Source organism: Paraburkholderia kururiensis JCM 10599 = LMG 19447, assembly GCF_003986935.1.
GTDB lineage: Bacteria > Pseudomonadota > Gammaproteobacteria > Burkholderiales > Burkholderiaceae > Paraburkholderia > Paraburkholderia kururiensis.
Window position 1 is genome coordinate 57062 of sequence record NZ_RJZE01000010.1, and the last position, 115343, is coordinate 172404.

The window sequence follows — 115343 nt, forward strand, 5'->3', positions numbered from 1 at the left end:
AGGCTTCCACCGCGGTCCTGCTCGGCGCGCTGGCGCTCGCGGGCTGCACGACCACGCCCAACGAGTCGAATACGGCGTCGACCAATGCGTCCAAGCGCCACTCCATCGACGCGAGCGTGGACGGCACCCTGTCGCGCCTGTATCAGACCGTGCCGGGCTCGCGCGAACTCGTGGCCAAGGCGCGTGGCGTGCTCGTGTTCCCGTCGGTGATCCAGGCAGGCTTCATCGTGGGCGGCCAGTACGGCGAAGGCGCGCTGCGCGTGGGCGGCAGCAGCGTGGGCTACTACAGCACCGCAACCGGCTCGTTCGGACTGCAGGCGGGCGCGCAGTCGAAGGCCATCGTCTTCCTGTTCATGACGCAGGACTCCCTCGACAAATTCCGCAGTTCGGACGGCTGGGCGGTGGGCGGCGACGCCTCGGTCGCGCTCGTGAAGGTGGGCGCCAACGGCGCTATCGACTCGAACACGGCCACCGCGCCGGTGCAGGTCATCGTGCTGACCAACGCCGGCCTGATGGGCGACCTGTCGCTGACTGGCACGAAGGTTTCGCGCCTTCACATCTGAGTATCACGGGCGTCGGCGGGCGTCGGGCCCGCCATGTCTCGGGCGCAGCCGGAGCCTGCTCTGCGGGCCTCGGCTGCGCCTGTGTCGTTTCATCAGCACATCAGCACGGCCGCGACGGCACGGCTTCGTTCGCGTGCGCCGCAGCGTGAAAGCGCTTCACGTCGTGGACGCGTCGATCACCTTGAAGCGCGAGCGCTTTTGCGCGCGAATCACAGACTGATAAGCGTCCACGTACTCCTGCGCCATGCGGTGCGACGTGAAGCGCTCCTCGAAGCGGCGGCGCACCCCGGCCCTCGACACGCGATTGAGCCGGTTCACGGCGGCACACGCGCCGATCTCGTCTTCCACGATGAAGCCGCTCACGCCTTCGTCCAGCACCTCCGGCACCGAGCCGCGATTGAACGCGATCACCGGCGTGCCGCAAGCCATCGCCTCGATCATCACGAGCCCGAACGGCTCGGGCCAGTCGATCGGAAACAGCAATGCATGCGCGCCCGAGAGAAACTTTGCCTTTTGCGAATCGTCGATTTCGCCGATGTACTCGACATGCGGCAGTTCGAGCAGCGGCCGGATATCGCGGTCGAAGTATTCGCGGTCCGCGGCATCCACCTTGGCCGCAATGCGCAGCTTCATGCCGCAGCGGCCCGCGATGCGGATCGCGGTATCCACGCGCTTTTCGGGAGAGATGCGCCCGAGGAACGCAAGGTAGCGCTGCTCCACCGGCTGCGGCGTGTAGAGCCGCTCCGGCAACCCGTGATAAACGGTGGTGAGCCACTTCGCCTGCGGCAACGGCTGGCGCTGCGCATTCGAGATGGAGACGACGTGCTGCGTGTTGAACGTATCGAACACCGGCTGCTGTTCGGGCAGGTCGAGCCGCCCGTGCAGCGTGGTCACGAACGGCGTTTCCTGGCGCTTGAATACCGAAAACGAGTAGTAGTCCATGTGGAAATGCAGCACGTCGAACTGGTCGGCCTGGCGGCGCACCAGTTCCATGAGCAGCATGTGCGGCGCGACGCGGTCGCGAATGCCCGGGTCGAGCCGCAGCGCGCGCGGCCACACGGGTTCGAGCTTCGCGCTCGTGATCGAGTCGCCGCTGGCAAAGAGCGTCACGTCATGACCGAGTTCCACCAGCGCTTCGGTGATGTACGACACGACGCGCTCGGTGCCGCCGTAGAGCTTCGGCGGCACCGATTCGGTCAACGGTGCGATCTGCGCAATTCTCATTGGTCTCTCCATGAAACGGCCTGAACCTTGAACGCTGGCTCGCGCGCACGCGTCTGCCCGCGCGGCGGGTACGGCCGATGGGTGGATTATTGTTCAGCCGCCGCGCCCGCGCCCCTGGTATTTCAATTGAAAAGCGCTGTTACAGTCGCGAAACAGTATGCTTTTCAAGAGAAAATGGCGCGCCCGGCCTCGTCGCGGGCGGCGCTCAGCGTGCCGGCGCTCAGTGTGGCGGCCCTTAGCGTGCAGGCCATTTCCAGGCGGGCAAATCGAGTTCGTCGGCCTGGACGATGCGCGTGGCGCCCAGCGCTTTTTCGAGCACGATCGAGTGGCTCCCACCCTCGCGCTCCAGCGCCGCGATGAGCCGCGCCGCATGCGAGACGACGAGCACCTGCGAGCGCGTGGACGCATCGGCAATCAGCCGCGCCAGCGCGGGCAGCAGGTCGGGATGCAGGCTGGTTTCCGGCTCGTTGAGCACGAGTAGCGCAGGCGGGCGCGGCGTGAGCAGCGCCGCGACGAGCAGCAGATAGCGCAGCGTGCCGTCCGAGAGTTCGGCCGCCTTGAGGGCGCGCAGCAGGCCGTGCTGCTGCATCGTCACCTCGAAGCGCCCGTCGTGGTTGACCACGGCCACGCTCGAGCCGGGAAACGCGTCTTCCACGGCGGCGTCGAGCGCCCGCGGATTGCCGATCTCGCGGATGGTCTGCCACGCCGCGGCGAGGTCCGCGCCGTCGTCGGCCAGCACCGGCGTATGGGTGCCGATCTGCGGCTGGCGCGCAGGCGCCTCCGCGTCGGTGCGGAAATGGTCGTGGAAGCGCCACGAGCGGATCTGCTCGCGCACCGCGATCATCTCGGGCGCGGTCTTCGGGTCCGAGAACTCGGTCATCATGCTGTCGAAGCTCGCGATGGGCTGCGCCACGGGCGCCCACTCGCCCTCCTCGTCGCGCGTGCGCAGCGTCGGGCCCTGCCGGTCCACGAGCAATGCCGACGGGCGCAGCACCGGCCCGCTCCAGATGCACTCGCGCTTGATGACGGGGTCCAGCTGGAACTGCGAGACGCCCGGCAGCGGCAAGCCAAGGTCGATCGCGTAGCCGAACGTACTGCCCGCAAAGCCGAGCCGCAGGCTCACGGGCTCCTTGCGGCGCGTTCCCTGTACGGGCACCTCGCCCGCGAGCATGCCGCGCGAGAAGCGCTCGGGGCCAGCCCAGAGCGTGGACGGCAGACCGCCTTCGCGCGCGAGCGACGCAATCAACCCGCCGCGCGCCGTCGCCGCGAGCAGGCGCAGCGCCCGATAGAGGTTCGACTTGCCGCTGCCGTTCGGTCCCGTCACCACGTTGAGCGCCGCGAGCGGCACCACCAGTTCGCGCAGCGACCGGTAACCCGCGATGGCGAGCGTGCCGAGCATCGCCTCGCGTTCGCGCTCGCCGTTCATGCCGTGGCCTTGCTTGCTGTCGCCATGCCCTTATGCCGTTATGCCCCTTAAGCCTCGCGCTTCAGGCTGCGCAGGTCGCGCAGGAACGAGTCGCGCCACACGCCGAGATCGTTCTTCCGGAGCGCCGTCATGTTGGTTTCGTAGCGCGCCTTGCGTTCGGCAAGCGGCATTGCCAGCGCCTCTTGCAGCGCCTCGCTCATGCCGATGGCGTCGTGCGGATTGACGAGCAGCGCGCCCGAAAGCTCGGCAGCCGCGCCCGCGAAGATGGAGAGCACGAGTACGCCGGGATCGTCGGGGTTCTGCGCCGCCACGTATTCCTTGGCGACGAGATTCATGCCGTCGTGCAGCGGCGTGACGAACCCGATCTGCGATTCGCGGAACAGCGACATCAGCTTCCAGCGGTCGTAGCGCTGGTTGAGATAGCGGATGGGCGTGTAGTCGAGCGCGGAAAAGCGGCCGTTGATGCGCCCGGCTTCCCCTTCCAGCTCCTGGCGGATCTGCTGATAGGTATCGACATCCGAGCGCGTGGGCGGCGCGATCTGCACGAGCGTAACGTTGCCGCGCCATTCGGGCGCGCGCTCCAGCAGTTGCTCGAAGGCGCGAAAGCGCTCGACGAGCCCCTTCGAATAATCGAGCCGGTCGACGCTCATGATGAGCTTGCGGCCCTCCAGGCTCTGCTTGAGGTCAAGCACGTGCTGGCGGCTTTCGTAGCGTTTCGCCTGCTCGGCGATCTCGTCGGGGAACACGCCGATGCGATACACGCCGGTGTGCAGCGTGCGGCCGAACGCCGAAGCAACTGCGCCTTCGCTTTCGCCCGTGTCCGTCACTTCGCCGCGTGCATGGCGCACCAGGTAGTCGTGGAATGCGACCTGGTCGTTGCGCGTCTGGAAGCCGATCAGGTCGTAGCAGCACAACGACTTCACGAGTTCTTCGTGCGGCGGAATGTTGAGCAGGATCTGCGGCGCGGGAAACGGAATGTGCAGGAAGAAGCCGATCAGGTTCGTCACGCCTTCGGCGCGCAAGGCCTCGGCAAACGGAATCAGGTGGTAGTCGTGGACCCAGATGACGTCGTCGGGCTCGATCAGCCTGGTGAGCTTGTGCGCGAGCCAGGCGTTGACGCGCCGGTAGCCCGCGTATTCGTCGCGCTCGTAGCGGGCCAGATCGTTGCGGTAATGGAAAACCGGCCACAGCGTGGCGTTCGAAAAACCGCGGTAGTACTGGTCGTAGTCCTTGCGCGTGAGGCCCACGGTAGCAAAGGTCACCGACCCCTCCTGCTCCAGCACGGGCCCCGCGTTAGCCACCGTCTCGCTCACCACGTCGCCGCTCCAGCCGAACCACACGCCGCCCGCGTCCTTGAGCGCGCCGAATACGCCGACGGCGAGGCCGCCCGCGGACCCTTTCGTCTCCGTGGGCGTGGCCACACGGTTTGATACTACGATCAGTCTGCCCATGAAACCTGTTCTCCCGATTCCTGTTGTGCCGAGTGTTCGTCTGCTCGCGTTGCGCCGGTCTCGTGGCGTGTGGTGGTGAGGTTATCGCGCCTGTCGCTGCGGTGCCTCGTTCTTGTGATCGTGCGGGTTGCCGGAACCTGCGCGGCTTGGCCGTGGCGGTCGCCGTGAACGCGATGGCTGCCGTTTCGTATCAAGACGAACCGATCTGGCGGGCGAGCCACCGTGGCCGCGTCCAGTCGCGCGCTATCGGTCCGGCGCTTGCGCGTGGGCCGGCTGGCTGCCTCTCGCCTCGCCGTCGACGGGGGCAGGCACGTCGCCGGCACCCCGTTCGTCGCCGTCAGACGGACGCGCCGCGCGGCCTGCGGCACGCGCGCTGCGGCCCGCCACCGGGTCCGCCTCGGTATGCGCCGCCGTGCTCGATGCGTGGTGTCGCGAGCCTGATGCGTGGCGGCCGTGCGCGCCATGCGTGCTGCTCTCCAGTTCCGCCGACACTTCGGCCCGTGCACGCGGCAAGTATTGCGGGTAATGCTGGTTCACGAAGTCGAGCAGCCCTTCGCGCACGCGGCAGCGCAGGTCCCAGTTCAGCCCCGAATCCTGCGAACTGACGAGAATACGCAACTGCATCGCGCGTTCGCTGGTGTCGGTCACCTGCAACACCTGCACACGCCGGTCCCACTCGGGCGCTTCGGCGACGATGCGCGCCAGTTCCTCGCGCAGCGGTGCGAGCGGCATGCGGTAGTCCAGCCAGAGATACACGGTGCCGATAATCTCCGCGCTGCTGCGCGTCCAGTTCGTGAACGGGTTTTCGATAAACCACTGAAGCGGCACGATGAGCCGGCGCTGGTCCCAGAGCCGTACCGAAACGTAGGTGCCCGTGATCTCTTCGATGCGGCCCCACTCGCCCTGAATGACCACCACGTCGTCGAGGCGAAGCGGTTGGGACAGTGCGATCTGCAAGCCCGCAATCAGGTTGCCGAGCACCGGCCGCGCGGCGATACCGGCCACCAGACCCGCCACGCCGGCCGAGGCGAGCAGGCTCGCACCGATCTGCCGCACGTTCGGAAAGGTCATGAGCGCCGCGCCTACGCCGACGATCACGATCACCACCATCACCGAGCGCGCCAGCACCCGCGCCTGGGTATGGATGCGCCGCGCCTGCAGGTTGTCCGCGGTATCGAGCGGATGCGCCTCGATGATCGCTTCGCCGATCGCGGCGGCCGAGCGCACGGAAAGCCAGGTCATCCCGCCGATCAGCGCGAACGCCGCGAGATCGCGCAGGCTGCCAATGAAATGGAGCGTGTCCGGCGCCTCCCACCAGACGATTTCGAGCATGAGAATCGCGACGACGAAGAGCGCCGGCTTGTCGATGTAGCGCAGAAAGACGCTGAGAATCGGATAAGGCCGCGCGATGCGGATAAGCACGCGGCCGCCCGCCCAGTGGACGCCGAAAGCGAACGCAAGCCCGATCGCGGTGAAGAGCAACGTTCCCGGCCACGCTTCCAGCGGTGCCGAGGCGATGCGTTCGAGATCGTCGATCGTGATCATGAGCGGCCTTCTCCTCCTTCTCCCGGTAGCGGGAAGACGGGCGACTTATCAGGCAACCTGTGGGGCAACCTGTGGGGCAGCCTGCGGGGCAGCCTCCCGGGCGACCTTTCACGCAAGCAGCCTTACGTCACCCAGCGACGCCGCTCCCGCAATCTGCCGCGGCGCGCCCGCATGGCCGCCCTCAGCAACGCTGCCCGCCCGCGCAGTCCACCGCTGGCACAGCCCCAGGCCGGCAAGGGCGCCCCGTTACCCGGCGGCTCGCGGCTAGTTGCCGGTCTTGCAGGGAAAGGCCTTGCCGAGCCCCAGAGAAACCGCCGTGCTCGCGTTGTAGCCGGCCACGTTCGGATTGTCGGCAATGTACTTGCGTACCGCGTCCGTCAGTTGCGCGGAGCGCGCGTCCGGCGGCAGGCAGAAGTATTGACCCACGCGCGGGCCGGTGGTGCCGCCAATGGCGTCGATGGTATTGAACACGCCGTCTGCCGCGCCTTCGATGTAGGCAGCGCATGCGGCGCGCGACGCCACGTCCGTTTTCATGCAAAGGCGGTTGAGGTCGCTCGCCGTGAACGCGAAGGCGGCAACCGGCAAGACAAGCGCGCCGGCGCAAGCGCCGGCCCGGATCAGAACCCGCAGCATGATTCTCCCTTGATGCATACGTGTGGTCCGGCGCGGTCGCGCGCAGGATGCGCCCGGCCCCGCTGCCGGCCGAAAAAGAGGATGCAACGATCGCGCAAGAAAAGCGAGCAATGCAACGATGCGCCGCGTGGGCGGCCCTTCATTTCCGCGCGCGGCGCATCAATCCGCTATTTTGCACTGTTTTGCGGTGCCGACGCAGCCGCGGGCGCCTGCTGCTGCGTCTGGGCGATACGGGCGGTCAAGCCTTCCACCACGTCCGGCGCCTTGTAGTGCTTCGCGAAGTCGAGCGCCGTGAGACCCAGCTGATTCTTCACGTTGAGATCCGCGCCGTTGTCGAGCAGTAGCTTGACTGTCGAAATGTGGTTGCCACGCGCGGCCATCATGAGCGGCGTGGTGCCGTTGGGCGAGCCCGCGTCGACATAGGCCGACTGGTCGAGCAGCAGCTTCACGACATCGTCGTGGCCGTTCGCCGCCGCGTAATGCAGCGGCGCCCAGCCCTTCTTGTTGACCTCGGCGCCCTTCGCAATCAAGAGCTTCACGAGGTCGAGGTCGCCGTTCAGCGCCGCGAGCATCATCGCGTTCTCGCCTGCCTTGTCTTGCGCCTCGATATTCGTCTTCGGATTCGCGACGAGCGCCGCGGCCACCTTGTTGGACTGCTCGCGCGCCGCCAGCACGAGGAGCGGGATGCCCTGGTCGTCGGTCAGGTTCGGGTCCATGCCGTTCGCGAGTTGCTTGTTGACTTCCTTCACGTCGTCGAACTTCACGGCCTTGATCATCGTGTCCGCAGGCGCTGCCTGCGCGGGCGCGGCCACCAGCGTGCCGGCGAACCCGGCGGCGAGCGCCAGAGACGCTACGCCGCGCCGCAGCAAAGCCGATACCGATGCAACACCGGCATGCCGGGACGATGCAGCCCGACGGTTCACCGAAGAACCGTCTGCCAGGAAACCTGCAATAGCGCGTGAAGGCCGAAGATCGAATTTCATGTTTTACCTTAAATTATTTGTCTATCTTACTGATAATACTAAAATATTGCCCGCACACTCGCCGCATGTCCCGCCGTGCCTTCAGACATCCTGTGGAGCAGGAATGCGGAACAGGCGGAAGAAGTTGCGCGTGGTGGCCTGGGCCACCACGGCGTCGGTGACGTCGCGTTGCTGGGCAATGAACCTTCCGACATAACTCACGTACGCAGGTTCATTGGGCTTGCCGCGGTACGGCACAGGCGCGAGATACGGCGAATCGGTTTCGATCAGGAGGCGCTCGAGCGGCACGCGCCGCGCCACGTCCTGAACGTCGGTGGCGCTCTTGAACGTGACGATGCCTGAGAGCGAAATGTAGAAGTTCTGCGCCAGCGCGCGTTCGGCCACGGGCCAAGGCTCGGTGAAGCAGTGCATCACGCCGCCGGGCCCGCTGGCGCGCTCCTCTTCCATGATGCGCAGCGTGTCGTCCGACGACGCCCGCGTGTGGACAATGAGCGGCTTGCCCGTGGCGTGCGCCGCGCGAATGTGGGTGCGAAAACGCTCGCGCTGCCATTCCATGTCCGCGATGGTGCGCTCGCCGAGGCGATAGTAATCGAGCCCGGTCTCGCCGATCGCCACTACCTTCGGGTGCTGCGCCAGTTCGACGAGTTCGGCCACGGTGGGCTCCTTCGCGTCCTCGTGATCGGGATGCACGCCCACGGACGCGTAGACGTTCTCGTAGGTGCCCGCGATGTCGAGCACCGAGGGCAGCGTTTCCAGATCGACGGAAACGCACAACGCGTGGCTCACGTCATGCGAGCGCATGTTTTCGAGTACCTGCGGCAGGCGGTCGCCGAGTCCTTCGAAGTTGATGTGGCAATGCGAGTCGACAAACATGGGGAAATCCTGCGCGGGTCGGTTGTGGTGGGTTATGAATGACGGTTGCGGGTTTGACCGGCAAGTGTGCCGGACGTGCGGATAGCTTGCGTCCGCGTTTGCGGCCGGGTTTGCGTCCGGTAACCGGCAACGCGCGAGGCGCCAGCCTCAGCGACCGTTACGCGGCATCAGCGCGACGGGATCGACCGGCTATCACCCCTCGGCATCGACCCGCTTGCCGAGAATCACGAGATCGCGCTCCACGCCGTCGAGCACCGCGACGCGCGGCAGCGTGCCCCAGGTCTCGAAGCCGTAGCCGCGAAAGAGCCGCAGGCTCGGCTCATTGTGGCCGAAGATGAAACCCAGCACCGAGTGAATGCCGAGCGCAGGCGCCGCCTGAAGGGCTGCGGCGAGCAATTGCCGGCCGAGGCCTTTGCCGCGCACGGCCTCGTCCAGATAGATGCTGACCTCCGACGTATACCGGTAAGCCGGGCGGCCATAGAAGTCCGAGAAGCTGAGCCACGCGACCACGCGGCCGGCCTCCTCCACGACCCACAGCGGTCGCGTGGCAGGCCCGTGCGCATGGAACCACGGCACCCGGCTGTCTACGCTGACCGGCTCCAGATCCGCCGTGACCTGGCGGGAAGCGACCGTGGAGTTGTAAATGGCGACAATGGCGGGCAGATCGTCGAGCGTGGCATCGCGATACGAAAGGGTCATGGCAAGTATCCGGCTAGGCTTACAGAGGATTTCGGGAAGGCAAGGCGCCGGCAACGGCAACGGGGCAACGCGACGGTGGCGCAATGACGCCGCAATGTCGACTTGACCGCGCCCGCCGTCAGCCGAACAGCTCCCGATAACCCAGAAACAGTTCCTCGAATACCAGACGCGCGTTGAGCGGATGGTTCTCTACCCTGCGCTGACGCGTCACGGTTCTCTGGAAACGCGCGAACGCGTCCGTGTTCATCTCGCCGGCGCAACGCGCGAGCGCCGATGACGCCTGTGGAAAGTAACGCGGCCGGCCCGCCGTGCGCTGCGCCAGAAGATCGTAGAGCCAGCGCTGGAGCCAGCCGATCACGAGCGGCACGGGCAGTTTCTGCAGCGTCTCGCCGCAGGCGAACGCGTCGCAGCGTGCCCCGGCGGCGAGCTGGGCCAGCGTCCAGTCGCGCAGCGTGCGGTTTTCGTCGTGCGCAAGCGCGCGCGCGGCGAGCGGCGCACCGCCTGCTTCGGCGAGCAGCGCTTCGGCATCATCGGCGCCTTGCGCCTTGAGCCAGGCGGTGGCGTCTTGCGCCGAGGGCGTGCCCATGGGCCACTGGCGGCAGCGGCTCACGATGGTGGGCAGCAACCGGTCGATACGCGCCGACACCACCAGGAACACGACGCCCGCCGGCGGCTCCTCGAGCGTCTTGAGCAGCGCGTTGGCCGCCGCGACGTTGAGTGCCTCGGCTGGATAGAGCACGACCACGCGCATGCCGCCCCGGTGCGAGCCGATGCCGCTGAAGTCCAGTAGTGCACGGACCTGCTCGATCTTGATTTCCTTGCTCAGCGTGCGGGTCTTCTTGCCGCTGCCGTCGTCGGCGTCGTCCTTTTCGGGCTTGCCTTCGTCTGCGGCGGTGGCGCCCAGTTCAGCGGCTAGCGCTTCGGGCACCACGATCCGGTAGTCCGGGTGATTGCCCTGTTCAAACCAGTTGCAGGCGGCACAGGCGCCGCACGGCTCACCGTTGGCCTGAGGCGCCTCGCAGAGCAGCCCCTTGGCGAGATGCCGGGCAAAGTCGAGCTTGCCGATGCCGGCCTGCCCATGCAGCAGCAGCGCATGCGGCCAGTGCGCACGGAGTTGCTGAAGGCGATTCCAGTCGTCGGCCTGCCACGGATAGATCATCTTTTCTATTTTAAATCAATCGATTACGATAAATTATTCGCGCGATGCATGAGATTATTTCCGGCCTTCGCGCCTGCAACGCATGGCATTGCCGGTCTCACAGCGCCGTCACGATCTCATCCAACTGCCGGCGAATCTCTTCGATGCTCTGCGTCGAGTCGACAATCGCAAAACGATACGGCGCCTCTTCGGCGCGACGCAGATACTCGGCCCGCGTGCGCGTGAAAAAGGCGTCGGACTCGCTTTCGAAACGGTCCGGTTCGCGCGCCGCGCCGCGCCGGGCGCTGGCGGTTTCCGGCGGCACGTCGAAAAGCACCGTGAGATCCGGCTGGAAGCCGCCCTGCACCCAGCGCTCCAGCGCTTCGAGCTTGTCGCGCGGCAGTCCGCGGCCGCCGCCCTGGTAGGCGAAGGTGGCGTCGGTGAAGCGGTCCGAGAGCACCCAGTCGCCGCGCGCGAGCGCCGGCTCGATCACCTGGGCGAGGTGCTCGCGACGCGCGGCGAACATCAGCAGCGCCTCCGTTTCGAGGTCCATGGATTCGTGCAGCAGGATATTGCGCAGCGCTTCGCCAAGCGGCGTGCCGCCCGGCTCGCGCGTCATCACCACGGCGTGCCCGGTGGGGCCGACCTTGTGTTCGAGGCGCTCGCGCAGCCACGCGAGATGGGTGGTCTTGCCCGCGCCGTCTATGCCCTCGAGCGTAATGAATTTGCCGCGCGCCATTTATTGCCCTCGGATGTACTTGTCGACGGCCTTGTTGTGATCGCCGAGCGTGTCAGAAAAGATGCTGGTGCCGTCGCCGCGCGACACGAAATAGAGCGCCGCGCTGGGTGCCGGATTCACGGCCGCCTGCAGCGACGCGACCGACGGCAGCGAAATGGGCGTCGGCGGCAGCCCCATCCGCGTGTAGGTATTGTAGGGAGTGTCCGTCTGCAGGTCGCGCCGATGGATTCGCCCCGTATAGCTCGCGCCCATTCCGTAGATCACGGTGGGGTCGGTCTGCAGCGGCATGCCCGCGCGCAGCCGGTTCGCGAAGACGGCGGCCACGAGCGGCCGGTCCGCGGGCTTGCCGGTCTCCTTCTCGATGATCGATGCCATGGTCAGCGCCTCGTACGGCGTGCGGAACGGCAAGCCCGGCGCGCGGCCGGCCCACGCTTCGGCGAGGCGCTGCTGCATCAGGCGGTAGGCGCGGCGGTACACGTCCAGGTCGCTCGTGCCCTTGTCGAACAGATACGTATCCGGAAAGAACAGCCCTTCGGCGTTGCCGAGGGGCGGCGCATCGGCAGCGCCGAGGGCTTTCAGCAACTCGGCGTCGCTCATGCCGGCCGTCTGGTGCGTGAGCGCGGTATTGGCGTCGATCTCCGCGCGCATGTGCCTGAACGTCCACCCTTCGATGATGGTCGCCGCGAACTCGTTCACGTCGCCGCGCGCGAGCTTTTGCAGCACCTGCCACGGCGTGACGCCCGCCTTGAACTCGTAATTGCCCGCCTTGACCTGGCTTTGCAGGCCCACCACGCGCGTCATGGCGACGAACAGCTCCGGCTGCACCGGTACGCCGCCGCGCACGAGCTGCGCGGTCACGCTGCGCAACGTGCTGTGCGGAGCGATGGAGACGTCGAGTTGGGAAGCGGCAAGCTTGACGGGGCTCGTCGCCCAATACCAGACGCCGCCCGCCAGAGCGGCAACCGCCAGGACGACGAGCGCCGTGCCGGCGGCGAGACATTTCTTCAGCAGGGACATGCGAAACAGGGCTCAGATGGACCCCATATAATACTTGCTTGCCCTCGCTCAAGTCAGGATTGACTCAATCCCGTTTCCATGAACTCACCGCTCGCTCCCGCTCCGGCCACGGCGGCCGTCACCACCGCCGCTGCTCCCCTTGAACGCCCCGCTGCCGGCGACTTCGACGCCGTGCTGGAACGCGGCGCCTGGATGCGTCTCACGCAGTTCGGCGCCATCGACGCCACGGGCGACGACGCCGCCAACTTCCTGCACAGTCAGCTCACCAACGACATCCAGCACCTCGACGCCGCAAACGCGCGCCTTGCGGGCTACTGCTCGCCGAAGGGCCGGCTGCTCGCGTCGTTCCTCACCTGGCGCACGGGCGAGACGATCCGGCTGCTGGTGTCGAAGGACGTGCAGCCGGCGGTGCAAAAGCGCCTCTCGATGTTCATCCTGCGCGCCAAGGCCAGGCTCGCGGACGCAAGCGATGCGATCGCCGTGGTGGGCCTCGCCGGCGACGTGCGCGGTGCGCTTTCGCGCGTGTTCGACGCGCTGCCCGACGGCGTGCACGTGAAGGTGGACGGCGCGGCGGGGTCGCTCATCCGCGTACCGGACGCCGCGGGGCGCCTGCGTTATCTGTGGGTCGGGCCGAAGGCCGAGGTCGAAGCGCGGCTTGGGACGCTCTCCGAACTCGCGCAGGTGTCGCCCGCGGTGTGGGACTGGCTCGACATTCGCGCGGGTGAAGCGCGCATCACGCAGCCCGTCGTCGAGCAGTTCGTGCCGCAGATGATCAATTACGACGTGCTGGGCGGCGTCAATTTCCGTAAAGGCTGCTACCCCGGCCAGGAAGTGGTGGCGCGCAGCCAGTATCGCGGCACGATCAAGCGGCGCACGGCGCTCGCGCGAATCGGCGCCGAGGCCGACGCGGCCGCCGGGGCTGCAGCCGGCGCTCTTCATGCCGGCGCCGAATTGTTCCATTCGGACGATCCCGGCCAGCCGTGCGGGATGGTGGTCAACGCCGCGGCCGCGCCCGCCGGCGTGTACGACGTGCTCGCCGAAATCAAGCTCGCCGCGCTCGAATCCGGCTCCGTGCACCTGGGCGCCGCAGACGGCCCGGCGCTCGCGTTCGAGCCGCTGCCCTATTCGCTGCCGGTCGAGGCTTGACGCGGTGACGGCCGGCAGTCTTCACGGCGTGGCCGGTGCGACGCCATGTGCCTGATCGTGTTCGACTGGCGCCCCGACGCCACCGAGGGCGCGCTCTTCACGCTAGCCGCCAACCGCGACGAATTCTTCCGGCGCACCGCCGAGCCGATGCACTGGTGGTCGGAGGCGCCCACGCTGCTGGCCGGGCGCGATCTCGTGGGCGGCGGCACGTGGCTCGGCATGACGCGCGACGGCCGCTTCGCCGCGCTCACGAACTACCGCGCGCCGCGTGAAATGCGCGCCGACGCGCCGACACGCGGCACACTCGTCTCGGCGTGGTTGACGCAACCCCGCACAACGCCGCTCGACTACTTGCGGCGCGTGGCGCGCGACGGCGAAATCTACAACGGCTTCAACCTGATCGTGGGCGACTGGACGCGGCGTGAGCTGGGCTGGTACTGCAACCGGTCGAGCGCCCCGCCCGCCTTGCTCGAAGCCGGCACGCACGGCATTTCGAACGCCGTGCTCGACACGCCGTGGCCCAAGCTCGTGCGAAAGCGCAGCGAGCTGGCCACGCGCCTCGCCGCAGACCCTCATGCGCCGCTCGCGAGCCTCGTCGAGATGATGCGCGACCCGCAGCTTGCGCGCGACGACGAACTGCCGGCCACCGGCATCACGCTCGAACGCGAGCGCGCGCTTTCGGCGGCGTTCATCGACACGCCCGACTACGGCACGCGCGGCACGACGGCCTTACGCGTGGCCGTACACGGTGAAGCGATCAGCGTGGAAGCGACCGAGCGCAGCGACGACAACGGTTCTCACCGCATCGCCCGGCCCGGCCACTATGAGCGCGAGTACGCGTTCGACGTGACGCGCGCGTTGTAGCGGGACGTAGCGCGCGTTGCGACGCGTGGTGGCGCGTGGTAGTCGCAGCGCACACAGAGCGCGGTCACGGCAAGAGGCAGGCCACGCCGTGAAATACCGCGCCGCCCGCTCACCACTCAAACCGCCCCAAAACCGTCTCAGACCACCTCAAGCCCACCTCAAACCGCCCCAAACGCCGCGCGCAGCGCCGCTGCCGCATCGGCATGCGCGTGTGCGACCTCGGGCACGAAGCCGCCCATCTTGAAGAACTCGTGGATCATGTCCGGATAGCAGGCCAACGTGACGACGTTACCCGCAGCCCGGAGTTTGGCGGCGTAAGCCTCGCCTTCGTCACTGAGCGGGTCGTACCCGGCAATCGCGATCCATGCGGGCGCGAGACGATCGAACGACGGCGCATCGCGCTCGCCGTCGAGCGGCGCGAAGCGCCAGTCGTTGCGATCGTCGGGCTCGCGCACGTACTGGGCGAAGAACCATTGAATGGTGTCGCCCGAGAGCAGATAGCCTTCGGAGAGCCGCGCGTGCGACTCCGTCTGCTGATGCGCCGAGGCGCCCGGATAGATCAGCAGTTGCAGCGCGAGCGGGATGCCCGTGTCGCGCGCGAGCACGGCGCAGACCGTGGCAAGCGTGCCGCCGGCGCTGTCGCCGCCCACCGCGATGCGCGCCGCGTCGATGCCGTAGACGGCTGCGTTCGCATGAAGCCACGCGAGCGCATCGAATGCGTCGTTCACCGCAGTGGGGAAGCGATGCTCGGGCGCAAGCCGGTAGTCCACCGAGAGCACTGCGCAATGCGCGTCGTGCGCGAACATGCGGCACAGTGCATCGTGCGTATCCACGCTGCCCACCGTGAACCCGCCGCCGTGGTAATAGACGAGCGCGGGCAGCGGCTCCGCCCATTGCGGCTCGACGGGAAAGTAGAGCCGCGCGCGAATGGCGGCGCCGTCGCGCACGGGCACCTCGATGTCCTCCACGGAGAACATCGGGGCGCTCGCAATTTCGAGAATGGGCGCGCTGCGCTCGTAAGAGGCGCGTGCCTCGGCCGGCGTCAGTTCGTGATACGGCGGACGCTTTGCGCGCGCCACCATGTCGAGAACCAGCGCGATCTTGGGGTTCAGTGGCGTCACGCCGAGTACCCCGTCTCAGGCTTCAACGACATCGGATCGGTAGGGTTGCGCATCAATTCGATGTCCTCGTGGCGCAGATGCACGGAGGGCAGAATCGCGGGATGCGTGAGGATGTAGAAGCGCCGCTCGCGAACGGCATCGAAGGTGAGCTCGGCCACGTCGGCGGCCGAGAGCTTGCCCGATTTCACCGCACGCTGAAGCTGCACTTGCGCAACGGCCTGGGAGCGCGTGGGCGCCTCCGTGTTGCGCAGCGCCTCGGGCCGCGCGCGATGCGATTCGGCGATGCCGGTGGGCACGAACGCCGGGCACAGCAGCGAGCAGCCCACCTCGCCGCCCACGATGTTCAGATCGTGATAGAGCGTTTCGGTCAACGCCACCACCGCATGCTTCGACACGTTGTAGACGCCCATGGCGGGCGGCGCCAGCAGCCCGGCTACCGACGCCGTGTTCACGATGTGTGCCGGCTCCTTCTGCCGCAGCATGATGGGCGCGAACACGCGCACGCCGTGCGCCACGCCCATCACGTTGACGCCGAGCACCCACGTCCAGTCGTTTTCGGTGTTCTCCCAGAGGAAGCCGCCCGTACCGACGCCCGCATTGTTGAAAAGCAGATGCACCTTGCCGAAGGTATCGAGCGCCGTTTGCGCGAGCGCCTCGACCTGCGCGGATTGCGACACGTCGGTCGCCACGCCCACGGCTTCGGCGCCCTCGTCGCGCAGCGCGGTCACACACGCGGCGAGCGCGTCGCCGTCGACATCGGCGAGCACGAGCTTCATGCCGAGCGCGGCTGCCTTCTGCGCGAAAGCTCGGCCGAATCCGCTCGCGGCGCCGGTGATGACGGCGACCTTGCCGTCGAACTCGAAGGGAACGGTCATATCGAAGATAGGCTCCGCACAGTTCAGATGAGCTTTACCAGCTGCTTGCCGAAGTTCTGGCCTTTGAGCAGACCGATGAACGCCTCGGGCGCGCGTTCGAGCCCTTGGGCGATGCTCTCGCGGTAATGCAGTTTCTTCTGCGCGACGAGCGAGCCCAGTTCGCGCAGCGCCTCCGGCCAGCAATCGAGATGTTCGGTCACGATGAAACCCTGTACGAGCAGCCGCTGCGTGAGCATCAGTTCGGGATGGGCGAGCGGCGTGGGCGCGCCGTCGTAGCGGGCGATCATGCCGCACAGCGCGATGCGTCCGGACGGATTCATGCGCGCAAGCGTGGCGTCGAGCACCGCGCCGCCCACGTTCTCGAAGTAGCCGTCCACGCCCTGCGGCGTCGCGGCCTTGAGGTCCGCGTAGAGATTGCCGGCCTTGTAGTCGACGCAGGCGTCGAAGCCGAGCGTCTCCACTACGTAGCGGCATTTTTCCGCGCCGCCCGCGATGCCGACCGCGCGGCATCCGGCGAGCTTCGCCAGTTGCCCGACCACGCTGCCCACCGCGCCGCTCGCCGCGCTCACCACCACGGTCTGGCCCGGCTTCGGTCCGATGATGCGGTTGAGGCCATACCAGCCGGTCACGCCCGGCATGCCGACGGCGCCGAGGTACGCCGACAGCGGCACGTGGGTGTCGTCCACCTTGTGCAGCCCCTCGCCGTTGGAGGTGCCGTACTCCTGCCAGCCGAACATGCCGACCACCTTGTCGCCCACAGCGAAGTCGCGATGCGTGGACTCCACCACTTCGCCCACCGTGCCGCCCAGCATCACTTCGTTGAGCGGTTGGGGCGGCGCATACGACTTCGCGTCGTTCATGCGGCCGCGCATGTACGGATCGAGCGACAGATAGTGGTTACGCACGCGCACCTGGCCCGCTTCCAGCGGCAGCAGCGGCGTTTCGACGAGCCGGAAGTTGTCCGGCGTGGCGGGCCCCGGCATGGGCGGCCGTGAGACCAGCAGGATCTGACGATTGGTCGGGGACATGACAGGCACCTCTTCTTCGAGTGGGTTGAGCCAGCGGGACAGGTGGTGGGACAGAAGCGAGACAGAAAAACGGCGCACCACGATTCACGCGCGGCGCGCGCGGCGAATGAAACGCTCAGCCGTCGCTCGGCCCGGGACGCGCCGCCGGATCGGTGCGCAGCCGCTGCTGCGTGATCTCGCGGCCCACGGCGAGGCGGCGCATGTACTTGAAGGTGCCGAGCGCCTTGGCGACGAAGTGGCCGGCCGTGTCGCGAATCTCGCCTTCGCAGTAGGCCATGGTGGTGGAACGATGGAGCACGCGCGCCGACGCACGCAATTCGCCGCGGCCCGGCTGCATGAAGTTCACTTTCATTTCGACGGTGACTACACCCACGCCGTCCGGCGCGAGGCTGCGCGCCGCCATGGCGAGCGCGACGTCGGCGAGCGTCATGGTGACGCCGCCATGCGCGACGTCCCACGTGTTCAGATGCATCGGCGCAAGCGGCAGCACGACTTCGCTCGCGCCGTCGGCGGCACGGACGACCTGCACGCCGAGATGATCGACGAACGGGCTTTCGATCATGGGCGGCGTTTGTGGGCTTGCTCCTGCCGGAGGCTGTGCGTCGCTCATCGCGAGGCTCACACTTCGTAGTCCACGCACTGGCGCGCTTCGCGCACCCCGGAGATGAACTTCTTCACTTCCTCGTGCACGGGATGGATCTGATAGGCGTCGAGCGCGGCCTTGTCGGCGAAATCGGAGACCAGCACCACGTCGTAGGTCGACTCGAGGCCGGGCGCCGCAAGCCCCACTTCCAGATGCTCGATGCCCGGCACGATGCCGCGGCACGCTTCGAGCTTCGCCTTGAGGGTCTGCGCGTTCTGTTCACGCGTGGCGCCTTCGGCGGTTTCCTTGAGCTTCCACATCACGATATGACGGATCAACTTGTTCACCTGTAGTCGGGTTGGTCTGAAACGGCGCGGGCTCGCCCGCCGTGGCGCGCGGTGCCACGCCGTGCGAGTGGCAAGCCGCCATGATACCTGCTCGCCTACGCGGCCTGGATGGCCGCGAACCGCGCCGCGCGGAGGCATCGTGCCTTCTCCGTCATCCGGTTGGCCGCTTCAGTCGCGACTCCTCGCGCACGCCATGGTCGGCTTCATGCCGGGTTTCCGTTTAACAATTCTTCGCACTTTCCAGCGCGTCGCGGTGCTAATGTTCCCTCCGGCGGCGCGACGGTAACGGCCGCCGCAGAGACTCGCTATCCGCCTGCTACCCGAGTGGCCAGCGAGTCGATTCGTACGATTGATGTTCCACTTCGACGGTGATCGCCATGGGAATTCTGAATACGGTAGGTGAGATCGCAGGTGCGATCGCAGCAGTGGAGGCAACGGAGAAGGTCGATCCGGACGCATCGCTTCTCACTAAGGGGCTCGCCGCAGTCGCCGGCTTCGAAGGCGCCAGCGCACTCGAAAAGCATCTGGAGAACAAAGACGACGAGCAGGCAGACGATGCAGCCGCCCAGCCCGCCACCGATGCATCCCCGGATCAGAGCGCCGATCCGCAAGCCTGATGGGCTGATGGTCCTATGGTCCTATGGTCCTATGGTCCTATGGTCCGACAGGCAGCAAGGTTCGCGGGCGCGCCGCCGTTTATCCGGCCGCGCCCGCAGCTTCATGACGCAACTTCGTGACGCAACTTCGTGGCACAGCCCTCGATAAACGCCAACGTCACTTCATACTGCCCCGCCGCTCCCGCCCTCCTACTCGCCTCACACCACCTCGAACAACCCCGCCGCGCCCTGCCCGCCGCCGATGCACATCGTGACCACCACGAACTTCGCGCCGCGCCGTTTGCCTTCTATCAGCGCATGCCCCGTGAGCCGCGAGCCCGACACGCCGTACGGGTGGCCGACCGCAATCGCGCCGCCGTTGACGTTGAGCCGTTCGTTCGGAATCCCGAGCTTGTCGCGGCAATAGAGCACCTGCACGGCGAACGCTTCGTTGAGTTCCCACAAGTCGATGTCCTCGACCTTGAGCCCCGCCTGCTTGAGCAGTTTCGGCACGGCGAAGACCGGGCCGATGCCCATTTCGTCCGGCTCACAGCCCGCCACCGCGAAGCCGCGGAAAATACCGAGCGGCTCGAGCCCCTCGCGCTCCGCCACCTTGGCGTTCATCACCACGCAGGCCGAGGCGCCATCCGAGAACTGGCTCGCGTTGCCCGCCGTGACGACGCCGCCCGGCAGCGCCGTGCGGATCTTCGCCACGCCTTCGAGCGTGGTGTCCGCACGAATGCCTTCGTCGGCGGCAATCGTCACCTCCTGCGTGAAGAGACGGCCGCTCGCCTTGTCCGCGACGCCCGCGAGCACGGTCAGGGGCACGATCTCCGCATCGAACAACCCCGCCTCGCGCGCCGCGGCCGCGCGCAGCTGCGATTGCACGCCGTATTCGTCCTGGCGCTCCTTCGAAATCGAATAGCGCTTCGCGACGTTTTCCGCCGTCTGCAGCATCGTCCAGTAGATTTCGGGCTTGTGTTCGAGCAACCAGCCTTCGGCCATCATGTGGCGGTTCATCTCGTTCTGCACACACGAGATCGACTCCACGCCACCCGCCACGTAGACGTCGCCCTCGCCCGCCATCACCCGCTGCGCGGCAAGTGCGATGGTTTGCAGGCCCGACGAGCAGAAACGGTTCACCGTCATGCCGGGCACGCTGACGGGCAGCCCAGCGCGCAGGCCGATCTGGCGCGCGATGTTGCCGCCCGTCGCGCCTTCGGGATTCGCGCAGCCCATGATGACGTCTTCGATGCGCGCAGGGTCGAGCTTCGCGCGCTCGACGGCGGCCTTCGTCACGTGGCCGCCCAGCGTCGCGCCGTGCGTCATGTTGAATGCGCCCCGCCACGATTTGGCGAGACCCGTGCGGGCCGTCGATACGATTACTGCGTCAGTCATGCCTGTCTCCTGCCATTCATGTTGCTGTTGATGTGTGGGTGTGGCCGCGCCTTATTGGGGTCATTTTTTGGGGCCCTTCAGCGGCTCTGCCTTCAGCGCAGCACCTCGGCGCTCTGCACGCGGCTCACGCCCGCGGCCTGCAACTGTTGCCATGCGGCGGCGAGCGAGCCGTTGAGGTCGATGGCTCGCGAGGCATCTTCGATCACGGCTACTTCGAACCCGGCCGCGCGCGCATCGAGCGCGGACCACGCGACGCAGTAGTCCGTGGCGAGTCCGCAGCACCACACGCGCGTGACGCCTGTCTCGCGCAGATAGCCTGCAAGACCCGTGGGCGTCTTGCGGTCGGCTTCGAGAAACGCCGAGTAGCTGTCCACGTTCGCGTGGTGCCCTTTGCGGATCACGCCGCGCGCATGCGGCACGTCGAGCTCGCTATGGAACTGCGCACCGGGCGTGGCCTGCACGCAGTGCACGGGCCACAGCACCTGGTCGCCGTACGGCAGCGCGATGGTTTCGAACGGCGCACGGCCTGCATGGTTCGCCGCAAACGAAACGTGCGAGGCCGGGTGCCAGTCCTGTGTGAGCATCACGTGACTGAAGCCGCGCGCAAGCCGGTTCACGAGCGGCACGATCTCGTCGCCGTGCGGCACGGCGAGCGCGCCGCCGGGCATGAAATCGTTCTGCACGTCCACGACGAGCAGGACTTCGTGTACGCCTTTCATCTCGTCACTCCGCTGGTGTTCGCTGCGGCTAAAGGTCAATAGGTCAATTAAAACCACGCCCCTGTGCCGCCAGTTCGACGATGCGCGGCGCAATCTGCCAGGCGTCGCCGTTGGGTTGCGCGGCGTAGCGGCGAATCGCCCGCTCCACGTTGTAAAGGCCCACCGTGTCGGCGTACAGCATCGGGCCGCCGCGCCACAGCGGAAAACCGTAGCCGGTCAGATAGACCATGTCGATGTCCGATGCCTTCGATGCGATGCCCTCTTCCAGAATCTTCGCGCCCTCGTTGACGAGCGCGAACACGAGCCGCTCCACGATCTCGTCGTCGGCGATCTTGCGGCGCGCCACGCCGATTTCCTTCGAGTACGCGACGATCATCTCGTCCACCACGGCGGACGGTTGCGCCGTACGGTCGCCCGGTTGGTAGTCGTACCAGCCGCCACCCGTTTTCTGGCCGAAGCGGCCGGCCTCGCAAAGGCGGTCGGCGATCTTCGAGTAGTGCATTTCAGGCTGTTCGCGATAGCGGCGCTTGCGGATGGCCCAGCCGATGTCGTTGCCGGCGAGATCGCTCATGCGGAACGGGCCCATGGCAAAGCCGAATTTTTCGATGGCCCGATCGATCTGCGCAGGCAGCGCCCCTTCTTCCAGCATGAAGAGCGCCTGGCGCAGGTACTGCTCGATCATGCGGTTGCCGATGAAGCCGTCGCACACGCCGGAGACCACCGCGGTCTTCCGGATGGTCTTCGCGACCTGCATCACGGTGGCAAGCACGTCCCTGGCGGTCTCGCGGCCGCGCACCACTTCGAGCAGCTTCATCACGTTGGCGGGGCTGAAGAAGTGCATGCCCACCACGTCCTGCGGCCGCTTCGTGAACGACGCGATGCGGTTCAGGTCCAGCGTCGAGGTATTCGAGGCCAGGATCGCGCCCGGCTTCGCCACTTCGTCGAGCTGACGGAACACCTGCTCTTTCACGCCCAGCTCTTCGAATACGGCTTCGATGACGAGGTCGGCGTCCTTCAGGTCGTCCCACGCGAGCGTCGCGCGAATCAGCGCCATGCGTTTTTCGAGCGAATCGGCGTTGAGCTTGCCCTTCTTCACGCTCGCTTCGTAGTTTTTGCGGATCGTGGCGAGGCCACGGTCAAGCGCTTCCTGCTTCGTTTCGAGCAGCGTAACCGGCAACCCGGCGTTGGCGAAGTTCATCGCGATGCCGCCGCCCATCGTGCCCGCGCCGATCACCGCGACCTTTTCGATCTTGCGCACCGGCGTGCCGGCGGGTACGTCGGGAATCTTGCTTGCCGCCCGTTCGCCGAAGAACGCGTGGCGCAGCGCGCGGCTTTCCGGCGTTTGCACGAGCGCCATGAAGCATTCGCGCTCGATGGCAAGGCCCTTGTCGAAGCCGTTCTTCACGCCAGCCTCGACTGCGTCGATGCACTTGTGCGGCGCCGGATAGTGCTTTGCGACCGCGGCCACGCTGTTGCGCGCGAACTGGATGAAGCCCGCGGCGTTCGCATGCTCGATCTCGCGCTTGCGCAACAGCGGATGCGTGCCGCCCTTGTGCGCCACCTTGCGCGCAAACGCGAGCGCCGCGTCGAGCAGGTCGCCTTGCGCGATTTCATCGAAGAGCCCCGTGCCGGCGAGTTTTTCCGACATCATCGGCGTGCCGGACACGATCATGTTGAGCGCGGTTTCGAGGCCCACCGCACGCGGCAGACGCTGCGTGCCGCCGGCGCCAGGCAGCAGGCCCAGCTTGACCTCCGGCAGCGCAATCTGCGCGCCGGGGGCCGCGATGCGGTAATGCGCACCCAGCGCAAGCTCCAGTCCGCCGCCCATCGCGACGCTGTGAATGGTGGCTACGATCGGCTTGGCACTCGCTTCGACCGCCTTGATGACGGTGCCGAGCGTCGGCTCCTGAGTGGCCTTGGGCGTGTTGAATTCGGTGATGTCGGCGCCGCCCGAAAAGGCCTTGCCGGCACCCGTAAGCACGATCGCGACGATGTCCGGGTCGGCATTCGCGCGGTCGAGCCCTGCCACGATGCCGGCCCGCGTGGCGTGGCCCAAACCGTTGACGGGCGGGTTATTGAGGGTAAGGACGGCGACGCCGTCCCGGGTCGTGTAGTCGACTGCCATGTGTCTGCCTCCATGCTTGCCGGTGCGCGTTGGGCGCTGTCGGCTGCATTGTCCGACAAACCCGAGTCAGCTGGAGCATACACAAAAAAGAACGGTCGTTCAATTTAACTGCGCGAGTGTGGCTCAGTCTCCACCCAGGCCACCGCATTCCCCACCCAGCGCAGTCGGCAGCACGTGGTTGCGGAACATATCGCGCAGCTTGAGCTTCTGCAGCTTGCCCGTTGCGGTGTGCGGCAGTTCGTCGACGAACACCACGTCGTCCGGAATCCACCACTTCGCGACCTTGCCTTCGTAGAAGGCGAGCAGGTCTTCGCGCGTCACCGTCTTGCCCGCACGCTTCACGACCACGAGCAGCGGCCGCTCCGTCCAGCGCGGATGCGCGCAGGCGATGCACGCGGCCTCGGCCACGGCGGGATGCGCCACGGCAATGTTCTCGATGTCGATGGAGCTGATCCACTCGCCGCCCGACTTGATGACGTCCTTGCTGCGGTCGGTGATGTTGAGAAAGCCGTCGGCGTCGATCGTGGCGACGTCGCCGGTCGGGAACCAGCCGTTCACGAGCGGCGATTCGTCGTGGCGGAAGTAGCGGTCGATCACCCATGGCCCGCGCACGTGCAGGTCGCCGAACGCCACGCCGTCCCAGGGCAGCTCCGCGCCGTCCGGTCCGACGATTTTCATGTCCACGCCGAACATCGTTCGGCCCTGCTTTTGCAGCAGCGCGTGCTGCGCCTCGCGCGGCCGCTGGGACTGCTCCCAGTTGAGGCTCGCCAGCGTGCCGAGCGGCGACATCTCCGTCATGCCCCAGGCGTGGATCACGCGCACGCCGTAGTCGTCCTCGAAGGCGCGCAGCATCGCAGGCGGACAGGCCGAGCCGCCGATCACCGTTCGTTCGAGCGAGTGAAACCGCGTGCCGTGTTGCCGCACGTGGTTGAGCAGGCCCATCCAGACGGTCGGCACGCCCGCTGAAAACGTGACGCGTTCGGCCTCCATGAGCTCGAACAGCGACTTGCCGTCGAGGTCCTTGCCCGGCAGCACGAGTTTGGCGCCCGAAAGCGGCGCGGCATGCGGAATGCCCCAGGCGTTCACATGGAACATCGGCACGACGGGCAGCACGGAATCGCGCGACGACAGCCCCATGGCGTCGGGCAGCGATGCCCCGAACGCATGCAGCACAGACGACCGGTGCGAATACAGCGCCCCCTTCGGATGCCCCGTGGTGCCTGACGTGTAGCAGAGGTTCGATGCGCTCTGCTCGTCGAGCACGGGCCAGTCGAACGCGCCGTCTTCGGCTGCGACCAGCGTTTCGTAGCAGAGCACGGGCGCCGCGATGGACACGCAGGCAGCAAGGTGCGCCTCGTCGGTCAGCGCGACCCAGCCGCGCACGTTCGGGCACTGCGGCGCGAGTTGCGCAACGAGCGGCGCGAAGGTGGTGTCGAACAGCACGTAGCGGTCGTCGGCATCGTTGACGATGAACGCGATCTGCTCGGGAAAAAGGCGTGGATTGATGGTGTGACACACCGCGCCGAAACCGGTCACCCCGAAGTAGGCCTCGAGATGCCGGTAGCCGTTCCAGGCCAGCGTGCCGATGCGCTCGCCCGCTGTGATGCCGAGCCTCATGAGCGCCTGGGCAAGCTGCTTCGAGCGCCGTTCGCAATCGCGATAGGTGTAGCGGTGAATGTCGCCTTCGATGCGGCGCGACACGATCTCGGTGGTGCCGTGATAGCGTGCGGCGTGCGCGATCAGCGACGACACGTTGAGCGGCACGTCCATCATCTGTCCCAAGAGCGGCGTTGTCATTGGCACGGGTCTCCTCACCTCGTTCTGTGCTCGTTTTGTCTTTACCGTGTCTGTCACGGCGCTGCGATGGCAGGCCGCTCGACATTGCGCGAGGCGCCGCGGCGGACAGAACCGCGGTAGCCGCGGTGGAGTGTGAAGCCCTCGCCACTGAAGCCTCGCTATGACCCAGCCGTCAGGCCTTGACCGGGTCGGCCAGGCCGCCTGCAGGCCCGCGGACGCGGACTTACAATATCGGTTAATCCAGAGGCGCTCAACATGTCGTTTTCACCAGGCACTTCACAAGCCGCCGGCCGTAGCGACGCGGCTGCGACCCCCCATTCCGATGATTCTTCCGCCACGGCGGGCACTGTCGAACAGGGCGCATCCACGTCCGTGCTCTCGCGCGTCACGTCGTCCATCACGACGTCGCGCGAAGGCGCGTTCGCGAGGCTCGGGCCTGCCTTCATGACGCGATTGCCCGCCGCGCCGCTGCCGGAGCCCTACGTCGTGGGCTTTTCGGCAGAGACGGCGCGGCTGCTCGGATTCGATCCTGCTGTCGTAAAAGACCCCGGCTTCGCCGCCTGGTTCAGCGGCAACACCACCCGCGACTGGTCCGATCATGCGATGCCTTACGCGTCCGTGTATTCGGGACATCAGTTCGGCGTGTGGGCCGGGCAACTGGGCGACGGACGCGCCATCGGGCTCGGCGAAGTCGAGCACGCCGGCCGGCGCTACGAGCTGCAACTGAAAGGCAGCGGCCGCACGCCTTATTCGCGCATGGGCGACGGACGCGCCGTGCTGCGTTCGTCGATTCGCGAGTTCCTGTGCTCCGAGGCCATGCACCACCTGGGCATTCCGACCACGCGCGCGCTCTGCGTAACGGGCTCGGACCAGCCGGTGCGACGCGAGGAGATCGAAACGGCGGCAGTGGTCACGCGCGTGTCGCCCAGCTTTGTGCGCTTCGGTCACTTCGAGCACTTCTACGCGAACGACCGCGTCGATGCGCTGCGCACGCTCGCCGATCACGTCATCGACCGCTTCTATCCGCACTGCCGCGAAGCCGACGACCCATACCTCGCGCTGCTTGCCGAGGCAGTGCAGTCCACGGCCGGGCTCGTCGCGCAGTGGCAAGCGGTGGGTTTTTGCCACGGCGTGATGAACACCGACAACATGTCGATTCTCGGCCTCACCATCGACTATGGTCCGTTCGGTTTCATGGACGGCTTCGACGCCGGCCACATCTGCAATCACTCGGACTCGCAGGGACGCTACGCGTACCGCATGCAGCCGCAGATCGCCTACTGGAACCTGTTTTGCCTCGCACAGGCGCTGCTGCCCGTCATCGGTGAGCGCCATGAAGAAGCGAAGCGCGGCGAGCGTGCCGTGGAAGACGCGCAGCGCGTGCTGGAAGGCTTCAAGGAACGCTTCGCGCCGTCACTCGAACAGCGGCTGCGCGACAAGCTCGGTCTCGAGACCGCGCGCGACGGCGACGACGCACTCGCCAACCGGTTGCTCGAAATCATGCACGCCAACCGCGCCGACTTCACGCTGACGTTCCGCCATCTCGCCCGTGTATCCAAGCACAGAAAAGACGACGTGAGCGCCGACGCGCCGGTGCGCGACCTGTTCCTCGACCGCGCCGCCTTCGACGCCTGGGCCGCCGACTATCGCACGCGGCTCGCAGCGGAAGCGCGCGACGACGCGTCGCGTGCCGCGGCCATGAATCGCGTGAATCCGAAGTTCGTGTTGCGCAATCACCTTGCGGAAACGGCGATTCGCCGCGCGAAGGAAAAAGACTTCAGCGAGGTGGAACGCCTCGCCGCCGTGCTGCAACACCCATTCGACGAACAGCCCGAATACGAGCGCTATGCGGCGCTGCCGCCCGACTGGGCCGGCTCGCTCGAAGTGAGCTGCTCGTCGTGATCGCACGATTCGCGATGCCACCGTTCTTCGCCCTTTAGCGGGAAAGACCCATGGGAAAAACCCATGGGAGAGAGCCCCCCCGGGCAAGACCCCCAGAAACAACCCACAGGACACACCATGACCGAGGACGATCACAACTCCGACGCCTACCCCGGACACCAGGACGACGCTGACTGGCGCTCGAAGCTTTCCGAAACCGAGTACCAGGTGACGCGCCACGCCGCGACCGAGCGCCCGTTCACGGGCCGCTACTGGGACCACTGGGACCGTGGCGTCTACGATTGCGTCTGTTGCGGCACGCCGCTGTTCGAATCGGACACGAAGTTCGACGCGGGTTGCGGCTGGCCGAGCTACTTCCGCCCGATCGACGGCGAGGTCATCGAAGAACGCACCGACCGCTCGCACGGCATGCTTCGCATCGAAGTGCGCTGCAAGCATTGCGGCGCCCATCTGGGCCACGTCTTCGAAGACGGTCCCGCACCCTCCGGCCTGCGGTACTGCATCAATTCGGCTGCGCTACAATTCGAGCCGAAATAACGGCGGGTTTTGCTGGTGGCGCCGGGTTTTGCCAGTCTTGGCTGATCATCGCCGGTACGCCCCCGATTCCGGCAACGACTGAGCGTATTGCCCGGCCCCGCGATTCCATGCCGTCTCGCGCCGGGCGGCAACGCGGCACGACGCAAGATGTTTCGCGCGCCGCACCCGCCCCGGCTGCGCCCGCACCTCCCATTCTCCGGAACCTCAACCCACGATGAAATTCCTGTTCGATCTGTTCCCCATCATCCTGTTCTTCATCGCGTTCAAGGTGTGGGGCATCTTCCCGGCCACGGCCGTCGCGATTGCCGCGACGCTCGTGCAGATCGCATGGGTCGCGTTCCGGCATCGCAAGGTCGACACGATGCTGTGGATCAGCCTCGGCGTCGTCACCGTGTTCGGCGGCGCAACGCTCGTGTTCCACAACGACACGTTCATCAAGTGGAAACCCACGGTGCTGTACTGGGCGTTTTCCGTCGTGCTCGTGTTCTCGCAGTTCGCATTCGGCAAAAATCTGATCGAAGCGATGATGGGCAAGCAGATCACGCTGCCGCACCGCGTGTGGGGCCAGCTCAACATCGTGTGGGCCGTGTTCTTCGTGCTGCTCGGCTTCGTCAACCTGTTCGTTGCCTATAACTTCACGACCGACACCTGGGTCAACTTCAAGCTCTTCGGCGCGACCGGCCTGCTGGTAGTGTTCATCGTCGGGCAGAGCCTGTGGCTCGCGAAGTACATGAAGGAAGAGGAGTAAGACGTGAGCGACACCTTCCTGCACGCCAGCCCCGACGAGCGCCTCGCGCTCATCCGCAGCCGCCTTTGCACAGCGCTTGCGCCCGTGGTTTCCCTCGACGTTCGCGACGACAGCGCGCAGCATGCGGGCCACGCCGGCGCCTCTGCCGGCGGCCATTACAGCGTGACGATCGTGGCCGCCGCGTTCGCCGGCAAGCCACGCGTGGCGCGGCATCGCATGGTGTATGATGCGCTGGCCGATGCGCTGCAGCGCGGCATTCACGCGCTCGCCATCACGGCGTACACGCCCGAAGAAGCCGGCTCGCTGCCCCGCTAGCAAGCCCACATTTCTTTGCTCCGTTAGGACTTTTCCGATGACCTTGAAGAAGACCCGTCTCTGGGTGATGCTGGCTGCGTTCGCGGCCGCGCCCGCGTTTGCACAGAACATCGCCGTCGTGAACGGCACGCCGATTCCGAAGTCGCGCGCCGACGCGCTGATCGCACAGCTTGTGCATCAAGGCCAGCAGGACACGCCGCAACTTCAGACGGCGGTGCGCGAAGAGCTGGTCAATCGCGAAATCCTCATGCAGGAAGCGGCGCGCCGCGGGCTGCCCACGCGGCCTGACATCAAGGCGCAGATCGCCGTTGCCCAGCAGACCGTCGTGCTGCGCGCGCTGATCGAAGACTTCATGAAGAACAACGCGCCCACGGACGCGGATATCAAGGCACGCTACGACAAGCTGGTTCATGAGGCGGGTGGCAAGGAATATCACCTGCACCACATCCTCGTGGACAACGAGCAGCAGGCCAAAGACCTGATCGCGAAGATCAAGGCCGGCGCGAGCTTCGAAGACCTCGCGAAGCAGTACTCGAAGGACCCGGGATCGGGCAAGAACGGCGGCGACCTCGACTGGTCGGATCCGCGCGCCTACGTGCCCGAGTTCGCCGCAGCGGCGCAGAAGCTCCAGCAAGGCCAGATGACGGATACGCCGGTGCACACGCAGTTCGGCTGGCACATCATCCGCGTGGACGGCATTCGCGACATCACCCCGCCGCCGCTCGAACAGGTGAAGACGCAGATCGTCCAGCAGATGCAGCAGGAAAAGCTTCAGGCGTTCGAGGAAAACCTGCGCAAGCAGGCGAAGATCCAGTAACGCCAAACGGAACGGCGCCGTTGCTGTTGCAGCGGCGCGCTTCGAAAAACAATGCCGCCCTCGGGCGGCATTGTCGTTTATGGCGGCGTGCCGCCCGAAAGACCCGTCAACCGAGCCAGCGACGCGCGTTCTGGAACACGCGCATCCACGGGCTCGCTTCGCCCCAGCCCTCGGGGTGCCAGCTCATCTGCACCGTGCGATGCACGCGCTCCATGTGCGGCATCAGCACCGTGAAGCGGCCGTCCGGCGTGGTGACCGACGTGATGCCGTTCGGCGAGCCGTTCGGATTGAACGGATAGCGTTCGGTCGCCGTGCCTTGATGGTCGACGAAGCGCATCGCCACGGCCACGCGCGACGCGTCGCCCTGCTGCGAGAAGTCGGCGAAACCTTCGCCGTGCGCGACCGCCACCGGAATGCGCGAGCCTTCCATGCCCGCGAAGAAGAGCGAAGGCGACGCCTGAACTTCGACGAACGAGAAACGCGCTTCGAACTTCTCCGACTTGTTGCGCGTGAACTTCGGCCATGCCTCGGCGCCCGGAATCATCGAGGCGAGGCTCGACAGCATCTGGCAGCCGTTACAGATGCCGAGCGCGAACGTGTCCTTGCGCGCGAAGAACGCGGCGAACATGTCGGCCAGTTGGGCATTGAAGCGGATCGTCTTCGCCCAGCCCTCGCCCGCGCCCAGCACGTCGCCGTACGAGAAGCCGCCGCAAGCCACGGCGCCCGTGAAGTCGGCGAGCGTCGCGCGGCCTTCCAGCAGGTCGCTCATGTGAACGTCGTGCGCGTCGAAGCCGGCACGGTCGAAGGCATAGGCCGTTTCGAGATGCGAGTTCACGCCCTGCTCGCGCAGGATCGCCACGCGCGGCCGCGCGCCCTTGCCGATGAACGGCGCAGCCACGTCTTCGGCCGGGTCGAACGTGAGGCGTGGCGTGATGCCGGGGTCGTTCGCGTCGAGCAGCGCGTCGTATTCGGCGTCGGCGCACGCGGGGTTGTCGCGCAGGCGCGAGATGCGCCAGCTCACTTCGCTCCACGCACGTTGCAGTTCGGCGCGCGGCGCGCTGTAGACCTTCTTCGCGTCGCGATAGATCTCGATGGTGTCGTGCGTGTTCGGCTTGCCGATCACATGCGAGCACGTCGAAAGACCATGCTCGCGCAGCGCGCCCAGCACCGCGTCGCGCTCCGCTGCGCGCACCTGGATCACGGCGCCCAGTTCCTCGGAGAACAGCGCGCGCAGCGTGCGGTCTTCGCGACGGCCGCTCGTCTGCTTTGCCCAGTCTTTGGCGTCGCCGTAGTCGAACTCGTGGTCCGCGTCCAGCGTCAGCATGTCCACGTTCAGCGACACGCCCACGTGCCCCGCGAACGCCATTTCGCAGACCGTGGCCCAAAGGCCGCCGTCCGAGCGGTCGTGATAGGCGAGCAACTGGTCCTTCGCATTGAGCGACTGAATGGCGTTGAAGAAGCGCTTGAGGTCTTCGGCGTCGTCGACGTCAGGCACCGCGTCGCCGATCTGCTGCGTGACCTGCGCGAAGATGCTGCCACCCATGCGATGCTTGCCGCAGCCGAGGTCGATGGCGATCAGCACCGAGTCCAGCGCCTCGCCCGCTTCGTCGTGGGTGCGCAGTTGCGGCGTGAGGTGGCGGCGCACGTCTTCCACGGGCGCGAAGGCCGAGATGATGAGCGAGACCGGCGCCACGACTTCCTTCGCGACCCCGTTCTCGTCCCACTTCGTGCGCATGGAAAGCGAGTCTTTGCCCACGGGAATGCCGATGCCGAGCGCCGGGCACAACTCCATGCCGATCGCCTTCACGGTTTCGAAGAGCGCCGCGTCCTCGCCCGGCGAGCCGCACGCGGCCATCCAGTTCGCGGAGAGCTTGAGCTTGTCGAGCGACGCGATGGGCGCCGACGCGATGTTCGTAATGGCCTCGCCCACGGCCATGCGGCCCGATGCGGGCGCGTCGATGACGGCGAGCGGCGTGCGCTCGGCCATCGTCATGGCTTCGCCGTGAAAGCCCGCGTAGTCCATCGTCGTGATCGCGCAGTCGGCCACCGGCACCTGCCACGGGCCGACCATCTGGTCGCGCACGCTGGTGCCGCCCACCGTGCGGTCGCCAATCGTAATGAGGAACGACTTGCTGCCCACCGTCGGGTGGCGCAGCACGCTCGTAGCCACTTCGTCGAAGGCGACACCCGTCACGTCCACGGGCGTCAGCGTCTTCGCCTCGCGCTTCACGTCGCGGTGCATGCGCGGCGGCTTGCCGAGCAGGATGTCCATGGGCATGTCGACGGGCTGCGGTTCACCCGCGGCGGCATGCTCGGCATCGATCAGCTTCAACTGACGCTCAGCGGTCGCCACGCCGACCACGGCGAACGGGCAGCGCTCGCGCGCGCAGATCGCTTCGAACAGGGCGAGGTCGGCCGGCGCGATGGCGAGCACATAGCGCTCCTGCGCCTCGTTTGACCAGATTTCGCGCGGCGAGAGGCCGCTCTCTTCGAGCGCGACCTTGCGCAGCTCGAAACGCGCGCCCTTGCCGGCACCGTCGACGAGTTCGGGGAACGCGTTCGAAAGACCACCGGCGCCCACGTCGTGAATGCTGAGGATCGGATTGCCGTCGCCCAGTTGCCAGCACGCGTTGATGACTTCCTGCGCGCGCCGTTCGATTTCAGGATTGCCGCGCTGAACCGAGTCGAAGTCCAGTTCTGCCGTGTTGGTGCCGGTGGCCATCGAGCTGGCCGCGCCGCCGCCCATGCCGATGCGCATGCCCGGGCCGCCGATCTGGATCAGCAGCGAACCTTCCGGTAAATCGTGCTTGTGCGTATGCCCGGACGAAATGTTGCCGATGCCGCCCGCGATCATGATGGGCTTGTGATAGCCGCGCACGGTGCCGGCCACGTTCTGCTCGTAGACGCGGAAGTAGCCGCCCAGGTTCGGCCGGCCGAATTCGTTGTTGAACGCGGCGCCGCCGAGCGGGCCGTCGATCATGATCTGCAGCGGCGACGCGATGCGGTCCGGGCGGCCATATGCACCATACATGCCTTCTGCCGAGGGATCACGGTGCGCGAGCGGCTGGGCCACGTCGCGGGCGTTTTCCCAGGCCTCGCGGGCATCGGGCAACTCGAGGTTGGACACCGTGAAGCCCGTCAGACCCGCCTTGGGACGCGCGCCGCGCCCAGTCGCGCCTTCGTCGCGGATCTCGCCGCCGGCGCCGGTGGCGGCACCCGGGAACGGCGAAATCGCCGTGGGGTGGTTGTGCGTCTCCACCTTCATGAGCGTGTGCACGAGTTCGGTGTGGCGGCCGTACTTCTCGTTCGGACCGTCCGTTGCCTTGCGCGGGAACCAGCGCTCGGCGGTGGCGCCCTCCATGATCGCGGAATTGTCCGAGTACGCGACGATCGTGCCCTGCGGATTGAGCTTTTCGGTGTTGCGGATCATCTGGAACAGCGACACGTCCTGCGGCTCGCCGTCGATGGTCCATTGCGCGTTGAAGATCTTGTGGCGGCAGTGTTCGCTGTTGGCCTGCGCGAACATCATGAGTTCGACGTCCGTGGGATTGCGGCCGAGCTTCGTGAATGCCTCCACGAGGTAGTCGATCTCGTCTTCCGCCAGCGCGAGCCCCAGCTCGCCGTTCGCGGTCACGAGCGCGGCGCGGCCGTGCGCGATCACGTCGACGGTCGCGAGCGGCTTCGCGGGCAGTTCGTCGAACAGATGCCGGGCGTCGTCGCGCGAGGCCACGACGCTCTCGGTCATGCGGTCATGCAGCGCGGCGGCCACCGCGGCGCGCGCCTCGTCCGTGAGCCCTTTCTTGCCGCCGAAGAGGCCGGTCTTCAGCACCACCGTGTATTCGATGCCGCGTTCGATGCGGCGCACCTGATGCAGACCGCAATGGTGGGCGATGTCCGTCGCCTTGCTGGCCCACGGCGACACGGTGCCGAAACGGGGCAGCACGAGGAAGCTTTCCTCGGCGCCGCGCGCCTCGTCCGCTTCGAACGGCGCGCCGTAGTGCATGAGCGCCTCGATCTTCGCGCGGTCTTCCTCGCCGAGCGCGCTGGCCGCGTTGACGAAATGCAGGAACTGGCCGCGCACGCCGACGATGTTGGCGTCGATCCGGCCGAGCGTTTCGAGCAGGCGGGTTTGACGGAAATCGGAAAGCGCGGACGCGCCGGGGAAACACGAGAAGTGAGCCATGGACTGGACTAGACCTTGCGTCGGTGGACTGATGCGTCGCGCGAGAGGGCGACGTGAGGCGAAAGGGAGACCGCGATTATAACCCGGAAGCGCCTCTTTCCGCCCCTCGTGGGGACCGCCGGGCTTGGCGCGACGGGGCTGCGCCGGGCGTTTTCGGGTTCCTGTGCGGCCTCGCCCCGGGCTCGTCCCCGGCCGCGCTCGCTGCCGCATGCGTGCGGCTCTTTGCACCGTTTGACTGCTATCATTGCCGGTTTCATCGGACCGGCGCGCGCTGTGCGCGCCACATGCTCCCAAAGGGCATGTCCCTACAGAGCCAGCACCGCGCACGGCGGTGCTCCGGCCGGCAGATCGAATCATCATGAATGTCATCGTCATCGGCGGCGGGATTGTCGGCGTCGCCACCGCCTACCAGTTACGCGCCGCGGGTCACCGCGTGTGCGTCGTCGAACGCCACGCCACGGTCGCGCAGGGCGCCACGTGGGGACACAGCGGCATCGTGCTGCCCACGCCGCTCGACGTCTGGTTCGGACCGACCTTCATGTCAAGCCGCCGCGGCGTGGCAAGCGGCGTCATCAGCAAGACCGGCTTCAACGGGCCCGCGCGCGCCTTCGTACGCCGGCTCGCCGCGCTGCAGGACGCGAATGCGTTCGCCGCGCAGTACGAGCGGCTGCGCCCGCTCGTGGAATCCGCGCGCGACGCGCTTACCGATATCGAAAGTCGCTTCGGACTCGAATTCGAGCAGAGCACCGGCGTGCTGCACCTCGTGCGCGGCAGCACCGACTGGGAACTCACGCAGCCTGCACTCGACCTGCTGCGCCGCTTCGAGGTGCCGCATCACGTGCTCACGCCTGCCGAATGCGCCGAACACGAGCGCGCCGTGCCGTCCGAGCCCGCCTTTGCGGGCGGTGTGCTGTTCGAGTCCGAACGCACCGCGAACTGCCCGCTCTTCGTCAAACTGCTCAAACAGGTGCTCGACACCGAAGGCGGCGTGCAATTCCAGACCGGCCGCGAAGTCACCGCGATCCGCCTCGATAACACGCGCGCCGCAGTCGAGCTGGCGCCGCGCGAAGGCGAACCGGCACGATCGCGTGAAGTCGACGTGATTTCGGGTGACGCCGTGGTGCTCGCCGCGGGCGCGGGCAGCCTGCCGCTCGCCGCGCGCCTCGGGCTGCGCCTGCCGCTCTATCCGCTACGGCTGCACACGCTCACCGCGCCCATCGCGCACGAAGAATGCGCGCCGCACATGACCGTGATCGACAGCGTGAAGCGCATCGTGATCGCGCCGCTCAGCCAGCGCCTGCGCATTGCCGGCGGCGCGGTGCTGCAGGCGGCCGGGCTCGCCGACAAGCCGTTGCCCGAAGCGCTCACCGAAGACGCGCTCGCGCTGCTCGGCGAAGCATCGCGCGACTGGGTGCCCGGCGCGGCGAAGATTTCCGCCGCGCTGCCATGGGAAGGGCTCAAGCTGCTCGCGTCGGACGGCCTGCCCGCTGTCGGCAATGCGCTCCACCCGCGACTGTTCGTCAACGCCGGACATGGCCCGGCCGGTTGGGGCGTGGCGCTCGGCTCTGCTAAAGTGGTTGCAGACCTCGTGTCGGGCGCAACGCCTGCCGTGCCGCCCGACACGCTCGCCGCGCTGCGGCCCGAGCGGCTGCAAGACTAGCCGACGCGCCGTGGCGGGGTTCCTCTCCGACCCGCCGCCATGACCGACGCCTCTTCGCCCGCCTCTTCGCCCGCCTCTTCGCCCGTCTCGCCTACTTCCCCCGCGCTTGTTTCCACTCAGGACCGCGCGCTGCCGCTGCTCACGGTGGCAGACCTGCGCGCCTGCGAGGCGCACGCCGAAGCCACGCTGCCCGCCCACACGCTGATGGCGCGGGCCGGCGCCGCTGCGGCGCACTGGCTGCGGGAGCACGCCGCGCATGACGGTTCCGTCGATGCGGCCCACCCGGTCTGGCTGGTCGCCGGCCCCGGCAACAACGGTGGCGATGCGCTCGTGATGGCGACGCAACTCCTGCGCGCAGGCGTCGCCGTCGAGGTCTGCATGCCGGTCGACGTGAAGCCCGAGGATGCGCGCTGGGCACTGGCCGAAGCCCGCGCCGCGGGCGTGCCCATTTCCGTGGAGCCCCCCGCTTCGTTCGAAAACTTCGGCTGGCTCGTGGACGGCATGTTCGGCATTGGGCTCGGACGGCCGCTCGACGGCGTGTTCGCTGCGCTCGCCGGGCGTCTGGGCGAGCATGCGCGCGCTCACGGGCGCGTGCTGGCGCTCGACGTGCCGAGCGGGCTCGACAGCGATACCGGCAACATCGTGGGCGGCGGCGTGGCGGTGCGCGCGACGCACACGCTCACCTTCATCGGTGCGAAGCCTGGGCTCTTCATGACTGCCGGGCGTGATTGCGCGGGCACGGTCACGGTCGCGACCATCGGCGTCATCGGCGTCATCGGCGTCATCGGCGTCGATATGCAGACGCCCGCACTTCTCAATACGCCCGCGCTGCTCAACGCGCCCGCCCTCTTCGCATCGCATCTGCCGGCACGCGGCTTCGCCACGCACAAGGGCACGTTCGGCAGCCTCGCGGTGGTGGGCGGCGACACCGGCATGTGCGGCGCACCGGTGCTCGCGGCCCGCGCCGCACTCTACGCGGGCGCGGGGAAGGTTCACGTTGCGTTCATCGGTAGCGGCTGGCCGCCCTACGACGCGCCGCATCCCGAACTCATGCTCCATGCCGCAGACGATCTGCCGCTCGACACGATGGACGCGCTCGCCGTGGGCTGCGGCATGGGCGGCAGCGACCACGCGCGCGACGTGGTGACCCGCGCGTTGCAAACGGGCGTGCCCGCAGTGCTCGATGCCGACGCGCTGAACCTGCTTTCCCGCGACGAAGCACTGGCCAGCCAACTGGCGACACGCAAGGCGCCTGCTTCGCCCTGCGTGCTCACACCGCATCCGCTGGAAGCAGCGCGCCTGCTCGGCACCGACGCGCGCAGCGTGCAGCACGACCGGCTCGCTGCCGCACGGGCGCTCGCCTCGCGCTTCGCATCGGTGGTGGTGCTCAAAGGCAGCGGCACGGTGATTGCTGCGCCCGACGGCCGACTCGCGGTGAATCCCACGGGCAATGCCGGCCTCGCCACGGGCGGGACCGGCGACGTGTTGGGGGGCATCATCGGTGCGCTGCTCGCGCAGCGGCTGCCCGCCTGGGAAGCGGCGCTCGCCGGTGTCTATCTGCATGGTCTTGCCGCGGAACATCTCACGGCACGCGGCGACGGCCCCGCGGGGCTCACGGCGGGCGAACTCGCGCCGATGGTCCGTGCGCTGCTCAACCGGCTCTTCTACCGCGACGCGCCCTGAGTTCCTGAGCATGCCGCGGTCACACGACGACGCTATACTGACCCACTGCGCCGCCTTCCGCCGCCGCCCTGCTGCAATGCTTATGTGTTGCAATGCCTGATCGGCGGTCCTGCTGCCTTCGCGATGCGATGTGATCCCGCGAGTGATCGACGTGATGCGACCGCGCCCCACGTCACTTTGTTTCGCGGCAAGCCCGTCGTTCCTCATGAGCAGCAGGTGCATGGCGCGCCGGGGCTCGTACGCCTCATCGCCGGCGGTGATTTGCGACTGCGCCGCCTTTCCCCTTCGCCCCCATCGTTAGACGAACCGTTATGACGACGCTGAAATCGCTTCCCGCCTGGTCCGCCCTGCAAACGCACTACGGGCAAATTCGCGACGCCCAACTGCGCGACTGGTTCGCGCCGCAGAACGATACCGCGCCGACCCGCGCCGAACGCTTCACGTTCACGGGCGGCGGCCTCGCCGCCGATTTTTCGAAGAACCGCATCACCGACGAAACCCTGCGCCTGCTCGTTCAGCTTGCACGCGAGGCCGGTGTCGAAGCGCGTCGGGACGCGATGTTCGCGGGCGAAGTCGTGAACCCCACCGAAGGCCGCGCGGCCTTGCACACCGCGCTGCGCGCCACAGACCCGCAAGCGCCCTTCCATGCCGAGGTGAAGGCCGAGCGCGCGAAGATGGCCGCGTTCGCCGACAAGGTACGCAGCGGCGCCTGGACGGGACACACGGGCAAGCGCATCCGCCACGTGGTGAACATCGGCATCGGCGGCTCGGACCTCGGTCCCAAGATGGTCGTGCACGCGCTGCATCACCTCGCGACGCCCGACATCTCGACGCACTTCGTGTCCAACGTGGACGGCGCGGACCTGCATCGCGCGCTCGAAGGACTGAACCCCGAGGAAACGCTCGCCATCGTGGTGTCGAAGACGTTCACCACGCTCGAAACCATGACCAACGCGCGCTCCATGCGCGACTGGTTCGTGGCGAGCGGCTGCGCCGAGAGCGGGCTCGCGAAGCATTTCGTCGGCGTTTCGGCGAACCCGGCGGAAGTCGTGAAGTTCGGCATCGACCGCGAAAACGTATTCGAAATGTGGGATTGGGTGGGCGGACGCTATTCGCTGTGGTCGGCGGTGGGCCTCTCGATCATGATTGCCGTGGGCCCCGCGCAGTTCGACGAACTGCTCGCCGGCGCGAACGACATGGACCGGCACTTCCGCGAGGCGCCGCTCGAACGCAATCTGCCGGTGCTGCAAGCGCTCGTCGGTATCTGGTATCGCAACTTCTTCGGCTCGCAGAGCTATCTCGTTGCGCCCTACTCGGAGGCGCTGCACTACCTGCCCTCGTACCTCCAGCAACTGGAGATGGAGAGCAACGGCAAGTCGGCACGGCTCGACGGCGCGACGGTGGATTACCCGACCTCCGCCGTGACGTGGGGCGAACCCGGCACGAACGGCCAGCACGCGTTCTTCCAGATGCTGCATCAGGGCCCGACGATCGTACCCATCGACTTCATCGCCGTGCTCACGCCCGAGCATCCGCTCGCGAGCCACCATGCGAAGCTGCTCGCGAACTGCTTCGCGCAGAGCGAGGCGCTGATGCTGGGACGCACGGTCGAGGAAGCGCGCAAGATCGCCGGCCCGGACAAGCCCGAACTCGTGCCGCACATCGTGTTTCCGGGCAACCGGCCAACCACCACGCTGCTCGTCGATGCCCTGACGGCACGCTCGCTCGGCGCGCTCATCGCGCTCTACGAGCACAAGGTGCTGGTTCAGGCCACGGTGTGGAACATCAACCCGTTCGACCAATGGGGCGTGGAACTCGGCAAGATTCTCGGCAAGGTGGTCGAGGCCGATCTCACTGCCGCTGCCGGCGACGTGAAGGCACACGATTCGTCGACGTCCGCCCTGATCGCGCGGGCGCGGGCGGCGTTGAAACGCTGAACGACAAACGAAGCGGGGAAAGGCCGCGGGCCGCTCAGACGAGACGGCCCGCTTCGATCGTCACGGTGGCGTCGCAGCGGCGCGCAAGTTCGACATCATGCGTGACCAGCACGAGCGTCGCGCCATGTACGCGGTTCATGTCGAACATCAGGTCGATCACGGCGTGGCCGGTTGCGGCGTCGAGGCTGCCCGTGGGCTCGTCCGCAAACAGGATGGCCGGACGCGTGACGAACGCGCGCGCCAACGCCACGCGCTGCTGCTCGCCGCCCGAAAGCAGTTTGGGATAGTGCCCCGTGCGCTCGCGCAGGCCCACTTGCTCGAGCAGTTCCCGCGCGCGCGCCGAGGCTTCACGAGCCGACACGCCGCCTTGCAGTTCGAGCGGCAGCATGACGTTTTCAAGCGCCGTGAGGTGAGGCATCAACTGGAATGATTGGAAGACGAAACCGACTGAGCCGCTGCGCAATGCGGCGCGGCCATCTTCGTCGAGTTCGGTGAGTTCATGACCCAGCAGCCGAACCGAGCCGGACGTGACACTGTCCAATCCGGCGAGTAATCCGAGCAACGTGGACTTGCCCGAGCCGGACGCGCCGACGATCGCCACGCTGCTGCCGGCCTCGATCGACAGATTGATGTCGTCGAGAATCGTGAGCTCGCCTGTCGCGTCCTTGACCTTCTTGCACACACCCCGCACTTCGATGACTGGATCGGTTTTCTTTTGCATGATGAAGCACAGGTTGAAAGTACGCGCCATGCGGCTTGTCGCGGCACGGGGCATCGTTGCGGCTGCTGCGGCCGTTATAACCGTGGGAGCCGCCTGCTTGCCGCAGGATGCGTCTGCCGCGAACGATCAGCCGTCCGGCAAGCCCGTCATCGTGGTGCTGGGCGACAGCCTCTCCGCCGAATACGGCCTGCCGCGCGACAGCGGCTGGGTGGCGCTGCTGCGTCAGCGCCTCGCCAGCGAGCGGATCGATTATAACGTTGCCAATGCAAGCATCAGCGGCGACACCACCAGCGACGGCCGCTCGCGCCTGCCTGCGCTGATGCAACGGCTCAAGCCCGCCATCGTGATCGTGGAACTGGGGGCCAACGACGCCCTGCGAGGCGTACCGCTCGCGACCACGGAAGCCAACCTGCGCGCCATCGTCGAAAGCGTGCGGCGCGGCAACGCGAAAGTGGTGCTGGTCGGTATGTACGTACCGCCCAACTACGGCCCGGCCTACACGCAAAAGTTCCACAGCCTGTACGGCCAGCTCGCGCAGGACATGCGCATACCCCTGGTACCTTTCCTGCTCGCAGGGATCGAGAACAAACCGGACATGTTCCAGGCGGACCAGATCCATCCCACGCAGCAGGCGCAGCCCGCGTTGCTCGACAACGTCTGGCCGACGCTCAAGCCGCTCCTGCGCAACCCCGCCACGCAGTAAGGCGCGCTTTACATCTTGTTTCCGGAAGATGCGGAACATGACCGGCAAGGGGTGATCTGACACGTTCGCTTCACCTTCAACAACCGGCTCGTTCAGAGCGCAACAGGAGGGAGATGCCGTGAAATACTTACCGCTTATCGCGCTTACGGTTGCAATATCGGCGTGCGCCACGCGTCCCGCGGGCGTGCAATCCGTTGGAGAAAGCCGGCAGCCGCCGGCCACTGTCGCGCAGTGCGTCGCCCAGAAATGGGCCGACAAGTCGCAGCAGCAGGTCACCTCGCAGGTCATGCTGGCAAACGGCCAGGCCGTCGATGTCTACGCGCCGGGCCAGCAGCCACCCAATGGTGCGGCTGCCGTGATTCGTCCGTCGTGGTCGGGCAAGGGCGGCACGTGGGCTGGTTTCCGCCCGAACGGCGCCGCGGGCAGCGACGCAACAGGCGACATCAGTGCGTGCCTGTGACTGTCGTGTTCGCTTGGGTGTTCGCTCGGGTGTTCGTTTGAGCGTTCGCGTGTACCGTTGAGTTCGTCTGCAAACGACGCATGCCAAACCGGGGTGCAGAAAAACAAAGCCCCGCGAATGCGGGGCTTTGTTTTCATGTGCAGGGCCACGAACGGGCCCGACCGATACGGTTGTTAGCGGGCGCGTGCGCTCGGCTCAGTTACTGCTCTGAGGCTGGCTCGGCGAATCCGCTGAGCCATACAACTTCACCTTCGAACGGGCGCGTACAGCATCGACGTAGGCTTGCACCTGCGCTTGCCCGGACACCTGAGCGATCTGCTGCTGGGCACCTGCAAGGCGCTGAGCATCGACGGGAGCGGCAGGAACGATCGAGTTCACTCGGTAGATTGCGTAACCGTCGGCGCCAAGATCCACTCCGACGTAGGCTGGCAAGTTCTTCGCATCGGCCTTGTAAATTGCGCTCAGCGCAGCGGGCGGCACGCCCTGCGTATCGTTGCGCGACACCTTGAGCGGCGAGGAGAAACCGTCCGTCGACTTCGACTTCTGCAACGCGGCCAGCCTGGCCGTGCCGTCCTTGCGTGCAAGCTCAGCGGATTGTTCTGCGATTACCTTTTGCCGTACGGCGTCTTTCACGGCATCGAAGGCAGGCACCGCGGCCGGCTTGTACTCCGTGACGTGGGCCGAAATGAGCGTACTGTTGCCCACGTCGATGGCCTGGGTGTTGTTGTGCGACTTCACGGAGTCGTCTGCGAACACAGCGGCCAGCAACTTCGCGTTGTTGAGCGGGCTGTCCGCCGGTAGCGCCGGGTTGGGCGTCGGGGACACGGTGGCGGTCTGCAGCGTCAGTTTGTACTTGTCCGCAGCGGGTTGCAGGCTCTTCGCCTGTTCGTACACCGTTGAGGAGAAGCCCTCCGATTCGTCCGCAAGCAGCTTCGCGGCTTGTTGGGACTTCACTTCGCTCGCGATCGCGGTTTTCACTTCATCGAACGGCTTCGTGGCGGACGGCTTGACGTCCGTGACCTTGATGATGTGATAGCCGAAGTCCGTCTGCACGACGTCGCTCACTTCGTCCTTCTTGAGCTTGAACGCTGCGTCGTCGAACGCCTGACCGCCTGCGATCATGCCGCGCGTGAAGTAGCCAAGATCGCCGCCCTTCGATGCCGAGCCCGGATCCTGCGATTCCTTCTGCGCAATCTGCGCGAACTGGTCCGGGTGCGCCTTCACTTCGGCGAGCACCGCGAGCGCCTTCTGCTTCGCCTTCTCCTTGTCGGCCGCGCTTGCATCCTTCGGCGCCGCGATCAGGATGTGGCTCGCACGCACTTCGCCTTCGGTGCGATAGCGCGCGATGTTGTCGTCGTAGTACTTCTTCAGGTCGGCATCGGAAGGCTGGACGGCCGCAGCCACCGTGGCCGGGGACAGCACGACATACTGGATCGTAGCCGTGGCGGGTGTCGCAAAGTCGTTGCGGTGTGCGTCGTAGAAGGCCTGAAGTTGCGCATCGGTAGGCTGCACTTTCGAGGCGTAGTCCCGCGCGCGGAACGCAAACCCCTGAACCTCACGCTGTTGCTCAGCCAGATCCGTGAGCTGCGTGGCGAGCGCCTTGGGTGTGAACGCAGAACTTTGAATTGCGTCGGGCAGTTGCTGAGTCGCGAGGCCATAACGGATACGTTCGTCGTACTGCTCGGGCGTCATGCCTTGCATGGCGAGCAGTTCCTTGTATCGCTCCAGGTCGATCGTGCCGTCAGGCTTCTTCAGCGACGAGATGATCGGGTCGGCCAGCAGCACGCGCCGCACTGCTTCGTCCGATGCCGTGAGATGCAGACGCTGGGTTTCATCGGCGAGCACGCGCTGCTGGATCAGTCCGTCCAGCATCTGGCGCCGGCGCTCGGGTGTATCGAACTGCTTCTGATCGAAGCGGGCGCCGAGCACCTGCCGGGCGCGATCGAGTTGCTGACGGATCGCATTGTCGTACTCGACGCGCGTGATCTTGTGCCCGTTGACGCTCGCGATATTCGCGCTGTCGTCAAAAAAGCCGCGGAAGCCCTGGATGCCTACGAAGCCCAGACCTGGCAGCACAACCAGGATGAGCATGAACATCATCAGCCGTTGGTGATTGCGGAAAAAATCGAGCATGCGTAGCCGTTAGCCCTAAAACAGAACGCCCGATATTACAACAGCGGGCAATAAAAAAGGCGAACCGGAGTTCGCCTTCTTGCTTGACTGGCGGAGTGGACGGGACTCGAACCCGCGACCCCCGGCGTGACAGGCCGGTATTCTAACCGACTGAACTACCACTCCTTATTGATGCCCTGCCACTTGCCTCAAGCTCGATGTACCTGAATCACGTGGCGGACCGACCGGGAACTGGTGGGTGCTGAGAGGCTCGAACTCCCGACCTACGCCTTGTAAGGGCGCCGCTCTACCAACTGAGCTAAGCACCCGTCCCTCGGTCTTGCAGCCATTACCTTTCGGCTGCGACGCTTCATGACTGCCTGCCGGTTGACTACGCGTAAGACGCGGCATTGTATGCAGCGCCCAACTCATCAACCAACGAGCCCGCTAGTTTAGCGCATCTTTCAGAGCTTTGCCAGGCCTGAATTTCGGCACCTTGGCTGCCTTGATCTTGATCGCCGCGCCCGTACGCGGATTGCGGCCCGTGCGCGCGGTGCGCTTGCCGACGGCGAATGTGCCGAAACCGACGAGCGTGACCGTACCACCCTTCTTCAACGTCCCCTTCACGCCAGCGATCACGGCTTCGAGCGCACGTCCCGCTGCGGCCTTCGAGATGTCAGCCTGTTGAGCGATGTGGTCGATTAATTCCGTTTTATTCATTCCAGCCCCCGAGAATGTGTTTGGGCAATTCTGAGTGCGCACGAAGCGCGGGAAATGACGGCCCCGGCAACGCGCCGGGCCCGGTCATTAGAAGAGGCCGAAACCCTTGTGTCAAGCGGGGTTGAGCCTGATCGGGCAGGCCTTCCCGGCGAACTTTCGAAGCTTTCTGGGCAATAAAAAACCCGCGGCAAAAACCGCGGGTTTCAGGACGACTGCAAGAAGAACGGCTATCGGTTCCTAGTGCTTCACGACATCCGTCGCACCAGACTCTTTGCCCGGCTCGCCAACCGGCGGCGTGCTCTTCACCTCTTCTTCCGGCAAGGCTTCCGGCGTACGTTCGAGCGCCAGTTCAAGAACCTTGTCGATCCAGCGGACCGGCACGATCTCGATCGCGTTCTTCACGTTGTCCGGAATCTCTGCGAGATCCTTCACGTTCTCTTCCGGAATCAGCACGAGCTTGATGCCGCCACGGTGCGCTGCCAACAGCTTTTCCTTCAAGCCACCAATGGGCAGCACTTCACCGCGCAGCGTGATCTCGCCCGTCATCGCAACGTCGGCTCGCACCGGAATACCCGTGAGCACCGACACCAGCGCGGTCGTCATCGCAATACCGGCGGACGGACCGTCCTTCGGCGTGGCACCTTCCGGCACGTGGATGTGGATGTCCTGCTTCTCGAACGCTTCGTCCTTGATGCCAAGACGCCGCGAACGCGAACGCACCACCGACCGCGCCGCTTCGACCGATTCCTTCATCACGTCGCCAAGCGAGCCCGTACGGATCACGTTGCCCTTGCCCGGCATGACGGCCGCTTCGATCGTCAGCAGGTCGCCGCCCACTTCCGTCCACGCGAGACCGGTCACCTGACCGATCTGGTTTTCCTTCGCCGCGAGACCGAAGTCGTACTTGCGCACGCCGAGGAAGGTGTCGAGGTTACTGCCGTCCACCTTCACCGCACCTTCGGCCTTCTTGAGCAGAAGCATCTTCACGACCTTGCGGCAGATCTTCGACACTTCACGCTCGAGCGAACGCACGCCCGCTTCACGCGTGTAGTAGCGAATGATGTCGCGGATAGCCTGCTCCGCGACTTCGATCTCGCCTTCCTTCAGGCCGTTGTTCTTCTTCTGCTTCGGCAGCAGGTAACGCTGCGCGATGCTGACCTTTTCGTCCTCGGTATAGCCCGACAGACGGATCACTTCCATCCGGTCGAGCAGCGGAGGCGGAATGTTCAGCGAGTTCGACGTCGCCACGAACATCACGTCCGAGAGGTCGAAATCCACTTCGACGTAGTGGTCCGCAAACGTGTGGTTCTGCTCCGGGTCGAGCACTTCGAGCAGCGCCGACGAGGGATCGCCGCGGAAGTCCATGCCCATCTTGTCGACTTCGTCGAGCAGGAAGAGCGGATTGCGCACGCCGACCTTCGTGAGGCTTTGCAAAATCTTGCCCGGCATCGAACCGATATACGTGCGGCGGTGGCCACGAATCTCGGCCTCGTCACGCACGCCGCCCAGCGCCATGCGCACGAACTTGCGGTTCGTCGCACGTGCAATGGACTGCCCCAGCGAGGTCTTGCCGACGCCGGGGGGCCCGACGAGACACAGAATAGGTGCCTTCACCTTGTCCACGCGCTGCTGGACCGCGAGGTACTCGAGAATGCGTTCCTTCACCTTCTCGAGCCCGAAGTGATCTTCGTCGAGCACGCGCTCGGCGTTCGAGAGATCGTTGTTGACCTTGCTCTTCTTGCGCCACGGCAGGCCGATCAAGGTATCGATGTAGTTGCGCACGACCGTCGCCTCAGCCGACATCGGCGACATCAGCTTGAGCTTCTTCAGCTCGGCGTCGGCCTTCTTGCGGGCTTCCTTGGGCATGCGCGCGGCGGTGATGCGCTTCTCGAGCTCTTCGAGATCCGCGCCTTCTTCGCCCTCGCCCAGTTCCTTCTGGATCGCCTTTACTTGTTCGTTCAGGTAGTACTCGCGCTGGCTCTTCTCCATCTGACGCTTCACGCGTCCGCGGATGCGCTTTTCGACCTGCAGGATGTCGATCTCGGCTTCGAGTTGCGCGAGCAGATGTTCGAGGCGTTCCACGACGGGGAACATCTCGAGGATGTGCTGCTTCTGGTCGAGCTTGAGCGGCAGGTGCGCGGCAATCGTGTCCGCGAGACGGCCGGCCTCGTCAATACCCGAAAGCGACGTGAGAATCTCAGGCGGAATCTTCTTGTTGAGCTTCACGTACTGGTCGAACTGCGAGACGATCGCGCGGCGCAGCGCTTCGGTTTCGGCGCTGTCGGCATGATCCGGTTCGAGCGGCATCACTTCGCACGAGAACTGCGTTTCCTGTTCTTCGATGGAAAGCGTCTTCGCGCGTTGCAACCCCTCCACGAGTACCTTCACGGTACCGTCGGGCAGTTTGAGCATCTGCAGGATGTTGGCGATACATCCCACTTCATACATGTCTTTTTCGGTGGGCTCGTCCTTGGCGGCAGTCTTTTGCGCGACGAGCATGATGTGCTTGCCGCCCTCCATCGCCGCCTCGAGAGCCTTGATCGACTTCGGACGGCCCACGAAGAGCGGAATCACCATATGCGGGAACACGACGACGTCGCGCAGCGGGAGCAACGGGAGCGTGGTGCGTTCGGGCGGGAGGAGTTGGGTTCCTGACATTTCATTTCCCCATGGATGGAATCAGATTGTTCGGTAAGTGAGGCCGGCGAAATCGATTGCAAGCCTCATGCGTGTGGGAAAAGTTCAGTGACACCAAAAAGTACGCCTTGACCACAAGATAAACGAAAAAAGCCGTTCACACTCCCATGAACGGCTTTTTTCCACAACTCTTTAGCCGATCAATTCGACCCTGCAACCTTCGGTGCGTCCTCGTAGATCAGAAGCGGCTTGCCATCGCCCTCGATCACGTTGTCGTCGATGATGATCTTACTGACACCTTTCATTGCGGGCAGCTCGTACATCACGTCCAGCAACGCCTGTTCCAGAATCGAGCGCAGCCCGCGCGCACCGGTCTTGCGGCGGATTGCCTTGCGCGCCACGGCCTGGAGCGCGCCGGGGCGAATCTCCAGTTCGACACGTTCCATCGCGAACAGCTTGTGGTACTGCTTGATGAGCGCATTCTTCGGCTCGACCAGAATCTGCATCAGTGCCGCTTCGTCCAGCTTGCCGAGCGTGGCGACCACGGGCAGACGGCCGATCAGTTCGGGGATCAGGCCGAATTTGATCAGGTCTTCCGGTTCCACTTCGCGCAGCACCTCGCCGGCGTCGCGGTCCTGCTTACTCTTCACGCTCGCGCCGAAGCCGATGCCGGTTTTCTCGGTGCGATCGGTAATGACCTTCTCCAGCCCGTCGAACGCACCGCCACAGACGAACAGGATGTTCGTGGTGTCAACCTGGATGAAGTCCTGGTTAGGATGCTTGCGACCACCCTGCGGCGGCACCGACGCCATCGTGCCCTCAATAAGCTTCAGCAGGGCCTGCTGCACGCCCTCGCCCGACACATCGCGCGTGATGGACGGGTTGTCCGACTTCCGGCTGATCTTGTCGATTTCGTCGATATAGACGATACCGCGCTGCGCCTTGTCGACCTCGTAATTGCAGTTCTGGAGCAGTTTCTGGATGATGTTCTCGACGTCCTCGCCGACGTAACCGGCTTCCGTCAACGTGGTGGCGTCCGCAATCACGAACGGCACGTTGAGCAGGCGCGCCAGGGTCTGGGCGAGCAGCGTCTTGCCGGAGCCCGTGGGCCCGATCAGGAGAATGTTGCTCTTGGAAAGCTCGACGTCGTCCTTCTTGTCGAGATGCTTGAGGCGCTTGTAGTGGTTGTAGACTGCTACCGCGAGAATCTTCTTCGCGCGCTCCTGGCCGATCACGTACTGATCGAGGATCTCGCGGATTTCCTGCGGGCTCGGCAAGTCGGATTTCGACAAACCCGCCTCGACACCCGCACCGGCTGCCTCGTCACGAATGATCTCGTTGCAGAGGTCGATGCATTCATCGCAGATGAATACCGACGGACCAGCAATCAGCTTTTTCACTTCATGCTGGCTCTTGCCGCAGAACGAGCAATACAACAGCTTCTCGCTGTTAGAACCTTTCTTGTCCGCCATGGATAAATGAGCCTCCGGACACTCTGTTACATGATACGCCGTTTCCTCCCGCCGCAACGGCGGGAGCGCGTGAACCGCACTGCTATGACGGCGTGATGGCCGCAGGCCGCGGGGGCGCTGATCCCGATTATTTCACAAGCGCTGCGCCGGGCGCTCCCGCCCCAATTTGGGCGGAAAGCGCGCCGTGTCAGGGACGCTTATGCAAGACCTGGTCCACGAGGCCATACGCTTGCGCATCTTCGCCGGACATGAAGTTGTCGCGGTCGGTGTCGCGCGAGATGCGTTCGACCGGCTGACCGGTGTGATGGGCCAACAGATGGTTGAGCCGGTCCTTCAGGTAGAGGATTTCGCGCGCCTGGATCTCGATGTCCGATGCCTGGCCGCGCGCGCCGCCAAGCGGCTGGTGAATCATCACGCGCGAGTTCGGCAGCGCAAAACGCTTGCCCTTCGCCCCCGACGCCAGAAGGAACGCGCCCATGCTGGCGGCCAGTCCCATGCACAGCGTCGATACATCTGGCTTGATGAACTGCATGGTGTCGTAGATCGCCATGCCAGCCGAAACCGAGCCGCCCGGGCTGTTGATGTAGAGGCTGATGTCCTTGTCCGGATTCTCGCTTTCCAGAAACAGCATCTGGGCCACCACCAGGTTGGCCGTCTGGTCGTTCACTTCGCCGACCATGAACACGACGCGTTCCTTGAGCAGACGCGAGTAAATGTCATACGAGCGCTCGCCACGGCCGCTCGTTTCCACGACGATCGGCACGAGGCCAAGCGCCTGAGTCTCGAAGTCCCGCGGCGCGTGGGAAGCCAGCGTGTCCAGCAATTGAGCGCGAGTCGTCATGCAATGAGTCCTTGTCCGGAAAATATCGTCTGATTCGCCACGTGGCGACGAACGCCGCGCTATTCAACCATACCGTGGGAAGGGCCAAAAAACGCGGACGAAAAAACGGCGTGCGGGCCGTCGCTCCGACAGCCGGCACGCCGTTGCAGCGACGCCTTACGCCTGCGCCGTCGCGCTTGCCAGTTCTTCGAAGCTGACTTCCTTGTCCGTCACCTTCGCCTTGCTGAGCACGAACTCGACGACGTTGCTTTCGACGACGAACGCTTCCATTTCACCAAGGCGCTGCTTGTTCGAATAATACCAGCGGACGACTTCCTTCGGGTCTTCGTAGCTCTTGGCGAATTCGTCCACTTCGGCGCGAATCTGCTCGGGCTTTGCCTCGAGGCCGTTCTGCTTCACGAGTTCAGCCAGCACGAGGCCCAGCTTGACGCGGCGCTCGGCCTGATCCTTGAACATTTCGGCCGGGATCGGCGCGTCCTTCGCGTTGGGCACGCCGCGCTGCATCAGGTCCTGACGCGCCATCTCGACGAGACGCTCCTGGTCTTGCTCGATGAGCGCCTTGGGCACGTCCAGCTCGGCGATCTTCAGAAGTGCGTCCATGACCTGGTTCTTGACGATAGCCTGGGTGCGACGCTTCGCTTCACGCTCGAGGTTTTCCTTGATCTCGGCGCGCATCTTGACGAGATCGCCGTCGGCGATGCCGAGCGACTTCGCGAATTCGCCATCGATCTCAGGCAGATGCGGCCATTCGACCTTCTTCATCGTGATCGTGAACTGCGCGGTCTTGCCGGCCACTTCCTTGCCGTGATAGTCGTCCGGGAACTTCAGGTCGAATTCGCGCGCTTCGCCCACCTTCAGGCCCTGCGCCGCCTTCTCGAACTCCGGCAGCATGCGGCCTTCGCCGAGCACGAACGCGAAGTCTTCGGCACTGCCGCCCTGGAACGCGACGCCGTCGATCTTGCCGACGAAGTCCACCGTCACGCGGTCGCCGTCCTTGGCCGCCGCGTCCGCGCCGCCATCGCCGTGCTCGCCGGCTTCGCCGCGGGCGTGGAAGTGCACGCGCTGCTTGCGCAGGATGTCGAGCGTGCGATCGATTTCGGCTTCGCTGATCGTGGTGGTCGTGCGCTCGATCTCGGCCGTGGAGATGTCGCCGAGCGTCACTTCCGGATACACCTCGAACGTCGCGTCAAAGGCGTAGGCGCCTTCGGAGGCGTCCGTTTTCGGGCTGAAGCTCGGCTGACCGGCCACGCGCAGATTCTCGGCGCGGCTGATGTCGAAGAACTCCTTGCCGACCTTGTCGCTCAGCACTTCCGCTTCGACCTGGCCCGAATACTGTTGCGTGACCATCTTGAGCGGCACCTTGCCCGGGCGGAAGCCCGGCATGCGCACATTCTTCGCGATCTGGCGGATACGGGACTCGATCTCCTTCTGCACGGCCTCCTTCGGCAGGGAAATCGTCACGCGGCGTTCGAGCTTGCCGAGGTTTTCAACAACGTTAGCCATGGCTTCAATCGTCCTAAAATTATTCGAGCGAATCTGTCAGTCTTTGCCGTGCCGCGCGGTGCCGCCGCGTGGGCTGCTTTGCGCTGCAGCCCCGGTTCTGCGAACCGAGCCCTGTGAGCCACTTCGCCGCGGCCGGCACCGGCCTCGAGTCTCTTTGGCCCCGGCCCACCTGCGGCGCCTGCCGCACGCACTTGCTGCACGTACCTGCCACACGCATTTGCCGCACGCCTTTGCCACAGTCCGGGAACCGCCTTCCGGGCACCCACTTTGAGGCCACTTCCAGCACGGTTTGGTCAAAAGAGCCCAGTAGTTTAGCAAACTATTGACGCGCTCAAGCGGAATCGGCGTACCTGCCATATTCGGCGTGGGTTGCCTCGCGAAAACATTCGGGCGCAAGCGTCCGATGTCCGTCATGCGAGCGCCCGTATCGCGGGCGCGAGCGAGGCTGATAAGCTAACGGGCGCGCACCGCGCGTAGGGCACTGTCGCGGCCCGATGGTGGCCCCACGCCACGCCTTTGCCGATTATTCCAACTTCCACGAGACACTCAGGAACACTATGTCAGACACGTCCGTCGCGCCTGTCGTCGTCATCGCTCCCGACTCCTTCAAGGGTTCGCTCAGTGCCGCCGAGGTGGCCGCCGCCATCGCCGAAGGCGTGCGTCGCGCGCGCCCGGACGCGACAGTGCGTCTGTGCCCCATGGCCGACGGCGGCGAAGGAACGCTCGATGCGCTGCTCTCGCACGGCGGCGTGCGGCGCATCCTCAGCGTGCACGGCGCAGCCGGTACGGCGCGCGAGGCGGCGGTGGGCTTGCTCGAAGACGGCAGCGCCATCGTGGAGACCGCCGAAATCGTCGGCATCACGGACGCGGACGGCATGAGCGTGCCCGTCGAGGCGCGCAGCACGCGCGGCATGGGCGAAGCGATCCGCTCTCTGCTCGACGCGGGCGTGCGGCGCTTCTATGTGGCGCTGGGCGGTAGCAGCACCAACGACGGTGGCGCCGGCCTGCTCGCTGGCCTCGGCCTGAAGCTCTTCGATGCCGCCGGCGAAGCCCTCGAACCCACGCCGGCCTCGCTCGCGCGCCTCGCGCGCGTCGATGTCTCGCGACTGGACGCGCGCGTGGCCGAAGCCACGTTCGTCGGCATGTCCGATGTCGATAATCCGCTCAATGGCGAGCATGGCGCGACCGCCGTATTCGGCCCGCAGAAGGGTGTCCGGCCCGAACAGGTCGAGGCCATCGACAGCTTGCTCGCGCGTTTTGCCGATCTGCTCGAAGCCGCGCTGCAGCGCACGGCGCGTCATGAACCGGGCGCGGGCGCCGCGGGCGGCCTTGGCTTCGCGCTTCGCATGCTTGGCGCGCATTTCGAGCCCGGCGCCGAAGTGGTGGCCCGCGAGGCCGGCCTCGACGCCGCACTCGCCGGCGCGAACTGGCTGATCACCGGCGAAGGACGCTCGGACGTGCAAACGCTCCACGGCAAGGCGCCTTTTGTCGCCTGTCGCCACGCGCGCGCTGCCGGCGTGCCGGCGTCGCTGCTCTCCGGCGCCGTGGATCCCGCCGCATTGCCCAGACTGGCGGAGCACTTTAGCGGCTGCTTCTCGCCGGCGCCCGGCCCCATCACGCTGGACACGGCCATTCGCGACGCGGCGCGACTGCTCGCCAACGAGGCGGAACAACTGACACGCCTGAAATACGGCGTGCGCTGATCGACGATCGACGCTGCGAGCAAGAAAAAACACCGGCACAACGCGAGGTGCGTCGACCACACACCTCGCGCAACGACACCGTGATTCATGCCGCATGCCGCGCGAGTCGTGCCACGCGCGTCATCTCCAGTATCGACGTGCAGCGACGCGTCGGCATCACGCCGCGCGTTGACCGGCTGCACAGTTGCAGCAACAATCACAGCGCCATGACGGCGTCATGTTGACCGCGTCACTACGCCGCCCTCCCCACTACGACCAGGACCCCCATGAAGGCCGACGACAAAGCCGGACTCGACCAGTTTCTGACCTATCGCCTGCACGTCCTGAACAAGCTGTCCGAACGCGGTATCAGCGAACGCTACCAGGCGAAGCTCGACGTCACGCTGCCCGAGGCCCGGATCATTGCCGCGGTGGGATCGTTCGGGCCGTTCTCGGTCATGGACCTCGCGCGCCACGCGAATCTCGACAAGAGCCAGGCGAGCCGCGCCGCGGAAGCGCTGATCCGCCGGGGGCTGGTGGCCCGCGACAGCGATCCCGCGGACGGACGCGTCGTGCTCGTTTCGCTCACGCCGGAAGGCCGCGCGCTCTATCGCCGCGTGATGCCCATTGCCCGCAAATGGAACGCGGACCTGTTCGATTGCCTCGACAACGCTGAGCGCGTCGCGCTCGGCAACATGCTCGACAAGGTGATTGCGCGCGCGCTGGAGCGGGCGGCCGGCTGAAGCCGCGTCCGCAGCATCCGGGGCATCCGGGGCATCCGGGGCATAGGGCCGGTGTCAGCGGCCGCTTTACGGCTTACGTTACTGGCCGCTTCGTCGTCGCGGCTCCTCGCCCCGCTTCGTCGTTCTCTTCACGGCCAGAATCACAGTCCGCTGTTCGCCGCACGCTGTCTCAGCAAGCCAAGCACCGCGTCGCAAAACGGCGTAGGCACACCGAGTTTGCGGCCCAATTCAGGAAACACGCCGAGGATCGGCCCTACCTCGAGCGGGCGTCCCGCCTCGAAGTCCTGCAGCATCGACGTCCTGAACGATCCGAGCCGCCGTGTCACGGCAATGCGCTCGGCCGGACTCATGCCCGTGGAGAGGCCAAGGCGCGCGCCGATCGCTTCGGCTTCCTCCATCATGCGCAGCACGAGCGCATGTGTGAACGGATCGTCGAGCAATTGCGTCGAGGTAGAACCCGTCAGCGCGCTCAACGGATTCATATTCATGTTGCCCCAGAGCTTGGCCCAGATCTCGGTACGGATGTCGTCCGCGAGGGCCACCTCGAAGCCACCTTCGCGCATTGCACCGGCGAATGCCGCTGCGTGGGCGCCTAGCGCGTCAGGCGCGCCCGGGCCGCCGTTCGCCACGCGCGGGGCGCCTACGATCAGATGATTGCCGCGCCCGCGCCGCACCACGCCCGGCGCATCCGTGGACGACGAAAGATGCACCACGCAGCCAATCGATCGGCGCGGTGGCAACGCGGCCGACACCGCGCCGTTAGGGTCCACGGCCTCGATCGGTGTGGTCGCGAGCGGCCCGTCCGTGCCCGCGAGGAACCACCACGGCAAACCGTTCATGGCGGCGACGATCACCGTATCCGGACCCACGAGCGGTGCGAGACTCGCAGCCACACCCGGCAGCGCCTGCGCCTTCAGCGCGACAACGACGAAGTCCTGTACGCCCAGTTCGGCGGGCGTGTCGGTAGCGATCACGCGCGTCACCGTTTCGCCCTCATCGTCGATGATGCAAATGCCGTCGCCACGAATGGCGTCGAGCGTCTTGCCTCGTGCAACCACGCTCACCGCGTGCCCTGCGCGGACCGCTGCCGCCGCGATCAATCCGCCGATCGCGCCCGCGCCCACTACTGTCGTTCTGATCTGTCCTGTTTTCATGTCTGCCTTGAACCGAGACGCGCAGCGACACGCTACGCCTTGTAAGAAGGATCGATCCGATCCACCTGCCGCAGCATGGCATCGAGCACGTCCTGCCCCGCGCCGTGACGCGGATCGAACTGCAGTGCGTCGCGCGTGCAGCGCATCGATACCTCGTCGGGAATGGGCCGCGCCGCACCGAGCGACGCTGTCGCGAGTTGAACCTCGCATGCGCGGTTGAGGGTCCAGAGCCGCGCAAACGCCTGCGCAACGGTCTCGCCGATGGCGAGCAGCCCGTGATTGCGCAAGATCATCAGGCGCTTCGCACCAAGATTCGCAACGAGCCGCGGCCCTTCGTCGGAGTGAATCGTGACGCCTTCGAAATCGTGGTACGCCACGGCGTCGTGCAGTTGCGCGGAATAGAAATTCGAGTTCTCGAGCCCTCGCTCAGAACAGGCAACGGCAAGGCCGGCCGTGGTATGCGTGTGCATCACGCAGTGCGCGTCAGGCACCGCGCGATGAATCGCCGCATGCACGACGAAGCCCGCGGGATTCACCCGCGCCGCGGTCCCGTCCACGACCTGCCCGTCGAGATCGATCTTGACGAGATTCGACGCCGTGACCTCGGAGTAATGCAGCCCGAACGGATTGATCAGGAAGTGCCGCTCGGGGCCAGGCACGCGCACGGTGATGTGGTTGTAGATCAGTTCGGTCCAGCCGAGCATGGCGAAGATCCGGTAGGTGCCGGCGAGCAAAACACGAAGCGAGCGCTCGTCGCTCGCGCTTGCAGCCGAAACCGGATGCGTGGCGTCGACGGTCTGCATGGCGGTCTCCTTTCCCGGTGCGGCCGAGTGTTGGATAAAGGCGGATGAAACAAGCCCATGCAGGATAGGAGAGGACGGTTGCGGGGGCAACCATGCGCGGTCGTGGAGCGCACGTGCCGCGCTCAGCACGAAAACCCAGCACGAAAAAACGGCCGGACAAAGCCGGCCGCACAGACGTTCGATGCTACTGAGTCAAATAGATGATGGTGCGAGGAGCGGGACTCGAACCCGCACACCATTGCTGGCGTCAGGACCTAAACCTGGTGCGTCTACCAATTTCGCCATCCTCGCCGCCGGGCACGCGGCAACGCTCCTGGTGCTGCCGCGTGCCCGATATCCGGCACCGCTGCCGGCATTGGTGCGGCGGGCGCCGCACGCCGGAATCGCGTGAGGGCGAGATTCTAACCGATTGCCTCACGCTTGTCTGCATGCGCACTGAATCTGCAACCCGCTGCAGTGCTAGAATTTGCCGTTTCGCGTGACGCACCCCATCGCATACCACCGCGCATGATCGCGGCAGACACGCCGCTGCGCGATGGCCGGTGTGCACGTCGGCGAGAGATCCGTCCCCTGCCCCTACCGCCCGCACTGTGAATTTCGACGAATACTGCCTGCAAAAGGCGGCCCCGCCTGGATCGAGCACCTACTACGCACTGCGCCAGGCGCCACTCGCACAGCAGCCGCTGCTCGCGGCGCTGTTCGCTTTACGGCGCGAGTTCGAGGAGACGGTCAAGGAAACGAGCGACCCCACCGTGGGCCGCACCAAACTCGCGTGGTGGCAGAAGGAAACGGCTGCACTGGCGGCAGGCTCGCCCTCGCACCCGGTGTCCATGGCGCTCGCCGCGCACCTGGGTGACGTCGCGGCCGAATACCCCGCGCTGCAGGCGCTGCTGGCGGGCTTCGAGATGGACCTCGAGCAGGCGCGCTACCTCGACTTCCCGAATCTGCGGCGTTACATGGACGGTGTCGGCGGCACGTTTGCCGCGCTTCTCGCACGCGTCTCGGCCAAAGGATCGGCCAAAGGATCGGCACAAGACGCTGCCCAGGCACAGGACTGGGCAGCATCGCTCGGTCACGCACTCATGCTTGCGCAGTTCGTCCACGAAATCGGCAACGACGCACGCCACGGCCGAATCTATGTGCCCATCGACGAACTGCAGCGCTACAACGTGACCGCCGCGGATCTCATCAACCGCCGCTACAGCGACGCGTTCACGCAACTGATGCAGTTCCAGACCACGCGCGCGCGCGACGCGCTGCATAGCGCGCTTGCCGCCATTCCCGCGAGCGAGCGCCGTGCGCAGCGCCCGCTGCGCTCGCTCGCTGCGCTCTCGCTCGCGCTGCTCGACGAGGTCGAGCGAGAGGGTTATCAGGTCTTGCACCAGCAGATCGTGCTCACGCCCATCCGCAAGCTGTGGATTGCCTGGCGCGCGGCGCGGCGCGGCTGAGCCCGCTGGCGGCGGACCTATCGCCCGCCTTTCGCGACGCCCGACGCCCGACGCGCGACGCCCGACACCCATCTCTCACGCGCGCAGCAGCGGCAGCGGGTCGAACCGCTGCTTGAGCACGGCCTGCGCATCCATGCCCCACCACGTATCGAGCACCGTCGCGTAAAGCTCGCGAAAGTCCACGCCCACGGGCAGATTGCCGTTGCCGTCGAGTCTCGCAAGCACGGGCGGCACGCCATAGAAGCCGCCGCGCACGCGTCCGCCTGCGACGAAATGCGGCGCCACCGTGCCGTGGTCCGTGCCGTTGCTCTGGTTCTCCTGCACGCGCCTGCCGAATTCGGCGTAGGTCATGACGAGCGTGCTGTCCCACCGGCCCAGCTCGACGAGCGCAGCGCGCATCGCGGCCATACCGTCGGCGAACTGGCGCAGCAGCGCAGCCTGCTGACCGGGCTGGTTCTGATGCGTGTCGAAACCGTTCAGCGTAAGCCGGATCACCGCGACGCCCTGCCCCGGCATCGCCTTGCCTTGCGGCGTGGACGAAGCCGCGAGCACCTGCATTGCGGTCTTCACCGACGCACCGAACGCCCCGCCCGGAAACGCCGTCTTCAGCGTGTATTGCCCCGGGCGTGGACGCAGGCGATCGGCGGCCTGCAGGATGTCGTTCTCGACGTCCAGAATGTGCGCAAGCTCGGGATTGCGCTCTTGCAGCGAGACAGGCGTGACGAGCTTCGACGCCTGCACGAACTGCGCGGGATTGACGAGTGCAATGGCACGCGCGCCATTGGCAAGCGGCCCCATCTCCGCGCTGCCGATCACCACGCCGTCAGCGGCAAACCCGTGCGGCACCGCGCGCTGCCCGAACGCTCGCGTGAGCCATCCCTCGCGCAGGTATTCGCCGGCATCCGACGCCGTATCCCAGATCTCGATGGAGCGAAAGTGCGACAGGTTGGGCTGCGCATAGCTCACGCCCTGCACGATGGCGAGCTGCTTCGTCTGCCAGAGCGGCATCAGCGGTTCGAGCGCGGGATGCAGCGCCGTGCGTTCGTCGAGCTGAATGACCTGCTCGCGCTTGATGCCGATGTTCTTGCGCAGCTTCAGGTAAAGCGGATCGGCGTAGGGGATGACGGTGTTCAAACCGTCGTTGCCGCCTTTGAGCTCCACGAGAATCAGCAGGTTGTCGTAGCCGTGTGCGATTGAAGAACCCGAGCGTGAGGCACCCTCGCCGGCGTACGCGCGAGGCGCGCCGCGCGCCAGCCACAGCGACATGCCGGCGGCGCTCGCCATCGTCAGGAAGTCGCGTCGTTTCATGCTGTACCTCGTTCGGGCGGTCTCGCCTGTGCCGCCGTCGCGGCAACGCGGGCTGTGCCGCGAGCGCCATCGCTTCGGCAAGCGCGGTTCATCGTCATTTGAGCTGGTAAGCCGGATCCATCAGCAGCGCCTGCAGATAGGCGCTCGCGGTGGAGTCGGTTGCGATCGGGTCCACCGGCGCGAACGGCAACACCGCATGCTGCAACTGCAGTTCGGCGGTAAGCCCTGGCCGCGCTGTCGGCGACGTGCGGAAGTCCGTCAGCCACCGCGCAATGTCGAAATGCATGCTGCCCTTCACCATACGCCCGGCCGGCACCGCCGCCGTGGAGCGCAGCAGTTGCTCGACGAATTGCTTGCGCGCGAGCAGCGTCGAGCTATTGATCCACGTTTCGCCGCCCGGCCATCCCTTCACGTTCGGCGGATAGAACAGGTTCTCGCCGAAGTTGCGCATGGCGCCCGCGAACGGCGCCGTGCTTTCGTAACCGATGTCGAAGGCGCGCACCGCGCCGACCACGAATTCGGCCGGGGACTTCACGAGCACGCCGCGATTGCGCTCGTCCCAGAACGCGTCCGTGAGAAACAACCCACGCAGCGCGACCTTGATGTCGTAGCGACTCGCGCGAAAACGAGCGGCAATGGGTTCGATCTGCGCCGGGTCCGGGCTCTCCGAAACGAACTCGCGCCACAGCTTGCGTACGACAAAGTCGGCTGTCTCAGGGCGCGCGAGCAGAATGTCGAGCACTGCGTCGCCGTCGAACGGTCCTGTTTCGCCGAGTACCGTCTTCATGCCGTTGTCGTGGCGATCCGCCTGCCAGACGTAGGCCGCTGTGTCGGGGTCGACACCCCAGCCCGTGTACGCGCGAGCCGCCTCGGCCACGTCACGCTGCGTATAGCGGCCCTCGCCCAGCGTGAAGAGCTCCATCACTTCGCGCGCGAAATTCTCGTTCGGCTTGCCTTTGCGATTGCTCGCACCATCGAGGTATTGCAGCATCGCGGGATCTTTTGCCACGTCGTGCAGCATCGTCGCGAAGCTGCCCAGCGCGTCGCGGCGCAACAGCACGTTTTGCTGTGCCATCGACTGCGGCCAGCTCACCTTGTCTTGCGCCGACGTGAAATGGTTGTGCCAGAAGAGCGTCATGCGCTCCGTGAGCGGCGACGGCGTGGTGGCCATTTCGCGCACCCACCACGCGCGCAGTTCGTCATAGCGCTGGCCGCGCGTCTGCTGCTCGGCGCGGCGCTCGTCGGGTGTCCATGCGTTGCGTTCGGCGCGCGTGGGGACGGGCTCGGCTGTCCACAACGGCATCGGGTTCACCGCGACGGTGCGCGTAGCGGAGAGCACACGGGCCACGGCCTCTTCGCGCGTGAGACCGACGTACTGCGCGACTTCAGCGTGGTCGGGCGCGAAGCCGGTGCGGGTGAGGAAGTAGCGGGCGTCGTCGGCGTCGAGTACGGCCTCGTGCGTGGGGTGCGAAGGCACCGCGGGTGGCCTGGCGGTGACGCGGCGAGCGGTGCGTGCCGCCGTGATACGCGTTGTGGCGACAGGGTGGCCGGTACCAAAGCCGCCGCTAATCGCCGTGGCATGCGCGGGCGGAATCAGCGCCCCTGCAGTGGCGCACGACGCTGCTACCGCCAGCACGGCCTGCCGCGCCACCCGCGCAAGGCTCGGGCGCATTGTCATAAGCGTATTCATGGTCGACCGGTTCGGGACTGAGCTGCGGTAGCGAGGTCAGCTCTTACACGGCGCGGGCCTGCCTTTTCCGTCGTCAGCGCTTGTAGAGTTCGCGCACGGCGTCCTCGATATGCTGGCGTAGCAGGCGGCGCTCTTCGGGCGTCATGTGGCCGTCGCGGCGGCGCTGGTCGAGGTCGGGGGGGACGGCGGTGCGCATCGCAAGGTCCGAGGCGGGCTGCGGGGGCACAATCACCGGGCGGCGATACGGCTTCGTGCCGTTGGGCGTGCGTGGGGACAGACGGGAATGGGGAAGCCGGTCGGCAGCCGGCTGAGCGAGAACGGAAGCGGGTTCGAGCAGGCTCGCAAGAGCACCAGCCACGGCGAGCCCTGTCACGATGAGGCGCACCCTTGGCCTGACCCCTCCCTTCATCTTGTTCCCTTCGTGGCGCGGCAAACGGCTTACCTCAAATACATGTGTGCATGTGCAAGACCCAAAGAAGGCGGGCGCGAGCGTTATAGTCTAATGAAGTATCCACCGAACAGCCGCAGTCAGTAAAGGAGTGTACGCGTGGCCGCTTTACGTCGTGCCACGGGGCGGGTAAATTTTGTAACTGACTGTAACTCGGCAATTCGCCAAAACTCGCACCCCTTTCTAATCGCGCTAAGATGCCGTCCATGGAAACCAAGAACCCTTCAAAAATCCTTGTCGTCGACGACGATCCGCGCCTGCGCGACCTGCTGCGGCGCTATCTCGGCGAACAGGGATTCAACGTCTACGTCGCTGAAAACGCACCGGCCATGAACAAGCTCTGGGTGCGCGAGCGTTTCGACCTGCTCGTGCTGGACCTGATGCTGCCCGGCGAAGACGGCCTCTCGATCTGCCGCCGTCTGCGCGGCAGCAACGACCGCACGCCCATCATCATGCTCACGGCCAAGGGCGAAGACGTGGACCGCATTGTCGGCCTCGAAATGGGCGCCGACGACTATCTGCCGAAGCCGTTCAATCCGCGCGAACTGGTGGCACGCATTCACGCGGTGCTGCGTCGCCAGTCGCCTTCCGAGCTCCCGGGCGCGCCCTCCGAAACCACGGAGGTGTTCGAGTTCGGCGAGTTCGCTCTCAATCTGGCCACGCGCACGCTCACCAAGGCCGGCCAGGAAATTCCGCTCACCACCGGCGAATTCTCGGTACTCAAGGTGTTTGCCCGGCATCCGCGCCAGCCGCTTTCGCGCGAAAAGCTCATGGAGCTCGCCCGGGGTCGCGAGTACGAAGTGTTCGACCGCAGCCTCGACGTGCAGATTTCGCGCCTGCGCAAACTGATCGAACCCGATCCGGGCAGCCCGCGCTTCATTCAGACTGTCTGGGGACTCGGCTACGTGTTCATTCCGGACGGCGCAGCCTGATCCCGAGCCCAGCTTTGCGGTTCGTTTCTCTGACAGGGACGGTCCATGCGGATTGACCGGCGCGTCCTCACGCACGCCTTCGGCGGACTTTTCTGGCGCACCTTCCTGCTGATCGCGCTCCTCATTGCGGTAAGTCTCGCGGCGTGGTTCCAGAGCTTTCGCGTGATCGAGCGCGAGCCCCGCGCGCAGCGCGTGGCGCTTCAGCTCGTCGCCATCGTCAAGCTCACCCGCACCGCCCTGCTTTACTCCGATCCGGATCTGCGCCGTGCGCTGCTCCAGGACCTGGAGAGCAACGAGGGCGTGCGCGTTTATCCGCGCGAGACCACCGACAAATACAAGCTTCAGCCCGACGAATCGCTGAACCGGCTGATCGAACACGACATCCGCAGTCGCCTCGGCGACGACACGGTGATCGCGCAGTCGGTCAACGACATTCCCGGCGTGTGGATCAGCTTCAAGATCGACGACGACGATTACTGGGTCGCGCTCGATCGCGATCAGCTCGACAACGTCACGGGCCTGCAATGGGTGGGCTGGGGCGTGTTCGCGCTCGCGCTCTCGCTCTTCGGCGCAGCGTTCATTACGAGCCTCGTGAATCGCCCGTTCTCGCGGCTCTCCATGGCCGCGCGCAAGGTGGGCTCGGGGCAGTCTCCCGAGCCGCTGCCCGAACGCGGCATGGGCGTGGCCGCCGAAACGAACCGCAGCTTCAACCAGATGGTGCGCGACCTCGAGCAGCTGGAGGCCGACCGCGCGCTGATGCTGGCAGGCATTTCGCACGACCTGCGCACGCCGCTCGCGCGCCTGCGGCTGGAAACCGAAATGAGTCCGTCGGACCAGACGACCAAGGACGCGATGATCGACGACATCGAGCAGATGGACATGATCATCGGCCGCTTCCTCGATTACGCGCGGCCCGTGCAGCGTCAGCCCGAGAAGGTCGACCTCTCAGTGATCGCAAGCGAGCTCGCCGCGCGCATGTCGTCCGAAGACGGCATGCGCCTGATCACGCGGCTTGCGCCCGCTGCCGTGGTAGAAGCCGATGAAACCGACATGCGTCGCGTGGTGGGCAACCTGATCGAGAACGCCCGCAAGTACGGCATCAGCGAGACCGACGGCATTCCGCACGTCATGCTGGAGACGCGTGTCTCGCATTCGCGCGTGGAGCTTTCCGTGGTGGACGAAGGCCCCGGCATTCCCGAGGACCAGCTTGCGCTCGTCACGCGGCCGTTCTACCGCGTCAATTCGGCACGCACCCAGGCCAACGGCACGGGTCTCGGCATGGCGATCGTGCAACGCCTCGTGGGCCGTTACCGCGGCACCTTGCGGCTGCGTAACCGTGCACCGGGCCCGGGCCTCGAAGTTACGATCGAATTTCCGCTCGCCAAGGGCGTCTGATCCGGCGGGCCACGCCGGCATTTCTGCAGCGCCTCCCCTCGCTCGCGCCGGCAGCCGACGCATCATGACCCGCACGGGTCCCGCTGTCAGCGCGCGGGCACAACCCATGCTGACGCCGTACGCCTAAAAGCATCCTCCCGACGTTTAGACAATTTCTATTGAACAACCCAGTCAATAGACCAGTCTTTGCAGGTGTAGCGGATGCGCTCCCGCTGACCGGAGCGTCACCGCGCTGTCTTTCCATCGAACCCATCTCTGCACAGGAGCAAACGCATGAAAACCGTGGGCGACAAACTCGAAGCTTTCACCGTCACCGCTGCGAAGCCGGGCTTCAACAACCATGAAGAAAACGGCGCGTCGGCGTTCGAAGAGATCACGGAAACGTCGTTCCCGGGCAAGTGGAAGATCATCTACTTCTACCCCAAGGACTTCACGTTCGTGTGTCCGACAGAGATCGTCGAATTCGCGAAGCTGCAAAAAGCGTTCGAAGAGCGCGACGCGGTGCTCCTCGGCGGCAGCGTCGACAACGAGTTCGTCAAGCTCGCCTGGCGCCGCGAGCACAAGGACCTCGACAAGCTGAACCACTATTCGTTCGGCGACGTGAAGGGCGAACTGATCGACCAGCTCGGCATACGCGACAAGGAAGCGGGCGTGGCGCTGCGCGCCACGTTCATCGTGGACCCGGACAACACGATCCAGCATGTCTCGGTCAACAACCTGAACGTGGGCCGCAACCCCGACGAGGTGCTGCGCATTCTGGACGGCCTGCAGACCGACGAGCTATGCCCCTGCAACCGCACGGTCGGCGGCGCCACGCTATGAGCGCGACAAAGCGGCTCGCCATGCCCGGCAAAGCGGGCGAGCGTCCTGCCGACTGATCACGAAGCGACCACGAGGAGGTATTGATGGAGTTTCTTGCCGCGATCAAGGAGCGCATTCCCGACTACGCGAAGGACATCCGCCTGAACCTCGACGGCACGATTGCGCGTTCGTCGCTCGAAGGCAACGACGCCGTGGGCGTCGCACTCGCCGCCGCCTTTGCCGCGAAGAGCGCGACGATCGTGAAGAGCATCCGCGACGCCGGCGTGCTGTCGCCCGAGGAAACCCACGGCGCGCTCGCCGCGGCCGCGCTGATGGGCATGAACAACGTCTGGTATCCGTATGGGGAGATGACCGGCAACGCCGACCTCAAATCGCAACCAGCCGGCCTGCGCATGAACGCCTATGCGTCGCACGGCGGCGTCGACAGGCGCCGCTTCGAACTGTACGCGCTGGCCGCATCGATCGTCGGCAAATGCCACTTCTGCGTAAAGTCGCACTTCGACACGCTCATTGAAGAGGGCATGTCGTCGACGCAATTGCGCGACGTCGGGCGTATTGCCGCGGTGGTGAACGCGGCCGCGCAGGTGATTGCCGCGGAGAACGCGTAGGCACGCGGTACGCGTTGGGCTGCGCGTGCGTGGTCGCGCACGGTAGCAAACGGCGCTGAACGATCGCGAGCCGTCGCAGGCGACTTAGCGTGCGCCGAGGTCCACGGCCGGTTGCTGCCCGGCAAGGCGCCTGCGAATCGCCGCTTCGAGCGGCTTCTTGAGTTCCAGCAAACGCTTTTCAAGCAACTGCCACGATAGATGCGCGAGCAGCAGCGCAAGCAGAAATTGAAGCACCAGCGGCAAGCCAATCTGCAGCCACGCAGGCACATGAAGACGCCCATACAGATACGGCGCTTCGCCGAGCTTCGACGGAATCAGGTTGTGGAACAGGTAGAAGCCGTAGCTGACGGTGCCGAAGTAGTCGAGCGGACGCCATTCGAGCACCGAGACGAGCATGCTGTTCTGCCGGTTGACGATCCAGAGGAACACGCCGAGCAGCGTGAAAGACAGGCCGACGTCGAGCACACCCGCCAGCGCGCCATCGGCCGGCGCGCCGCGCGTCGAAACCCGCCACACCAGCACCGCGACAAGCCCCGCCGTGCACACAAGCATCGTGAGCGTGGCGCCTGCCACGGCGGCCACTACCCGATGGCGCGCACAGGCAATACCGCCCATGCCCCCGAGCGCGAGCAACGCGAAGTTCCACGGCGAGCACGCATAAACGAGCGGCGGACTCGCCCCACCCGCATCGAGCGCCACATGGACGACGGCCGCGACGGCAACGAAGCCCGCGCACAGCGCGACGTGGCGTGACGCTGGCGTGAACAGCAGCACGAACGGCGCCACCAGATAGAACTGCTGCTCGACGGCGAGGCTCCAGAAATGCGAAACGGTGCCCGGCCAGCCGTCCTGCACGAATCCGATCCAGTAATCCGAAAGATAAAGGACATGCCACGGCAAGCCGAGATTCACCTCGCGCTGATAAAACAGGTGATGTGCAATCGCGAGTGCCGCAAGCAAAAGGTAATAAACCGGGAAAATACGCAGCGCGCGTTTCATATAAAACACGTACAGCGCCGCATTACGCCGCGCGCCCGCTTCTTTCGCTTCTTCAATACGCAGGCGATTGCGATGCAGTTCCCCCATGATCAGAAAACCACTGATGAGAAAGAACAGCCAGACGCCCAGTTTTCCGGCATCCACGGCTTCGCCCATGCTGCCCAGATGGCCTTTGTGAGCAACGAACACGAGCGTCACCGCCAGCGCCCGTATGCCGTTGAGGCCCCTCACATGGCCTCGAAGTTCTCGAGCTGCGCTCATCGCCCTTCCTGCATGCCAGTACCCGCGCAGTATAGGGCGACAAATATTGAAATTAATCCGGGCCGAAGGTTCGCCCGTTATTCCCGCGACCGCGAGCGTCCATTAGAGCATGGCAACGCTTTTACGACTTTTGTTCTTTTATTTCACGGTCTTTTTACCGGACGCGGACTCGCGGCACGCCATCCGGCAATCTTGTCCGGCTCTCGCTGCAACACGCGTCAATCACACCCGCATGAGCAGCACGGCCGCCTGCGCCTCGATGCCCTCGCCGCGCCCGAGGTACCCCAGCTTCTCGTTGGTCTTGGCCTTCACGTTCACGCGGTCGAGCGGCAATTCGAGGTCGGCCGCGATATTGGCGCGCATGCCGTCGATGTGCGGCGCAAGCTTCGGCGCCTGCGCGATCACGGTGCTGTCCACGTTCGCAATGGCGAAGCCCGCCTGCTTCACGCGCGCCGCGCACTCGCGCAGGAGCACGCGGCTGTTCGCGCCGGCAAAGCGCGTGTCGGTGTCGGGAAAGTGCCGGCCGATGTCGCCGAGCGCCGCCGCACCAAAAAGCGCGTCGGTGATCGCGTGCAGCAGCACGTCGGCATCCGAGTGGCCGAGCAGCCCGCGCTCGTAAGGCACCGTCACCCCGCCGATGATGAGTGGACGCCCAGGCACGAGTGCGTGTACGTCATAGCCCTGTCCGATTCTGAAATCCATGCGTAAGTCCGTAGTGAAAATTCGGGGGTGCTCGAGCTCACTTCGAGCTCAGTTCAAGGTCACTGAGCGGCCGGCCGGCTCAGGATCGCTTCCGCGAGATCGAAATCTTCGGGATAAGTCACCTTGAAGTTGCGCAGGCTGCCCTGCACGAGCCGCGGCGCGTGACCGAGCCATTCGATCGCGCTCGCTTCGTCGGTGAGGTCGTGGCCTTCCTGTTGCGCCCGCTCGATCGCGTGGCGCAGCATGCCGAGCCGGAACATCTGCGGCGTCTGCGCCTGCCAGAGGCCGTCGCGCGACTCGGTGCGCGCCACGTGCGGCGGCTGTGCAGGCGCCATGCGCTTGAGCGTGTCGGCCACGGGCAGCGCCACGATGCCGCCTACGGCGTCGTCCTTGAGTTCGGCAACCAGCGTGCGGATCAGCGCGGGCGTAATGCCCGGACGCGCCGCATCGTGCACGAGCACCCAGTCGTCGTCGCGCGCACCGAACCCCGAGAGCGCGATGAGGCCGTTGAGCACCGACGCCTGGCGTGAAGCGCCGCCGCAGCGCTGCACCGCGAAGCGCAGGCCGGCGAAGCGGCGCGCGTCGAAATGGGCGTCGTCGGGCGAGATTACAACGAGTGTCTGCGCGAATTCGCTGCAGGCGTCGAACGCGGAAAGCGTGTAGTGGAGCAGATCGCGGCCGGCCACGGTACGGTACTGCTTCGGCATGGCCGAACCGGAACGGCTGCCGGTGCCGGCGCACGGAATGAGGGCAAAAAGGCGTGAGGTCACAGTAGTCGGATACTTGCGGACGCCGCTCGCCGGAGCGCCCGTCTGAGCCGGGTGCGAAAGCTGCGGGAGCCAAATGGAAGGACGGATTTTATAATAGGTCCTTTGCGTTGACGCCGGAGCATGCCCGAGCGCGGTCCGGCGGCCGCTGCAATCGCGCATCATCACGGCTTCATTGCCGCCCAAGGCCGCTCCCTTTCCTATGTCCGATACCGCCGCTTCATCGTCGTCCCCGTCTTCTCCGTTGCCGCCGGCCTGCCCTGTCGCGCTCGTGAAGAGCGGGCAGCGCTTCGCGTTCGACGGCACGCACGGGTCGTCCGATGCGCTTCTGATCGCCCGCTACCACCTCGCCTACCGCGACAAGATTCCGCTGCTCGCGGTGGTCTGCGCGAGCGCCGTGGACGCGCAGCGGCTCTCGCAGGAAATCACCTTCTTCGCGCCGAATGCCCGCGTGCGTCTGCTGCCGGACTGGGAGACGCTGCCCTACGACACCTTTTCGCCGCACCAGGACCTCGTCTCCGAGCGGCTCGCCACGCTGCACGACCTGGGCGAAGGCCGGTGCGACATCCTGCTCGTGCCCGCCACCACGGCGCTGTACCGCATGCCGCCCGCGTCGTTCCTCGCGGCCTACACATTCTCGTTCGCCCAGGGCGAGCGCCTCGACGAGGCGAAGCTCAAGGCGCAGCTCACACTCGCGGGCTACGAGCACGTGAGCCAGGTCGTGCGTCCCGGCGAGTACTGCGTGCGCGGCTCGCTGATCGATCTCTATCCGATGGGCTCGCCGCTGCCGTACCGCATCGACCTGTTCGACGACCAGGTGGATTCGATCCGCGCGTTCGACCCCGACTCGCAGCGCAGCCTTTACCCCGTGCGCGACGTGCGCCTCTTGCCCGGCCGCGAGTTTCCGTTCGACGAAACCGCGCGCACCGCGTTTCGCAGCCGCTGGCGCGAGGTGTTCGAAGGCGACCCGAGCCGCGCGTCGATCTACAAGGACATCGGCAACGGCGTGCCGTCGGCCGGTATCGAGTACTACCTGCCGCTCTTCTTCGAAGAGACGGCCACGCTCTTCCATTACCTGCCGCCCGCGGCCCACCTCGTGTTTTCGGGCGACCTCGACGTGGCGATCCGCCGCTTCACCGCGGACACGAAGCAGCGCCACAGCTTCCTCTCGCACGACCGCGACCGGCCGATTCTGGAACCCCAGCGGCTGTTCCTTTCCGACGACGACTTTTTCACGCTCGCCAAACCGTTCGCGCGCCTCGTGCTGCCGGGCGCAAGCGGCGGCGGCTGGGCCGCGCCGCTGCCAAGCCTCGCACTCGACCGCCACGCCGACGACCCCGTCGCCGCACTGCGCGCCTGGCTTGCCACCACGCCGAACCGCGTGCTGTTCGCGGCCGAATCGGCGGGACGCCGCGAGACCATCGCGCAACTGCTCGCCGATAACGCCCTGCGCCCCGCGCAGACCGACAGCTTCGAAGACTGGCTCACGGGCGACGCGCCTTTCTCGCTCGGCGTCGCGCCGCTCGCGAACGGGTTCATCGTGCCGGCCGAAGGGCTCGCCGTCGTTACCGAAACCGAGCTTTACGGCACGCTCGCGCGCCGCACGGGCCGGCGCCGCCAGGAGCAGGCGAGCAACGTCGATTCGATGGTGCGCGACCTCTCCGAACTCAAGGTGGGCGACCCCGTGGTCCACGCGCAGCACGGCATCGGACGGTACTGCGGGCTCATCACGATGGACCTCGGCGAAGGCGAAACGGAGTTCCTGCACCTCGAATACGCGGGCGACAGCAAGCTCTACGTGCCCGTCTCGCAGTTGCACGTGATCTCGCGCTACAGCGGCGCGGACCCCGAAAGCGCGCCGCTGCACGCGCTCGGCTCCGGTCAGTGGGAAAAGGCGCGCCGCAAGGCGGCCCAGCAGATTCGCGACACCGCAGCCGAACTGCTCAACCTCTATGCGCGCCGCGCCTCGCGCGAGGGCCATGCGTTCAAGCTCGAACCGCGCGACTACGTGAAGTTCGCCGAAAGCTTCGGCTTCGAGGAAACGCCCGACCAGGCCGCTGCGATTGCGGCCGTGATCGGCGACATGACGAGCGGCAAGCCGATGGACCGCCTCGTCTGCGGCGACGTGGGCTTCGGCAAGACCGAAGTCGCGCTGCGCGCCGCGTTCATCGCGGTGATGGGCGGCAAGCAGGTGGCGCTGCTCTCGCCCACCACGCTGCTCGCGGAGCAGCACACGCAGACCTTCACGGACCGCTTCGCCGACTGGCCCGTGCGCATTGCCGAACTCTCGCGTTTCAAGTCAACGAAGGAAGTCAACGCCGCGATCCAGCAGATCAACGACGGCACCGTGGACATCGTGATCGGCACGCACAAGCTGCTTTCGTCGGACGTGCAGTTCAAGCGGTTGGGGCTCGTCATCATCGACGAGGAACACCGTTTCGGTGTGCGCCAGAAGGAAGCGCTCAAGGCGCTGCGCGCCGAAGTCGACGTGCTCACGCTCACGGCCACGCCGATTCCGCGCACGCTCGGCATGGCGCTGGAAGGCCTGCGCGACTTCTCGGTGATCGCCACGGCGCCGCAAAAGCGCCTCGCGATCAAGACCTTCGTGCGGCGCGAGGAAGACGGCGTGATCCGCGAGGCCATGCTGCGCGAGCTCAAGCGCGGCGGCCAGGTGTACTTCCTGCACAACGAGGTGGAGACCATCGAGAACCGCCGCGCGATGCTCGAAGCACTTGTGCCCGAGGCGCGCATCGCCGTGGCCCACGGCCAGATGCACGAACGCGAGCTCGAACGCGTGATGCGCGACTTCGTGGCCCAGCGCGCCAACGTGCTGCTGTGCACGACGATCATCGAGACCGGCATCGACGTGCCCACGGCCAATACCATCCTGATCCATCGCGCCGACAAGTTCGGGCTCGCGCAGTTGCACCAGTTGCGCGGACGCGTGGGCCGCTCGCATCACCAGGCCTATTCGTATCTGCTCGTGCACGACCCGCAGGGCCTCACGAAGCAGGCACAGCGCCGCCTCGAAGCGATCCAGCAGATGGAGGAACTGGGCGCGGGCTTCTACCTCGCCATGCACGACCTGGAAATTCGCGGCACGGGCGAAGTGCTGGGCGACAAGCAGTCGGGCGAGATTCAGGAGATCGGCTTCCAGCTCTACACGGACATGCTCAACGACGCCGTGAAGGCGCTCAAGGAAGGCCGCGAACCGGACCTCAACGCGCCGCTCGCGGCAACCACCGAGATCAACCTGCACGCGCCCGCCATCTTGCCCGCCGACTATTGCGGCGACGTGCAGGAACGGCTCTCGCTCTACAAGCGCCTCGCAAACTGCGAACACGACGATGCGATCGACAGCATCCAGGAAGAGCTGATCGACCGCTTCGGCAAGCTGCCGCCGCAGGCGCACGCGCTCGTCGAGACGCACCGCCTGCGCCTCGCCGCGCGGCCGCTCGGCATTTCGAAGATCGACGCGGGCGAAGCCGTGATCGGTCTGCAGTTCGTGCCGAACCCGCCCATCGACGCCATGCGGATCATCGAGATGGTGCAGAAGAACCGGCACATCAAGCTCGCGGGTCAGGACAAGCTGCGCATCGAAACCCGCAGCCCCGACCTCGCCGTGCGCGTGGCCACCGTCAAGGAAACGCTGCGCGCGCTCGGCACGCCGGCCCGTCATGCGGCCGCTGGCGCCGCCACGTCGGTGCGGTAAGCAGGGCAAGCCACGCGAAGGCTGCGGTTTGCACCGCCCGCTGCGCTTCGCGGCGGGCGGCCTGCAGGACGACACGCGCTGCGCGCCGCGCGTGTCTTTCGCGCTGCTTCGTGCTGCTTCGTGCTGCTTCGTGCTCCGCTCACGCTCCTCGATACCAGAGCGCAAGGCATTCATGCTGCAACGCGCAAACCCCTTGCCGAGCCCTTACTGGTCGCTTACCTTACGCCGCAAGCCTTTGGCGAGGCTCGGCTTTTTCTGTATCATCCAACGATAAACCAGTGGAGTTCTGTCATGTCCCAGGTTGCTGCGTCAGCGTATCCCGCCACGTCGCCCGGTCTGTCTTCCGCACCCTCCGCCGTCCCTCCTTCCGCATCTTCCGTTTCATCCGATTCAAACGCTTCCCCCGCTTCGCTTTCCTGGGTGACCCGCCTCGTGTCGATGGACACGGTGAGCCGCAATCCGAACCTGGGTCTGATCGAGACGGTGCGCGACGCGCTGCGCGCGCTCGGCGTGCAGTCCACGCTCACGCACGACGATAGCGGCAAGTGGGCCAATCTGTTTGCGACCATTCCGGCGCACGACGGCCGCACCGCAGGCGGCATCGTGCTCTCGGGCCACACCGACGTGGTACCCGTGGACGGCCAGGCCTGGGACAGCGATCCGTTCAAGCCCGAGATTCGCGACGGCCGCCTGTACGGCCGCGGCACCTGCGACATGAAAGGCTTCATCGGCGCCGCGCTCACGCTCGTTCCCACGATGCTCGCCACGAAGCTCGCGAAGCCGATTCACCTCGCGCTCTCGTTCGATGAGGAAGTGGGTTGCGTAGGCGCCCCGCTCATGATCGACGAACTCGTGAAGCGCGGCGTCGCGCCCGAAGGCTGCATCGTGGGCGAGCCGACCAGCATGCGGCCCATCATCGCCCACAAGGGCATCAACGTGTATCGCTGCTGCGTGCGCGGCCAGGCCGCGCACTCGTCGCTCACGTCGAAGGGGCTCAACGCGATCGAATACGCGGCGCGTCTCATCTGCCACATTCGCGACATGGCGGACCGCTTCCGCGAGCAAGGCCCGTTCGACGAACTCTACGACGTGCCGTTCACCACGGCGCAGACCAGCACCATCGCGGGCGGCAATGCCGTGAACACGGTGCCCGCCGAATGCACCTTCGCCTTCGAATTCCGCAATCTGCCCACGCTCGACCCCGACGCGATCTTCTCGCGCATCGAGTCGTACGCACGCGAAACGCTGTTGCCGAAGATGCAACGTGAGCACGCAGCCGCCGCCATCGAATTTACGAAGGTTGCCGCAGCACCGGGCCTCGACGACGCCGAAGCGGCCGCCATCACGCAGCTCGTGCGCGCACTCACGTCCGACACGGGCCGGCGCAAAGTCGCCTACGGCACCGAAGCCGGACTCTTCGCGCGGGCCGGCATTCCGAGCGTGGTGTGTGGGCCAGGCGACATCGAGCAGGCGCACAAGGCGAACGAGTTCGTCGCGCTCACGCAGCTCGCCGAATGCGAGCGCTTCCTGCATCGATTCATTCACAGCATGTCGCTCGAGGCGCAGCTGCGCTAACGCGCACGCTTCGCAAACCGTTCACGCCGACGCCCGCGCGCCATGTCCACCGCCACCCCGCAGCACACCGACCATACGATAGACGGCGAGCCGATTCCCACGCTCGACGACATCGCCACGCAGCACTTCGCGCTCACGCCGTGGGTGGTGCGAACGCCGGTGTTCGAGCGCCACGACTTTCCGTCGCTCGAAGACACCATCGTCAACTTCAAGTTCGAACTGTTGCAGGCGGGCGGCAGCTTCAAGGCGCGCGGCGCGTTCACGAACATGCTCGCGCTCGACAGCTCTCAGCGCAGCGCGGGCGTGACCTGCGTGTCGGGCGGCAATCATGCGGTGGCCGTGGCCTATGCGGCCATGCGGCTCGGCATCGGCGCAAAGGTCGTGCTGTTTCATTCGGCCAATCCTGCGCGCGTGGCGCTGTGCCGCCAGTACAAGGCCGAGATCGTCATGGCCGGCAGCCCGGCAGAAGCCTTCGAAACCGTGCGCCAGGTCGAGGCAGAAGAAGGCCGCTACTACGTGCATCCGTTCAACGGCTATCGCACGGTGCTCGGCACTGCGACGCTCGGCTACGAATGGGCCACGCAGACGCCCGACCTCGACGCCGTGATCGTGCCCATAGGCGGCGGCGGGCTCGCTGCCGGCGTGGCCACGGCGCTGCGCCTCGCTAATCCGCGCGTGCACGTGTACGGCGTGGAGCCTGAAGGCGCCGACGTGATGAGCCGCAGCTTCGCGGCCAATCACACGGTGAAGATGAGCCATGTGGAGAGCATTGCCGACTCGCTGATGGCGCCGTTCACCGAGCAATACAGCTACGAACTGTGCCGCCGCCACGTGGACCGCATCGTGACCGTTTCCGACGATGCCTTGCGCGCGGCCATGCTGCTGCTCTTCAACCAGCTCAAGCTCGCCGTCGAGCCAGCCTGCGCGGCCGCCACGGCGGCGCTCGTCGGACCGCTGCGCGAGACGGTTCAGGGCAAGCGCGTGGGCGTGCTTCTGTGCGGCACCAACATCGATCCGGCGAGCTTCGTCGTGCACATCGGCCGCGCGGTGGCGGGTGCGGGCGTACATGCAGGCACGAAACCGGCTTGAGGGCATGAGCCTCGCCTCGCAGCGCGAATCGCTACCCTCACGGTAAGACGTTGACTATCATTGGCCGAACGGCGTGCTTTAATGCCGCGCTACCCAATCAATAACTTCAAGGAGGTCCGCCCCATGGGCATGATCAAGGAATTCAAGGAATTCGCCGTCAAGGGCAACGTGATGGATCTGGCGGTCGGCGTCATCATCGGCGGCGCGTTTTCCACCATCGTGAATTCGGTCGTCAAGGACCTGATCATGCCGGTCATTGGCGTTGTCACCGGCGGCCTCGATTTCTCGAACCAGTTCGTCCGGCTCGGCACCATTCCGCCCTCGTTCAAGGGCAACCCCGATTCGTATAAAGATCTGCAGACAGCGGGCGTGGCCGTGTTCGGCTACGGCTCGTTCATCACGGCCGTGATCAACTTCCTCATCCTCGCGTTCATCATCTTTCTGATGGTGAAGTTCATCAACAAGCTGCGCCAGCCCGCAGAAGCCGCACCCGCCGCGCCGGCGCCCACGCCCGAAGACGTGCTGCTGCTTCGCGAGATTCGCGACACGCTGAAGAGCCAGCCGCGCTGATACCTGCCGGCATATTGCTCTGCTCGCGGTTTGCGCCGGCAGAGCAACGAAGGGCTATCGAGCGCTATAGGCCCAGATCGACGTCGCGCGCCGTCTGCTCGAGTGGTGGCGTCGCCCCCGGCGGTTCGGCCTTCTGCCTCGCCGCGCTCTCGATCAGCTGTTCGAGCTGCGCGAAATTCACCGGCTTGGTGAGATGCCAGGTGAAACCGGCTTCGATGCTGCGGCGCACGTCCTCGTCGGTGCCGAAGCCGGTCAGTGCAACGGCCGGCACCGCCGAATGCTCGCGGAAAGCGCGGATGAAATCGAGGCCTGTACCGTCCGGCAAACCCACGTCGCTGATCACGAGATCGAACTCGATGCTCTGGGCCGCCGCCAACGCATCGGCCACGAGGCTCACCACCGTCACGTCATGACCAAGGCTGCGCACAAGCTGCGCCATGACCTCGGCCGTGTCCTCGTGATCTTCGATCATCAGGATCGTCAACGTGCACGCGGCCATGGATACGGCCGACACGGGCGCCGCCGGCTCAGCCTGCGGCGGCTCGCAGACAGGCAGCACGATCGTGAAGGTCGCGCCGCAATGCACGCCCGGACTCTTCGCGCTCACGTGGCCGCCATGGGCGTCGGTGAGTGCCTTCGTGATCGCGAGGCCCAGCCCCAGGCCGCCGAACTGACGCGTCATGTTGTGGCTGCCCTGCTCGAACGCATTGAACAGCTTGCCGATCTGCTCGGGCGCAATGCCGATGCCGGTGTCTTCCACCGAGATCTGGATCTGCGAACCTTCGTCGCGCGTGCGCACGTAGATGTGTCCGCCGTCGGGCGTGAATTTGGCGGCGTTGCGCACGAGGTTCCATAGCATCTGCTGCAGGCGCGCGCGGTCGGCGCGCACGTAGTGATGGCGCGCCGCCGTGTCGATGTGCACGTCCTGCTGCTTGACCTGAATCTCGCTGCGAAAGAGTTCGAGCACGCTGTCGATCACCTCGTGCACGTCCACCGTTTCCAGCGTGAGGCTCAGCTTGCCGTTGGCCACGCGCGTGAGATCGAGCAGATCGTCGATCAGGCGCGCTTCCAGTTCGATATTGCGGCGGATCATCCGCACGCTCGCGCGCGCCTGCTCGGGCAGATCGACAATCATGTCGAGCACGCGCGTGCCGGCCAGCACCGGCGTGAGCGGCGTGCGCAGTTCGTGCGACAGCATGGCGAGAAAGCGGTCCTTCGCGCGATTGGCGTCTTCGGCCGCCTGTCTCGCCGCCTGCTCCGAGGCGAGCAGCCGTTCGCGTTCCTCGATCGCCTCGCGCTGAGGCTGGATGTCCGTGCAACTGCCGAACCACTTGTTCACGCCGCCGCGCGGATCGCGCACGGCGACGATGCGCACGTCGAACCAGCGGTACGCGCCGTCGTGGCGCCGGATCCGCATTTCGTGGTGGTAGTAACCCGTCGCGCCGCCCGACACCGCCGCGAGCCAGGTGCGGCGCACCTCTTCGCGGTCGTCGGCGTGCACGGCGTCGAGCCAGCCAAGGCCCAGCGAACGCGTTTCGTCGAGGCCCGTGTACTCCACCCACTGCTTCGAGATGAAATCGCAGCGGCCATCTGAGCGACACGTGAGCACGAGGTGCGGCAGCGCCTCGGAAAGCGTGCGGTAGTGCTCTTCGCGATCGAGCAACAGGAGCGCTTCGGCCGACGCGCGTTGCAGGCGAATCTGCGCGAGCACGCGCTCCACCGCTTCGGGCAGATAGTCGAGATAGTCGCCCGACTTCGGCACCACGTCGGAGACGCCCGCGCGCAGCGCCTGGATCACGCGCGACTCGTCGGTGAAACCGGTGACGAGAATGGCCGGAATGCGCACGTCTTCGGCGCGCAGGCGGCGGAAGAAATCGAGCCCGGTTTCGGGGCCGTCGAGCTGATAGTCGAGCACGAGCAGATCGGGCGCCTCGGCGGCGATCAGTTCGCGTGCGCTCGCGGCGCCCGTGCAGGTCGCCACGCGCACGCCGGCCCGCATCAACGACTTGCGGGCAAGACGGAGAATGCCTTCGTCGTCATCGACGACGAGAATGTAGGCGGCAGGCGTAGCGCGGTCGGTCATGCTGGTGGAAGCGGCGGCGTGTGTTGTGAAAAAGCGTTCGTTCGTAGCGGTTCCCCGGAGTGCGGCGCCTGCCGCGTCGTCATCCATGTGAAGCGAACCGTTGGCCCTGCGGCAGCTTCACGACCTGAAGGAAGAAGCCGAGCCGCCGTACCGCCTCGATGAACGCGTCATATTCGACGGGCTTCGTGATGTAGACGTTGCAGCCCAGTTCGTAGCAGCGTTCGATCTCGCGCGGGTCGTCGGTGGTGGTGAGCACGATCACGGGCACCGCGGCCGTTTCCGGCGACGCCTTCAGCCGGCGCAGCACCTCGAAGCCGTCCACGCGCGGCATGCGCAGGTCGAGCAGCACCACGACGTTCGTGAGCTGATCGCGCGCAGGCCAGGCGCGCTCCGCGTGCGCGGCCGGATCGCCGAAGAAGTAGTCGAGCGCTTCGGCGCCGTCCCGAAGGCGCAGAAAGCCGTTCGAAATGCCCGAGCGGCGCAGGTTGCGTTCGACGAGCGTCGCATGGCCGTCGTCGTCTTCGACGAGCACGATGCTGACGGTCTCTCCTTGTGTCATGGTTGGCTCCGGAAGGAGAGGCGCGCGTGGCGCGTGGCGAGGCGGACGTGAGATGTCGGCATGGTGGGCTGGGTGGTTTGCTTCGCGGTTGGTTGTCCGGTGCGCTCTGGGGTTGGCTTCATGGTGCACGCAAGGGCTGCTCGGGCAGCGTGAAGAAGAACGTGGACCCGGCGCCTTCCACCGATTCGACCCACGCCCGCCCGCCGTGCCGCTCCACGGTGCGCCGCACGATGGCAAGGCCGATGCCCTCGCCTTCGGCCGTGTCGGTGCGCAGACGCGAGAACGCGCGAAACATGCCCGGCAGCGAGCCCGCGGGAATGCCCACGCCATTGTCGCGCACATAGTAGGTGCGCATGCGAGGGCGCGGCACGGCGGCCGGATCGTGTTCGTCGACGGGCTCTTCCGGTTCGGGGTCGAGCGCGCCCACCTCGATGCGGCCCGGCCGCGCGGGGTCGAGATAGCGCAGCGCGTTGCCGGTCAACTGGCCGAACACCTGTTCGATCGCCGCCGGGTCGCCCCATGCCGGCGGCAATTCGCGCACCGCTATGGAGACACCGCGCCCGGCGAGCGTCCCTTCCAGGCCGTCCACGATACGCGCCATCACACGGCCTATGCTCACGCGCTGCCAGTGATACTCCACGCGCCCCGCGCGCGAAATGCGCAGGAGCGCGTCGATGATGGCCGCCGCCCGGCTCACCGCGTGCCGCACGAACTGCAGCGACTCGCGGATGTCGCCGTCCAGCACTTCGGCGAGGCGCTCGTGTTCGGGTGCGGGCAGTCGCGCCGTTTCCACCGTGGTGCGCAGGTCGTCGCACGAGACCTGCAGTTCGTTCGAAAACCCTTGCAGGTTCACGAGCGGCGAGCGCAGGTCGTGCGAGACGCTGTAAATGAACATCTCGTTGTCTTGCGTCTCCTGGCGCAGATGCTCGTTCAGGCGCGCGAGTTCGGCCGCGCGCGCTTCGAGCTGCGCCTTGAGTTCGGTCTGCTCGCGCTCGGCGCCGCGCAGCCGCGCGCTGGTGTCGTGCAACACGGTGTCGAGTGCCGCGATCTCGTCGTTGCCCGACAGCGGCGCGGTGAGCGGCTGGCTGTTGCCGAGCCGCCCGGCATTGGCCGTGAGCACCGCGAGCCGCCTGCCGATGTTGCGCGCGAACACGAACGCGGAACCCGCCCAGATCAGCATGGATCCCACCACGGCAGCAATCAGCGCGGCCTGCTGGCGCGTGCGCGTGAGCGCGAGCGATGCACGGCTCTCCGAATCGCGGCGCCGCTCTTCGGTAATGAAATCGTCAAGCTGTGTGCGCACGAGCTGGATTTGCGGCGGCAGCGCATCGTTCTGGGCGTCGGCATAAGGGCCGATGGTGCGCCCTTCGTAAAGCGCGCTCGCCACGCCCGACACCTCGGTACGCCAGGCCTCTGCCGCAGCGCGCATGCGGTGCACGCGTGCTACCTGTTCCGGCTGGTTGGCCACGAGATGTTCGAGCTGGCCGAGACGGTCCGAGAAGTCGGCCCAGATGGCGCGCCGGTCGATGAAAGACGGGTCGCCCAGCACCACGCCTGTGCGCACGCGCGCCGCCTCGCGCAACAGCGGCTGGGCGAGCGTGGTGGCCTGCCAGAGAACCTGCTGGCTGTCCGCGGCGCCTTTCGCGGCCTGCATGGCCTCTTCCTGGGTGCCGAACACGAACCCCAACAGCGCCAGTTCGACGGCGCTCGGCACGGCGATCAGCAGCAGACCCTTGGTGAACAGTTTCATCGATAGGCGTCCAGGTTGCCGAATCGTGCGCTCGCGGCTCTTATGCTCTTGTGCACTTCTGCACGACATGCGCGACGCTGCGGGCCGCGCCCGAACGGATAGACAGGCGCACCGCGAGGGCGGGAACTTCGCATGTACGGAAGCGGCCCATTATCCTGTTGAACGGCAGATATTTCAACGACCCGCCCTGCAAGCGCCAGCGCACATAAGGCACACACTAACCGCGTGCAAGACGGCCTTTTTTATGGGGCCTGCATGCACTGCGCGGGCATGCCGGTCTATATTATGGCTACAGACAGAAGTCCGGAGACGCCTGCAGCGCGGCGCGCGGTCCGGCATGAGACGTGCGGTGCACATGAGTCGGACAGTTGGTCGAATCATCGTGAATCCGGCATTTTCGTATGCTATAAAAGATCGACGTGCGGCGCGCGAGGCCGGGAGTGGTCGCATGAGAACGCTGCGTTTGTTGCAATTCCTTTTCAGGCGAATGTTTATGTCCTTCCCGAAGAAGCGTAAGCGCGTGAAGGCGGACAGCGACGAGTCCTTTCTCGCCGTACTCACGCATTTCAAACCGTTCGGCCAGCTCGACACGAAGATCGCGCGTGCGCGCGCTCAGGACGAGCCCGTGCTCTATGCGCATGTCCTCCCCGGACTCGACGTGCTGTTGTGCAGCGTGCGCGGCGCGCAGCCGCCCTACCCGGCCACCGCGGAGTTGCGCCGCCGCTGTATCGAATCCATTGCGAATGCCCTCGAGCAGCCGCTCGACGGTCTCGAGAACGGTGGCTATTGGTATGAGGCCGACGGTTTCGGCTTCCTTGTCTTTGCGAGCCGCGCTCGCGGGCGGATTCTGCCCGAGTTCGGCGCTACGCGCGCAGGGCTCGCCGCCCGTCGTGGCGCGCGGCGCCAGGACGCGGCGGGCGACGCCACGCCGCGCTCGCTGCGCTAGGGTCTGCTGCGCCGGGCCTGGTCAGTTCATAACAGGCCCGGGCGTCGCTTGAACACTTCCAGCTAAATCCTGGGTAAGCCCTGCTGGTCCGGCCTGCTATCGCGAGGCCGCACCACCTGGCGCGTGCGCGCCCGTGCCCGCCGGCGGTAGACGCGGCGCCTTCTCCTTCTGTCCCGGCGGCGGAGCCGTGGGCTGCTGTCGCATCTGCGCGAGCAGATTGGCGCACGGCAACGGCTGGTTGTTGCTTGGGGCGATGAGCGGAATCAGCGCTGCGAACGGATTGAGCAACCCGAGCCCCACCATCGCCCCGCCGCGCAACGCGAGCGCGGCGGCGTCCACGCCGACGTGCGGGTCTTTGAACGTGCCTTTCACGTAGAGCGGCGAGCGCAGCGAGAACACACGAAAGCCCTTTGTATGGGGATGAATGTGGAGATCCATCGACTCGTCGTGAAGATTCACCTTGCCGTCGATGTTGATCACCGCGTCCTCGGTATCGAGTGCGAACACGCGCGAGTCGAGCACGCCGTCGGTCGCGACGAAATCCGCGGCGGCGCAGTTGATCTTCACGTCGCGCGTGCCGAAGAGCTTTTCATAGACCACGTTCGCCACGTTGAGCCCCGCCGCTTCCATGAGCAGCAGGCTGATGGTGCCCTGCGTCACGAGCGCCTTCACCTCGCCATTCGAGGTGGCGGCAAGCGCGGCGGGCGAATTGCCGGTGGCCGTGAGCGACGCGTCGCCGTTGATCTCGCCGAGCGCCGATTGCATCGACTTCACGCCCGGAAACAGCTGTTTGAGCTTCAGGTGACGCGCCGCGGTGGCGAAACGCCCCTTGAGCGGCACGCCGCTGCCGTCGAGGTCGATATTCGAATCCAGCGTGCCGCCCGCCACGCCGAAGCGCAGCGGCTGTAGCGAGAGCGCGCCGTCGCGCAGCAGCACGTGCGTGTAGAGGTCCGTGATCGGCAGGTTCGCGTTCTTGATGATGCGCCGGCCCGTGAGCGTCACGTCCGCGTCAATGGCCTTCCAGCGGTCGGTGCGAAATGCCTCGACGGGAATCACGCGGTCCGCCGGCTGCTTCGAGACGTCGCCGCGCTTGCGCTTGCTCGCGTTGGTATCGGCGCCGATGATCGGCGCGAGGTCGGAGAACTGCAGCAGGTTCGACACCAGCTGGCCTTGCAGCAGCGGCCGCGGCTGACGCTGGAACCACGCCAGCGTGCCGTTGAGATCGCTGCCGCCCACGCGGCCCGTGAAATTCTCGTAGCGGAACACGTTGCCGTCGCGCTTGAACTGGCCGACGAGCCGGCCATCCGTCGCGTAAGGCGGCGTCTCGGGCAACGTGATGCCGGTGAGCGTGTAGAGATGCGCCATGCTTGCGCCTTGCAGCCACAGGCGCAGATCGACGGCCGCGAGGTGCGCGGGATCGGTGATCGTGCCCACGAGCGCAATGTGCGTGTCGCCCGCGCGTACGTCGGCCTGCACGGGGAACGGGCGATTCGCGTCTTGCAGCGCGAGTATGCCGCCCAGCTTGCCGGTGCCGGAGACGGGCGCGTGGTTGTAGGTGCCCTTCAGCGTCCAGCCGATGGCGTAGAGCGGTGCGGCGGCAGGCGTGGCAGTAGCGCGGCCGGCTTCGCTTGCACTGGCGGTGCTGCTTGAACTGGCGGTGCTGCTTGAACTGGCGGTGCTGCTTGAACTGCCGGCGCTGCTTGAACTGGCGGAGCCGCTGCCCGCCGAGGCGATCGCGCTCGCCGACGCTGCCGCGCTCGCCGAGGCCACCGGAGCCTTGGCCGCCGACCCCGAACTGACCGAACCTGGCGTGCCCGGAGCCGACGCAGCCGCCGTCCGCGAACCGGAAGCGGCCGCGGTCGCGCCCGGAACCGAAGCGCCAGAAGCCCCTGGAGCGCCGGAAGCCCCCGAAGCCTCGACAGCCTCCGACGCCTCGATTGCCTTCGCCTGGGCCGCCAGCCGCGCCGCGCCCGCTTTGCCCACCATCTGCGCCGACGCGTTGCGCGACGCATTTTCCTGCGCCGCCATCACGTCGCCGATCGGAATCGCCTGGCCCAGCGTGTCCACGGTCAGTTGCACGTCGGCCTTCGTTTTCTGGTCCGCATACGCGACATAGCCTTTGGCGAACGCGACATCGTGCAGATCCAGCTTCCAGGTGGACGGCCCGCTCGACGACGGCAGCTTGAAGGTCCAGTTGTTGCGGTCGTCCTGGGTACGCTCCAGATCGACGGACGGATTCACGAGGTTGATCACCGGCACCACGATGCGATGTGCGAGGAGCGGCAGCAGCTCGACCTCGAAGTCGATCTCGTCGAGCGTCGCGAAGTAGCGCGTCTTCGCCCAGTCGGGATTGGCCACGGTGATGTGCGCCGCCGAAAAGCGCGGCCACGGCACCCATGCGCGCCAGCCGGTCTCGCCCACCGGATGTCGCCAGCCCAGCTTGAGGTCGCCTTCGATGCGCAAGGTGCGGCCGATCGCCTGGCTCACCTTGTCGTCCACCCAGGGGCGGGCGCGGTTCCAGTCGAACGTGAGAAATACCACAGCGACCACGGCGACGAGGACAGCGACGAGCGCTACGAGCCATGCGATGATCTTGCCGACGCGTCGGCCGGGAGTGCGCGCGGGGGTCTGCTCCGGCGTCATGCCTGCTCCGTTGTGTTTTTGACCGTTTATAAGGGCGGCAGCAGGGTCCGTGCCCGCCGCAGCGGCCAGTCCGCTTTCACGCCCCGAAGGCTCCGTATGATGCCGCAGCGCGGCATGCCCCGCAAACCGCGGCCCGGCCTCGTGCGGGCCGCCCGCGAAGCCATCCGGCCACGGACGAAGAAACCACGCGAGCGGTGCCGCCGCGCCGCAGGTCCCCGAATAACCGCGCCCATGACCGATACGCCCCTTCTCGAAGCCCGCGCCATCGTGCGCCGCGATGCCGAGCGCGGCCAGCTGCTGCTCCACGCCGCCAGCCTCGCGCTGCATGCGGGCGACCGCGCCGCCGTCACCGGTCCCTCCGGTTCGGGCAAGAGCGTGCTGCTGCGCGCGCTCGCCCTGCTCGATCCGCTCGATGGCGGCGACGTGTGGTGGCACGGCCAACCCGTCTCGCGCGAGGCGATGCCGCGCTACCGGCGCAACGTCGCCTACATCCGCCAGCGCCCCGCCATGCTGGACGGCACCGTGGAAGACAACCTGCGCTATCCGTATGCGCTGCGCGTCTACCGCGACGTTTCGTTCGACCGCGAGCGCGCCGCGGCACTCGTGCGCGCGGCGGGACGCGGCGACGACTTCCTCGCGCGGCGAGCAAGCGAACTCTCCGGCGGCGAAGCGCAGATTGCGGCGCTCGTGCGCGTGCTGCAACTCGAACCGCAAGTGCTGCTGCTCGACGAACCCACGGCGTCGCTCGACCCCGAGTCGTCGCGCGCCATCGAATCGCTCGTGCTCGCATGGTTCGAGGCCTGCGACAGCGGTACGACCCAACGCGCCGCGATCTGGGTCTCGCACGATCCCGCCCAGGCGCAACGCGTCAGCAACCGGCATCTCACGATGCGCGCCGGCGTGCTCGGCGGAATGGACGCGAACGCAGAAACGGACGCGAACGCAGAAGCGCCCGCCGCCGCGGCCACGGCGCCGCCAGAAACCCGGCCCCGGCACGAAGGCAAGCAACCCGCGACGCAGCCCGATCCGACCATTCCGAAGGAGTCCCCGCGATGAACACGAGTCTGCAAAACCTCAGCCTCGTCGACGTCGGCATCGCGGCGTTGCTGATCGTGGTGAACGGCGCGGTGTCGGTGCTGCTCAAGCTCGATCTCGAACGCAAGCTCGCCTGGGCCGCGGTGCGCACCGTGGTGCAGCTGCTCGCGATCGGCTACGTGCTCGGATGGGTGTTCCAGTACGACCGCTGGTACGCCGTGCTGCCGTTGATGGCGCTGATGACGCTGATCGCGGGCTTCGCGGGCGCGCAGCGCGGCTCGCGCACCTATGCGGGCCAGCGCGCGGACAGCATCGTCTCGATTTGGGTCAGTTCGTGGCTCGTGGCGGCCGTCGGGCTCTTCGTCGTGATTCGCATTCGGCCGTGGTACGCGCCGCAATACGCGATTCCGATACTCGGCATGATTCTCGGCAACACGCTGACCGGTGTGTCGCTCGGCGTGGAGCGCATGACCGAAGAACTCACGGCCCGGCGCGACCGCGTCGAAATGGCGCTCGCACTAGGCGCGACGCGTTGGGAAGCGGCGCAGGAGCCCGCGCGCCAGGCGGTGCGGGCCGGCATGATTCCCACGCTCAACCAGATGGCCGTGGTGGGCGTGGTCAGCCTGCCCGGCATGATGACGGGCCAGGTGCTCGCGGGGCAATCGCCGCTGCAGGCCGTGCGCTACCAGATCGTGATCATGTTCCTGATCGCCGCGTCGTCGGCGCTCGGTACCGTGGGCGCCGTGCTGCTTACCTACCGGCACCTGTTCTCGGCCGAGCACCGCTTTCTCGCGGCGCGGCTCGTGGAGCGAACGGCGGGCCGCGCCTAGCGTTTGGCAGACACGCTGACCTGCGTGCCGTCAGTGAGCGTGACGGTCTTCACCGTGCCATTGGTGGGCATCGCGAAGCGCAGCACCTGGTTCGTCGCTGCGAAGGTCGGACAGGTCAGCGTCTTGCCGCCGCTCTTCACCGTCGCCTTGCCGCGCGGCGCCTGCGCCTGGAAGCTCAACTGCACGGTAGCCGTGCCGTCGCTCGCGACGATGGGCGCAAGGCGAATCCGCGTCTGACGCAGCAGCGCCCCGTTCGCGTCGAGCGGCAGGTCCGCGTAGCCGGGGCATTGGTTGTTCACGCTCACGGAGCCGCCGGGCGGCACGGTCTTCCACGTGAAGTCGTCGGTCTGGCCGGACCGCAGCGTGCGCGTCTCCTGCGCGTTGCCGAACTCCTTCGACACGACCTTGACGGTGTACTGGATGGGACCGTCGGGCGGCGTCTGCGACGTCACCTTGACGGGCGGCGCGGCCTCGGCCTTCGTCATGAATCCGCCTCCCGAAACGACGGCAAGTACGGCTGCGGTAACAACGGCCCGGCGTGTACGGCGGGAGCTCATACCTCACCTCCTTGTTGTGGCGCCGCGCCATCGCGCGTTCAAACGGCCACGCATGCGGCGCGGTGCTGCCTTCCAGTCTTAGGGTGTCCTGCCAGTCTAACGCCACCCTGCGACGGCCGCGACGCGCACCGATTCAGGTATTCCCCCGCTTGTCGCCGCGCGTTTTTTGCGCGTGGCCCCGCCGCCCGGACCCGCGCATGAACCCCGCATGAGCCCCGCATGAGCCCATGTGCCGTGCTCAGAACCCCGACAGCACGACCTTCCCGATGGCGCGCCCCGCCTCCAGCAGTTGATGCGCATGCCTCACGTTCTGCGCGTTGATCGTGCCCAGATGCTGGCCTACGGTGGTGCGCAGCGTGCCCGCATCCACGAGGCGCGCGACTTCGCCCAGCAGACGGTGCTGTTCGATCATGTCGGGCGTGCCGAACATGGAGCGCGTGAACATGAACTCCCAGTGAAAGGACGCGCTCTTCGCCTTGAGCAGTTCGACCGGCACGGGCTTCGCGTTCTCGACGATCGTGCAGATGGCGCCCTGCGGCTTCACGATCTGCGCGGCGGCCGGGAAGTGGGCGTCCGTGTCGTTGAAGAGCAGCACGTAGTCCACCTGTTCGAAGCCTGCCGCTTTCATCTGCGCGGGCATGTCGCCGTAGTGGTCGACGATGTGGTCCGCGCCGAGCCCGCGCGCCCATTTCGCCGATTCGGGCCGCGACGCCGTGGCGATCACCGTGAGCTTCGCGAGCCGTTTCGCGAGCTGGATGCCGATGGAGCCCACGCCGCCGGCGCCGCCCACGATCAGCACGGACCGGCCCGCATCGGCGCCTTCCGGCGACACGCCGAGCCGGTCGAACAATGCCTCCCACGCCGTGATCGCGGTGAGCGGCAAAGCTGCGGCGTGCGTGAAGTCGAGCGAGGCGGGCTTGCTGCCCACGATGCGTTCATCCACGACGTGGTATTCGCTGTTCGCGCCCGGCCGCGTGATGCTGCCCGCGTAGAACACCGGGTCGCCCACCTTGAAGAGTTCGACCTCGGGGCCTACGGCGGCCACCGTGCCCGCAGCGTCCCAGCCTAGGATGCGCGGCGCTTTCTCCACCGTGTCTTTCGGTGCACGCACCTTGTAGTCCACGGGATTGACGGAGATCGCCTCGACTTTCACGAGTAAATCGCGCCCTTGCGGCTCGGGCGTGGGGACGTCCACGTCGACGAGTGCTTCGGGATGGTCGACGGGCAGATAACGATAAAGACCAACAGCTTTCATCCGAGGCTCCTTGCTGGAATGGAATGGTGCGCCGGGCGCGGCACATGCCACGAGCGCGGCTGACGGCAGTCCGCTTCCCCCGATCTCGGCTCGCGTGCCCGGGGCTATACGTCGCCATACGTCGCTATACGACGCTATACGTCAATGTATGCCGTTGTATGCGGCTGCGCGCTTCAGTTCTTCACGCCAAGCCGTTTTTTCATGGTCGCGGTAATGCGCTGGCGCGTCTTCGCATAACCGGCCCACGGGTCCTGCCGCAACGCGTCCAGCCGCTCGTGAAGATTCGCGATCGTCCATTGGTCGCCGGCCGTGGTGCCGGGAACCTCGTCCCACGTGATCGGCACCGAGACACCGAGCCCCGGCCGCGCACGCACCGAATACGCGGCGATGGTGCTCGACCCCCGGTTGTTGCGCAGGTAGTCCACGAATATCTTGCGCTTGCGATTCTGCGGGCCCATCTTCGCGCTGAACCGGTCCGGCAGCGTAGCGGCCATATGCTGCGCGACAGCCTGCGAGAAGGCTTTCACCTCGTCCCAGCCGGCCCGCGGCGTGAGCGGCACGACCACATGCAAGCCCTTGCCGCCGCTCGTCTTGCAAAACGATTCGAGGCCCAGTTCAGTGAGGATCGTTCGCGTGAGTTCCGCGGCTTCGATCATGCGGTCCCAGCCGAGTGCCGGGTCGGGGTCGAGATCGAACACCATGCGCTCGGGCCGCTCGATGTCCGTGACGAGCGCGTTCCACGTGTGCAGCTCGATCACGCCCATCTGCGCCGCGCCCACGAGGGCCTCGACGCTGTCGATGGTCAGGAGCGGCGCGTGGCCCGGATCGAGGCCCGCGTGCTGCGTGATGTGCGGAATCTCCAGCTTCTGCGCGTGCTTCTGGAAGAACAGTTCGCCGCCAATGTCGTCGGGCGCGCGCACGAGCGAAACGGGCCGGTCCTGCAGATGGGGCAGCAGCCACGGCGCCACCCACTCCCAGTAATGAACGAGGTCGAGCTTGCGCGTGCCGCTGTCGGGGTCGATCACCCGATCGGGATGCGAGATGCGGACGCCCGCCACCTCGGCCGATGCACTGCGCGAGCGGGCTTTCGACGCAGCGGATGCGCCCGATGCCGCCGACGACGTACCGCGTGCAGCAGGTGCAGTACGTGCTGCCTTCTTCGAGCGGGAGGGCTTTCCCACTGTTTCCCCGGTCTGCTGCATGGTGTCCTCCTCATTCGAACGGTCCTGTGCCGGTTCATCCGCGGATGCCGCCGCATGCACCGGCGCTTCGCGGCTCACCTGACGCGCGGGCTTGTCGCGGCGCAGGCTCACGAACGAGGCCTGGCGCACGAGGCCGTCGCCCGTCCACTGCGCGAAATTGCACTCGCAGACGAGTTCGGGCTTCACCCAGTGCACGGGCGTGCTGCTGCGCTCGCGCGGCATGGTCGCAAACGCCATGCGCTGCGTTTCGAGCGCGTCGAGTTCCTTCTTCACGGCGCGCAGCCTGGCGGCGTCGAAGCCCGTGCCGACCCGGCCCGCGTACTGGAGCTTGCCCTTCGCGTCATAGACGCCGAGCAGCAGCGAACCGAACGCCGCGCGGCTGCCCGCGGGCTCGGTATAGCCGCCGATCACGAACTCCTGCCGTTGCCGGCACTTCAGCTTGATCCACGACGACGCCCGCGCCGACGTGTAATGGCTCTCGGCGCGCTTGGCGATGATGCCTTCGAGTCCGTTCGCGCAGGCGCCTTGCAGCAGTTCGTCGGGATTCACCGCGAAGTCCTCGGAAAAACGCAGCAGCCCGTGGGTGCGCTCGTCGACGTCGGCAAGGAGTGCGCGCAGGATCGCGCGCCGCTGCACGAGCGGCACGCCGCGCAGGTCGTAGCCGTTGAGAAACGGCACGTCGAACACGAAGATCGTGATGTCCTGGGGACGGTTTGCGTCGAACGCGTTCTGCAGCGCCTGGAAGTCCGGCATGCCGTGACGGTCTAGCACCACCGCCTCGCCATCGAGCCACGCGCATTCGAGGTCCAGCCGCTCGAACGCGCGCGCCTGGCGGCTGAACTTCGCGGTCCAGTCGTTGCCGGTGCGCGTGAAAATGCGCACCGGCTCTTTGCGTGCGTGATGGTCGATGCGCGCGAGTACGCGATAGCCGTCGAACTTGATCTCATAGACCCAGTCGTTGCCGGGCGGCGCGAATTCGACGAGCGTGGCGAGCTGCGGCTTGAGCGTGGCCGGCAACGCCGCCTTTACCGCGCCTTCGATGCCGGGCTCGCGCGCAAGCTCGCGCAGCGACTCGGTGTTGCGCGTGGCAACGATGTCGGGGCGGTCGGCCTTCGATGACTGCTTTGATCGGCGGATGGTGCCTGCGCTGTTGCGGCGTGCCGCGCCCGCAGTGCTGGCTGGGCCCGCGGCACCCGCAGGCCGCGCCGCCGCTGCACCGCGTGGCGAAAGCACGCTGCCGGGCCGTTCGGCGAGCACGTCGTACTCGTCGGTGCGGCGCGCCTCTTCGTCGTGCTCCTTGATGAGCAGCCACTGCTCCTTGTCGCCGCTGCCGCGCATACCGCTTCGCACGAGCGTCCAGCCGCCGTGCAGCTTCGCGCCTTCGAGCCTGAACTTGAGCTTGCCCGCGCGGTAAGACTCGAGCGCCTCCTTTTCGCTGCCCGCGGGCTCCCACACGCCACGGTCCCAGACGAGCACCGTGCCCGCGCCGTAGTTGCCTTCGGGAATCTCGCCCTCGAAGCTGCCGTATTCGATGGGATGGTCTTCGACATGAACCGCCAGCCGCTTCACCGACGGATCGAGACTCGGCCCCTTCGGTATTGCCCACGACTTGAGCGTGCCGTCCAGCTCGAGCCGGAAATCGTAGTGAAGCCGCCGCGCGTCGTGCTCCTGGATCACGTAGGACAGCGCATGGCCGTTGCCGCGCCGCTTCGCGCGCGCAGTGGCGGCGGTCTTTCCTGTACCTGTACCGCGCGTACCGCGAGCGGCACGCTTCGGCGCGCCGGAGGGCTCCGGCGTGGCATCGAAGCGGCGTTTGCGCTGATAGGTGTCGAGTTTGCCGGCCATGCCCGTTTGCCTTTGCTTGTGCGTTTGCCTCCACCTGCTGCTGCGCCTCGCGCCATCAGGCCGCGTGCCGCTTTCTGTGCGGCGTTTCCTTGCGCGCGGTCTCGCTGGTTTTGCGGCCTGTGCCGCGCGAGGTCGAGCGCGCCGTTGTGCGGCCCGTGCCGCGCGCGGCGGCGTGGCTGCTTCGCGCAGTCGTGCCGTTTGTCGCACGGGTTGTCGTGCCTGCGCCGTCGTCGCGCGCACGGCTACGCGATTTGCCGCGCTTGCCGTCCTCCGATGCTTCGCCGCCCGACGGGTCGTCGTCCGGCTCTTCGTCGTGCGCGGCTCGCCCGCTCCCTCGGCCCTTACCGCGCCCGAGGCTGCGCCGCAGCAGCTCCGAAAGATCCAGGATGTCGGCGCTACGCCGCGGCCGCGGCTCTTCCGGCGTTTCGATCTCTTCGGTCTTGCCTTCGCGGATCTTGCGCTCGACGACTTCGAGCACGTCGTCGCGGAACGTGTCGTGATAGCGCTCGGGGTTCCAGTCCTCGCTCATGTCGTCGATCAGCTTTTTCGCCATGTCCAGCTCGCGGGCCGTCACGCCGGCCTTCTTCGCGTCTTCGGGCGGCAGCGTGAGTTCGCTCACGGGCCGGATCTCGTCGGCCCAGCGCAGCGTGTTGAGCGCGAGCACGGGCCCGAGCGGCACGAGCGCCGCGAGATGCTGCTTGTTGTGCATGACCACGCTCGCCACACCGATCTTGCCCGACGCCTTCAAGGCTTCGCGCAGCAGCGCGTAGACCTTCTCGCCCTTGCGGTCCGGCGCGAGGAAGTACGGCGTTTCGAGATAGAGGAACGAGATGGCGGGGGCATCCACGAAGGCGAGGATGTCGACGGTCTGCGTGGATTCGGGGTTCGCCGCGCGGATCTCGTCGTCGGAAAGCACGACGTACTTTTCCTTTTCGTACTCGTAGCCGCGCACGATCTGCTCGCGCGGCACGTCCTTGCCGGTGCGCTTGTTGATCTGCCGGTAGCCCACCGGGTCCATGGACCGCTTGTCGAGCAGATGAAAGCTCACGTTCTCCGAACGCGTCGCCGGAAACAGCTGCACCGGCACGTGCACGAGGCCGAAACTGATCGCGCCTTTCCAGATCATGCGTGACATGTTGCGCTCCCAGGTCTTGAACGAAGAACCAAGCAGCATGCGTGCCTGAGCACCTGAAGCCAGTACGGGTCGCGACAGGGCCACCTCGAGCCGCCACGCGCCGCTTAGCGCCGCCCGGAGCCGCCGGCGCTCGCTCAAGCGGAACAGCGGCAAGTCCGCGCGAGGCGCGTTGGCCCTGGGTTGGCCCTGGGTTGGCCCTGGGTTGGCCCTGGGTTGGCCCTGGGTTGGCCCTGGGTTGGCCCTGGGTTGGCCCTGGGTTGGCCCTGTGTTGGCCCTGTGTTGGCCCTGTAACGCCTGCGCCACGGCGTGCAAAAGCTGCCGATGACCAGGAACGCCAGCACGACACCGACTCCCGAGCCGCAGACCCGCCCCCGCTGCCACGGCACCGGATCGCCCGCCCCGAACCGTTACAATAGCCGGATTTTCCGCGCCCCTTCTTCTCCGACTATCCCGCCTCGCGCGCAGTTGCATAGCCCATGAATCTCGTCATCCAGGCCTCGTCGCCGTTCAACCCGGCCCACCAGAAACCGCTCGTCGCGCTGGCACGCGGCCGCCGCGCTGTCGAAATCGACGCGCACGCCATTCGTATCGAAGACGCCGATCCGGCGCAGCGTCCCGACCTCGATGTCTATTGCACCACCCACGCGCTCGACTACGCCTTCGTGGAGCCGGGCCGCTCGCTCGCGGACTTCGGGCTCGTGACCATGGACATGGACTCCACGCTCATCACGATCGAATGCATCGACGAGATTGCGGATTTCTGCGGGCTGAAGGCCGAGGTGTCGGCGATTACGGAAGCCGCGATGCGCGGCGAGATTCAGGACTTCAACGAAAGTCTGACGCGCCGCGTCGCCCTGCTCGCGGGGCTCGACGCGAACGTGCTCGGGCGCGTCTACGAAGAGCGGCTGCGCCTTTCGCCCGGCGCCGAACGCATGCTGGCCGGCGCGAAGGCTGCGGGCCTGAAAACGCTGCTGGTGTCGGGCGGCTTCACGTTCTTCACGGAACGGCTCAAGGGGCGGCTCGGCCTCGACTACACGCGCGCCAATACGCTCGAAATCGTGGACGGCAAGCTCACGGGCAAGGTGGTGGGCGAGATCGTGAACGCCGACGTGAAGGCGCGCACGCTGCTCGAAACCTGCAAGGAAATGGGCATCGACCCGCGCCGCGCCATTGCGATGGGCGACGGCTCGAACGACCTCAAGATGATGGCGGCGGCCGGACTTTCGGTGGCGTTCCGCGCCAAGCCCGTGGTGCGCGAGGCCGCCAGCGTGGCCTTCAACTTCGTCGGCCTCGACGGGCTGTTGCGCCTGTTCTGACATTTCGGGCGGCGTGGCGGCTCATGTTCGCCGCCTGACTTCGCCGCCCCCGACTCACCTCGTCACACGACATTGGCCGCGTTGCCGGTTGCCGTTGCCGCATAAGGCGGCGATCAGCAAGGCCGCAACGCCTTCGCTAGCCGAGGCTGATCCAGCCTGACCCAAGCTGACCCAGGTTAATCGAGCGCCGCGAGACAGCGTTCGATATCGGCCTGCAGATCGGCCTCGTCCTCGAGTCCCACGTAGAAGCGCACCAGCGTGCCGCGATGCGGCCAGCGGCTCGCGCTGCGCATCGACGCCACGTCGTACGGCATGGCCAGACTGTGCGCGCCGCCCCAGCTCCAGCCGAGCGAGAACAGCTCCAGCGATTCGCAGAACGTGTCGATCTGCGCGGGCGTGTAGCGTTCGTCGAACACCACCGAAAAGAGGCCGCCTGCGGCGCTGAAATCGCGCGCGAAAAATTCGTGACCCGGGCAGTCGGGCAGCGCGGGATGCAGCACAGCCGCAATCTCGGGGCGCGTCTTCAGCCACTTCGCGAGTGCGAGCGCGCTGCGGTCGTGCTGCTCGAAACGCACCTTCATGCTGGGCAGGCTGCGCAGGATCAGCGAGCAATCGTCCGACGACACGCCGATGCCCATGCGCATGCGCGCGAGCTTGAGCTTCAGGTGCAGTTCCTTGTCCGCGGTGATGGTGGCGCCCATCAGCACGTCGCCGCCGCCCGACTGGTACTTCGTGAGCGCCTGCACCGAAATGTCCACGCCGTGTTCGAACGGACGGAACGCGAGGCCGGCCGACCAGGTGTTGTCGATCGCGGTGATCACGTTGCGTGCGCGCGCGACGGTGGTGATGGCCTGCACGTCGGGCACTTCCATCGTGACCGAGCCCGGCGCCTCCAGCCAGATGAGCTTCGTTTCCGGGCGGATCAACCCGGCAATGCCCGCGCCGATCATCGGATCGTAGTAGCGCGCCGTGAGGCCGAAGTCGTGCGCGAGCCACTCGGCGTGGTCGCGGTTCGGCGAGTAGACGTTGTCGGGAATAAGCACGTCGTCACCCGCCTTCACGATGCCGAAGTACACGTTCGAGATGGCCGAGAGCCCCGAGGGCTGGAGCAGCGCGTGATTGCCGCCCTCGATCGCGGCAAGCCGCTGCGCGAGCGTGAGCGAGGTGGGCGTGGCATGCAGGCCGTAGCGCCACTGCGCGTCGTTGCGCCAGTCGAGCGCACGCAAGGTGGCGAGATCGGGAAAGACGACGGTGGATGCCCTCGTGACGGGCACGGCGAACGACTCGAAGCCCGGCGTAAGCTGGTCTTCGGCGCGCACGATGCGGGTCTGGAGGCGGCGGTTCGGCCTGGAAGGCGGTTGGGTCATGGCAGCGAGCGCGACGGGAACGTTATTGGATGAGGATGGTAGCGGCGCGAGCGGACTGAATGACCGATGCCCGGCACGCGCTGCGTAGACTGAAGATTAGCCGAGGTCGCGGTGCGCAAGGTGCCATGTGCAAGGTGCCATGTGCAAGGTGCCGCCAATGCGGCCGCGACGTGGATACTGTTAGCGGGACAGCACCGCGCGCAGTACCCGGCCGCGCAATGCTTGCCCTCCAGGGCCATCGGTGCGCGATCAATCGCCGATGGTGAGATTGCTCACGCCGCCCACGGCATGCGCGCCGGCAGCAGGCGCCGACGACGAGGCCGCCGCCGCACCCACCGGCGGCGCCGCTGCGGGCTGGGACGGTGCAGCCGCCGCCGGGGCTGGGCCGTGCCCTTGCCCCTGCACTTGCGCCGCGGGCTGGGCGGCCCCGGCAGGCACCGGTTGTCCCGCCGCCAGCGGATGCAGGTCGAACGGTTGCGGGTCCGAATCGTCGACGTTCATGCGATCGCCTTGCAGCACGCCGTCTGGCCCGAACTTGCCGACCCAGTTGCCGGTGATGTGCGTGCCGTCGTTCGATTCCTCGACTTCCAGCGTGTCGCCTTCGCGGTCGCCGGCAATCAGGATGACTTCGCCCGTGTCGGTGAACTGATACTCGCCGTGCACGCCGGAAGGATCGTCGGTCTTCGGTCCGAGCCGCAGCACGATGGCACGCTTGCCGAGCGTGCCCGTGTAGCGCGGGAACTTCGCGAATTCCGGGCTGGGCTTGAGCGGCAACGGGATGGGCGGCGGCGCGGCGAGTTCCTTGACGGCGTCGCTTTGCGCTTGCGCGGCGAGCGGCACGCTAGCGCTCAGGGTGGCCGCGAGCAGCGCGAAGGTCAATGCGAAGGCCCTGGCGTGGCCAGACCTGACGCGGCCCGACCCGGCTCCCTTCGAGCCGGTCGCGCTCATCGCATCGCACTCGCCCGCCGCACTCCGTGCAACGGTCGCGAACTTCGCCAGCCGGTCGGCGATTCCCATGCTGCCCAACTTCGTTGCCTGCAATCCTTCCATCAGCCCTCTTCCTTGCGGCCGCCGCGCCTTGCCCATCGCTTGCCGGCGTGCCGCGTATTCAGATCCGTTCGAACACGGCGGCAATGCCCTGCCCGCCGCCGATGCACATCGTCACGAGCGCGTAGCGGCCGCCGATGCGCTGCAGCTCGTACAACGCCTTCACCGTGATCAGCGCGCCCGTCGCGCCGATGGGATGCCCCAGCGAAATGCCGGAGCCGTTCGGGTTCACCTTCGCGGGATCGAAGCCGAGTTCGTTGCTCACCGCGCAGGCCTGCGCCGCGAAGGCCTCGTTCGCTTCGATCACGTCGAGGTCGCCCACCGTGAGACCCGCGCGTTCGAGCGCCTTGCGCGAAGCCGGCACGGGGCCGATGCCCATGTAGGCGGGATCGACGCCCGCGTGCGCGTAAGCGACGAGGCGCGCGAGCGGCTTCACGCCGCGCTGCTGCGCGACGTCGGCGGACATCAGCACGACGGCCGCGGCCGCGTCGTTGATGCCCGACGCGTTGCCGGCCGTCACCGTGCCGTCTTCCTTCGCAAACACCGGCCTCAACTTCGTGAAGTCCTCCGGCGACGCCTCGGCGCGCACGTGTTCATCGGTGTCGAAGACGGTCTCGCCTTTCTTCGACGCCATCGTGATGGGCAGAATCTGGTCCTTGAAGTAGCCGTTCGCGATGGCGCGTGCCGCGCGGCGGTGCGATTCGAGCGCGAGCGCGTCCTGCGCCTCGCGCGTGACACCGTACCTGCGCGCCACGTTCTCCGCCGTCACGCCCATATGCACCGACTGGAACGGGTCGTTGAGCGCGCCCACCATCATGTCGACCAGACGCGCGTCGCCCATGCGCTGGCCGAATCGCGCCGCGGGCATCGAATACGGCGCGCGGCTCATGCTCTCGGCGCCGCCGCCGATCGCGATGTCCGCATCGCCGAGCAGGATGCTCTGAGCCGCCGAGACGATGGCCTGCAGACCCGAGCCGCAGAGCCGGTTCACCGTGAGCGCCGGCACGTGTTGCGCGACGCCGCCGTTGAGCGCGGCCACGCGCGCGAGGTACATGTCCTTCGCTTCGGTGTGCACGACGTTGCCGAACACCACATGGCCCACCTCGTCGCCCGACACCTGCGCGCGCGAGAGCACCTCGCGCACCACGCGCGCGCCGAGATCGGTGGGCGCAAAGTCCTTGAGGCTGCCGCCAAAATCGCCGATAGCGGTGCGCACACCGCTTGCCACTACGACTTCCCGTTGCATTGTCTGTCTCCCTTTTTGTGCTGCGAATGTACAAGCGTTGAGAAGGTATCGCTCAGCCTGCGAGGGCGCGTTCGACCGTCTCGCGTAGCGGAATGGGCGCGACGGCACCGAAGCCCCGAGTGGAGAGTGCGGCCGCCACGTTCGCGTAACGCGCTGCGGCGAACGGGTCGTCGCCCGCTACGAGGCGCGCCACGAAGGCGCCGCCGAAGCAGTCGCCGGCGCCCGTGGCATCCACCGCATCCACGACATGGCCCGGCACGACGCGGCGCTCGTCCGGCGTCGCGACATACGCGCCGTCCCGGCCCAGCTTGAGCGCGACCACGCGCGGCCCGTGTGCGAGCAGAAAGTCCACGATCTCGTCGCGGCCCGTGAGCCCGGTGAGCGCGGTCACGTCGTCCCAGCTCGGCAGGCAGATGTCCGTTTGCCGGATCGCTTCGAGCATCACGGCGCGCGCCCGCGCGAGCGGCCAGAGTTTGAGCCGCAGGTTCGTATCGAAACTCACGCGCACGCCGTTCGCCCGCGCATGGTCGATGGCGGCCAGCGCAGCGTCGCACGCGGACACGCTGATCGCGAGACTGATGCCGGAGAGGTGCACGACCTGGGCGGCCGCAATCGCATCCAGTGGCAGGTCCCGCGGCGCGTAACGGCTCGCCGCCGAACCCGCGCGCAGATAGTCGAACTCATGGCCCGACGGCCCGTGCGAGACGAAGTACACGCCCGTGGAGGCGCCGCCGTCGGTGCGTACATACGACGTATCGACACCTTCGCGCTGCCACAGATCGAGCAGCAGGCGCCCGAAATGATCGCTGCCCACGGCGGACACGAAGCCCGTCGCCGCGCCCTGGCGCGCGGCCGCAATGCAGAAGTTCGACGTGTCGCCGCCGAAACCCTGCAGGTACTCGGGCGCGTTCGGGGACACCTGGTTGAACTCGATCATCGCCTCGCCGAGCGCGAGGATCTGCGGTGTGCCGTGACCTGTGGAAGCTGCCGGACCCGTGGATGCCATGGCTCAGACCTCGCCCCACAGGTCGTGGCCGTCCGCGCCCGTGATCTTCACGGAAACGAAATCGCCCACCTTGTAGCGCTTCGAGGGCTTCGAAGGCGGCGCCACGTAGACCACGCCGTCGATCTCGGGCGCGTCCGCGGCCGTGCGGCCAATGCCGCCGTCGGCGTTCACTTCGTCGACGAGCACCTTCAGCGTTTTGCCGACCTTGCGCTGAATGCGTCTGGCCGACACGGCTTCGGCCACTTCCATGAAGCGCGCGCGGCGCGCCTCGCGCACGTCGTCTGGCAAGGCGCCGTCCAGCTCGTTCGCGCTCGCGCCTTCCACCGGCGAGTAGGCGAAGCAGCCCACGCGGTCCAGTTCGGCTTCGCGGATGAAGTCGAGCAGCGTTTCGAACTGCTCCTCGGTCTCACCGGGAAAGCCCGCGATGAACGTGCTGCGGACGGTGAGCTCCGGGCACACCTTGCGCCAGGCCTGCACGCGCTCGAGCGTCTTTTCGGCGTTGGCGGGCCGCTTCATGCGCTTCAACACCTCGGGGTGCGCGTGCTGGAACGGCACGTCGAGATACGGCAGCACGTGGCCCTTGAGCGGCCCTTCGGCCATCATCGGAATGATTTCGTCGACGTGCGGATACGGGTAGACATAGTGCAGCCGCACCCACGCGCCGTACTGCGCGGCCAGTTCGCCGAGCGCGCCCACCAGCTCGGTCATGCGCGTCTTGAGCGGCCGGCCGTTCCAGAAGCCCGTGCGGTACTTCACGTCCACGCCGTAGGCGCTCGTGTCCTGCGAGATGACGAGCAGTTCCTTCACACCGGAGCGGAACAGATTCTCGGCTTCGAGCATGACTTCCGCGACGGGGCGCGAGACGAGGTCGCCGCGCATCGACGGAATGATGCAGAAGGTGCAGCGATGATTGCAGCCTTCGGAGATCTTGAGATAGGCGTAGTGGCGCGGCGTGAGCTTGACGCCCGCGGCCGGCACGAGATCGACGAACGGGTCGTGCGGCTTGGGCAAATGGCTGTGCACGGCCTGCATCACCTCGCCCACGGCATGCGGCCCCGTCACGGCCAGCACCTTCGGATGCACTTCCTCGATGAGACCCGTGCCGCTCGCGCTCTTCTTTGCGCCCAGGCACCCGGTCACGATCACCTTGCCGTTTTCGGTGAGCGCTTCGCCGATGGCGTCGAGGCTTTCCTGCACCGCCTCGTCAATGAAGCCGCAGGTGTTGACGACGACGAGATCGGCGCCGTCGTAGGTGCCCGAAATCTCGTACCCTTCGGCACGCAGCTGGGTGATGATCTGCTCGGAATCGACGAGGGCCTTGGGGCACCCCAGGCTGACGAAGCCTACTTTGGGCACGGCGGGCTGGGCGGAATCGCTGGATGAAGCGGGGGAAAGGCTGGGCGGCATAAGAGAGGTCCGACGCAATGACGACAATGGCGGCGAGACAGTGGCACACGGTCACGCGTGCGCCGCCTCGCGGAGTTCCTCGCGCGCGGCGGGCGCCGGCGCGTAACCCCGTATTGTACCGCGCGGGGCTGTGGGAGGCGCCCGGCTGGTTCGGTGCGAGGGGGCGCTGGGCGCGCCTTGTGTAGCAGCGCCCGCCGGTTCGGTCGCAACGGAATCGACTGCGTTGCGCGGGCCACGCTTGCCCCGGCGCAACGCAGCGGCTCACGGCTATGTGTCGCGGCTTTCGGTCTGCCTTCAGACCGAAAGCCGCCATGTTTGCCGCGGTTCGCCGCGGTTCACCTTTACTTGCTCTCCGGTTCCTTATCCGGATTCGGTTCGCCGCGCGCCGTTCCGGCCGAAGGCGAAGCGGAACCGCTGCTGCCGCCCGCGCCCGGGGCGCCCCCCGGCTGCTTGAACGGGAAGCTGCTGAACATGGTCTTCGCCTGGTTCTGCATCTGCTCCTGCATCTGCACGAACATGTTCTTCGACTGCTCGATGTAGCTCGTCATCATGCCCTGCATCATCGGCGCCTGCATGTTCATGAACTGGGACCAGACCTCCGGGTTCATCGCGTTGCCTTCGTACAGGTTCTTCGACTGGTCGGCGAGCTTGTTCTGGATGTCGATGAACGCCTGAATGTTCTTCTCCAGGTACGTGCCCATCATGCCCTGCATCGCGTGGCCGTAAAAACGGATGATCTGCGAGAGCATGGACGACGAGAACATCGGCAGCCCGCCGCTCTCCTCCTCGAGGATGATCTGCAGCAGGATGCTGCGCGTCAGGTCCTCATTCGTCTTCGCGTCGATGACCTTGAAATCCTCCTGGTCGAGCACGAGCTGCTTGACGTCGGTCAGCGTGATGTACGTGCTCGTTTCAGTGTCATACAGCCGACGGTTGGGATACTTCTTGATCAGTCGTTCGGCGCTCTTCTTTGTAGTCGTCATGTATCGCCCTTTCGCGCGTAACAGCGCAGAAACGGCGCCCGCCCGGCGCACGGCCATCCGTGCGCGAACATCGCGCCGCCAACCTTCTTCTGATCCGTGGGCGCCCTTGCAGCACCGGGCGCCGGCAGGATCAGCCCATGTGCAGACCGCCGTTCAGCGAGAAGTCCGCGCCGGTCGCAAAGCCCGACTCGTCCGACGCCAGCCACCCGACGATCGATGCAATCTCGTCCGGCGAGCCGAGACGGCGCACCGGAATCGTGGCGACGATCTTCTCCAGCACGTCGGGACGGATCGACTTGACCATGTCGGTGCCGATGTAGCCCGGCGACACGGTATTGACGGTCACGCCCTTGGTCGCCACTTCCTGGGCAAGCGCCATCGTGAAGCCGTGAATGCCGGCCTTCGCGGTGGAATAGTTGGTCTGGCCGAACTGCCCCTTCTGCCCGTTGACCGACGAGATATTGATGATGCGTCCCCAGCCGCGCTCCACCATGCCGTCGATCACCTGCTTGGTCACGTTGAAGAGACTCGTGAGGTTGGTGTCGATCACCGCCGTCCAGTCTTCGTGCGTCATCTTGCGGAACACGACGTCACGCGTGATGCCCGCATTGTTGACGAGTACGTCGACCTCGCCCACTTCGGCCTTCACCTTGTCGAACGCTTCGCGCGTGGACTCCCAGTCCCCAACGTTACCTTCCGACGCGACGAAATCGTAGCCGAGCGCCTTCTGGTCTTCGAGCCATTTCACGCGGCGCGGCGACTTCGGACCGCATCCGGCAATCACCCTGAAACCCTGCTTGTGCAGGCGCTGGCAGATGCTCGTGCCAATGCCGCCCATGCCGCCCGTTACATATGCAATTCGTTGTGACATAAACCACGCTCCGTTATCGTTTTCGGGGCACCGACTGGCGGCCCCATGCCTCGCCCCTCTACCGCTCCTCCTGCTGACCTCGGATGCTGCGCCTACCGGCTCCTACCCGCTGCTGCCTACTGCTGCCCGCCACGCCGCCGCACCGTGCGCGGCGGGCGGCGTAGCGCCGGTGAATCAATGCGGCATTACACGCGCTCGACAGCCAGCGCGACGCCCATGCCGCCGCCGATGCACAGCGAGGCGAGGCCGCGCTTCGCGTCGCGCTTCTGCATTTCGTGCAGCAACGTGACGAGAATCCGGCAGCCCGACGCGCCGATCGGGTGACCGATCGCGATGGCGCCGCCGTTCACGTTCACCTTCGACGTATCCCAGCCCATTTGCTTATGCACGGCGAGCGCCTGCGCAGCGAACGCTTCGTTGATCTCCATGAGGTCGAGGTCCTGCACCGACCAGCCTGCGCGTTCGAGACAGCGGCGCGAGGCCGGCACGGGGCCCATGCCCATCACCTTCGGGTCGACGCCCGCATTCGCATACGCCTTGATGCGTGCGAGCGGCGTGAGGCCCAGCGCTTCGGCCTTCTTCGCCGACATCACCACGACCGCCGCGGCGCCGTCGTTGATGCCCGAGGCGTTCGCAGCCGTCACCGTGCCTTCCTTGCTGAATGCGGGCTTGAGACCTGCCAGCGATTCGGCGGTCACGCCGTGGCGCACGAACTCGTCGGTGGCAAAGCGCAGCGGTTCGCCCTTGCGTTGCGGGATCTCGACGGGCACGATCTCGTCGTCGAAGCGGCCGGCCTTTTGCGCGGCTTCGGCCTTGTTCTGCGAGAGCGCCGCGAACGCGTCCTGCTCTTCGCGCGTGATGTTGTATTCCTTCGCGACGTTTTCGGCCGTCACACCCATGTGGTACTGGTTGTAGACGTCCCACAGGCCGTCCACGATCATGGTGTCGACGAGCTTCGCGTCGCCCATGCGAAAGCCGTCGCGCGAGCCCGGCAGCACGTGGGGCGCCGCGCTCATGTTCTCCTGGCCGCCTGCCACGACGATCTCGGCGTCGCCCGCGATGATCGCGTTGGCCGCCAGCATCACGGCCTTCAGGCCCGAGCCGCACACCTTGTTGATGGTCATGGCCGGCACCGCCGTGGGCAGGCCCGCCTTGATCGACGACTGGCGAGCCGGGTTCTGGCCGCTGCCCGCTGCGAGCACCTGGCCCATGATCACTTCGCTCACCTGCTCGGGCTTCACGCCCGCGCGCTCGAGCGCCGCGACGATCACCTTCGAGCCGAGTTCGGGCGCCGCGATCTTCGCGAGCGTGCCACCGAATTTGCCCACGGCAGTGCGGGCGGCCGATACGATCACGACATCAGTCATTTCAGGTTCCTTCGGGCATCAGTGCGCCGGGCGGCGCGAGCCCTTTGAGTTAAAAATCCGTCCGGCCAGGCGAATGGCCGATACGCCGTGCGCTTCAGTCGCGCTGCAGCACGTAGCGTCCTGGCGCCGGCTCGATCTCGGGAAACTCCGCCGAGCCGGGCTGCGTGCGCGCCTTGATCTTGCGTCCCGCGTACTGGTCGAGCCAACTCACCCATTCGGACCACCAGCTGCCGGGCACTTCCTCCGCCGCCTCGAACCATGCGTCGGCGTCTTCCGGCAGATGCTTGCCGTCGCCGCGCACAGTCCCGCGCACAGTCCAATAACTGCGCTTGTTTTTCGAAGGCGGATTGATCACGCCCGCAATGTGGCCCGACGCACCGAGCACGAATCGCAGCGGCCCCGTAAGGAGCGGCACCGAGGCGTACGCCGTGCGCCAGGGCACGATGTGATCTTCGCGCGAACCGTAGATGAAAGTGGGCACGTCGATGCGCGAGAGGTCGACCGGCTCGCCGCAGACGGTGAGCGCGCCCGGCTCGCGCAGCCGGTTCTCGAGATACGTATTGCGCAGGTACCACACGTACATCGGGCCCGGCAGGTTGGTCGAATCGCTGTTCCAGTACAGCAGGTCGAACGGTGCCGGGGTGCGCCCTTTGAGATAGTTGTCGACCACGTAGTTCCATACGAGATCGTTCGGACGCAGGAACGAGAACGTGTTCGCGAATTCGACGCCGCGCATCAGGCCCGGCATCGCGCCGTCCTTGCCGCCGATGGTCTGCTCGCGCATCTGCACGTGCGCCTCGTCGACGAACACGTCGAGCACGCCGGTGTCCGAGAAGTCGAGCATCGCGGTGAGCAGCGTCATCGAGGCGGCCGGATGTTCGCCGCGCGCAGCGGCCACGGCGAGCGCCGCAGCGAGCAACGTGCCGCCCACGCAGAAGCCAAGCGTATTGATCTGCTCGCGTCCGCTGATGCTGCGCACCGTTTCGATCGCGGTGAGCACCCCCTCTTCCACGTAGTGGTCCCAGCTCTTGTGCGCAATCGACGCGTCCGCATTGCGCCACGAAACCAGATAGACCTGGTGGCCCGACTCCAGCGCGTACGCGACGAGCGAATTCTCGGGCTGCAGATCGAGAATGTAGAACTTGTTGATACACGGCGGCACGATGAGCAGCGGCCGCTCGCGCACCGACGACGTACGCGGCTTGTACTGGATCAGCTGCATCAGGTCGTTCTCGAATACGACCGAGCCTTCCGTATTCGCAAGATTCTTGCCGACCACGAAGCGCGACTCGTCGGTCTGCGAAATCTTGCCGCGCTGCAGGTCGGCGAGCAGATTCATGACGCCCTGACGCAAGCTCTCGCCGTGACTCTCGAGCAGCGTCTTTTGCGCTTCGGGATTGAGTGCGAGGAAGTTGCTGGGCGAAGCGGCGGCGGTCCATTGCTGCACGGCGAAGCGAATGCGCTCGCGCGTCTTCGCGTCGGTCTGAAGCGCATCAACCAGCTCATGCAGATAGCGTGCGTTGAGCAGATACCACGCGGCCGTGAATGCATAGGCCGGCGTCGTCTTCCATGCGTCGGCCGAGAAGCGGCGGTCTTTGAGTTCGGGCGGGGTCTGGGCGGTGTCGGCTGCCTGTTGCAGCAGTTGCATCGCCTCGCGCGAATAGTCGGATTGGAGCGACTGCAAGCGCTCAGGCGCAATGGATGCCGTGGGCAGTTTCAACGCCTGCAATGCGGAGAACGGCGAGGACGCGAACGATGCGGCAGCCTTGGTGAAGTCGGGCATCGGCGGCATGGCCGGCATCGAAGGCATAGCGCCCGCGTTGAATGCCCCAGCCGCGCCCGGTGCGCCGAGCGGCCACCAGGGCCACGCGGACGCCGCACCTGCGCTTTCGTTCTTACCGGCACCGTTGGCACCATGGGCACCGGCGGCGCCATGGCGTGCCGCATTCGCCGCAACCGCGGCGCCTTCCTGCACCTGTTGAGTGGCAGCATTCGCGAGCGAACGCCAGGCATTGAGCCAGGCATCGAACATCTGCTGCATGCCGGCAGCGTCCGGCGAGGTTTGCTGCGTGCTGTGCGCCGAAGCGTTGTTACGCGAGGAAGCGGAGGAATCTCGTGATGCAGCCATACCTGCTGTTGACCGGTGTGCCCCGAAGGACGGGTTGAGAGGCAGGTTGCATGCGCACGGGCCGATTGCTCGCGACCTCGACGCCCTGTCCCGTGGATGGGAAACATTCTTGCTCCCCACCAAAAGCCATGTCAATGCTTGGTCCCGATTTTGCCGCAGTGCGATATTTTTTTTATTATCGTTTTCCCCCATCCGTTATGCTGCGCAGCAATTCGCGCACGCGCACGATGCGTAATGGGACGGCAAAGGGACGGCGAAGCCATGCGGGGCGGCCTCTTGCGACTGCCGCGCTGAGACAGGATGTCGCGAACATGCCGATATGTGCGGTGCCGCGCAGAACATGGCGTGCGACGGCTTCTGCGCAGATGCTGCATTCGACATGCGGCATGAGCGTAACCGGTTCGCTCGCGCCTTGTGCATTCGTCGTGCATTCGTCGTGCGATTGCAGCCGCCATACGTGATTGCAGCCGCGATACGTCAATGACTCCCGCAGTATCCATTCATCCGCACGTCCCGCATTTGCTCGCGCGGCGGCGAATTGATCGCACGGTCATGCCGCACGTCACCCCGCATGTCACCCTTCAATCGTTGAGCCAGATCATGGCCGCCATGCGTCCCGTCACGCGATCGCGCCGGTAAGAATAGAAGTGCTCGCGATCGGTGACTGTGCAGTGGTCGCCGCCTGCAATCGATTCAATGCCGATTGCATTCAGGCGCAAACGCGCGAGCGCCGGCAGGTTGGCCAGATATTTGTCGCGCGTATGCGGATGCGCGACGAACGCACTCGCCGTTCCGGCTGCGATGGCAGACGACGCTCTCGCCTGTCGCGACTCGTCCACATCGGGCAAGCTGTTCATGAAGACGTCACGCACGTCTGCGCCGACTTCGAACGCGGCCGGACCAATGGCGGGGCCGAGATAAACCTGAAGCGACTCGACCGCACAACCGGCCTGCGCGGCCACGCGTGCAGCGGTCTTTTCGATCACGCCCGCAGCAAGCCCACGCCAGCCCGCATGCGCGGCACCCACGGCACGTCCCGCCGGGTCGCAGATCAGCACCGGCATGCAATCGGCAACCATCACCACGCAGGCCACGCCTGCCCTGGTGGTCACGCTCGCATCGGCGCGCAGCGGCGTACCGTCCGTGTCCAGCGCGGAGAGCGCGTCTTCCGCCTGCACCACCTCGCTGCCGTGTATCTGTTCGAGCCATGCGGGCCGCGCGCCAGCGAGCGCGACGAGACGCGCGCGGTTGACCTCGACGTGCGCGAGATCGTCGCCGGTATGTGTGCCGAGGTTCAGGCCGCCGGGCCCGTCGGCGCCATCGCGCCAGCGGCCGTAGGGCGGCTCGCTCACACCGCCGTTGCGTGTCGTCACGCATGCGCGCACGCGTGACGAGACGGTCCAGCCGGGTTGGAGCACGTCGGCGAGTGTCAGATCAGGCACGGTCATGCGCGAGGGTCCTTGTCTTCGTCGGAAGACGGATCGTAGCCGTCTTCGTCGGTATCGTCATAGGGTTCGTCTGCGTACGTGTCTTCGTCCGCGTCTTGTTCGTACGAATCGTCTTCGTACAGGTCTTCTTCCGCAAAACCGTGAGCTGCGTCCTCGGCGCCGAAGCCGAGCGCTGCGATCAGTTCCTGCATGTCTTGCGGCACCTCGGCGCGCCAGCGCATGGGCCGGCCGGTACGCGGATGCACGAGACCGAGCTGCCACGCGTGCAGCGCCTGGCGAGCGAAACCACCAGGCAACGGCGTGACGGAACGCTTGCCGCGCGCGCGTCCGTACACGGGATCGCCCAGCAGCGGATGACCGACGTGCGCGCAATGCACGCGAATCTGGTGCGTGCGGCCCGTCTCCAGATCGCAGTGAATCGCGCTGACGGGCTGACCCTGCCAGACCGTCGAGTCGACCAGCCGAAAATGCGTGCGCGCCGGCTTGCCCGAAGCCCCCGCCACGACCGCCATGCGCGTGCGTTCGCGCGGATCGCGTCCAATGGGCGCGTCGATGGCGCCTTCCTCGGGCATGTTGCCCCACACGAGCGCGAGATAACGGCGCTTCACTGTGCGCGCCTGCAACTGGCGCACGAGATCGGTCTGCGCCTCGAGCGTGCGCGCCACGACCATCAGGCCCGATGTTTCCTTGTCGAGCCGATGTACGATGCCCGCTCGTGGCAGCCCCGCCGCCGCTTCGCCATAGCGATGCAGCAGGCCGTTGAGCACCGTGCCGCTCCAGTTGCCCGCGGCGGGATGCACGACGAGCCCGGCCGGCTTGTCGATCACGACGAGCGTGTCGTCCTCATAGACGATCTCGAGCGGCACCGGCTCCGGCGTGAACGCCAGTTGCTCGGGCAAGAGGTCGGGCACGAGTTCGATCGTCGCGCCAAGCGGCACCGGCTGGCGGATCTTCGCGGGCGCTCCGTTCACGCGCACACGCTGCGCCTCGATCCACGCCTGCAGGCGGCTGCGCGAAAATTCCGGGAAGACTTTGGCGACCACCTTGTCGAGTCGCTCGCCGGCCAGTTGAGGCGGCACCTCGGCCACGCGCGGCGCGGCCGCGTCGCGTTGTGGGACCTCGGCGCCGACGTCCGCTTCGCGGCCGGAAAGCGCGAGTTCGTCGCTCTCCAGTTCGTCGTCGAGCGGCTCGCCTGCAACTGCGTCGTCGGGCGAGCCGCCCAGGCTATAATCGCTGCTGTTTTTGGCGCCGGCTGCTGCGGCGTCCCGAGGATCTGAACGGGTCATTGAGTTGGGTCGACTGGACCTGAAGCTGAACTGGAAAATGCGAGCCTTGAACACCACTACTCCATCCGGCCCACGCGCCGCACGGGTCACTACCAGGCAAACGGCGCGACTCGCGGCACATTGCGGGGCCCAACATGAAGCGCAGGAAGCGGCCGAAGGAACGGTCCTGGCGGCCTCGCGCACGGCTCGCGGCATCGTGAAGTACGCGGTTTGCGCCGCGGCGCTGGCCATCGTGGCAGCCTGCCATGGTCTGCCGGAAAAAACCGACGAGACAGCGGCCTGGCCGAACAACAAATTATATATGGAGGCCCAGGACGCGCTCTCCGGCAGCGACTGGGGCAAGTGCGCGAAGTACTTCGAACTGCTTGAAGGTCGCGACCCGTTCGGCCACTTCGCCCAGCAGGCGCAGATCAATGTGGCGTACTGCAACTGGAAGGACGGCGAAACGGCCGCCGCCGACGACGCCGTCGACCGCTTCATCCGGCTGCATCCGGACCACCCCGACATCGCCTACGCGTACTACCTGAAGGGCATGATCCACTTCAACGACGACCTCGGTCTGTTCGGCCGCTTCTCCGGCCAGGACATGAGCGAGCGCGATCCGAAGTCGCTGCGCGAGTCGTATGACGCGTTCAAGGCCGTGGTGGACCGCTACCCGAACAGCAAGTACGCACCGGATGCGGCGCAGCGCATGCGCTACATCGTGAACGCGCTCGCCTCGCACGAAGTGCACGCCGCCGACTACTACTATCGGCGCGGCGCCTATGTGGCCGCCATCAACCGCGCGCAGCTGGCGATCAAGGAGTATCGCAACGCGCCCGCTATCGAAGACGCGCTGCACATCATGATGCTGTCGTATCAGAAGCTCAACGAGCCGCAGCTCGCAGACGATACGAAGCGCGTCTTGGCCGCCACGTTCCCGGACAGCCCGTACGTCACCGGACACGCGCGACCCACCAAGGCGAAATCCTGGTGGCAGTTCTGATCTGACCGCATCGCTGTTCTCAAAACAAAAACGCCACGGCATTGCGCCGTGGCGTTTTTCTTTACTGCCCGGGTCGTGCTTGCGGCGGACCGCAAGCACGACCGCCCGCTTAATCCCCTTCAGTCCCGCTCGAACAGCGCGATCGACTCGACGTGCGACGTATGCGGGAACATGTTCACCACGCCCGCGCCCTTGAGCCGGTAGCCGGCTTCGTGCACGAGCAGACCCGCGTCGCGCGCGAGCGTGGCGGGATTGCACGACACGTAGACGATGCGCGACGGCAGCGGACCGTCGCCCGACTGCGCGATCTCCGCGAGCGCCTTGGACACCGCAAGCGCCCCTTCGCGCGGCGGATCGACGAGGAACTTGTCGAAATGTCCCAGCGCGCGCATGTCGTCGGCGCTCACCTCGAACAGGTTGCGGCACGCGAACGACGTGTGCCCGTCCACACCGTTCTCTTTCGCGTTGGCAAGCGCACGCGTGGTCAGCGCCTCGCTGCCTTCGATACCCACCACCTCGCGCGCGAGTCGCGCGAGCGGCAGCGTGAAGTTGCCGATGCCGCAGAAGAGATCGAGCACCCTGTCGCTTGCAGCGGGCGCCAACAGCCGCAACGCACGGCCCACCAGCACACGGTTGATCTGGTGATTCACCTGCGTGAAATCGGTCGGCTTGAACGGCATGCGGATGCCGAACTCCGGCAGCGTGTAATCGAGCTGCGCATCGAGCGGATAGAACGGGAAAACGGTGTCCGGTCCTTTCGGCTGCAGCCAGAACTGTACGTTGTGCTCGTCGGCAAACACGCGCAGCAGCGCCTCGTCGGCGGCGTTGATCGGCTCGAGAATGCGCAGCACCAGCGCCGTCACACTGGAACCCACCGCGAGTTCGATCTGCGGCATGCGTTCCTTGATCGACAGCCCCTCCACAAGGTGCCGCAGCGGCACGAGCATTGCTGAGACGTGAGGCGGCAGCACTTCGCAGCTCGTCATGTCGGCAACATAGCTGCTCTTGCGCTCGTGAAAACCCACCAGCACGCCGCCCTTCTTCGGCACGTTGCGCACGGTGAGCCGCGCGCGATAGCGGTAGCCCCACGACGGGCCGTGGATGGGCCGGAACATGGTTTCGGCGCGCAGCTTCGCGAGATGCTGAAGGTTGTCTTCAAGCACCCGCTGCTTCACGGCGATCTGTGCCCGCACGTCGAGATGCTGCATCGAACAGCCGCCACAGGTGCCGAAGAATTTGCACTGCGGCACGGTGCGCGTCACGCTTTCGCGCAGCACGTCGACCACCTGGGCCTGCTCGAAGCTCGGTTTTTTGCGATAACTGGAGTACGTGACGCGCTCGCCCGGCAGCGCGCCTTCGACGAAGATCACCTTGCCGGGCTGGCCGTCGTCGGTCACGGTGCGGCCAACGCCGCGCGCCTCCATGTCGAGCGACTCGATTTCGAGGGTCGGCGCCTGAAACGCGGTTTGCGGCGACGCGCCCTGGGCGCCACCGGCGGCGGTCTTTTCTTTTCTGGAGCGACGGGTGGAAGCAGCTTGGGACACCTGCGAATTCCTGGCAGACAATGGCTGGCACGCCAGCCGGTGAAAACGGACAACAGCGCGGCAAAGGCGAGATTGTAGACGATGTGGACGGCGCGCCCGCGCAGTCCCGATCCGTCTGCAGCGCGGCAGCCCAACGAACCGTACCGGGAGATGACGATGCGACTGATCAGCTGGAATGTCCAATGGGGACGCGACGCCGACGGCAAGGTCGACCTCGCGCGGACCGTGGCCGAGGCACGGCGCCTCGTGGACTTCGACGTGTTCTGCATGCAGGAGGTGACGCGCGGCTTCGGCGCGCTGCCCGGCCATCCCGGCGACGACCAGTTCGCCGAACTCGCTGCGTTGCTCCCGGGCTTCACGGTGCTCGATGCGATCGGCGCGGATCTTCCGGCGTTGCCGGCCGGCTCCGGCAGTTCGGGTTCTGTCGCTGACCTGGGCTCCGCCGCGGCCCACCCGCGCCGGCGGCAATTCGGCAACGCCATTGCCACGCGGCTGCCGGTCGAGCACGTGATCCGCCATTCGCTGCCCTGGCCTCCCGACCCAGCTGCGCCGTCCATGCAGCGCGTCGCGCTGGAGGCCATCATCCGCACGCCGGATCTTGGCCCGGTGCGCGTGCTCGTTACGCATCTGGAGTTCTATTCGATGCAGCAGCGCGTGGCGCAGGTCGACGAGCTGCGGAGTCTGCAACTGGAGGCCGCGGGCCACGCGGCCCATCCCGCTCCCGCCGAAAATGCCGAGGGACCCTTCGCGCCCACCAGCCGGCCCGCGAGCGCAGTTATCTGCGGCGACTTCAACAGCGATTTCGGCAGCGAGGCGTATCAGCGCATGCTCGCGCCGCTGGCGGGCAGCCCATCCTTCATCGACGCGTGGACCACGCTGCATCCGGGCCTGACGCCGCCGCCCACGGCCGGCGTTTACGACAAGGCGCAGTGGAGCGATGGGCCGATTGCCTGCGACTTCGTATTCGTCACGGAAGATCTGCGTGACCGGCTGAGGCGCTGCGAAATCGACGGCGCGACGCGCGCGTCCGACCATCAGCCGGTCGTGCTGGAAATGGATTGACGGGACTGAAGCAGGTGCGCTTAAGGGGACGGCGCAAAGCGCAGCGGACCGTTCACCGATGGCGCATCACTGGTCGAACGCCGCGAGGTATTCGGCCCAGTGCGCGGCCGATTCCTGCGCGAGCGAATTCTTCACGAGCGCGATCTCGTCCGCGTATTCGTCGGCGGAGAGGCCGCCGCGCATCAACTGGAAGCGGCAATACAGCAGGTAGGTATTGACGACGTCCGTCTCGCAGTAATTGCGGATTTCCTCGATCCGCCCCTCCTGGAACGCCTGCCATACCTGGCCGCCGTCCATGCCGAGCTTGCCGGGAAAACCGCACAGCTTCGCGAGTGCGTCGAGCGGCGCATTCGCGCGCGCCTGGTACATCGCGAGCAGGTCCATCAGGTCGGTGTGGCGCGAGTGGTAGCGGCTGATGTAGTTGTTCCACTTGAACTCGCGATCGTCCTCGCCAAGATCCCAGTAGCGCGACGCGCGAATGCCGTGCACGAGTGCCCGATAGTGGAGGACCGGCAGGTCGAAGCCGCCGCCGTTCCAGGACACGAGCTGCGGCGTGTACTTTTCGATGGTGCGGTAGAACGACTGGATCAGCGCCCCCTCGCCGTCCGCGAGCGTGCCGAGCGAGCGCACGCGAAATCCGCCGCTGTCGCGAAACACGCACGAGATCGCGGCGACGCGCTGCAGATGGTGCGGCAGGAAATCGCTGCCGGTCTTTTCGCGGCGAGCCGCGAAGGCGTGCTCCGCCACTTCGGCGTCGGTCAGCGTGGCGGGAAGATCGTCGAGGCGTCGAATACCGGCGACATCGGGAATCGTCTCGATGTCGAATACGAGGATGGGTGTCATCAGTTACAGAACGGCGTCCTTGCGCACGCCATTGGAGGCGAAGAAACGTTTGAGCCGCACGAGTGCCTCCTGCTGGATCTGCCGCACGCGTTCGCGCGTGAGGCCCATTTCGTCGGCGAGTTCTTCGAGGGTGGCCGGTTCGATGTGGTTGAGGCCGAAACGGCGCTCGATCACGTGGCGGTGCTTGTCCGAGAGGCGCGCAAGCCAGGCGCGCGTGAGCGTTTCGAGTTCGCGGTGCTGGACTTCGGCATCGGGCGACTGGCTCTGGTCGTCGGACAAAAGGTCAAGCAGGCTGCTTGCCGGGTCGAGGTCGAGCGGCGCGTCGAGCGAGGCCGTATGCTCGTTGAGCGCGAGGATGTCCGTGACTTCCTCGGTGGTCTTGCCGGTGAGATAAGCGATGTCGTCGATGCTGGCGTCGCGCCGCTCGGCGGCTTCGCCCGAATTGAGCGAATTCTTTTCGAGGTGGCGCTTCGCGCGCAGCACCTGGTTCAGCTCGCGGATGACGTGCACGGGCAGCCGCACGGTGCGCGCCTGGTTCATGATGGCGCGCTCGATGCTCTGGCGGATCCACCAGGTGGCATACGTCGAGAAGCGGAACCCGCGTGCCGGATCGAATTTCTCGATGGCGTGCATGAGGCCCAGGTTGCCCTCCTCGATCAGATCGAGCAGCGGCACGCCGCGATTCAGGTAACCCTTCGCGATGCTCACGACGAGCCGCAGATTGCGCTCGATCATGACCTGCCGCGCCTCGAACTCGCCGGCCTTCGCGAGCCGCGAGTAGCGCTGCTCCTCCTCCACGGTGAGGAGCGGCTTCACGCTGATGCGATTCAGATAATGCTGGATGGTGTCGGCCGTCAGTTCGGCCTGAAGGAGCGCGCGAAAGTCGTCGGCGTCGGGTGCCGCCTCCCGGCTGCCCTCCTGCTCTTCGGCTTCGTCCCCACCGGCTTCCCGCTCGTCGAAATCGCGACCGCCGTCGTTGCTGTCGAGCGATTCGTCTTCGTTCGCCGATGCGCCGCCCTCGTCCACCGAAGCCTCGGCGGCTCGGTTCACGGACTCGCTCCCGGTTTGCTGCTGGCGGCGCTTCGGTTTCGGCATGGTCAGCTCGCTTATTGCGGCGGCAAATACTTCAGCGGGTCGACAGGTTTACCCTGACGGCGAACTTCGAAATGCAGCATGACGCGGTCCGAATCGGTATTCCCCATTTCGGCGATCTTCTGCCCCTTCGTGACCGCATCCCCCTCTTTTACCATCAAAGCGCTGTTATGTGCATACGCCGTGAGGTACGTCGCATCATGCTTGATGATAATGAGATTGCCGTATCCGCGCAGCCCATTTCCGGCATAGACCACGCGTCCGTCCGCAGCGGCCTTCACGGCCTGGCCCTGCGAGCCGCCGATGTTGACGCCCTTGTTCTTCGAATCGTCGAAGGTATTGAGGATCGGGCCGCGCACCGGCCACGAGAACGCGATGGTGCCGCCGCTCGCCGCGCTCGTGTCGCTCGCGGCGGGCTGCGGAGGAATCGTGGTTGCCGTGGAGGCTGAACCGTTCGTGGAGGGCGCAGTTGCCGAGCTCGTCGACGCAGCCCCCGCGGCAGTCGAGCCGCCAAGCGGTGCGCTTTGCACGCCGCCGCCCACGATGGGTGACGTGGCCACGCCAGGCGTTGCACCGGCAACGTTCGCGCCCGGCGGCGCCACGCGCAACAGCTGATCGACCTCGATCTGGTTGGGGTTCGCCAGGTTGTTCCACGTGGCGATGTCGCGATAGTTCTGACCGTTCTCGAGCGCAATGCGATAAAGCGTGTCGCCCGGCTTCACCCGGTAATAGCCCGGCGGGGGTGGTCCGAGCGGCACGGCGGGCTGCGCCGTGGCAGCGGCCGTGTTGAGCGCACTGGAGCGATCGACCACCGGCGCGTTGTCGAGCCGCGTGGCGCACGCCGTCAGCAGAGAAATCGCGAGCACGCATGCGCTACGTTGAAAAACCGTCAGATCTACATTCATTTTGTTTCTTTGCATCGCGCGCAACATACTCATCGTTTTCAAATCACTCCGGATTTTAAGGGGACAAAGAAAACGCGATCAAGCCGCACCTCGCGCCATTGCGCAGGCCCCGTGCGCTCCACCAGCGTGAGCACCTGGGCGCTCTCGCCTTGCGCGCCCACTGCGCCCGCAGCGCCCTGCTCGGCCACCGGCGCCACGAGCCGCCCGCCGATGGCGAGCTGATCGAGAAGTGCCTGCGGCACGTCGAGCCCAGCCGCGGCGATCACGATCGCGTCGAACGGCGCCGCTGCCGGCAGGCCCAGCCTCCCGTCGCCGTAATGCAGGCGGATGTTCGGAATGCGCAGCGGACGCAGATTCGTCTTGGCCCGCTCGTAGAGCGGCTTGATCCGTTCGATCGAATACACCTCGCGTGCCACCTGGCTCAGCACCGCGGCCTGATACCCGCAACCCGTGCCGATTTCGAGCACGCTCGCCAGCGGCCGGCCCGCGGCAGCAAGCTCGATCATGCGGGCCACGACCGAAGGCTTCGAGATCGTCTGGTGATGGCCGATCGGCAACGCCGCATCTTCGTAGGCCTGGGTCGCGAGGCCCGGGTCGACGAACATGTGGCGCGGCACGACCGACATCGCATTGAGCACGCGTGAATCGGCAATGCCGTTCGCCCGCAGCCGTTCGACCATACGCTCGCGCACCCGTTCCGAGGTCAGCGCGAGCGCGCCGTTCAAGGCGACATTGGGCGCGCCGGCCGGCGTCGCGCGAGCGCCGCCAACGCCGACTGCCCGGACCGGCTTCGACAACAACGATGCGGCGCCAGCCGCCTTCTTCGGTGCGCCGGCAAGCGAAGCGACAGACGCGCCTCGCGGCCGCGCCGCGCTCTGGGGCTTCGTCGACACCGTGCCTTGCGGCGTGCCGGCGTCACGCGTCTTGATCGCGATGGGCTGCGCTGACTTCGCCGTGGCAGGCCGCGCTGCACGTGGCGACGTGGCCACCGCGGGTTTCGCTACAACGCCGGGCTTTGCGGCAGCAAGCGGCTTCGGTGATAGGGCCGGCGATCTGGCGACGCCCGCCGGCTTCACCGCGCCCGCCGCGCTCGTCGACTTAGCGGCGCGCGCATCGAGCGGACCGGCATCGCGCTTGCGCGGCTCGCGCACGAGGTCGGCGAGCCCCAGCGGAAAACGCTTTGCGCGCTCGCCTGTCATGAAGCCCTGCGGCCTGCGCGAAGCCAGTCGCGCGCAACGGGAAGCATCTGCGTGTGGGTAAGGTCGAGTTGCAGCGGCGTGATGGACACGTGGCCCGTTGCGACCGCGTGAAAGTCGGTGCCCTCGCTCGCATCGCGCGCGCTGCCCGACGGACCGATCCAGTAGATCGGCTCGCCGCGCGGATTGGTCTGGCGGATCACGGGCTGCGACGGATGGCGCTTGCCGAGGCGCGTGACGCGCCAGTCGCCGAGTTCGTCGTAAGGCCGGTTCGGAATATTGACGTTGAGGAGCGGATGCCCCGGCAGCGGATGCTCGAGAAAATGCGCGACGATTTCGACCGCTACGCGGGTCGCATCTTCGAGATGCACCCAGTCCTTGTCGACCAGCGAAAACGCAATGGCCGGCACGCCGAACATGATGCCTTCCGTAGCGGCGGCAACCGTGCCCGAGTACAGCGTGTCCTCGCCCATGTTCTGGCCGTTGTTGATGCCGGATACGACGAGGTCGGGCTTGTGATCCAGCATGCCCGTGAGCGCGATGTGGACCGAATCCGTGGGCGTGCCGTTCACGTAGTAGAAGCCGTTCGCCGAGCGCAGCACCGAAAGCGGCCGCGAGAGCGTGAGCGAGTTCGACGCGCCGCTGCAGTTTTGCTCGGGCGCCATCACCGTGACATCGGCAAGCGGCTTGAGCGCCGCGTAAAGCGCGGCGAGTCCGGGTGCCAGATAGCCGTCGTCGTTGCTGAGGAGTATTCGCATCGGCCGATTGTAACCGAGGAAAGAAGGCACGCGAACGACACAGCTTGCCGCGCCGCCGTCTACGCATCACCGCGCGAGTGCGCAGTTTTCCAGCGGGCGACGCAGGCGCAAAAGCGCACGTCCGTTCGCCATGCCGTACACTGCACGTCCGGCATTCGCCTGCATTGTGAGGAGACGTCATGCGCGCAATACGCTGCAACCAGTACGGCCCACCTGCAACGCTCACGCTCGAGGTTTTGCCCGATCTGGTGCCGCCGCCGGGCCACGTCGTGATCGACGTGAAAGCCGCGAGCGTCAACTTCCCCGACGTGCTGATCATCGAGAACAAATATCAGGTCAAGCCGCCGCTACCGTTCACGCCCGGCGCAGAAGTGGCGGGCGTGGTGCGCGCGGCGGGAGACGGTGTGACGCTCTCGCCCGGCACGCGCGTGGTCGCATTCGTGGGTTACGGCGGATTTGCCGAGCAGGTGGCAGCGCCTGTTTCGGCCTGTATGCCCTTGCCCGACGACGCCGATTTCGCGACGGCCGCAGCTTTCACGCTCGCATACGGCACCTCGCATCACGCCGTGGTGGACCGTGGCGCGCTGCAGCCCGGCGAAACGATGCTCGTGCTGGGGGCGGCGGGCGGCGTCGGGCTTGCGGCGGTGGAGATCGGCAAGGCGGTTGGCGCGCGCGTGATCGCCGCTGCCTCCACGGACGAGAAGCTCGCCGTTTGCACCGCACACGGTGCCCACGCCACGCTGAACTACGCGCGCGACGATCTGCGCGCGCGAATTCGCGAGCTGACCGACGGCAAGGGACCCGACGTGATCTACGATCCCGTGGGCGGTATTTATACGGAGCCCGCCTTTCGCAGCATTGCGTGGCGTGGTCGGCATCTCGTGGTCGGCTTCGCGAACGGCGAGATTCCGAAGCTGCCGCTCAATCTCGCGCTGCTCAAAGGCGCGAGCGTGGTCGGTGTCGCGTGGGGCGAGTTCGCCAAGCGTGAGCCGCAACGCAATGCCGCGGCGTTCGCGCAGATGTTCGACTGGATGAAGGCCGGCAAGCTGCGGCCGCATATTTCGGCGCGCCATGCCCTCGCCGATACGCCGCGCGCACTGGCCGACATGGCGTCGCGGCGCGTAACCGGGAAGATTGTCATCGAGATGTGAGCGTGCGCGCCGGGTGCTTTTCTTTGGTGCGCGCGCGACGGGTTGCGTCTCGGTTCTGCCCCGCACCCGCCTTCGTGCATTGATTAGATGATCTGCCGCTCTCGCAGCTGCGCGATGCTGTGAGCGTCGTAACCCAGTGCGCCCAGCACTTCGTCCGTATGTTCGCCGAGCTGCGGGCCGAGCCAGCGCGTCTCGCCCGGCGTCTCGGAGAATCTGGGTGTCACCGCGGGCAGCGCCACCTCCACACCATCCTGCCACTTGAAGCGCTGGATCATCTGGCGCGCGATGTACTGCGGGTCCGTGAACATGTCGGCGACGCTGTAGATGCGGCCCGCCGGCACGTCGGCCGCGTTGAGCACCGCGAGCGCCTCGTCGATGGTGCGGCTCGCGAGCCACGCCGCGATCGCGCCGTCGATTTCCACCGTGCGCGGCACGCGGCCGTCGTTGTGCGCGAGCGCCGGATCGTTGGCCAGGTCGTCGCGCCCGATGGCGAGCATGAGGCGGCGAAAGATCGGATCGCTGTTGCCGCCGATCACGATGCTGCCGTCACGGCACGGATACGTGTTGGACGGCACGATGCCCGGCAGCGACGCGCCGGTGCGTTCGCGCACCATGCCGTAAAGCCCGTATTCGGGCACCACGCTTTCCATCATGTTGAAGACGGCTTCGTAGAGCGCGACGTCGACCACCTGCCCCTTGCCGCCGTTGACCTGACGATGATGCAGCGCCATCAGCGCGCCGATCACGCCGTGCAACGCCGCGATCGAATCGCCGATGGAGATGCCGATGCGCGGCGGCGGCAGATCGGGATAGCCCGTGATGTGACGCAGCCCGCCCATCGATTCGGCGATCGCGCCGAAGCCCGGCCGGTCGCGATACGGGCCGCTCTGCCCGTAACCGGAAAGACGCACCATCACGAGACCGGGATTGCCTTCGGAGAGCACGTCGTAGCCGAGGCCCAGCTTTTCGAGCAGCCCTGGCCGGAAGTTTTCGACCACGATGTCGGCTTCGCGCGCGAGACGACGCACGATCTCCTTGCCCTCTTCGGCCTTGAGATTCACCGTCACCGACTTCTTGTTGCGCGCCTGCACCGCCCACCACAGCGAGGTGCCGCCCACCTCGGGATAAAGCTTGCGCCACTTGCGCAGCGGGTCGCCGCCCTTCGGATCTTCGATCTTCACGACGTCCGCGCCGAACTCACCGAGCAGCCGCGCCGCGAAGGGGCCCGCGATCAACGTGCCGAGTTCGAGCACCTTGACGCCGGCAAGCGGACCGCGCGGCTTGTCGGTGGCTGGCGTGGCTTGCTGTGCGGCGCCGTCGTCCTGTGCGGCAGGATGGTGCGGAGATTGGGGGGAAGCTGCGCTCATCTGTCTCGTGTCTCTCGGTGATGTCCGGCGCGAAGTTCTCGTGACGATTGCAAACGCTCGCTGCGGACGCCCATTTCCGGCTGCGTTTTCTCGCGACGTTCGTTGCCGCCCGCGCTGGTCGGATCTGGCGCCGCGTGGCGACCTCGCGCCATCCCGCGGCGCCGCTAAAGCGAGCGTCTGTCGAGCATCGCGCGCGCGATCGTGCCGGCGTCCACGTACTCGAGTTCGCCGCCCACGGGCACGCCGCGCGCGAGTCGCGTCACCGTAAGGCCGCGTGCCTTGAGCGTCTGGCCGAGGTAGTGTGCGGTTGCCTCGCCTTCGTTCGTGAAGTTGGTGGCGAGCACCACTTCCTTGACGATGCCGTCCGACGCGCGCTTCACGAGCCGGTCGAAATGGATTTCCTTCGGACCGATGCCGTCGAGCGGACTGAGCCGCCCCATCAGCACGAAATACAGGCCGCGATAGGTCAGGGTCTGTTCGAGCATGATCTGGTCGGCCGGCGTCTCGACGACGCACAACAGCGTCGGGTCGCGCTCGGTGTCGCTGCAGACTTCGCAGATGCGCGCCTCGGTGAAGGTA

95 protein-coding genes and 3 tRNA genes (2 of these 98 running past the window's edge) are annotated in these 115343 nt (G+C 66.3%); 32 read left to right on the forward strand and 66 right to left on the reverse strand.

Annotated features, from left to right (window positions below):
* Window positions 1-563, forward strand: the 3' portion of a protein-coding gene (locus PKKP23_RS13670) for a BPSL1445 family SYLF domain-containing lipoprotein (protein ID WP_042298810.1). The gene continues 25 nt to the left of window position 1, outside the view; only the last 563 of its 588 coding nucleotides appear in the window; its start codon lies off the left edge, out of view; it ends in the stop codon at window positions 561-563.
* A 156-nt stretch (window positions 564-719) separates the two neighbouring features.
* Here PKKP23_RS13670 and PKKP23_RS13675 read toward each other — a convergent pair whose 3' ends face one another.
* The 11 genes from PKKP23_RS13675 to mltG all read right to left on the reverse strand — a co-directional run bounded on the left by PKKP23_RS13675 (window position 720) and on the right by mltG (window position 12291).
* Window positions 720-1787, reverse strand: a complete 1068-nt coding sequence (locus PKKP23_RS13675; RefSeq protein WP_126877296.1) for a glycosyltransferase family 4 protein — start codon at window positions 1785-1787, stop codon at window positions 720-722.
* 235 nt (window positions 1788-2022) lie between these two features.
* Window positions 2023-3186 (reverse strand): AAA family ATPase, encoded by a 1164-nt coding sequence (locus PKKP23_RS13680; RefSeq protein ID WP_126877407.1) that lies wholly within the window; start codon window positions 3184-3186, stop codon window positions 2023-2025.
* A 74-nt stretch (window positions 3187-3260) separates the two neighbouring features.
* Window positions 3261-4664, reverse strand: coding sequence for an alpha,alpha-trehalose-phosphate synthase (UDP-forming) (otsA, locus tag PKKP23_RS13685; RefSeq protein ID WP_126877297.1), 1404 nt, complete (start codon window positions 4662-4664; stop codon window positions 3261-3263).
* A 243-nt stretch (window positions 4665-4907) separates the two neighbouring features.
* Complete coding sequence (locus PKKP23_RS13690; RefSeq protein WP_126877298.1) at window positions 4908-6209, reverse strand: mechanosensitive ion channel family protein; 1302 nt, start codon at window positions 6207-6209, stop codon at window positions 4908-4910.
* Window positions 6210-6473: 264 nt separating this feature from the next.
* Window positions 6474-6842 carry a Rap1a/Tai family immunity protein gene (locus PKKP23_RS13695; protein ID WP_017773902.1) on the reverse strand — a complete coding sequence of 123 codons (369 nt, stop codon included), beginning with the start codon at window positions 6840-6842 and terminating at the stop codon, window positions 6474-6476.
* 167 nt (window positions 6843-7009) lie between these two features.
* On the reverse strand, window positions 7010-7825 hold the full coding sequence (locus tag PKKP23_RS13700; RefSeq protein WP_420873224.1) for an ankyrin repeat domain-containing protein: 816 nt from the start codon (window positions 7823-7825) through the stop codon (window positions 7010-7012).
* A gap of 81 nt (window positions 7826-7906) precedes the next feature.
* Entirely contained in the window at window positions 7907-8698 is a 792-nt protein-coding gene (locus PKKP23_RS13705; protein ID WP_126877299.1) for a TatD family hydrolase, read from the reverse strand.
* Between the two features lie 192 nt (window positions 8699-8890).
* Window positions 8891-9397 (reverse strand): GNAT family N-acetyltransferase, encoded by a 507-nt coding sequence (locus tag PKKP23_RS13710; protein ID WP_126877300.1) that lies wholly within the window; start codon window positions 9395-9397, stop codon window positions 8891-8893.
* 118 nt (window positions 9398-9515) lie between these two features.
* Complete coding sequence (locus PKKP23_RS13715) at window positions 9516-10556, reverse strand: DNA polymerase III subunit delta' (protein WP_126877301.1); 1041 nt, start codon at window positions 10554-10556, stop codon at window positions 9516-9518.
* A 97-nt stretch (window positions 10557-10653) separates the two neighbouring features.
* Window positions 10654-11274 carry a dTMP kinase gene (tmk, locus tag PKKP23_RS13720; RefSeq protein WP_017773897.1) on the reverse strand — a complete coding sequence of 207 codons (621 nt, stop codon included), beginning with the start codon at window positions 11272-11274 and terminating at the stop codon, window positions 10654-10656.
* Window positions 11275-12291: an endolytic transglycosylase MltG gene (mltG, locus tag PKKP23_RS13725; RefSeq protein ID WP_126877302.1), complete on the reverse strand. Its 1017-nt coding sequence runs from the start codon at window positions 12289-12291 to the stop codon at window positions 11275-11277.
* A 78-nt stretch (window positions 12292-12369) separates the two neighbouring features.
* On the opposite strand from mltG, the gene ygfZ reads away from it, so the two are divergent.
* A complete protein-coding gene (gene ygfZ, locus PKKP23_RS13730; RefSeq protein ID WP_126877303.1) occupies window positions 12370-13437 on the forward strand; it encodes a CAF17-like 4Fe-4S cluster assembly/insertion protein YgfZ in 1068 nt (355 codons plus the stop codon).
* Between the two features lie 45 nt (window positions 13438-13482).
* Entirely contained in the window at window positions 13483-14301 is an 819-nt protein-coding gene (locus PKKP23_RS13735; RefSeq protein WP_126877304.1) for an NRDE family protein, read from the forward strand.
* Between the two features lie 158 nt (window positions 14302-14459).
* Here the strand turns inward: PKKP23_RS13735 and PKKP23_RS13740 are convergent, their stop codons facing one another.
* The 5 genes from PKKP23_RS13740 to PKKP23_RS13760 form a co-directional block, all read right to left on the reverse strand.
* Window positions 14460-15383 (reverse strand): alpha/beta hydrolase, encoded by a 924-nt coding sequence (locus PKKP23_RS13740; protein WP_126877409.1) that lies wholly within the window; start codon window positions 15381-15383, stop codon window positions 14460-14462.
* 35 nt (window positions 15384-15418) lie between these two features.
* Window positions 15419-16297 (reverse strand): SDR family oxidoreductase, encoded by an 879-nt coding sequence (locus tag PKKP23_RS13745; protein ID WP_126877305.1) that lies wholly within the window; start codon window positions 16295-16297, stop codon window positions 15419-15421.
* Window positions 16298-16320: 23 nt separating this feature from the next.
* Window positions 16321-17325, reverse strand: coding sequence for an NADP-dependent oxidoreductase (locus PKKP23_RS13750; protein ID WP_126877306.1), 1005 nt, complete (start codon window positions 17323-17325; stop codon window positions 16321-16323).
* 115 nt (window positions 17326-17440) lie between these two features.
* Window positions 17441-17935: a PaaI family thioesterase gene (locus tag PKKP23_RS13755; protein WP_126877307.1), complete on the reverse strand. Its 495-nt coding sequence runs from the start codon at window positions 17933-17935 to the stop codon at window positions 17441-17443.
* A gap of 8 nt (window positions 17936-17943) precedes the next feature.
* The gene (locus tag PKKP23_RS13760; RefSeq protein ID WP_026121261.1) at window positions 17944-18246 is read right to left on the reverse strand and encodes a Dabb family protein; all 303 of its coding nucleotides are present in this window, start codon (window positions 18244-18246) and stop codon (window positions 17944-17946) included.
* 386 nt (window positions 18247-18632) lie between these two features.
* Here PKKP23_RS13760 and PKKP23_RS13765 point away from each other — a divergent pair, with 386 nt between their 5' ends.
* Entirely contained in the window at window positions 18633-18872 is a 240-nt protein-coding gene (locus PKKP23_RS13765) for a hypothetical protein (RefSeq protein WP_126877308.1), read from the forward strand.
* A 198-nt stretch (window positions 18873-19070) separates the two neighbouring features.
* Here the strand turns inward: PKKP23_RS13765 and PKKP23_RS13770 are convergent, their stop codons facing one another.
* From PKKP23_RS13770 to PKKP23_RS13785, 4 genes are all read right to left on the reverse strand, one after another.
* Complete coding sequence (locus PKKP23_RS13770; protein ID WP_017773887.1) at window positions 19071-20249, reverse strand: acetyl-CoA C-acyltransferase; 1179 nt, start codon at window positions 20247-20249, stop codon at window positions 19071-19073.
* 92 nt (window positions 20250-20341) lie between these two features.
* On the reverse strand, window positions 20342-20968 hold the full coding sequence (gene pncA, locus PKKP23_RS13775; protein WP_126877309.1) for a bifunctional nicotinamidase/pyrazinamidase: 627 nt from the start codon (window positions 20966-20968) through the stop codon (window positions 20342-20344).
* A 43-nt stretch (window positions 20969-21011) separates the two neighbouring features.
* A complete protein-coding gene (locus PKKP23_RS13780) occupies window positions 21012-23093 on the reverse strand; it encodes a 3-hydroxyacyl-CoA dehydrogenase NAD-binding domain-containing protein (RefSeq protein ID WP_126877310.1) in 2082 nt (693 codons plus the stop codon).
* Window positions 23094-23216: 123 nt separating this feature from the next.
* The gene (locus PKKP23_RS13785) at window positions 23217-24890 is read right to left on the reverse strand and encodes a 3-(methylthio)propionyl-CoA ligase (protein ID WP_126877311.1); all 1674 of its coding nucleotides are present in this window, start codon (window positions 24888-24890) and stop codon (window positions 23217-23219) included.
* Between the two features lie 255 nt (window positions 24891-25145).
* Here PKKP23_RS13785 and PKKP23_RS13790 point away from each other — a divergent pair, with 255 nt between their 5' ends.
* The 5 genes from PKKP23_RS13790 to PKKP23_RS13810 all read left to right on the forward strand — a co-directional run bounded on the left by PKKP23_RS13790 (window position 25146) and on the right by PKKP23_RS13810 (window position 29209).
* Window positions 25146-26792 (forward strand): protein adenylyltransferase SelO, encoded by a 1647-nt coding sequence (locus PKKP23_RS13790; RefSeq protein WP_240658999.1) that lies wholly within the window; start codon window positions 25146-25148, stop codon window positions 26790-26792.
* A gap of 117 nt (window positions 26793-26909) precedes the next feature.
* A complete protein-coding gene (msrB, locus tag PKKP23_RS13795) occupies window positions 26910-27329 on the forward strand; it encodes a peptide-methionine (R)-S-oxide reductase MsrB (protein WP_126877312.1) in 420 nt (139 codons plus the stop codon).
* A 214-nt stretch (window positions 27330-27543) separates the two neighbouring features.
* Window positions 27544-28077, forward strand: coding sequence for a septation protein A (locus PKKP23_RS13800; protein WP_126877313.1), 534 nt, complete (start codon window positions 27544-27546; stop codon window positions 28075-28077).
* 3 nt (window positions 28078-28080) lie between these two features.
* Window positions 28081-28392 carry a BolA family protein gene (locus tag PKKP23_RS13805; protein WP_126877314.1) on the forward strand — a complete coding sequence of 104 codons (312 nt, stop codon included), beginning with the start codon at window positions 28081-28083 and terminating at the stop codon, window positions 28390-28392.
* A gap of 37 nt (window positions 28393-28429) precedes the next feature.
* Complete coding sequence (locus tag PKKP23_RS13810) at window positions 28430-29209, forward strand: peptidylprolyl isomerase (RefSeq protein ID WP_017773879.1); 780 nt, start codon at window positions 28430-28432, stop codon at window positions 29207-29209.
* Between the two features lie 106 nt (window positions 29210-29315).
* On the opposite strand, the gene purL is transcribed toward PKKP23_RS13810, so the two are convergent.
* Window positions 29316-33392, reverse strand: coding sequence for a phosphoribosylformylglycinamidine synthase (gene purL / locus PKKP23_RS13815; protein ID WP_126877315.1), 4077 nt, complete (start codon window positions 33390-33392; stop codon window positions 29316-29318).
* Window positions 33393-33750: 358 nt separating this feature from the next.
* Between purL and PKKP23_RS13820 the strand changes: the two genes are divergently transcribed.
* The 3 genes from PKKP23_RS13820 (at window position 33751) to pgi (ending at window position 38672) form a co-directional block, all read left to right on the forward strand.
* Entirely contained in the window at window positions 33751-35052 is a 1302-nt protein-coding gene (locus PKKP23_RS13820; RefSeq protein ID WP_126877316.1) for an FAD-dependent oxidoreductase, read from the forward strand.
* A 39-nt stretch (window positions 35053-35091) separates the two neighbouring features.
* A complete protein-coding gene (locus PKKP23_RS13825) occupies window positions 35092-36735 on the forward strand; it encodes an NAD(P)H-hydrate dehydratase (protein WP_126877317.1) in 1644 nt (547 codons plus the stop codon).
* Between the two features lie 311 nt (window positions 36736-37046).
* Window positions 37047-38672 (forward strand): glucose-6-phosphate isomerase, encoded by a 1626-nt coding sequence (gene pgi / locus PKKP23_RS13830; protein ID WP_017773875.1) that lies wholly within the window; start codon window positions 37047-37049, stop codon window positions 38670-38672.
* A gap of 34 nt (window positions 38673-38706) precedes the next feature.
* On the opposite strand, the gene PKKP23_RS13835 is transcribed toward pgi, so the two are convergent.
* Window positions 38707-39393: an ABC transporter ATP-binding protein gene (locus PKKP23_RS13835; RefSeq protein WP_176048977.1), complete on the reverse strand. Its 687-nt coding sequence runs from the start codon at window positions 39391-39393 to the stop codon at window positions 38707-38709.
* Here PKKP23_RS13835 and PKKP23_RS13840 point away from each other — a divergent pair.
* Window positions 39392-40096, forward strand: coding sequence for an arylesterase (locus tag PKKP23_RS13840; protein ID WP_126877319.1), 705 nt, complete (start codon window positions 39392-39394; stop codon window positions 40094-40096). The two genes, PKKP23_RS13835 and PKKP23_RS13840, sit on opposite strands and share 2 nt — an antisense overlap.
* A gap of 118 nt (window positions 40097-40214) precedes the next feature.
* Window positions 40215-40556 (forward strand): hypothetical protein, encoded by a 342-nt coding sequence (locus tag PKKP23_RS13845; RefSeq protein ID WP_126877320.1) that lies wholly within the window; start codon window positions 40215-40217, stop codon window positions 40554-40556.
* A 195-nt stretch (window positions 40557-40751) separates the two neighbouring features.
* Here the strand turns inward: PKKP23_RS13845 and PKKP23_RS13850 are convergent, their stop codons facing one another.
* The 8 genes from PKKP23_RS13850 to tig form a co-directional block, all read right to left on the reverse strand.
* On the reverse strand, window positions 40752-42689 hold the full coding sequence (locus PKKP23_RS13850; protein ID WP_126877321.1) for a SurA N-terminal domain-containing protein: 1938 nt from the start codon (window positions 42687-42689) through the stop codon (window positions 40752-40754).
* A gap of 88 nt (window positions 42690-42777) precedes the next feature.
* A tRNA-Asp gene (locus PKKP23_RS13855) sits at window positions 42778-42854 on the reverse strand.
* A gap of 67 nt (window positions 42855-42921) precedes the next feature.
* Window positions 42922-42997, reverse strand: a tRNA-Val gene (locus tag PKKP23_RS13860).
* A 118-nt stretch (window positions 42998-43115) separates the two neighbouring features.
* Window positions 43116-43388: an HU family DNA-binding protein gene (locus PKKP23_RS13865; RefSeq protein ID WP_017773870.1), complete on the reverse strand. Its 273-nt coding sequence runs from the start codon at window positions 43386-43388 to the stop codon at window positions 43116-43118.
* A gap of 237 nt (window positions 43389-43625) precedes the next feature.
* Complete coding sequence (gene lon, locus PKKP23_RS13870; protein WP_017773869.1) at window positions 43626-46046, reverse strand: endopeptidase La; 2421 nt, start codon at window positions 46044-46046, stop codon at window positions 43626-43628.
* Between the two features lie 179 nt (window positions 46047-46225).
* On the reverse strand, window positions 46226-47497 hold the full coding sequence (gene clpX / locus PKKP23_RS13875; RefSeq protein ID WP_126877322.1) for an ATP-dependent Clp protease ATP-binding subunit ClpX: 1272 nt from the start codon (window positions 47495-47497) through the stop codon (window positions 46226-46228).
* A 187-nt stretch (window positions 47498-47684) separates the two neighbouring features.
* On the reverse strand, window positions 47685-48338 hold the full coding sequence (gene clpP / locus PKKP23_RS13880) for an ATP-dependent Clp endopeptidase proteolytic subunit ClpP (protein ID WP_026121255.1): 654 nt from the start codon (window positions 48336-48338) through the stop codon (window positions 47685-47687).
* Window positions 48339-48494: 156 nt separating this feature from the next.
* Complete coding sequence (gene tig / locus PKKP23_RS13885) at window positions 48495-49841, reverse strand: trigger factor (RefSeq protein ID WP_017773866.1); 1347 nt, start codon at window positions 49839-49841, stop codon at window positions 48495-48497.
* Between the two features lie 557 nt (window positions 49842-50398).
* On the opposite strand from tig, the gene PKKP23_RS13890 reads away from it, so the two are divergent.
* On the forward strand, window positions 50399-51544 hold the full coding sequence (locus PKKP23_RS13890; protein ID WP_126877323.1) for a glycerate kinase: 1146 nt from the start codon (window positions 50399-50401) through the stop codon (window positions 51542-51544).
* A gap of 266 nt (window positions 51545-51810) precedes the next feature.
* Window positions 51811-52266: a MarR family winged helix-turn-helix transcriptional regulator gene (locus PKKP23_RS13895; protein WP_126877324.1), complete on the forward strand. Its 456-nt coding sequence runs from the start codon at window positions 51811-51813 to the stop codon at window positions 52264-52266.
* 140 nt (window positions 52267-52406) lie between these two features.
* Here the strand turns inward: PKKP23_RS13895 and PKKP23_RS13900 are convergent, their stop codons facing one another.
* The 3 genes from PKKP23_RS13900 to PKKP23_RS13910 all read right to left on the reverse strand — a co-directional run bounded on the left by PKKP23_RS13900 (window position 52407) and on the right by PKKP23_RS13910 (window position 54514).
* The gene (locus PKKP23_RS13900; protein ID WP_126877325.1) at window positions 52407-53420 is read right to left on the reverse strand and encodes a 2-dehydropantoate 2-reductase; all 1014 of its coding nucleotides are present in this window, start codon (window positions 53418-53420) and stop codon (window positions 52407-52409) included.
* A 32-nt stretch (window positions 53421-53452) separates the two neighbouring features.
* Entirely contained in the window at window positions 53453-54223 is a 771-nt protein-coding gene (locus tag PKKP23_RS13905) for a class II aldolase/adducin family protein (protein ID WP_126877326.1), read from the reverse strand.
* A 204-nt stretch (window positions 54224-54427) separates the two neighbouring features.
* Window positions 54428-54514 (reverse strand) — tRNA-Leu (locus PKKP23_RS13910).
* 299 nt (window positions 54515-54813) lie between these two features.
* Between PKKP23_RS13910 and PKKP23_RS13915 the strand changes: the two genes are divergently transcribed.
* On the forward strand, window positions 54814-55671 hold the full coding sequence (locus PKKP23_RS13915; RefSeq protein ID WP_126877327.1) for a squalene/phytoene synthase family protein: 858 nt from the start codon (window positions 54814-54816) through the stop codon (window positions 55669-55671).
* Window positions 55672-55746: 75 nt separating this feature from the next.
* Here PKKP23_RS13915 and PKKP23_RS13920 read toward each other — a convergent pair whose 3' ends face one another.
* From PKKP23_RS13920 to PKKP23_RS13930, 3 genes are all read right to left on the reverse strand, one after another.
* Complete coding sequence (locus PKKP23_RS13920; protein ID WP_126877328.1) at window positions 55747-56979, reverse strand: DUF1501 domain-containing protein; 1233 nt, start codon at window positions 56977-56979, stop codon at window positions 55747-55749.
* Between the two features lie 94 nt (window positions 56980-57073).
* Entirely contained in the window at window positions 57074-58504 is a 1431-nt protein-coding gene (locus PKKP23_RS13925; RefSeq protein WP_240659009.1) for a DUF1800 domain-containing protein, read from the reverse strand.
* 238 nt (window positions 58505-58742) lie between these two features.
* Window positions 58743-59078 carry a hypothetical protein gene (locus tag PKKP23_RS13930; RefSeq protein WP_126877412.1) on the reverse strand — a complete coding sequence of 112 codons (336 nt, stop codon included), beginning with the start codon at window positions 59076-59078 and terminating at the stop codon, window positions 58743-58745.
* A 236-nt stretch (window positions 59079-59314) separates the two neighbouring features.
* Between PKKP23_RS13930 and ompR the strand changes: the two genes are divergently transcribed.
* From ompR to PKKP23_RS13950, 4 genes are all read left to right on the forward strand, one after another.
* Entirely contained in the window at window positions 59315-60049 is a 735-nt protein-coding gene (gene ompR / locus PKKP23_RS13935; protein ID WP_017773795.1) for an osmolarity response regulator transcription factor OmpR, read from the forward strand.
* Window positions 60050-60094: 45 nt separating this feature from the next.
* Window positions 60095-61444 carry an ATP-binding protein gene (locus tag PKKP23_RS13940; protein ID WP_017773794.1) on the forward strand — a complete coding sequence of 450 codons (1350 nt, stop codon included), beginning with the start codon at window positions 60095-60097 and terminating at the stop codon, window positions 61442-61444.
* A gap of 273 nt (window positions 61445-61717) precedes the next feature.
* Window positions 61718-62266 (forward strand): peroxiredoxin, encoded by a 549-nt coding sequence (locus PKKP23_RS13945; protein ID WP_126877329.1) that lies wholly within the window; start codon window positions 61718-61720, stop codon window positions 62264-62266.
* Window positions 62267-62349: 83 nt separating this feature from the next.
* A complete protein-coding gene (locus tag PKKP23_RS13950; RefSeq protein ID WP_126877330.1) occupies window positions 62350-62874 on the forward strand; it encodes a carboxymuconolactone decarboxylase family protein in 525 nt (174 codons plus the stop codon).
* Window positions 62875-62958: 84 nt separating this feature from the next.
* Here the strand turns inward: PKKP23_RS13950 and PKKP23_RS13955 are convergent, their stop codons facing one another.
* The 3 genes from PKKP23_RS13955 to ispD form a co-directional block, all read right to left on the reverse strand.
* A complete protein-coding gene (locus PKKP23_RS13955; RefSeq protein WP_168724569.1) occupies window positions 62959-64134 on the reverse strand; it encodes an acyltransferase family protein in 1176 nt (391 codons plus the stop codon).
* Window positions 64135-64356: 222 nt separating this feature from the next.
* Window positions 64357-64836 (reverse strand): 2-C-methyl-D-erythritol 2,4-cyclodiphosphate synthase, encoded by a 480-nt coding sequence (gene ispF / locus PKKP23_RS13960; protein WP_126877331.1) that lies wholly within the window; start codon window positions 64834-64836, stop codon window positions 64357-64359.
* A gap of 59 nt (window positions 64837-64895) precedes the next feature.
* Complete coding sequence (gene ispD / locus PKKP23_RS13965) at window positions 64896-65606, reverse strand: 2-C-methyl-D-erythritol 4-phosphate cytidylyltransferase (RefSeq protein WP_126877332.1); 711 nt, start codon at window positions 65604-65606, stop codon at window positions 64896-64898.
* A 199-nt stretch (window positions 65607-65805) separates the two neighbouring features.
* On the opposite strand from ispD, the gene mfd reads away from it, so the two are divergent.
* The 4 genes from mfd to mscL all read left to right on the forward strand — a co-directional run bounded on the left by mfd (window position 65806) and on the right by mscL (window position 72549).
* Window positions 65806-69315, forward strand: coding sequence for a transcription-repair coupling factor (gene mfd / locus PKKP23_RS13970; RefSeq protein ID WP_126877333.1), 3510 nt, complete (start codon window positions 65806-65808; stop codon window positions 69313-69315).
* Window positions 69316-69606: 291 nt separating this feature from the next.
* Window positions 69607-70890: an acetylornithine deacetylase gene (gene argE, locus PKKP23_RS13975; RefSeq protein WP_275094572.1), complete on the forward strand. Its 1284-nt coding sequence runs from the start codon at window positions 69607-69609 to the stop codon at window positions 70888-70890.
* 42 nt (window positions 70891-70932) lie between these two features.
* Window positions 70933-71979, forward strand: coding sequence for a threonine/serine dehydratase family protein (locus PKKP23_RS13980; protein ID WP_126877334.1), 1047 nt, complete (start codon window positions 70933-70935; stop codon window positions 71977-71979).
* Between the two features lie 123 nt (window positions 71980-72102).
* On the forward strand, window positions 72103-72549 hold the full coding sequence (gene mscL / locus PKKP23_RS13985) for a large conductance mechanosensitive channel protein MscL (protein ID WP_017773785.1): 447 nt from the start codon (window positions 72103-72105) through the stop codon (window positions 72547-72549).
* A gap of 64 nt (window positions 72550-72613) precedes the next feature.
* On the opposite strand, the gene PKKP23_RS13990 is transcribed toward mscL, so the two are convergent.
* The 3 genes from PKKP23_RS13990 to PKKP23_RS14000 form a co-directional block, all read right to left on the reverse strand.
* Window positions 72614-74632 (reverse strand): hybrid sensor histidine kinase/response regulator, encoded by a 2019-nt coding sequence (locus tag PKKP23_RS13990; RefSeq protein ID WP_051061961.1) that lies wholly within the window; start codon window positions 74630-74632, stop codon window positions 72614-72616.
* Window positions 74633-74711: 79 nt separating this feature from the next.
* Window positions 74712-75191, reverse strand: a complete 480-nt coding sequence (locus PKKP23_RS13995) for a response regulator (protein WP_017773783.1) — start codon at window positions 75189-75191, stop codon at window positions 74712-74714.
* 118 nt (window positions 75192-75309) lie between these two features.
* Window positions 75310-76941 (reverse strand): sensor histidine kinase, encoded by a 1632-nt coding sequence (locus PKKP23_RS14000; protein ID WP_126877335.1) that lies wholly within the window; start codon window positions 76939-76941, stop codon window positions 75310-75312.
* A 448-nt stretch (window positions 76942-77389) separates the two neighbouring features.
* Between PKKP23_RS14000 and PKKP23_RS14005 the strand changes: the two genes are divergently transcribed.
* Window positions 77390-77887, forward strand: a complete 498-nt coding sequence (locus PKKP23_RS14005) for a hypothetical protein (RefSeq protein ID WP_026121240.1) — start codon at window positions 77390-77392, stop codon at window positions 77885-77887.
* Window positions 77888-77983: 96 nt separating this feature from the next.
* Here the strand turns inward: PKKP23_RS14005 and PKKP23_RS14010 are convergent, their stop codons facing one another.
* Window positions 77984-80530 (reverse strand): AsmA family protein, encoded by a 2547-nt coding sequence (locus tag PKKP23_RS14010; RefSeq protein WP_126877336.1) that lies wholly within the window; start codon window positions 80528-80530, stop codon window positions 77984-77986.
* Between the two features lie 231 nt (window positions 80531-80761).
* Between PKKP23_RS14010 and PKKP23_RS14015 the strand changes: the two genes are divergently transcribed.
* Both PKKP23_RS14015 and PKKP23_RS14020 read left to right on the forward strand, forming a co-directional pair.
* Window positions 80762-81586: an ABC transporter ATP-binding protein gene (locus PKKP23_RS14015; protein WP_126877337.1), complete on the forward strand. Its 825-nt coding sequence runs from the start codon at window positions 80762-80764 to the stop codon at window positions 81584-81586.
* Window positions 81583-82395 carry an ABC transporter permease gene (locus PKKP23_RS14020; protein ID WP_126877338.1) on the forward strand — a complete coding sequence of 271 codons (813 nt, stop codon included), beginning with the start codon at window positions 81583-81585 and terminating at the stop codon, window positions 82393-82395. Before PKKP23_RS14015 ends, PKKP23_RS14020 begins: the two co-directional genes overlap by 4 nt.
* Here PKKP23_RS14020 and PKKP23_RS14025 read toward each other — a convergent pair.
* The 4 genes from PKKP23_RS14025 to ku all read right to left on the reverse strand — a co-directional run bounded on the left by PKKP23_RS14025 (window position 82392) and on the right by ku (window position 88389).
* Complete coding sequence (locus tag PKKP23_RS14025; RefSeq protein ID WP_026121239.1) at window positions 82392-82952, reverse strand: DUF6013 family protein; 561 nt, start codon at window positions 82950-82952, stop codon at window positions 82392-82394. The genes PKKP23_RS14020 and PKKP23_RS14025 overlap by 4 nt on opposite strands.
* 238 nt (window positions 82953-83190) lie before the next feature.
* Window positions 83191-84207, reverse strand: a complete 1017-nt coding sequence (locus tag PKKP23_RS14030; protein ID WP_126877339.1) for a zinc-binding alcohol dehydrogenase family protein — start codon at window positions 84205-84207, stop codon at window positions 83191-83193.
* Between the two features lie 173 nt (window positions 84208-84380).
* Window positions 84381-87254, reverse strand: a complete 2874-nt coding sequence (gene ligD, locus PKKP23_RS14035; RefSeq protein WP_126877340.1) for a DNA ligase D — start codon at window positions 87252-87254, stop codon at window positions 84381-84383.
* A gap of 55 nt (window positions 87255-87309) precedes the next feature.
* Window positions 87310-88389, reverse strand: coding sequence for a non-homologous end joining protein Ku (ku, locus tag PKKP23_RS14040; RefSeq protein ID WP_126877341.1), 1080 nt, complete (start codon window positions 88387-88389; stop codon window positions 87310-87312).
* 476 nt (window positions 88390-88865) lie between these two features.
* Between ku and serB the strand changes: the two genes are divergently transcribed.
* Complete coding sequence (serB, locus tag PKKP23_RS14045) at window positions 88866-89705, forward strand: phosphoserine phosphatase SerB (RefSeq protein ID WP_017773774.1); 840 nt, start codon at window positions 88866-88868, stop codon at window positions 89703-89705.
* Window positions 89706-89881: 176 nt separating this feature from the next.
* Here serB and PKKP23_RS14050 read toward each other — a convergent pair whose 3' ends face one another.
* The 11 genes from PKKP23_RS14050 to PKKP23_RS14100 all read right to left on the reverse strand — a co-directional run bounded on the left by PKKP23_RS14050 (window position 89882) and on the right by PKKP23_RS14100 (window position 103861).
* Complete coding sequence (locus tag PKKP23_RS14050; protein ID WP_126877342.1) at window positions 89882-91072, reverse strand: cystathionine beta-lyase; 1191 nt, start codon at window positions 91070-91072, stop codon at window positions 89882-89884.
* A gap of 249 nt (window positions 91073-91321) precedes the next feature.
* Window positions 91322-92020 (reverse strand): hypothetical protein, encoded by a 699-nt coding sequence (locus PKKP23_RS14055; protein WP_420873227.1) that lies wholly within the window; start codon window positions 92018-92020, stop codon window positions 91322-91324.
* Between the two features lie 160 nt (window positions 92021-92180).
* The gene (bktB, locus tag PKKP23_RS14060) at window positions 92181-93365 is read right to left on the reverse strand and encodes a beta-ketothiolase BktB (protein WP_126877343.1); all 1185 of its coding nucleotides are present in this window, start codon (window positions 93363-93365) and stop codon (window positions 92181-92183) included.
* A 52-nt stretch (window positions 93366-93417) separates the two neighbouring features.
* Window positions 93418-94371 carry a sugar kinase gene (locus tag PKKP23_RS14065; protein ID WP_126877344.1) on the reverse strand — a complete coding sequence of 318 codons (954 nt, stop codon included), beginning with the start codon at window positions 94369-94371 and terminating at the stop codon, window positions 93418-93420.
* A 3-nt stretch (window positions 94372-94374) separates the two neighbouring features.
* Entirely contained in the window at window positions 94375-95778 is a 1404-nt protein-coding gene (gene rimO / locus PKKP23_RS14070; protein ID WP_017773770.1) for a 30S ribosomal protein S12 methylthiotransferase RimO, read from the reverse strand.
* Between the two features lie 341 nt (window positions 95779-96119).
* A complete protein-coding gene (gene phaR, locus PKKP23_RS14075) occupies window positions 96120-96761 on the reverse strand; it encodes a polyhydroxyalkanoate synthesis repressor PhaR (RefSeq protein ID WP_126877345.1) in 642 nt (213 codons plus the stop codon).
* Window positions 96762-96891: 130 nt separating this feature from the next.
* Window positions 96892-97632, reverse strand: coding sequence for a 3-ketoacyl-ACP reductase (locus tag PKKP23_RS14080; RefSeq protein ID WP_026121238.1), 741 nt, complete (start codon window positions 97630-97632; stop codon window positions 96892-96894).
* Between the two features lie 185 nt (window positions 97633-97817).
* Complete coding sequence (locus PKKP23_RS14085) at window positions 97818-98999, reverse strand: acetyl-CoA C-acetyltransferase (RefSeq protein ID WP_126877346.1); 1182 nt, start codon at window positions 98997-98999, stop codon at window positions 97818-97820.
* Window positions 99000-99093: 94 nt separating this feature from the next.
* Window positions 99094-101040 carry a class I poly(R)-hydroxyalkanoic acid synthase gene (phaC, locus tag PKKP23_RS14090; protein ID WP_126877416.1) on the reverse strand — a complete coding sequence of 649 codons (1947 nt, stop codon included), beginning with the start codon at window positions 101038-101040 and terminating at the stop codon, window positions 99094-99096.
* A gap of 668 nt (window positions 101041-101708) precedes the next feature.
* Entirely contained in the window at window positions 101709-102575 is an 867-nt protein-coding gene (gene pgeF, locus PKKP23_RS14095; protein ID WP_126877347.1) for a peptidoglycan editing factor PgeF, read from the reverse strand.
* Window positions 102572-103861: an RluA family pseudouridine synthase gene (locus PKKP23_RS14100; RefSeq protein ID WP_126877348.1), complete on the reverse strand. Its 1290-nt coding sequence runs from the start codon at window positions 103859-103861 to the stop codon at window positions 102572-102574. Before PKKP23_RS14100 ends, pgeF begins: the two co-directional genes overlap by 4 nt.
* 196 nt (window positions 103862-104057) lie before the next feature.
* Between PKKP23_RS14100 and PKKP23_RS14105 the strand changes: the two genes are divergently transcribed.
* Complete coding sequence (locus PKKP23_RS14105; protein ID WP_420873225.1) at window positions 104058-104846, forward strand: outer membrane protein assembly factor BamD; 789 nt, start codon at window positions 104058-104060, stop codon at window positions 104844-104846.
* 119 nt (window positions 104847-104965) lie between these two features.
* On the opposite strand, the gene rlmD is transcribed toward PKKP23_RS14105, so the two are convergent.
* Window positions 104966-106426: a 23S rRNA (uracil(1939)-C(5))-methyltransferase RlmD gene (gene rlmD, locus PKKP23_RS14110; protein WP_126877418.1), complete on the reverse strand. Its 1461-nt coding sequence runs from the start codon at window positions 106424-106426 to the stop codon at window positions 104966-104968.
* A gap of 120 nt (window positions 106427-106546) precedes the next feature.
* Between rlmD and PKKP23_RS14115 the strand changes: the two genes are divergently transcribed.
* Window positions 106547-107452: an endonuclease/exonuclease/phosphatase family protein gene (locus PKKP23_RS14115; protein WP_126877349.1), complete on the forward strand. Its 906-nt coding sequence runs from the start codon at window positions 106547-106549 to the stop codon at window positions 107450-107452.
* A gap of 66 nt (window positions 107453-107518) precedes the next feature.
* Here the strand turns inward: PKKP23_RS14115 and PKKP23_RS14120 are convergent, their stop codons facing one another.
* Genes PKKP23_RS14120 through surE form a run of 5 tightly spaced genes read right to left on the reverse strand, consistent with a single transcriptional unit; the run spans window position 107519 to window position 112246 of the window.
* A complete protein-coding gene (locus PKKP23_RS14120; RefSeq protein ID WP_126877350.1) occupies window positions 107519-108295 on the reverse strand; it encodes a 3'-5' exonuclease in 777 nt (258 codons plus the stop codon).
* A gap of 3 nt (window positions 108296-108298) precedes the next feature.
* Window positions 108299-109390, reverse strand: a complete 1092-nt coding sequence (rpoS, locus tag PKKP23_RS14125; protein ID WP_017773758.1) for an RNA polymerase sigma factor RpoS — start codon at window positions 109388-109390, stop codon at window positions 108299-108301.
* Between the two features lie 11 nt (window positions 109391-109401).
* A complete protein-coding gene (locus PKKP23_RS14130; RefSeq protein WP_026121235.1) occupies window positions 109402-110325 on the reverse strand; it encodes a peptidoglycan DD-metalloendopeptidase family protein in 924 nt (307 codons plus the stop codon).
* Window positions 110326-110330: 5 nt separating this feature from the next.
* Window positions 110331-111491, reverse strand: a complete 1161-nt coding sequence (locus tag PKKP23_RS14135; protein WP_126877351.1) for a protein-L-isoaspartate(D-aspartate) O-methyltransferase — start codon at window positions 111489-111491, stop codon at window positions 110331-110333.
* Complete coding sequence (gene surE, locus PKKP23_RS14140) at window positions 111488-112246, reverse strand: 5'/3'-nucleotidase SurE (protein WP_017773755.1); 759 nt, start codon at window positions 112244-112246, stop codon at window positions 111488-111490. The genes PKKP23_RS14135 and surE overlap by 4 nt, the downstream gene beginning before the upstream one ends.
* 179 nt (window positions 112247-112425) lie before the next feature.
* On the opposite strand from surE, the gene PKKP23_RS14145 reads away from it, so the two are divergent.
* Window positions 112426-113397, forward strand: coding sequence for an NADPH:quinone oxidoreductase family protein (locus tag PKKP23_RS14145; protein ID WP_126877352.1), 972 nt, complete (start codon window positions 112426-112428; stop codon window positions 113395-113397).
* 83 nt (window positions 113398-113480) lie between these two features.
* On the opposite strand, the gene PKKP23_RS14150 is transcribed toward PKKP23_RS14145, so the two are convergent.
* Both PKKP23_RS14150 and recR read right to left on the reverse strand, forming a co-directional pair.
* A complete protein-coding gene (locus PKKP23_RS14150) occupies window positions 113481-114764 on the reverse strand; it encodes a CaiB/BaiF CoA transferase family protein (protein WP_126877353.1) in 1284 nt (427 codons plus the stop codon).
* A gap of 164 nt (window positions 114765-114928) precedes the next feature.
* On the reverse strand, window positions 114929-115343 hold the 3' portion of the coding sequence (gene recR / locus PKKP23_RS14155) for a recombination mediator RecR (protein WP_126877354.1). It continues 182 nt past the right edge of the window; the window shows 415 of its 597 coding nt (coding positions 183-597); its start codon lies off the right edge, out of view; it ends in the stop codon at window positions 114929-114931.

What these genes read in the sequence shown, in the direction of transcription:
- PKKP23_RS13675 (WP_126877296.1), bottom strand. Translation starts at nt 1,787, where the DNA reads ATGAGAATTGCGCAGATCGCACCGTTGACCGAATCGGTGCCGCCGAAG.
- PKKP23_RS13680 (WP_126877407.1), bottom strand. Translation starts at nt 3,186, where the DNA reads ATGCTCGGCACGCTCGCCATCGCGGGTTACCGGTCGCTGCGCGAACTG.
- otsA (WP_126877297.1), bottom strand. Translation starts at nt 4,664, where the DNA reads ATGGGCAGACTGATCGTAGTATCAAACCGTGTGGCCACGCCCACGGAG.
- PKKP23_RS13690 (WP_126877298.1), bottom strand. Translation starts at nt 6,209, where the DNA reads ATGATCACGATCGACGATCTCGAACGCATCGCCTCGGCACCGCTGGAA.
- PKKP23_RS13695 (WP_017773902.1), bottom strand. Translation starts at nt 6,842, where the DNA reads ATGCTGCGGGTTCTGATCCGGGCCGGCGCTTGCGCCGGCGCGCTTGTC.
- PKKP23_RS13700 (WP_420873224.1), bottom strand. Translation starts at nt 7,825, where the DNA reads ATGAAATTCGATCTTCGGCCTTCACGCGCTATTGCAGGTTTCCTGGCA.
- PKKP23_RS13705 (WP_126877299.1), bottom strand. Translation starts at nt 8,698, where the DNA reads ATGTTTGTCGACTCGCATTGCCACATCAACTTCGAAGGACTCGGCGAC.
- PKKP23_RS13710 (WP_126877300.1), bottom strand. Translation starts at nt 9,397, where the DNA reads ATGACCCTTTCGTATCGCGATGCCACGCTCGACGATCTGCCCGCCATT.
- PKKP23_RS13715 (WP_126877301.1), bottom strand. Translation starts at nt 10,556, where the DNA reads ATGATCTATCCGTGGCAGGCCGACGACTGGAATCGCCTTCAGCAACTC.
- tmk (WP_017773897.1), bottom strand. Translation starts at nt 11,274, where the DNA reads ATGGCGCGCGGCAAATTCATTACGCTCGAGGGCATAGACGGCGCGGGC.
- mltG (WP_126877302.1), bottom strand. Translation starts at nt 12,291, where the DNA reads ATGTCCCTGCTGAAGAAATGTCTCGCCGCCGGCACGGCGCTCGTCGTC.
- ygfZ (WP_126877303.1), top strand. Translation starts at nt 12,370, where the DNA reads ATGAACTCACCGCTCGCTCCCGCTCCGGCCACGGCGGCCGTCACCACC.
- PKKP23_RS13735 (WP_126877304.1), top strand. Translation starts at nt 13,483, where the DNA reads ATGTGCCTGATCGTGTTCGACTGGCGCCCCGACGCCACCGAGGGCGCG.
- PKKP23_RS13740 (WP_126877409.1), bottom strand. Translation starts at nt 15,383, where the DNA reads ATGGTGGCGCGCGCAAAGCGTCCGCCGTATCACGAACTGACGCCGGCC.
- PKKP23_RS13745 (WP_126877305.1), bottom strand. Translation starts at nt 16,297, where the DNA reads ATGACCGTTCCCTTCGAGTTCGACGGCAAGGTCGCCGTCATCACCGGC.
- PKKP23_RS13750 (WP_126877306.1), bottom strand. Translation starts at nt 17,325, where the DNA reads ATGTCCCCGACCAATCGTCAGATCCTGCTGGTCTCACGGCCGCCCATG.
- PKKP23_RS13755 (WP_126877307.1), bottom strand. Translation starts at nt 17,935, where the DNA reads ATGAGCGACGCACAGCCTCCGGCAGGAGCAAGCCCACAAACGCCGCCC.
- PKKP23_RS13765 (WP_126877308.1), top strand. Translation starts at nt 18,633, where the DNA reads ATGGGAATTCTGAATACGGTAGGTGAGATCGCAGGTGCGATCGCAGCA.
- PKKP23_RS13770 (WP_017773887.1), bottom strand. Translation starts at nt 20,249, where the DNA reads ATGACTGACGCAGTAATCGTATCGACGGCCCGCACGGGTCTCGCCAAA.
- pncA (WP_126877309.1), bottom strand. Translation starts at nt 20,968, where the DNA reads ATGAAAGGCGTACACGAAGTCCTGCTCGTCGTGGACGTGCAGAACGAT.
- PKKP23_RS13780 (WP_126877310.1), bottom strand. Translation starts at nt 23,093, where the DNA reads ATGGCAGTCGACTACACGACCCGGGACGGCGTCGCCGTCCTTACCCTC.
- PKKP23_RS13785 (WP_126877311.1), bottom strand. Translation starts at nt 24,890, where the DNA reads ATGACAACGCCGCTCTTGGGACAGATGATGGACGTGCCGCTCAACGTG.
- PKKP23_RS13790 (WP_240658999.1), top strand. Translation starts at nt 25,146, where the DNA reads ATGTCGTTTTCACCAGGCACTTCACAAGCCGCCGGCCGTAGCGACGCG.
- msrB (WP_126877312.1), top strand. Translation starts at nt 26,910, where the DNA reads ATGACCGAGGACGATCACAACTCCGACGCCTACCCCGGACACCAGGAC.
- PKKP23_RS13800 (WP_126877313.1), top strand. Translation starts at nt 27,544, where the DNA reads ATGAAATTCCTGTTCGATCTGTTCCCCATCATCCTGTTCTTCATCGCG.
- PKKP23_RS13810 (WP_017773879.1), top strand. Translation starts at nt 28,430, where the DNA reads ATGACCTTGAAGAAGACCCGTCTCTGGGTGATGCTGGCTGCGTTCGCG.
- purL (WP_126877315.1), bottom strand. Translation starts at nt 33,392, where the DNA reads ATGGCTCACTTCTCGTGTTTCCCCGGCGCGTCCGCGCTTTCCGATTTC.
- PKKP23_RS13820 (WP_126877316.1), top strand. Translation starts at nt 33,751, where the DNA reads ATGAATGTCATCGTCATCGGCGGCGGGATTGTCGGCGTCGCCACCGCC.
- PKKP23_RS13825 (WP_126877317.1), top strand. Translation starts at nt 35,092, where the DNA reads ATGACCGACGCCTCTTCGCCCGCCTCTTCGCCCGCCTCTTCGCCCGTC.
- pgi (WP_017773875.1), top strand. Translation starts at nt 37,047, where the DNA reads ATGACGACGCTGAAATCGCTTCCCGCCTGGTCCGCCCTGCAAACGCAC.
- PKKP23_RS13840 (WP_126877319.1), top strand. Translation starts at nt 39,392, where the DNA reads ATGATGAAGCACAGGTTGAAAGTACGCGCCATGCGGCTTGTCGCGGCA.
- PKKP23_RS13835 (WP_176048977.1), bottom strand. Translation starts at nt 39,393, where the DNA reads ATGCAAAAGAAAACCGATCCAGTCATCGAAGTGCGGGGTGTGTGCAAG.
- PKKP23_RS13850 (WP_126877321.1), bottom strand. Translation starts at nt 42,689, where the DNA reads ATGCTCGATTTTTTCCGCAATCACCAACGGCTGATGATGTTCATGCTC.
- PKKP23_RS13865 (WP_017773870.1), bottom strand. Translation starts at nt 43,388, where the DNA reads ATGAATAAAACGGAATTAATCGACCACATCGCTCAACAGGCTGACATC.
- lon (WP_017773869.1), bottom strand. Translation starts at nt 46,046, where the DNA reads ATGTCAGGAACCCAACTCCTCCCGCCCGAACGCACCACGCTCCCGTTG.
- clpX (WP_126877322.1), bottom strand. Translation starts at nt 47,497, where the DNA reads ATGGCGGACAAGAAAGGTTCTAACAGCGAGAAGCTGTTGTATTGCTCG.
- clpP (WP_026121255.1), bottom strand. Translation starts at nt 48,338, where the DNA reads ATGACGACTCGCGCTCAATTGCTGGACACGCTGGCTTCCCACGCGCCG.
- tig (WP_017773866.1), bottom strand. Translation starts at nt 49,841, where the DNA reads ATGGCTAACGTTGTTGAAAACCTCGGCAAGCTCGAACGCCGCGTGACG.
- PKKP23_RS13890 (WP_126877323.1), top strand. Translation starts at nt 50,399, where the DNA reads ATGTCAGACACGTCCGTCGCGCCTGTCGTCGTCATCGCTCCCGACTCC.
- PKKP23_RS13895 (WP_126877324.1), top strand. Translation starts at nt 51,811, where the DNA reads ATGAAGGCCGACGACAAAGCCGGACTCGACCAGTTTCTGACCTATCGC.
- PKKP23_RS13900 (WP_126877325.1), bottom strand. Translation starts at nt 53,420, where the DNA reads ATGAAAACAGGACAGATCAGAACGACAGTAGTGGGCGCGGGCGCGATC.
- PKKP23_RS13905 (WP_126877326.1), bottom strand. Translation starts at nt 54,223, where the DNA reads ATGCAGACCGTCGACGCCACGCATCCGGTTTCGGCTGCAAGCGCGAGC.
- PKKP23_RS13920 (WP_126877328.1), bottom strand. Translation starts at nt 56,979, where the DNA reads ATGAAACGACGCGACTTCCTGACGATGGCGAGCGCCGCCGGCATGTCG.
- PKKP23_RS13930 (WP_126877412.1), bottom strand. Translation starts at nt 59,078, where the DNA reads ATGAAGGGAGGGGTCAGGCCAAGGGTGCGCCTCATCGTGACAGGGCTC.
- ompR (WP_017773795.1), top strand. Translation starts at nt 59,315, where the DNA reads ATGCCGTCCATGGAAACCAAGAACCCTTCAAAAATCCTTGTCGTCGAC.
- PKKP23_RS13940 (WP_017773794.1), top strand. Translation starts at nt 60,095, where the DNA reads ATGCGGATTGACCGGCGCGTCCTCACGCACGCCTTCGGCGGACTTTTC.
- PKKP23_RS13945 (WP_126877329.1), top strand. Translation starts at nt 61,718, where the DNA reads ATGAAAACCGTGGGCGACAAACTCGAAGCTTTCACCGTCACCGCTGCG.
- PKKP23_RS13950 (WP_126877330.1), top strand. Translation starts at nt 62,350, where the DNA reads ATGGAGTTTCTTGCCGCGATCAAGGAGCGCATTCCCGACTACGCGAAG.
- PKKP23_RS13955 (WP_168724569.1), bottom strand. Translation starts at nt 64,134, where the DNA reads ATGAGCGCAGCTCGAGAACTTCGAGGCCATGTGAGGGGCCTCAACGGC.
- ispF (WP_126877331.1), bottom strand. Translation starts at nt 64,836, where the DNA reads ATGGATTTCAGAATCGGACAGGGCTATGACGTACACGCACTCGTGCCT.
- mfd (WP_126877333.1), top strand. Translation starts at nt 65,806, where the DNA reads ATGTCCGATACCGCCGCTTCATCGTCGTCCCCGTCTTCTCCGTTGCCG.
- argE (WP_275094572.1), top strand. Translation starts at nt 69,607, where the DNA reads ATGTCCCAGGTTGCTGCGTCAGCGTATCCCGCCACGTCGCCCGGTCTG.
- PKKP23_RS13980 (WP_126877334.1), top strand. Translation starts at nt 70,933, where the DNA reads ATGTCCACCGCCACCCCGCAGCACACCGACCATACGATAGACGGCGAG.
- mscL (WP_017773785.1), top strand. Translation starts at nt 72,103, where the DNA reads ATGGGCATGATCAAGGAATTCAAGGAATTCGCCGTCAAGGGCAACGTG.
- PKKP23_RS13990 (WP_051061961.1), bottom strand. Translation starts at nt 74,632, where the DNA reads ATGACCGACCGCGCTACGCCTGCCGCCTACATTCTCGTCGTCGATGAC.
- PKKP23_RS13995 (WP_017773783.1), bottom strand. Translation starts at nt 75,191, where the DNA reads ATGACACAAGGAGAGACCGTCAGCATCGTGCTCGTCGAAGACGACGAC.
- PKKP23_RS14000 (WP_126877335.1), bottom strand. Translation starts at nt 76,941, where the DNA reads ATGAAACTGTTCACCAAGGGTCTGCTGCTGATCGCCGTGCCGAGCGCC.
- PKKP23_RS14005 (WP_026121240.1), top strand. Translation starts at nt 77,390, where the DNA reads ATGAGAACGCTGCGTTTGTTGCAATTCCTTTTCAGGCGAATGTTTATG.
- PKKP23_RS14010 (WP_126877336.1), bottom strand. Translation starts at nt 80,530, where the DNA reads ATGACGCCGGAGCAGACCCCCGCGCGCACTCCCGGCCGACGCGTCGGC.
- PKKP23_RS14015 (WP_126877337.1), top strand. Translation starts at nt 80,762, where the DNA reads ATGACCGATACGCCCCTTCTCGAAGCCCGCGCCATCGTGCGCCGCGAT.
- PKKP23_RS14020 (WP_126877338.1), top strand. Translation starts at nt 81,583, where the DNA reads ATGAACACGAGTCTGCAAAACCTCAGCCTCGTCGACGTCGGCATCGCG.
- PKKP23_RS14025 (WP_026121239.1), bottom strand. Translation starts at nt 82,952, where the DNA reads ATGAGCTCCCGCCGTACACGCCGGGCCGTTGTTACCGCAGCCGTACTT.
- PKKP23_RS14030 (WP_126877339.1), bottom strand. Translation starts at nt 84,207, where the DNA reads ATGAAAGCTGTTGGTCTTTATCGTTATCTGCCCGTCGACCATCCCGAA.
- ligD (WP_126877340.1), bottom strand. Translation starts at nt 87,254, where the DNA reads ATGGCCGGCAAACTCGACACCTATCAGCGCAAACGCCGCTTCGATGCC.
- ku (WP_126877341.1), bottom strand. Translation starts at nt 88,389, where the DNA reads ATGTCACGCATGATCTGGAAAGGCGCGATCAGTTTCGGCCTCGTGCAC.
- serB (WP_017773774.1), top strand. Translation starts at nt 88,866, where the DNA reads ATGAATCTCGTCATCCAGGCCTCGTCGCCGTTCAACCCGGCCCACCAG.
- PKKP23_RS14050 (WP_126877342.1), bottom strand. Translation starts at nt 91,072, where the DNA reads ATGACCCAACCGCCTTCCAGGCCGAACCGCCGCCTCCAGACCCGCATC.
- PKKP23_RS14055 (WP_420873227.1), bottom strand. Translation starts at nt 92,020, where the DNA reads ATGAGCGCGACCGGCTCGAAGGGAGCCGGGTCGGGCCGCGTCAGGTCT.
- bktB (WP_126877343.1), bottom strand. Translation starts at nt 93,365, where the DNA reads ATGCAACGGGAAGTCGTAGTGGCAAGCGGTGTGCGCACCGCTATCGGC.
- PKKP23_RS14065 (WP_126877344.1), bottom strand. Translation starts at nt 94,371, where the DNA reads ATGGCATCCACGGGTCCGGCAGCTTCCACAGGTCACGGCACACCGCAG.
- rimO (WP_017773770.1), bottom strand. Translation starts at nt 95,778, where the DNA reads ATGCCGCCCAGCCTTTCCCCCGCTTCATCCAGCGATTCCGCCCAGCCC.
- phaR (WP_126877345.1), bottom strand. Translation starts at nt 96,761, where the DNA reads ATGACGACTACAAAGAAGAGCGCCGAACGACTGATCAAGAAGTATCCC.
- PKKP23_RS14080 (WP_026121238.1), bottom strand. Translation starts at nt 97,632, where the DNA reads ATGTCACAACGAATTGCATATGTAACGGGCGGCATGGGCGGCATTGGC.
- PKKP23_RS14085 (WP_126877346.1), bottom strand. Translation starts at nt 98,999, where the DNA reads ATGACTGATGTCGTGATCGTATCGGCCGCCCGCACTGCCGTGGGCAAA.
- phaC (WP_126877416.1), bottom strand. Translation starts at nt 101,040, where the DNA reads ATGCAGCAGATGTTCGATGCCTGGCTCAATGCCTGGCGTTCGCTCGCG.
- pgeF (WP_126877347.1), bottom strand. Translation starts at nt 102,575, where the DNA reads ATGACCGTGCCTGATCTGACACTCGCCGACGTGCTCCAACCCGGCTGG.
- PKKP23_RS14100 (WP_126877348.1), bottom strand. Translation starts at nt 103,861, where the DNA reads ATGACCCGTTCAGATCCTCGGGACGCCGCAGCAGCCGGCGCCAAAAAC.
- PKKP23_RS14115 (WP_126877349.1), top strand. Translation starts at nt 106,547, where the DNA reads ATGCGACTGATCAGCTGGAATGTCCAATGGGGACGCGACGCCGACGGC.
- PKKP23_RS14120 (WP_126877350.1), bottom strand. Translation starts at nt 108,295, where the DNA reads ATGACACCCATCCTCGTATTCGACATCGAGACGATTCCCGATGTCGCC.
- rpoS (WP_017773758.1), bottom strand. Translation starts at nt 109,390, where the DNA reads ATGCCGAAACCGAAGCGCCGCCAGCAGCAAACCGGGAGCGAGTCCGTG.
- PKKP23_RS14130 (WP_026121235.1), bottom strand. Translation starts at nt 110,325, where the DNA reads ATGAGTATGTTGCGCGCGATGCAAAGAAACAAAATGAATGTAGATCTG.
- PKKP23_RS14135 (WP_126877351.1), bottom strand. Translation starts at nt 111,491, where the DNA reads ATGACAGGCGAGCGCGCAAAGCGTTTTCCGCTGGGGCTCGCCGACCTC.
- surE (WP_017773755.1), bottom strand. Translation starts at nt 112,246, where the DNA reads ATGCGAATACTCCTCAGCAACGACGACGGCTATCTGGCACCCGGACTC.
- PKKP23_RS14145 (WP_126877352.1), top strand. Translation starts at nt 112,426, where the DNA reads ATGCGCGCAATACGCTGCAACCAGTACGGCCCACCTGCAACGCTCACG.
- PKKP23_RS14150 (WP_126877353.1), bottom strand. Translation starts at nt 114,764, where the DNA reads ATGAGCGCAGCTTCCCCCCAATCTCCGCACCATCCTGCCGCACAGGAC.